This is a genomic window from Streptomyces sp. NPDC001549, assembly GCF_042894025.1.
Classification (GTDB): Bacteria; Actinomycetota; Actinomycetes; order Streptomycetales; family Streptomycetaceae; genus Streptomyces; species Streptomyces kutzneri.
In genome coordinates this window covers 1-111,496 of the sequence record NZ_JBIAVJ010000009.1, presented here as the reverse complement: position 1 = coordinate 111,496, position 111,496 = coordinate 1, and the positions used below count along the sequence as shown (strand labels likewise).

The window sequence follows — 111,496 nt, the reverse complement described above, 5'->3', positions numbered from 1 at the left end:
TCGACCGCGGCGTCCGTGACCGGCCGGCAGCCCGCCGAGGCCCGTACGACGGTGAGGTCCAGCCGGAACGGCACACCCGTGCGGCCCTCCGTGATGTCGGAGCGGACCCGGTCCAGGTCCAGGTAGTACGGGCCGGCGCCGGCCTCCACGGCGAGGACGCAGGCCGGGGTGCTGCCACCCGGTGACGGCGCGAGGGTCGGTGACGCGGAGGGCTGCCCCGCCGCCCCCCGGGGCCCGGCCGGGCCGGAGCAGGCCGCCGTCAGCGCCGCGACCCCGGCCGATCCGGCGGCCAGCAGGAGGGCACGGCGGCTGGTCGGGGAACTGCCGTTCTCGGTCATGCGAACCTCTCCCGCGTGCGGCGCGACCGTCGCACGGGACGCCCGACTGCCACCGGTCGCGCCCACCGTGCCGGACGGAAGGCGTCCCGGCCACCACCGACACACCCGGCCGGGCAGACCGCACCGCCGTGGGGGATCGACACCTGAACGAGGACGAGAACTGACCTGGTTCACGCCTACGGTGGTGAGGTCACGAGGAGCGACAGGAGAGGAAGAGGCCGATGGACCACTTCGCCCCCGAGGGGTACACCAGCGTCGCGCCGTGGGTCGTCACCGACGACACGGGCGCGCTGCTCGACTTCATCACCGCGGCGTTCGACGGCGAGGAGATCGCCCGGGTCGCGGTCGCGGACGGCAGCATCGGCCACGGGGAGATCCGGGTCGGCGACACGGTCGTGCTGGCCTTCGACCGGCGGCCCGACTGGCCGGTGACGCCCTCCATGCTGCGGATCTACGTGCGCGACGCGGACGCCGCCATGGCCGCGGCCGTCGCCCACGGAGCTCGCGTGGTCACCGAGGCCGCCGACAGCGCGTGGGGGGACCGCGGGGGCCGGGTGCGGGACCCGTTCGGCAACATCTGGTGGGTGGTGAGCCGGGTCGAGGAGGTCGCGCCGGACGAGGCCTGGCGGCGCATGTCCGAGCCGAAGTACGCCGCATCGATGCGCACGGCCCAGCAGACCCTGGACGCCGAACTCAGCGGCCGTCCCACCGGTGTGGCCAGCACGCCGCGGCGGCTGGCCGGTTAGGCCGCCCCTTCCGGGCCTTCCGTACTTTCCGGGCCGGCCAGGCGGTCGAGGCTGCGCGGCTGCGCCGGGTTCAGCCGGAGATCCGCGGCGGCGACGTTCTGTTCGAGGTGGGCGAGTGAGGCTGTGCCGGGGATCGGCACCACGACCGGGGAGCGGGCGAGCAGCCAGGCGAGCAGGAGCTGCGGCGCCGTAGCGCCCAGTTCGGCGCCGATCGCGTCAGGTTCCTTTGCGTGAGCGGGTGTTGCCGCGGCGACCGGGCGCCACGGGAGGAAGGCGGTACCGGCGGCCTCACAGGCCTCCAGCACCGGCTCGTACTCCCGGTCCGGAGGGCGGGCTTGAACTCATCTGATTCCCCTCGTCGCCGCGACGATACCCGCCACCGGCAGCGCTGTTGACCCCTGGCCGGGCGGGGCTACCGTTGACGCTGTTGCCCGGAGACGGCGAAGGGGGAGCTTCATGCTGGACGAGGCGATGGTCGCGCTGGCGGCATCGGTGGGGTCGGGCGTCGTACAGGCCGCCGGAACGGACGCCTGGCTGGCGTTGCGGAACCGGCTGGCCCGGCTCTTCGGCCGCGGGGGCCGGCGGCAGGAGATGGTCCAGCTGGAACGCCTGGACCGGACCGCGGCCGAGCTGACGGCAGCCGGGCAGGACGGCAACGGGCCGGAGGGGAACGGGAACGAGGAGCGGGCCCGGCACGGTGCGGCCTGGCGGACCCGTACCGAGGACCTGCTGGAGCAGTTGGAAGCGGACGAACGGGCCGCGGCCGTGGCGGAGCTCCGGGCCCTGCTCGCCGAGGCCGCGGAAGCGGCGCGCCCGGCCGCCGGGGGATTCACGCGGAACGTGTTCCTCGGCCCGACGGCGGTGGTGTCCGGGGACGGCAACGTCCAGGTGAACCGGTTCGACTCCCGCCCGTGAGGGGGGCGGAGTCCGACACGGGCGACGGCGGGCGCGACGACGGCCGCCGCGGTGATACCTACCGCGGCCCGTCCGGCGTGCAGCGCGGCAGCGGGAACCTCCAGGTCAACTTCCACGAGCACCGCGCCGGTATCGTGTCGGCCTGCGCGGTGGCCCTGGTGTGCGTGGCCACCGTGATCGCCGTCCGGGCGGGCGGCGGCGACCCGGACACCGAGGACGCAGCCCCGCCGCCGGGGAGCACGGCCACGGCCACGGCCACGGCACCGCGTCCGGGTACGGGTACGGGTACGGGTACGGCGGATCCGTCGGGGCTCACCGGGCGGCTGGTCAACCGCGACAGCGATCTGTGCCTACGGGCGCCCGGCACCGACGACGGCCTCGTCCCGGTGCAGGACACCTGCACCGGGGCCGCCGACCGGACCTGGACGCTCGCCCCGCAGGAAGCCGGCGGCGACACCCGCACGCTGCGCAACGCGCACAGCGGCCGGTGTCTGGCCGTGGTGGGCTCGGAGAACTTCGCCCCGGCCGGACAGTTCGCCTGCACCGCCGCCCGGCACGACGGGCAGCACTGGGAACTGCAGTGGGGGAGAGGCGACCGGGCCGGCCAGTTCATGCTGCGCAATGCCGTCAATGCCAAGTGCCTGATGGTCCAGGGCCGCGAGGCGACCCGGCCCGCGGCGCAGACGTCCTGCGGCGACCAGTACGACGACCAGTGGTGGCACCTCGCCCCCTGAGAAAGGGCGGACCGGTCCAGGGCCCGTAACCCGGCCGGACCCCCGTGAAGCCCGAAACGAACGCACACCTGCCCGCGTCCGCCGGGGCTTTCGGAACCGCCGCGGAAAGGGCCCGGCGGCCCGGGATGCGTCACGCCCCGGGCCGCGCGGCGGCATCGTCTCGGGCGCGGGGGCCGGCGGCGCGGACACGCGAGTGAACGAGTGTCCGCAGCATCGCCGCGCCCGCCAGTACCGCGCACCCGTGCAGCACCACCGCGACCGCGAGGTTCTCGGGCGGGCTGGCGCCGACCGGGTCGGCCCACGCCACGTACAGCGTGATGGGCAGCTTCCAGCCGCTCCACGCGAACAGCGAGCCCGACCCGACCCAGCCGAACACCAGAGGCAGCGCGCGTGGCAGGCGGGCAGGCCGCGCCCGGGCGATCATCCCGACGGCGGCGGAGCCGGCCACCGCCCAGAAGGCGGAGACCGCCCCCAGCGCGTACCAGTCGGCGACCCGCTCGGCCGGGTGCGCGATGCCCGCCGTGCCGCCGGCCGCCCAGTAGAGCCAGAGCAGCCCGACCGCCGCACCGACGACGGCCGCCCAGGGCAGCGCCGTGCGCGGGCCGTCGCCGACCCGGCCCGTGAACGCTCCCGGCCAGCGGCGCCGCAGGTACGCGGGGACCGCGACGGCCAGCCCCAGCCCCATCCCCACGAAGCTGAACTGGACCAGTACGCCCTCCCAGACCGGCATGGCCGGATCGGCCGGACCAGCCGGACCCCCGGCCCCGCCGTCCGGTGCGCCGCCGCCCGCATCCAGGAGTGCGCCGAGCACGCCGAACGGGAGGATCGAGACGAGGAACCCCGACCCCACCCACGCGCAGAACGCGACCGGCGCCCCCGGTATCCGCATGCCCCACGGCCGCACCAGCGCGAGCGCCAACGCGATTCCGATCGCGGCCATCCCGACCGTGACGGTGTTGAGCACCAGCCACTCCGCTCTGCCGAACCCGTTGCCGACCGGCAGCAGCCCCATGAGCGAACCCGCCACCCAGGACACCTTGATCAGCAGGTACGGCAGCAGTGCCAAAGCCGCGCCATAGGCCGCTCGTTTCCCGACCCGATCCCACCGTTCCACCCGAACTCCCCTTCCGACGGCCGGAATCCCATCCTCGGAGGTGGCCCCGGGCAGCCGCATCCCCCGCCTGTCGCACCCGCCTCCCCCGTCCGGGGGAGGCGCCGGGATACCACGGGACCACCAGGCCGGGCCGGGCGAGGACCGCGGGCACGAAAATTTCACAACTCGCCCCGGCCCGGGCGCAGTGCGCGGCCAGGGGCGTCCCCGCGCGGTCGCCGCCGTCCGCCGGGACCGTCTCCGGAGCCGGCCACGGGGGCCGGATCCGCGTGCGTTCCCGCGCCCCGGCCCCCGTACGGCGGGCTCGGCAGGAGGAGGTCCCGTTTGGCGTGAACCCGTCTGGTCGGCGGCGCGGACGGAGCGGGCTCCTCCTCCAGGGACACCGGGGAACATCCCAGGCGGCGGTGGCCCGGGACCCGTACCGCGGCGGCGAGTCCGACCCCGCGGCCGGTGCGGGTACCGCGGCCGGGTCCGGCGGGAAATCGCGGTTCCTGGGGCAGCCGCGCGCCGGGCAGAACCGGGGTGCCGTCCGCGTGACGGCGCGAGTGCCCGGCTCGGGGCTGGTCCGACCGGGCCGTGCCTACGTCATGTGCGGAGCACCTTTGCCCAATCATGACCGGGGCATGGCAGGGATGTTACGCGTCCGTGGGCCTCTTGTGAGTGCGTCAGGGCTGGGTCAACCTTTCGTAGGCGACGGCCTGCCGGGCTTCACATTGTCATGACCATGCCTATGTCCATGTCCGCCAGGCCGCCGCTTCACCCCGCAGTGCCCACCAGAGGAGGACCCCCCACATGTCCGTGATGCGTCACACCCGCCGGAGGCTCGCCGGCGTCAGCGCGACCGCCGTCGCCGCCCTCGCGCTCGGCGCCGCCGCCGCGTTACCCGCCTCGGCGGCCGACAGCGGCGCGCAGGGCGTCATCGAGAACGCCGGTGCCGCCGGAACCGTCTCCGGCAGCTACATCGTGACCCTGAAGGACTCCGCCGCACGCTCCACCGCCGACAGCGGCAAGGCCGTCGCCAAGCGGTACGGCGCGAAGATCGACAAGACCTACAGTGCCGCCCTCAACGGCTACTCGGTCGAGGTCTCCGAGGCGCAGGCAAGGAAGCTCGCCGCCGACCCGGCGGTCAAGTCCGTCGTGCAGAACCGTGTCTTCACCGTCGACGCGACCCAGCCCAACCCGCCGTCCTGGGGCCTGGACCGCATCGACCAGCGCGCGCTCCCGCTCAACCAGAGCTACACCTACCCGGACAAGGCCGGCGAGGGCGTCACCGCCTACATCATCGACACCGGTGTCCGCATCACCCACCAGGACTTCGGCACCCGCGCCTCCTACGGCTACGACGCCATCGACAACGACAACACCGCCCAGGACGGCCACGGTCACGGCACGCACGTCGCCGGCACCGTCGCGGGCGGGGCCTACGGCGTGGCCAAGAAGGCCAAGATCGTCGGCGTCCGCGTGCTCGACAACAACGGCAGCGGCACGACGGCCCAGGTCGTCGCGGGCATCGACTGGGTGACCCGCAACGCGGTCAAGCCGGCGGTGGCCAACATGTCGCTCGGCGGCGGAGCGGACTCCGCGCTCGACACGGCCGTGCGCAACTCCATCGCCTCCGGCATCACCTACGGCGTCGCCGCGGGCAACGAGTCCACCAACGCCTCGACGAAGTCCCCGGCGCGCGTGGCCGAGGCCATCACCGTCGGAGCCACCACCAACACCGACGCCAAGGCCAGTTACTCCAACTACGGCACCGTCCTGGACATCTTCGCTCCGGGCTCCTCCATCACCTCCTCGTGGGGCACCGGCGACACGGCCACCAACACCATCTCGGGCACCTCGATGGCCACCCCGCACGTGGTCGGCGCAGCGGCGCTGTACCTGTCGCAGAACCCGGCCGCCACCCCGGCCCAGGTCCGGGACGGCCTGGTGAGCGCAGCGACCCCGAACGTGGTCACCAGCCCCGGTACGGGCTCCCCGAACCTGCTGCTCAACGTGGGTGACGGCGGCACCGTCCCGCCCGGCAAGCGGTTCGAGAACACCGCCGACTACGCGATCAACGACAACGCCACCGTCGAGTCGCCCGTCACCGTCAGCGGGGTCGCCGGCAACGCCCCGGCGGCACTGGCCGTCGCGGTCGACATCAAGCACACCTACATCGGTGACCTCAAGGTGGATCTGGTGGCGCCCGACGGCACCGTCTACACCCTGCACAACCGCACCGGCGGCAGCGCGGACAACATCATCAAGACCTTCACGGTCAACGCCTCCGCCGAGGTCGCCAACGGAGCATGGAAGCTCCGTGTGAACGACAACGCGAACGTCGACACCGGCAAGATCGACTCGTGGGCGCTCCAGTTCTGAGACCAGGAACGGCGCGTGACTTCTGAGCCGCGATGAACAGGCGGGGGCGACCACAGGGCGGTCGCCCCCGCCGCGTTCCGTCCTGCGCGACCCGCACCATCCCGGCACCACATCCCCCGCCGGGCGGTCACAGCGGACGGCAAAAAGAAAAGGCAAGGAGCTTACCCACTCCTTGCCACTCTCAAGATATAGCGCACCAGGGGCCTTGCGGCAAGACCTCGGTCGTGCCGCAGAATCTCCCATCGAAGCCAGAACCTGCCGAAATCAGGGATTCGCGACGTACGTACGGCTATGCCCGCGTACGGGTCCGTGGGACGCGGAGCGGCTGGCGAGACGCAACCTTGCCGAATGGGGGATCTTGATGTTTGACGTGATCGTTGCCGGCGGCGGACCGACCGGTCTGATGCTGGCCTGCGAGCTGAGGTTGCACGGTGTGCACGTGCTCGTACTGGAGAAGGAGACGGAGCCGACCCCGTACGTCCGCGCACTCGGCCTCCACGTGCGCAGCATCGAGGTGATGGCCCAGCGCGGCCTGCTCGACCGGTTCCTCGCGCACGGCCGGCGCTACGAGGTCGGCGGTTTCTTCGCCGGCCTCGGCACGTCGTGGCCGGACGGGATGGACACCGCCCACTCGTACGTCCTCGGCATCCCCCAGACCACCACCGATCGCCTGCTGGCCGAGAGCGCCGTCGAGCTCGGCGCCGAGATCCGGCGCGGCAGTGAACTGGTGGGGCTGAGCCAGGACGAGGACGGGGTGGGCGTCGAGCTGGCCGACGGTACGCGGCTGCGCTCGCGCCATCTCGTCGGCTGCGACGGGGGCCGCAGTACGGTGCGCAAGCTGCTCGGCATCGGCTTCCCCGGTGAGCCCTCCCGGGTCGAGACGCTGCTGGGCGAGATGGAGTTGACCGCGGAGCCCGAGACGCTGGCCGCCGTGATGGCCGAAGTGCGCAAGACGCAGCTTCGGTTCGGCGCGGCGCCGCTCGGGAACGGGGTGTACCGCGTCGTCGTGCCCGCCGCGGGGGTGGCGGAGGACCGGGCCGTCCCGCCGGCCTTCGAGGAGTTCAAGCAACGGCTGCGGGCCGTCGGCGGCACCGACTTCGGCGCGCATTCACCGCGCTGGCTTTCACGGTTCGGCGACGCCACCCGGCAGGCCGAGCGCTACCGGGCCGGCCGGGTGCTGCTGGCCGGCGACGCGGCGCACATCCACCCGCCGACCGGGGGCCAGGGTCTCAACCTCGGCGTCCAGGACGCCTTCAACCTCGGCTGGAAGCTGGCCGCCGAGGTGGGCGGCTGGGCGCCGGAGGGACTGCTGGACACCTACGAGGCCGAACGGCATCCGGTGGCCACCGCGGTGCTGGACAACACCCGCGCGCAGATGGAGCTGATGTCCACGGAGCCCGGCGCCCAGGCCGTGCGCCGACTGCTGTCCGAGCTGATGGAGTTCGAGACCGTCAACCGGTACCTGATCGAGAAGATCACCGCCATCGGGCTCCGCTACGACTTCGGCGAGGGCCACGAACTGCTCGGCCGGCGGCTGCGGGACATCGCGCTGAAGCGGGGGAGCCTCTACGGGCTGATGCACGGCGGCCGCGGACTGCTGCTGGACCAGACCGGCCGGCTCTCGGTGGCGGGCTGGGCGGACCGCGTCGACCACGTCGTCGACGTCAGCGAGGAACTGGAGGTGCCCGCGGTGCTGCTGAGGCCGGACGGCCATGTGGCGTGGGTCGGCGACGATCAGCAGGACCTGATCGACCGATTGCCCGCGTGGTTCGGCGCTGCCACAGACTAGGTTCTGACGTGCATCGGTCATTTTCGGCCATGCGTGCCGAGAATGACCGTCCGAGAGCCACCGTCCCGACGTCCCGACGTCCCGACGTCCCGACGTCCCGACGTTCCGGCCTCCGGGCGTCCGGACATCCCATGGAGAAGTGCATGGCAGTGAACCAGAGGCCGCGCCAGGTCCGGCGGCTCTCCGTCGGCTGGGTCCTCACCCTCACCTTCGATTCCCTGGCCACTGCCCTGGCGTCCCTCGTACTGTGTGGCCTCGGCCTCCTGCTGCCCGGGATCACGGAGGACTATGGCCCCGCCACCGGGCCCACCTCACCCATGGCTCTCGCCTTCTTCGCGGCCGGCCTCGTACTGATGGCGTCCCTGGCCGCGACGGCGACCCTGCTGTCACGCGCCGGGACCGGTCGGGCCCGCCCCCTCGCACTGTGGCTCTCGGCCGCCCGCCTCGCACTGCTGGTGCTCACCGTGGCGACCTTCGTCGCGTACGGCATCCTCACGATCGAGTCATGAGGGAGGGAGGGGGAGGGGGAGAAAGAGGGGGCTGATCCGGTCAACCGTGCCGACCTGCGAGAACGCAGAACCATGCGCGCTGGTTGCCTGCACGATCCTCGCGCTCCTGGGAGGTGGGAACGCAAAGGGTGCTGCAATGGACGCATGTGCCTCGAAGAGCTCCGCACCCTGCTGGCACGGCACGCCCGCCCCGACTGGACCACTGCCGTCGACGGCGTCCTGATCTCGAAGGTCGACCGGCCGGATCCGCCCGCGCCCTCCATGTCGGGCACCGTCCTGGCCGTCATCGCCCAGGGCGCCAAACGACTCGCGCTGGGCGAAAGGGTCTACGAGTACGGAGCCGGGCAGTACCTGGTGGCATCCGTCGACCTGCCGGTCACCGGGCAGTTCACCCAGGCCGCCCCCGACCGGCCGGCCCTGGGCTTCGGCCTCGTGCTCGAACCGTCCGCCGTCGCCGAACTCCTGCTGCAGGCCGGTCCCGGGGACACCCCCCGTACCGGCTCGGGCGCCGCGCCGTCGGGGATCGCCGTCAGCGACGCCCCGCCGGCCCTGCTCGACGCGGTGGTCCGGCTGCTGCGCCTGCTCGACGAACCCCGCGACCGTGCCGTGCTGGCCCCGCTGGTCAAGCGGGAGATCCTGTGGCGTCTGATCACCGGCGAGCAGGGGGCGGCAGTGCGCCAGCTCGGCCTCGCCGACAGCGGCCTCAGTCACGTCTCCCGGGCCGTGCGCTGGATCCGCGAGCACTACGCCGAGCCCTTCCGGGTCGAGGACGTGGCGCGGCTGTCCGGCATGAGCGTGTCCGCGTTCTACCGCCACTTCCAGGCGGTGACCGCGATGAGCCCCATCCAGTTCCAGAAGCAGATCCGGCTCCAGGAGGCCCGGCTGCTGCTCGCCACGCACCCGGGTGACGTCACGGGGGTCGGCCACCGCGTCGGCTACGACAATCCGTCGCAGTTCAGCCGCGAGTACCGCCGCCAGTTCGGCGCACCCCCGAGCCGGGACGCGGCCCGCCTGCGGAACACCGTACGGGCCTCGACCCCCGTCGGCGTCCTGCCCTGACGCAGGAGGATCGTGCAAGGAGAGGCGAGGATAGTTCTACTGTTTGTGCAGGTCAGAGCGATTCAATGGGATCAGAAGTTGTTCCGTGGAGCAGGAAAATGCCTGTCCGCGCGGATCCCGTCACATCGCGAGGGGCACATCAGGAAGACCGTTCTGATCACCGGTACCTCCTCCGGCTACGGGCGGGAGACCGCCCGCTACTTCCACGAGCAGGGGTGGAACGTCATCGCCACCATGCGGACGCCGCGTACGGGCATCCTGCCCGAGTCCGACCGGCTCCGCGTCATCGAGCTCGACGTGACCGAGCCCCGGAGCGTCAGCGCCGCGCTCGAAGCGGCGGGGCCCCTCGACGTCCTGGTCAACAACGCGGGCGTCCCCTCGATCGGAGTGTTCGAGGGCACCCCCATGGCCCGGGTACGGGAGGTCTTCGAGACCAACACGTTCGGCGTGATGGCGATGACGCAGGCGGTACTGCCCCGGTTCCGCGAGCGCGGCTCCGGCGTGGTGGTCAACGTGACCTCCAGCGTGGTGCTGGGCCACATGCCGCTCTCGGCCGTCTACAAGGCGAGCAAGAGGGCCGTCGAGGGGTTCACCGCATCCCTCGCACTCGAACTCGCCCCCTTCGGCGTCCAGGCCAAGACGGTCGAGCCCGGCGCCTGCCTGACGACGAACTTCGCGCACCGGGCGACGAACGGCGAGTCGCCGGAACTGGTTCCGGCGCCCTACGCGGCCTTCGCGAAGAAGGTCATGGAGGAGTTCACGGGCCAGGACCTGTACACCAGGGAGAGCGACGTCGCCGAGACCGTGTGGCGGGCCGCCCACGACACGACCGGCCAGCTGCGGTTCCCGGCCGGCGCCGACGCGGTCCGGCTCGCCCAGGCGAAGTGATCAGGAAGCCGGCGCGCGCGGGACCCGGCGGGCCTCCACCGGCAGGTCCTGCGGGACCGTGGCGGCCCCGTCGGCGCGTACGGCGTCCACCACCGTCTGATGCAGGAGGCGGCTGAACTCCTCGGACTCGCAGCGCACCGGACTGCCGGTCACGGTGAACCAGTCCGAGCCGCCGCTGTACTGCACCGCCACATGGGCCTCCGGGCTCGACCAGGTGGTGTGCACGGTCAGGTCGCCAGTGAGGACTCCCGCCTCGTCGGTGCGTACTCCGCCTCGTCCGGCGAAGACTCCTGTCGTCGTCCACGAAGCCCAGGTCATGGCGCATCGCCCCTCACCACGGAGTACCTCTGATGCTTCCACGCTACGGCCGGTCCGGGATTCTCGCGCACTCGCCGGGGCGCGGGACCTTCAGCCGGGCCGGCGGCGGCGATCAGTGGCCCGCGGCGGCCTTGACCAGGGCGACCGCGGTGCCGATGGCCGCGTCCAGGGCGCCGGCCAGCAGGGCCAGGCCCGTGCCGCCACCCATGCGGATGCCGCCGTACCAGCCCCAGGTGAACAGCCCGGCGACGCTCACCCCGGCCGAGACCAGCAGGGCGGTGTCCACCGCCATCAGGCCGAGCGCCGCCGCACCGATCAGGACCAGCGGTCCCACGGCGGACAACAGCAGCGGGCTGCTGACCGACAGCATGCGGCGCAGCTCGTGGCCGGTCGCCAGCCGGCCGTGGACGACCCGGTGGGCCTGCTGGTCCGCGACCAGCGCGGCCAGCCAGAGGCCCACCGCGGTGGTCACAACGGTCGCGGCGGCTCCGGTGGCGCTGATGTGATCGGAGGCCGCGAGCCCGATCACCACCGAGATCATGGTGATGGTCGCGTACAGACGCTCCTTCAGCCGTGCGGCGGCGAAGCGCGGATCGCGATCGAAGGCCTGCTCGTCGTCCGCGCCGGGGAAGGCGCCGCCCGGGGACCCGGCCGGGGGCGTCGCGTCAGGGGCCATGCCGCCTACGGTAGGGCCGGCCGGCGGCCCTGCCCCGCAGGCGAGCGGGCAGCGCGCCGTCCGGACGACACGGCAGCACCCCTGCGGCGAGACCTGCACGGGACGGCCGAGCATGCCGAGCATGCCGAGCATGCCGAGCGCACCGTGCCCGCCGAGTCCGCCCAGCTGGACCAGCGCTACCCGAGCCGCGCCCGCCTGTCATCCCGCAATGTTCCGGATCCCCTGGTCCGGGCCCCGTTGCTAGGTTCCCAACCGCCAGCCCACACCGCCGCGAGCCGGATCCGTAGCCACCGCCCGGCGCCGCACCCTTCCGACCAGGAGGCCCCGTTGGCCGCGAACCACCCCACCCGCAGGAACATCCTCAAGACCGCCGGCGGGCTCTCGGCCGCGATGGCCCTGGGCGCCGGGGGCGTCCTGTCGGCGGCCTCCCCGGCCGCCGCGGTCGGCGACGGCTTCGGCCTGCGCATCGTCGACCGCAACGAGAACGACCACCGGATGTGGTACTACCGGTTCGACACCGCCGCCATCGGCTGGGACCCGGCGGTGAACGTGCTGCTCCCCGACGACTACCACTGGAGCGGACGCACCTATCCCGTCCTCTACCTCTTCCACGGAGGCGGCACGGACCAGGACTTCATCACCTTCGACCGGGAGCGCATCCGCGACTGGACCGCCGGCAAGCCGATCATCGTGGTGATGCCGGACGGCGGCCACGCGGGCTGGTACTCCAACCCGGTGAGCTCCAACGTCGGTCCCCGGAACTGGGAGCACTTCCACATCGCTCAGCTGCTGCCGTGGGTCGAGGCGAACTTCCGTACCTTCGCCGAGTACGACGGCCGTGCGGTCGGCGGCTTCTCGATGGGAGGCTTCGGCGCGCTGAAGTACGCCGCCAAGTACTGGGGCCACTTCGCCTCGGTCAGCGCCCACTCCGGCCCGGCCAGCATGCGCCGCGACAACGGCCTCGTGACCCACTGGGCCAACCTCTCCTCCGCGGCCCTGGACCTGGGCGGCGGTACGGTCTACGGCGCGCCGCTGTGGGACGAGGCGCGGGTGAACGCGGACAACCCGGTGCAGCGCATCGAGAGCTACCGCAACAAGCGGGTCTTCCTGGTCGCGGGCACCAGTCCCGACCCGATCAGCTGGTTCGACACCGCCAACGAGACCCAGGTGCTCGCCGGTCAGCGGGAGTTCCGCGGCCTCCTCGACCGCGCCGGGATCCCGCACGAGTCGCACGAGGTGCCCGGTGGCCACTTCGTCCGCCACGACCTGCTGGACCACGACATCAACGGCATCATCGCGCGGCTCCGCAAGGCCTGACCGGCTCGACGACCCAGGGGGAGGAACGTCACGTGCTTCTCGGTATGCCCCGAATATCCCAATCCGCGTCGGTACTGGTTCTGGCGGCGGCCGCTGCGGTGGTGCCGGCGCTGGCGGCCCCGTCCACGGCCGCTGCCCGGCCCGCCGGGTTCGCCGCCTCGTGCCCGACGTCCGGCTTCATATCCCAGTACTACAGCCAGGCGCACAACGGCATCGACATCGCGAACGACTACGGCACACCGATCCACGCCGTGGGCGACGGCGAGGTCACCATCTCGGGCTACGAACCCGGCTACGGCCAGTGGATCCGCATCCGGCACGGCGACGGAACGGTGACCGAGTACGGGCACATGCAGCAGCGGGACGTCGCCGTGGGCGACCGCGTGACGGCCGGACAGCGCATCGCTCTCATGGGCAGCGAGGGCCAGTCCAGCGGCCCCCACCTCCATCTGCGGGTCTGGGCCGACGCGAACACGAGCATCCGCACCGACCCCGTCCCCTACCTCGCCGAGCGCGGCGTGGAGATGCCCTGCACACCGGGCCAAGGACCCGGCCCCGGTCCGGCCCCGGTCGTGCATCCGGTGGAGTCGGGCCGGGTGGTGTCGGCCCGGTCGGCGGACGGCCGGCTGGAGGTGTTCGCGGGGGGCGCCGACGGCGTCCACCACGCCTGGCAGACGGCCGCCAGCGGTGACTGGTCCGCGTGGGAGAAGCTGAGCGGCCCGGGCAACGCCGAGCTCGCCATCTCACCCAACGCGGACGGCCGGCTCGAACTCCTGGCCATCAACGGCAGCACCTTCCAGCACCGCTATCAGACCGCGCCCTCGGGCGGCTGGTCCGGGTGGGAATCCTTCGGGGGCGGGGGCCGTGACATCGCGGCCGGTGCCCATGCGGACGGCCGTATCGAGGTGTTCGCCTCCGGTCCGGCCGGGATCTTCCACCGGTACCAGAGCGCGCCCAACGGCGGCTGGTCCGCATGGGAGCCGACGGGCGGCGGACCGGCCCTCGGTCGCATCGAGATGGAGAAGTCTGCTGACGGTCGGCTGGAGGTGTTCGCGGTCAACGGGGACACCTTCCAGCACCAGTACCAGACGGCCGTGAACGGCGGCTGGTCTTCCTGGGAGAACTTCGGGGGCGGTGGACACGACCTCACCGTCGACCACAATGCCGACGGCCGCCTGGAGGTCTTCGCCTCCGGTCCGGTCGGTGTCTTCCACAAGTACCAGACCAGTGCGGCAAGTTGGTCCGAGTGGGAACCCTCCGGCGGGCCCGCCGACGCGCAGCTCACCAGCGACCGTACGGCCGACGGCCGTGTCGAAGTCTTCGCCGTCAACAGCGGCGTGGCCATGAAGACCTGGCAGACCGGAGTCAACGCGCCCTACGGCGAATGGGCCGACTTCGGCGGTGGTGGCACGGAAATCACCGCCACCACCAATGCGGACGGCCGTATCGAGGTCTTCGGGACCAGCGGCGCCGGTGTCTTCCACAAGTGGCAGACCGGCTTCTCCACCTGGTCCGACTGGGCCTGGGTCGGCAACACCGCCGGCCCCGCCGTCAACTGACCCGCCGACGAGGCCCGTTGCGGGGCGCGGCCGCCGGGGCGGGCGTGTTCGCCCTGCCGGGTGTCGCCGGAGCGGCGACGGCCGCGGCGCCCGCCGCGGCCGAGGCCGAGGCCGGTCCACCCCACCGGTGGACCGGCGCCGGACCGCTCACCCACGTCCCCGCCCCTGGCTGCACCTCGCTCGCGCGGCGCCGGCAGTGGTCGCCCGGCTCGCTGACCTGCGACGCGTGGGACGGCGCGTTCGGCGGACCGGTCGGGGCGCCCCCGGTCGTCGCCGCCAACGCCGACGGCCGGCTGGAGGCCTTCGCCCTGTCCCCGGGCGGAGCCCGGCTGGACCACCGCCGGCAGCTCGATCCCGGCGGAGCCTGGGCCGAGGGGGAGGAGTTCGGCGAGCCCGGAGTCCCGCTCGCCGCCCCGCCCACGGCCGATGCCACCGGACGGCTCCACGTCTTCGCCGTCACCGCCGATGGCCGGATACGCACCCGCGTACAGGAGCGGCCGAGCGGCGGCCGGCACCCGTGGAGCACCTTCGGCGAACGCCTGGTCGCACCGCTCCGGCCAGGCTGTCCCGTCTGCTGAAGCCACTGCGGGGCGCCCTCGGAAATGGCCGATGTCCCACCGTGCAGTCACGCTTCCAGCCGGTAACGTTCCCAGTCCGACGTCTTGTCAACACGTCGGACAGGGGGAACGGTGAGCGGCATAGTCGTGCATCTGCCGCAGGGGAGCGGCGGCGCCGCCGACGGGGAGCCGGGCGGCGATGCGGTGACCTTACGGCTCGGGCCCGGCGAGGTCGCACGGTTCGGGCGCGGATCCTCGACCACACCGGTCGAGCTGCGCCTCGCCGACGAGGCGATCTCCCGCCTGGCCGGGGAGATCCGGGTCACCGACGACCACTGGCAGCTGACCAACCACAGCACCACCCAGAGCTATCTCGTGGAGAACCCGGAGGGGGCCGGCGAGTACCTGCGGGTGTCGCCGCGACGGACCGGGGCGCCCATTCCCTTCGAGTTCGCCCGGGTGGTGCTGCCCACGCGGCGCGGCACCACGGTCTCCTTCCAGGTGTTCGCCCCCGACCATGTCTACCTGGACCCGCCCGGCACCGGTGGCAGTTGGGCCAGCCGCACGGTCACGGCGTACTCCCTGGACGAGACGGCCACGTACTTCCTGGTACTCGTCGCCCTCTGCGAGCCCTGGCTGCGCGACCAGTCGCCCGTTTCCGTGCCCACCACCCCGCAGGTCGTCGAACGTCTGCGGGGACACACCACCGGCGGCAGGCTGACGGCGCGCGCGGTCAGTTCACACATCGACTACCTGGCCGACGAGAAGCTGCGGATCGGCGTCCCGGCCGGCGCCGCCGCACCCGAAGCCGGTGCCGGTACCGGCGCTGCGGACCGCCGTAACGGCAAGCGGGACGCGGTCGTCGGGATCGCCCTGCGGTTCGGCATCGTGCGGGAGGAGCACCTCCCGCTACTGCCGCCCCGGGCCGAATCGGGCGCACGGGGGCGGTAGGCGACGTGACACGGGTGCAGGGCCTCGGTGCCTCGTGGGGCAGCAGCCACACCGAACTGCTGCCCCGGGGCCACCGGGTGGGCGACTGGGTGGTCACTGAACCGATCGGGTCCGGCGGCTGGGCCACGGTCTACGCCGGCCGCCGGGCCGACGAGCGCGCGGCGCGGGCAGCAGCGGGGCGCGGGGAGCCCGCGGAGGTGGCCCTGAAGATCATGCCGACCTCCGGACTCGCCCCGCGCCAGGCCCGGAACGTGGCCGAGGCCGCCCGGCGCGAGGTCGAGATCGGAGTCCGCGCGGGGCATCCGCGCCTCGTCCGGCTGCTCGACAGCACCGTCCTGACCGCACCGGACCACCCGGCCCTGGACGGGGCCATCGTGCTGGTCATGGAGCGTGCCACGGGCAGCCTGCGGGACCTGCTCGACTCCGGGGTGACCGAGGCCGAAGGCGGCCGGCTGATCACCGGGATCTGCGAGGGACTGGCCCACCTGCACCGCGTCGGCTGGGTGCACGCCGACCTCAAGCCCGAGAACGTCCTCATCGGCGAGGACGGTTCGGTCAGGCTCTCGGACTTCGGGCTCGCCACGGAGCTGACCGGTACGCACGGGTACGCGCCCCCGATGGGCACCCTGGACTACCTCCCGCCCGAGCGCTGGAAGGCCCAGCTGGGGGAGCAGGGCGTGGAGATCCGCCCGAGCGCCGACATCTGGGCCCTGGGCATCGTGATCCACGAGGTCTTCGCATCGGGCGCCCCGCTGTTCCCCGGCGCCACACCGGTGGCGCGCGGAGCCGCCGTTCAGGAGTACGCGGCGGGGCGCGCGCCACTGCGCATGGCCCATGGGATCCCGGAGTTCTGGCGGGCACTCGCCGCAGACTGCCTCGCACCGACGCACGCCGCCCGCGCCGCGCACACCGCCGCGAGCCTGCTGGAGCGGATCACCGCCCACCGGGCGGGTGAGTCCGGGCCGGCCCGCCGGAACGGGTCGGCCCGCCGGAACCGGCCGGTCCGCCTCGGGCGGACGACGCGGGCCGTCCTCCTCGCCGTGGCGGCGTGCGGGGCGGTCTCTTCCGCCGTCTGGTCGTACGCCGCCCGGGAGACGGCCGAGGAACCACCCCACCGGATCCGGGTGTTCAACGCCGAACGGGCCTGCCAGGACCGGGCGGACCGGGACCCGCAGTGCAGTCTCGGCCTGGCGGTCGACCCCATGCGGCCCTACACCGCGGGAAACGTCGTACCGACCCGGGTCTGGCACGCCGACGTCCTTGACGCCGACTGCCAACTGCTGCGCGGCGAGGCCGTCATCGACGAGTCGGACCTGCAGTCCACGCACTGGTTCAGGGTTCGTCTGCCAGGTCCGGACCGGGACGCCAGGGCGTGGCTGCCGGCCGTACGGACGAAGGACCGCCCGGAACTCCCGAGTTGCCCGGCGCCCGCAGAGGGTTAGTGCCCGTAACTTTCCTACCTGTTGGCCGCACGGCGAGGGAGACGGGCGGCGCGCATGACCCCGACGGGCGGCAGCACGGGGCATGTTCAGGGAAGCGCGTCCGCGAGGATCGCGCTGCGGGCATCGAGAGCGGCGCCGTCCCGGGCGGGGGTTTCGGTCATGCGGCCGGTCAAGGCACGGGCCGCGTCACCGGGCCACGGCTTTCCGGGGCGGGCTCCCCGGACGTGCCGGCCGGACCTGGGCGACCGGTTCGGCGCAGGGCGGCGGGCGTGGTGCCGTACCAGCGCTGTACCGCCCGGCGCAGGGCGCGCGCGTCGGCGTAGCCGCTGCGAGCGGCGATCGCGTCGACGCTGAGGTCGGTGCCGTGGAGCAGCCGTGTGATCTGGTCCCGGCGCGCGGCCTCCACCTCGTTGCTCCACGTGGTGTCGTGTTCGTCGAGGCGGCGCTGGAGGGTTCTCGTACTGACGGCCATGCGCCGTGCCACCGCGGGCAGCGTCGGAACGGTCTCGTCGTGGACGGAGGCCAGCGCGGTGCGGAAGAGGTCCAGCCAGTTGTGCAGCGGGATCGCGGCGGCGAGGGTCTGGTCGGCGTGTCTTCGCAGCACGGTCGACAGGCCGGGCTGCGCGTGCGGTGTCGGCCCGGTCAGGTCGGAGGCGAGGAAGGTGATGGAGCTGGTCAGGGCCTCGAACTCGATGTTGCGGGTGCCGTACAGCTCGACCAGGGCCTCGTGCCGACGGGGTGTCCTGGCGGCCAGGGTGACACGGAGGGGGACCAGCGAGCGCTGTGCGGCGGCGCTGAGACGCCGTTGGTACAGGCCGAGCGCGTAGGCGCGGATGGCGCAGGCCGGCTCGTAGCTCTGATCCGCCTCGTTGACGTGGCTGATGACGATCTGTTCGCCGTCCTCGGTGATCCGCAAGGTGTCGGTGCTGGGGTCGGCGACGATCGAGAGGTAGGCGGCCGCGTCCCGGATTCCTTCGAGCGGGGTGGGCGCCGAGGTGATCAGGTAGTCCCAGACGCCGAGGGTGCCGACGCCCGACTGCTCGGCCAGCAGCAGGGACAATTCGGGCCAGGGGACGCGGACGGTCGTCAGTTCGGCGATGCGGATGCCCGTGGCCGCGGGCATCCGGCACAGGTCGTCGTTGAGGTGCTCGGGTGCCAGGCCCAGCAGGTGCGCGTACCCGTGCGCGGGTATGCCGAACAGGCGCGCCGCGGTGATGCTCAGCCGGGTGATGGCGGAGGAGGTGGTTCCGTGGTGTGCTTGCGTGATCACAGGGGCTGAGCATAGACCAGCAGAAATGACCAGATCATCGGCCCGGCCTGGCGCCGGATGTCCCCAACTCGGCGTGTGGAGTCCCCCGTGGCGCGGACGGTCCCCTGGCTGGCGCGAGCTGCCCTGGGCCCGGCGGTTCGCGCGGCCGTAGCGTGGTGATCGTTCTCGCGGGGTACGGACAGCCGGGCCGCCGGCCAGGTGCACCGCGCCGAAGAGCCGCTGTCCGAAGGTGACTTCCCCTGCGGGGAACCTGCCAGTGATCCGTTCTACGAGGAGTGTCCGTGGAGTTGACCCGAGACGATTTCGCGCTGGCCGCCCTGGCAGCGTGGGCGACGGCCCCGGCGGCCGCATAGGGCGCCGTGTCCGCGACGACGGCGCCGAGCCCGGCGTGATGTCGGCCGGGCCCCGGTGAACGCACTGCCCCGGACGGGGGTCTGGGCAGTGCGGGACACCGAGGCGGGCCGGGCCGGGCACGGCCGCCGGCCCACGCCGGGTTCGTCCGGACGCACCGACCCGCACGGGGGTGGGGTCAGTGCGGAATGCTGTCGATCAGCTCTCGGGCGCCCTGCCGGAGGAGGGCGACGGCGACGGAGGTGCCGAGGGTGGCCGGGTCGAGGCGGCCCGCCCACTCGTGCGCGTTCAGGACCTCCTTGCCGTCCGGCGAGAACACGCAGGCGCGCAGGGAGAGATCCCCTCCGCGTTCAGCCCGCGCGTACCCCGCGATCGGGCTGTTGCAGTGGCCCTGGAGGACGTGGAGGAGCATCCGCTCGGCGACCGTCTCGCGGTGCGTGTCCGGATGGCCGAGGGCGCTGACGGTGTCGATGAGTCCGGCGTCGTCCTCCCGGCACTGGAGCGCGAGGACGCCGGCGCCGATCGGCGGCATCAGGGTGTCCACCGGAACGATCTCCGTGATGGCGTCCGCGCGGCCGATGCGGTGGAGGCCGGCGACCGCCAGGAGGAGCGCGTCCGCCTCACCGGCGGCGAGCTTCTCCAGGCGCCTGTTGGTGTTCCCTCGCATCGGTACGCACTCCATGTGCGGGTACGCGGCGGCGAGCTGGGCGATCCGGCGCACGGAGGAGGTCCCGATGCGGGTACCGGGCGGAAGGCGGTCGAGGGTGAGCCCCTCCGGGTGGATCAGGGCGTCGCGGATGTCGTCGCGTTCCAGGAACGCCGCGAAGACGGTTCCGGCGGGCAGCGGACGGTCGGCCGGGACGTCCTTGACGCAGTGCACGGCGAGGTCGGCCTCACCGGCCAGGATCGCGGCGTCGACCTCCTTGGTGAACGCGCCCTTGCCCTCGACCTGTGAGAGGTCTCCCATCCACTTGTCGCCGGTGGTCTTCACCGGCAGGACGGTGGTCCTGATCTCCGGGTGGAGTGCGGCGAGCTCGGCGCGGACGCGCTCCACCTGGGCGAGGGCCATCGGCGAATCGCGGGAGACGATACGAATCGGATCAGCGGGCATGCGGGCACGATACGCCCTCCGGCCCGGGCGGCGGGCATCGGCGCCGTGAGGCCATCGCCCTTGCGGGGCGGGGAAGTTGGCCGCGTCGCGAACGTGTTCGAGGGACTCGGCGCGCCACGCCCGGTGCTCCCCGGACCGGACGGTTTGAGGCGTCGATCGATCCCGCCCCGCGCCTCCGGAAGCCCGCGTGCCCGGAGACCGCGGGGCGCGGCGTGCGTGCCTGTGACCGGTACTCCTGCTGGAATGGCTGCTTCGGCGGTCCGTGGCGAGGAGGTCCGTTGCCGGAGCGTGGCGGGAAGCCCACCGGGACCGAGGGTGTGCCCGAGGGTGGGCCCGAGGGGTTGTGGGCACGGGTCCGGGCGGCGGAGGACGCCGTCGGGCAGATCGGTACGACCCTCGACGCGGTGACCACCTGCCAGGAACTGGCCGGTTTCCTGTCCCGGAACGTGTGTGACGCGGTCGCCGTGGATCTCCTGGCGGAGGACGGCGGTTCCCGCCGCGTGGCGACCGCGGGATCCGTCGGGCTGCTGACGGCCGGGGCCGACGCATCGCCCTCGGTGCGGGCGTCGGACGGCGGACATCAGCTCTCCGAGTGGGCGGCGGTCGCGGGCGGTGTGCCGGTCCATGTCCTCTCCGTCCCGCTGCCGGACCGGGAACAGGTCCACGGCATGCTGACCGCCGTACGGGCCCGGGCGGGGTTCGGCGACCACGAGGCGGCGACGGTCCACTTCGCGGCCCGGCTGGCGGCGGTGCACCTGGGGCACGCGCGGCAGCTGGCCGCGACCGAGGACACCGTCTCGCACCTCCAGCGCGCGCTCGTGTCGGAACCGGGCCGGCCGCACCCCAACCTGGAGACGGCCAGCCGTTACCTGCCGGCCGGCCCCCGGGCACTGGTGGGAGGCGACTGGTTCGAGACGATCCGCCTCCACTACGGCCGCACCCTGCTCGTGGTCGGAGACGTGATGGGCCACGGGCTCGACGCGGCCGTGGACATGAACGCGTACCGCTCCACCCTGCGCGACGTGGCGTCGACGGACCTCGCCCCGCACCGCGTACTGCGCCAGCTCGACGCGCTGGCCGCCGGCGACGCGGCCCGCAGGCCGGCGACCTGCCTGCTCGTACGCGTCGATCCCGCGCGCGGCGTCGCGATGTTCGCCGGCGCCGGCCACCTGCCGCCGGCGGTCTTCGGGGCGGACGGCTCGGCCTCGCTGGTCGACGTCCCGGTCGGCCCGCCGCTGGGCACCGGCATCGGCGGCTACGAAGCCGTCACGCGCGCCATCACCCCGCAGGAGACCCTGCTGATGTTCACCGACGGGCTGGTGGAGCGGCGGGGCGAGGACATCGACGTCTCACTGGCCCGGCTGGTGGGCGTGCGGCCCCCGGTGGGGGCCGGGGTGAACGCGGTGGTGGACGCCGTCGTGGAGGGCCTCGACGCCCGGCACGCGGAGGACGACGTCGCCGTACTCGCCGCCCGGGCCCGCCCCCGCCCGCCCGCGGACCCTGGAGCCACCCCCTCCGGCATGCCCGGAGGGCCGGGCGAACCTACGGTGGAACGGTGAGCCATCGCCTCGCCTGCGTCGCCCTGACCGGCACCCTGTGCGTGACGGCGTTGTCATGCACAGGGGCAAGGTCCGAGTCGCGCTTCCAGGTCGCGCCCGAGCCCGAGGTGAAGACGCTGTCCGCGCACGTCACGGCCGTCCCCCCGGAGAAACTGGGCACCACCCACCACCCCGGCTGCCCCGTGCCGCCGGAGCGGCTGAAGCTCGTCCGGATGAACCACTGGGGCTTCGACGGCAAGGTGCACAGCGGCGAACTGGTGGTCCACGAGGACGTGGTCGCCCCCGTCCTGCGGGCCTTCGGAAAGGCCTTCGCCGCCCGCTTCCCGATCCGCCGCATGCGGGTGATGGCCGAGTACGGAGGCAGCGACGCCGCGGCGATGGCCGACGACAACACCTCCGCCTTCAACTGCCGGCCGGTCACCGGAGACCCGGGCCGGCTCTCCCGGCACTCCTGGGGCGACGCCATCGACATCAACCCGGTCGAGAACCCGTACGTCGACGTCCGGGGCATCAGCCATCCCCCGAACGGCCGCACCCATCTCGACCGCGGCCGCGCCCGCCCCGGGATGATCACCCCCGACGGGGTCGTGACCCGGGCCTTCCGGGAGATCGGCTGGTACTGGGGCGGCCGCTGGACCCCTCCGGACTACCAGCACTTCTCCGAGCAGGGTGGCTAGCGCTGTGGCCCGGTGAACCCTTCCGGTCACAGCACTGGACCGCCCGGCGGTGTCCGAGCCGGGAGGCGCCGGCCTCAGCCGCCCGGGGTGAAGGTGACCGGCAGGCTCTCGGGGCCGCGCAGTCCGCCGGGGCGTCGGCGGATCCCGTCCGGGTCCGTGGCGAGGGCGAGCCCGGGGAGCCGGCGCAGGACCGTGCCGATGGCGATCTGACCCTCCAGCCGGGCCAGCGGAGCCCCCAGGCAGTAGTGGATGCCGTGCCCGAACGCGAGGTGGGCGTTGTCCTGGCGGGTGATGTCGAGGCGGTCGGGGTCGGGGAACCGCTTCGGGTCGCGGTCGGCGACGGCCGAGCCGATCAGTACGGTCGCCCCGCGCGGGACGGCCACCCCGGCGATCTCGACGTCCTCGCGCGCGAACCGCGCGATGCCGGGGCTGACCGGGCCGTCGTAGCGGAGGAACTCCTCGATCGCGCCCGGCAGCAGCTCGGGGTCGGAACGCAGCAGGCCGAGCTGGTCCGGGTGGGCCAGCAACGTGGCGATGCCGGTGCCGATCAGGTTGACCGTGGTGATGTAGCCGGCGACCAGCAGCAGGAACACCATGGCGATCAACTCGTCCTCGCTCAGCCGCTGTTCCGCATCGCGGGCGGTGACGAGGCCGCTGAGCAGGTCGTCCCCGGGGTGCGCCCGTTTGGCATGGATGAGCCCGGTCACGTAGGCGCGCATGTGCTGCCACGCCTCGTTCACCACGGCGGGATCCGGCGGCTCCGCTCCCCGCCTGAGCATCCGGTCCGTCCAGTGCTGGAAGTCGCGGCGCTCGTCCACCGGGACCCCGAGCAGCTCGCTGATCACCGTGACCGGGAGCGGAAGCGCGAAGTCGGCGACCAGATCGGCATGTCCGGCCGGGACGACCGCGTCCAGCAGACCGTCGGTGATGGCCTGGATCCGTGGCCGCATCCCCGCCACGCGGCGGGCGGTGAACGCCTTGGAGACCAGGCGGCGCAGACGGGTGTGGTCGGGCGGGTCGCTGCGGAGCATGTTGCTCAGCATCGAATCGCGTTCCGTTTCGGGCAGTTGCCGCAGGATCCGGCTGTCCGAGGCATCGCGCACGTCGCTGCTGAGGCGGGAGTCGGACAGGGCCGCGAGTCCGTCCTCGTAGCGCGTGACGAGCCAGGCGTCCAGGCCGCCCGCGACGACGACGCGGCGCACGGGGCCGTCCTCGCGCAGCTGCCGGTAGAGGGGGAACGGATCCGCGACGAAGGCGGGGTCGGCGTACGGCAGAAGGGTCGGCTGCTGCTCACTCATGAGGCCTCCCGGAGCGTGTCGTCCTCGCTGTGAGAGCGAGGTTATCGGCCTGACCATCCCGATACGTCACTTTTCGGCCTCCGGCGAGGTGAGGCGGAGCTGAGGTCAGCGGAGTGATTCCCTCGGGGGCCGCTCGCGCAGGGCCCCGTAGGCGAGGAAGTAGGCCGGCAGCCGGTTCAGCCGGCGAGAGTCGGTGAGGAGCTCGGTCAGCCGCTTGGCCCGCCGGGGGTTGCCGAACGCGGCACGGCCGGCCAGCAGCGGCCCGATGACCTTGGCGTGCGCGAGGCGCTGGAGCCCCTGGGTCGCCACGGTGGTGGGCAGGCGCCGGCACTGCACGCGGCGTACGTCCCGGAGCCCTACGGTGCCGTCGCGCAACGGGCCCACGAGGTGGCGGGCCGCGGCCACCGCGTCCTGCACGGCGAGGTTGATGCCGATGCCGAACACCGGCGACATGGCATGGGCGGCGTCGCCGATGCACAACAGCCCCGGGCGGTGCCAGCGGCGCAGCCGGTCGAGCCGTACGTCGAGCAGTTTGACCTCGTCCCAGGAAGTGACGGCATGGGCCCGGTCGGCCAGCCACGGGACGGCCTCCGAGAACTGCGCCATGAACGGCTCCAGGCCTTCGGCGCGGCGCCCGGCGTCGGAGCCCTTGGGGATGAGCGCCGCACACTGCCAGTAGTCGCCGCGGTCGATGAGGGCGACGAACAGCCTGTCCCCGATGCCGCCGACGAGCCCGCTGGGGTCCTCCTCGCGGCGCGGCATCCGGAACCACCAGGCGTCCAGCGGGCACGGGAAGTCCTCCAGCCCCAGCTCGGGCAGCGCTCTGGCCAGCGAGCCGCGTCCGTCGCAGGCCACGGTCAGCGAGGCCCTGAGCTCGCCGGTGCCGCCGTCCGAGGTCCGGTACCGCACGCCCGTGACCCTGCCACGCTCGATCAGGAAGGACGTCGCCTCGGTGTTCATGCGCAGGTGGAAGGAAGGCTCCCGGCCCGCTTCGTCGGCGAGCAGGTCGAGCAGGTCCCACTGCGGCACCATCGCGATGTAGTTGTACTTTCCCCGCAGCGCCCCGATGTCCCCGACCGTGACGAGGGACCGGTCCGGCCCGATGGGCAGCTGCACCGAGCTCACCCGTCGCTGCGGCAGCCGGGCGAAGCGTTCCGCCAGGCCGATGTCGTCCAGCAGTGACAGGGTGGACGGGTGCACGGTGTCCCCGCGGAAGTCGCGCAGGAAGTCGCCGTGCTTCTCCAGCACGGTCACCTCCACCCCGGCCCGGGCCAGCAACAGGGCCAGCACCATCCCGGCGGGCCCTCCTCCCACCACACAGCAGGTGGTTCGTTCCACGCAACCCACTCCCTTCGCCGGCATCGGGTCACCCCCAGAGGACGTATACCGCGCCCAGGGCGCCGCCAGCCGTAACGGCGAAGAGCCATCCGGGTTCCGTGAGGCGTCCTGGCGAACACCTCCACGCCCGCATCCTCGGCGATCCCCGGACCCCACGGACCGCTGGCCCGCGACCGCCCCGCGCCCCACCCTCTGACGGCAGGCGGCCCCGTGCCCCGACCCTCATCAGGGTCGGGGCCCGGGGCCGCTTCGCCCGGGCCGCGGCCCGGGGCCGGTCAGATCACTCTCCGGAGTCGATGGTGGGCTGGCGCAGCTGTACCTCGGCGCCCGTCTGCTTGAACGACTCTGCGGACACCGGTACGAGCAGCGCATCGCGGTGGAAGTCCCGCAGGTTGGTCGACCCGCAGCTGATCATCGTCGAGGTGAGCTTCGCCCGGGTCCGCTCCACGTTGTCGTACAGGCTGCCGGCGTAGGGCACGTAGCCGTCGACGCCCTCTTCGAAGACCATCTGGCCGCGCTGGCCGTACCGGGCTGCGTTCTGCGCGCGCCGCGAGCCCTCACCCCAGTACTCCTTGTACCACTGGCTGCCGATCTGCAGCTTCCGCGACGGGCTCTCGTCGAGCCGGGCGAAGTAGCGGCCGAGCATGATGAAGTCCGCCCCCATCGCCAGCGCCATCGCCATGTGCGAGTCGTTGAGCAAGCCGCCGTCGCAGCACAGCGGCACGTACACACCGGTCTCCCGGGCGTATGCGTCGCGCGCCCCGACCACATCGAGCAGCGCGGAGGCCTGCCCGCGGCCGATGCCCTTCTGCGCCCGGGTGGTGCAGATGGCCCCGCCGCCGATCCCGACCTTCACGAACGCCGCGCCCGCATCGGCCAGGTAGCGAAAGGCCCTGCCGTCGACGACATTCCCCGCGCCGACGAAAGCATCATCCCCGAACGTCTCCCGGGCGAATTCGAGGGTCCTCGCCTGGTGTACGGAATAGCCGTCGGAGGAGTCCAGACACAGCACGTCCGCGCCGGCCTCCAGCAGGGCGGGAATGCGGTCCTTGAAGTCACGGGAATTGATACCGGCACCCACACGCAGACGCTTTTCGCCGTCCACCGTCGCGCGGTGGTACGTCTTGTGGGCCTGATAGTCCTTCTTGAGGACCAAGGAGACGACCCGGCCGTCCTCGATCACCGGCAGAACGTCCAGATGGTGCTGCCAGATCAGCTCATTCGCCTCGGTCAGGGAGACCGAGGCCGACGCGGTGACCAGGCCGGCGTGGCCCCGCATCCGGTTGCCGGCGGTCTCGGAAGCCCCGTGACGCTCCAGATGGAAGTCGTCGAGGCTGATGATCCCCAGGAACTCGCCGTCCGCGTCCCCGCTCTGCGTGACCACCGCCACGCCCTGCTCGGCCTCGGACAGCTGCCGGGCGACCTCACCGAGAGGCGTCTGCGGTGCCACGGTGATCTCGCTGGTCCGGAAGCCGGCCTTGTGCCGCTTCACCGCCAGCACGTCCGCGGCCTGGTCCTCGATCTGCTGATTCTGGTGGATGAACGACAACCCGCCGACCTGCGCCAGTGCCACCGCCAGCGTCGGTGACGACACCGCCTGCATGATGGCGCTCACCATGGGCGTGGCGACCCGAACTCTCGGCTCCTCGCCGACCCGGTGACGTACCAGCGGCGCCCCGAGATCCACATTGTCCGGCGTGCAGTCTTCTGTGGTCAGGCCCGGGATGAGGAGGTATTCGCTCAGCGTACGAGAAATCTCGGGGAGGATTTTCACATTGTCTCCAGCAAGGAGCCTGGGCGCCGGTCAACGACGGATCGGCGAGGCTCGTACGGGCGGTGCGGATCGATGCCGACCGGTGGCGCACCATCGGAAGAATGCGCTCTGGAGATCCTCAGAGCGGGCGCACCCGGCAGAGCAGTGCTCGCACGCGCGGCCGAATCGGCGGCGAAGGCACGGCAGACCCGGATCCTCCGCGTGGTGTTGCACAGGCGCTGACTTCCATTGCGCCATACGTGATCTTACCGCACTGCCCCTGTTCGCCTCGTCGGCGCGCAAAGCGCCGAGAGCGGCAGCCTCGAAGTCGGCTTCCCCTCCTCGTACTTGGCCGCCACGCCCCGACCGTACGCAGCCTGGAGCCGGCGGCGTCAGGACGCGTGCCGGGCCTCATCGCCGACGTCGCTGACCCAGAAGTATCGCCGCACCGCTCGGGGAGATGTGGTGAAGAGGCGCGGCGGATCGGGGCGTTGCCGCCCGCACCGGCGCCCGGGCGAGGACTATGGGAGACAAACGGTACGAAGAGGAGGACCCTTATGAGGGCACGTCACTTACGCACCCTGTTGGTCGCCGGCGGGGTGGCGCTTGTCTCGCTCACCTCCACCACACCCGCCCAGGCCCTGCCCGGGTGCCCCGCCAACGCGATCTGTCTGTGGCGGTACCAGGACGGGACCGGGGAGCTCTACGTCTGGCGTGGCGGCTACGTGGACCTCCCCAGCAGGTTCGTGGACCACGTGGGGTCGTTCCGGGCCAACAGGAGCGGGGCCTTCATCGACTGGGCGACCGGCAAGGAGTGCCGACCGGTCCGCAGCGGCGACTACGCGAGCAACTACAGCGGCCGCTTCGGCTCGAAGATCGACGCGGTGGGCAACAACTGCTGAGCCTGGAAGGCAGCGCGGCCGGGGGCGGCCCGGGCTCAGTAGCGAAGGGCCGTGCCGGTCTGAGCCGAGACCGTGCCCGACAGTTTGTGCGTGCTGCGGGCCGTTCCCTGCCCTGTGCCCTTCCCGGCGACGTCCGTGATCGTCACGATCACGGTGTCGATGAGATTGCCGCTCTCGTCCTTGAACTCGACCTGCACCGCGAAGGACTTCGTCGCGTCGTCGGTGTTCCGTGCCGTCACGGGGACCGTCGTGTATCCGTCGCCGTCGGTGGTCACCGAGCCCAAGGACACCTCGTCCTTGGCATCGACCCCGTCCTTCACCTCGGCGAGCTTGCCCTTCGCGGCGGCGGCCGCCGATTCGGCGGCCTTCGACGCCTCGGCCGCGGCCGACGAGACCGCCTCGCCGGCGGACTTCACCGCCGACGCGGCGCTCGACACGGCGCCCGACGGGGTGCCGTCACCGTCCGAACAGCCTGCGGCGCCGAGCACCACCGCCGACAGCACCACCGCACCTGCCGTACCACGCATCCACGCGACCGCCGTCACCATGCCTCCAAGGGTGTTCCGGGCCTCCGGACCTCCCAGTCAAAGGCCCGGCGGCCCGGATGCCCAATGGGCCGGGCATCCGGGTGAGTGCGTACGGCGTTCCGCGGGATGAGGGCGAGGGGCTTCAGGGGCTTCAGGGGCTTCAGGGGCGTCCCACGGCGAGGCGGTGTTCGTGGACGCGCAGCTGGAGGGCGGCGAGGTCCAGCAGGGGAGTGGCCACCCCCAGGGCGCGGGCGCGGAGGGTGAGGTCGGTCAGGACGTGGTCGGCCTCCGTCGGCGCTCCGGCGACCAGGTCGCGGTACAGGGACGGGGTGAGCGGGGAGCCGGGGCTCGTGACGGTAGACGCGGTGAAGGCGAGCTCTGCCTCGGTCACCGGATGGCCCGCGGCCTCCGCCACCGCTGCGGTTTCGGAGATCAGCGCCCCGGCCAGGGCCGCCCCGCCCGGAACGGCGTTCACCTCTCCGACCGTGCCGCGCATCAGGCAGGTCAGGGCGACGAGGGTGGAGATGAAGACCCACTTGTGCCACATGGCCGCGACGATGTCCTCGGTCGCCGGTGAGTCGATGCCGGCCTCGGCCAGCACGCCGCGGATCGCGTCCACGCGGGCCGACGGGCGTGCGTCGAGCTCGCCGGTCAGGATGACCGAGGGCGGGGCCATGCGGAGGATGTCGCCGTCGTCGCTCCAGGTGGTGACCACCTTCGCGACGCCGCCGAGGACTGCTCCGGCCCCCAGTCGCGCGACGAGCGGGTCGAGATGGGCGACCCCGTTCAGCAGGGGTACGACGGAGGTGTCCGGGCCAACGGCGGGTTCGATGTCCGCAAGGGCCGTGTGCAGGGCGGTCGCCTTCACCGAGAGCAGGACCAGGTCGTAGGGTCCGCCCACGGCGCCGGCCGTGACCAGATTCGGCGTGAGGTGGAGCTGCTCTCCCTGACCCGCCACGCGCAGCCCGCGGGCATCCAGGGCCTTCGCACGGGCCGGTCGGACCAGGAAGGAGACGTCCTGGCCCGCTGTCGCGAGCCGGGCGCCGAAGAAGCCGCCGACGGCGCCGGCGCCGACCGTGAGGATCCTCATGAAGGGGTGCCTTTCGTGGGAGGTGCGGTCGCGAGGGAGGGGAGGGGAGGGGAGGGGAGGGGAGGGGAGGGAAGAGGAAGGAGACAGGGATGGGTCAGGTCCGGCCCGCGCCGAGCGGGCTGTCCTCGGCGGGAGTCCGCGAGGCGCGCGGCGCGTACCGGGAGACGGCTACACCGGCCAGGCAGAGCGCCCCGCCGAGCAGGGTCAGCCAGGCCGGTACCTCGCCCAGGAGGGCCCAGCTCAGCAGCACGACGATGGCCGGGACGGCGTACGTGGTCGCCCCCAGCTTTCCGGCGGGCATGCGCGCCAGGGCGTAGGTCCAGGTGGTGAAGGCGAGGGCGGTCGGCACCACACCCAGGTAGAGCATGTTCAGGGTCGCGGACATCGGCGCCTCGGGCAGCTCCGCGAACAGCAGGCCCGTGAAGGGCAGGCAGGCCACGGTTCCCGTCAGGCAGGCGAAGGTGGTGACCTGCAGGGGAGTGCCGTAGGAGAGCGCGGGCTTCTGGGCGATGACGCCGGATGCGTAGGCCACGGCGGCGAGCAGGCAGAGTACGACCCCGAGTACCGAGGTGGAGCCGCCGTTCCCGGATGACATGGACAGGCCCACGACCACCGCTCCGGCGAAGGAGACGGCCATGCCCACCAGGAGCCGCGGGGGCAGGGCCTCGCCGAGGAGACGGGCCGCGAGGAGCGCCATGAGGATGGGCCCGATGTTCACGAGCAGCGACGCCGTGCCCGCGTCGACCAGTCGTTCACCCCAGTTCAGGACGATCGTGTAGCCGCAGAACCACACCACACCCGACACCAGGATCCCGCGCCAGGCCTCGCGGGGCGGCAGGCCCTGGCGGCTGATGAGGAGCAGCACCACGAGCACCAGCGAGGCGGCCAGCAGCCGGCCGAGGGCCAGGGCGCCGGGCGAGTACGCGGCCCCCGCGCTGCGGATGGAGACGAAGGCGGAGGCCCAGGCGAACACCGTGAAGGTGACGGCGCCGACCGTGAGGGCGCCGGGCGGGATCGAACTCGAGCGGAACGTCATGAGCCCACCCTACGACCGCAACATTTCGGTGTCGACCGAATTAATGCCCCCGGTGCGCCGGGAGGCACGGCTCAGCTCCACGCCTCCGGTGTGAGCCCCAGCAGCTCGCCGAAGGCCCGCTCCCCGGCGTCGGTCACCTCCAGTGCCCGTCCGCCGCCCGCAGGGCGCACCACCCACTTCTCCTCCGATGCCCGCGCGCACAGCCGCGCCCCGGCGAGGCCGCCCAGGTGGCGGCGCCGCTCGGTCCAGTCCAGGCAGGAACTCGCCAGCCGCCTGCGCCCCTCGCCGGCCAGGCTGATGCCCGCTTCGGCGCACCAGACCCGGCCGGCCTCCGTCAGTTCGAACACGTCCTGCGTGCGCAGCAGGCCGCGCCGCTCCATCGCGTCGGTCACCGCCATGCCCAGCCGCCCGGCGAAGTGGTCGTAGCAGGTCCGGGCGCGGGCCAGCGGGTCCGGCGCGGCGACCACGGGCACGGCGTGCGCCGCGTCCCGGTCCGGGACGGCGTGCGAGGCGAGCTCGTCGAGCAGGCGGGCGATCGCGCCGTCGGCGATGCGCACGTAGCTGTGGCGGCCCTGCCGCTCGGTCACGCAGATGCCCGCGTCGAGCAGCCGGGTCAGATGGCCGCTGATGGTGGAGGGCGCCACCGAGGTGATCCGGGCCAGCTCGCCCGCGGTCCAGGCGCGCCCCTCCAGCAGCGTCATGCAGATCGCGGCCCGCGTCTCGTCGGCCAGGGCGGCGGCGAAGGCGGCCAGCAGGGCCGCGGGGGCCGCTCCGCCCGTGGGCGTCGCCCCTGGATGCGTTTCGTTCATAAGTCCAGGATGCCCCATGATTTCGGCAAACAACGAACGATCTGTACAGGCTGAGGTCCACTGTCGCGACCGGGGGTCCGCCCGCCACACTGAGGGCCGGGGGCAGGACGTCCCCGTCACGAGGAGGTGGTGGGGTGGTGTCGTCGTCGGGTGACCTCACGGAGCGGCCGTCCCCGGTCGTACGGCCCGAAGTGTGGGAGACGTACGGGCCGGCCGATCTCAGCGCCGTCCCGGTCTTCGCCGGAGGGTTCATCAACTTCGGCTACTGGAAGGCGGTGGATCTCGGGCAGCCGCTGTCGCAGGGCGACCGGATCCGCAGCGAGCAGGACCTCTACCGGCACGTACTCGACGCGGTGGCCCCCCGAAGCGCCCGGGCCGTCGAGGTCGGCTGTGGTCTCGGCCTCGGGTGCGCCCTCGCGCTGGAGGAGTACGGGCCCACTTCCGTCACCGGGGTGGACATCCACCCCCAGCAGCTCCGGCGGGCCCGCGAAGCCAACTCCCCGCTCCTCGCGGCGCAGCCGCACCGGATCGGCTTCGCGCTCGGTGCCGCGGAGGACCTGCCGCTCGGCGACGCGGAGTTCGACTGCCTCTACAGCGTGGAGGCGGCCCAGCACTTCCCGGACCTGACCGCGTTCGCCCGGGAGGCGGCGCGAGTGCTGCGCCCGGGCGGCCGGGTGGCGGTCACCAGCTTCTTCACCGTGGAGGGGGCGCCCGAGCCCGCGAAGCGGCTCGCGGGGCTGCTCGACTCGTTCGCCAGCGGCCTGGACATCGCGCGACCGGTGTCCCGGCTCGCCGGTGCCCTGGCCGAGGCCGGTTTCGCCGATGTGCGGGTCTCCTCGATCGGCCCGCAGGTCTGGCCCGGCTGGGACCGCTGGCTCGCCCGCCTCTGGGCGCCGGGGACCTGGCCCCGGAACTTCCTGGCCGCCTGGGAGCAGCAGATCCTGGACTACTACCTCGTGACCGCCACCCGCCCGTAGCCCATGGCCCGTATGCCCGTATGCCCGTACGCCCGTGGCCCGGACGGCCCCGGTGTCGGTGGCCGCGCCTATTCTTCCGGCATGTCAGTGAACATCGATCTTGCTTTCACCGTCACCGGGGTCGCCGGCGAACCGCAGGCCTGGGCGATCGTCCGCGCCCTGCAGGAGCTGATGTACGAGGAGGACATAGCCGACCAGGTCACCATCGGGGTGGCGGTGGACGACGCCGGCTCGTACTTCGTCTCCGGGGACTCCGACTTCCCGCTCGGCATCTCCCGCTTCTACCTGTGGCAACCGCACTTCGAGGGGGTCTTCGCGGCGACGGTCGCCGCAGTGGCGGCAGGAGCCGAGCCTGAGGTCCGCTGGGGCTACCCGGACGAGGAGTACTGAGAGGTCCGCCTCAGCCGGGCGGAAGCGCCGGGGGAGCCGGGGGAGCCGGCGGCAGCGCCCAGCGGATCGCCCGGGTCACGGCCCGGCCGCCCGCGCGAGCGGCCGACGGCGGTATCCGGGCGGCCGCGGGCACCTCGGCGGCCACGGCCGATTTCGCCCAGGGCGGCAGCAGATCCACGGCCGCCGCCGCCAGCAGCGCGTACGGCAACCGGGCGGCTCCGGGCAGCGGGGGATCGGTCAGCAGGAACCGGGCGGTGTCCCGGGAGGCCGCCGTCGGCCGCAGGCCGGGCCGGTACCGCGCCATCAGCAGAGCCAGCTCGTGCTCGCTCTCCGGCGGCCGGTCCGCCCCCAGCGCGCGGGCCACGCGCGCCGTGTCGGCGAGGTACGCGTCGCAGCCCGCGGGGTCCAACGGGCGTCTGCCGTACCGCTGGTGGGCCCGCAGGAAGCAGTCCGCCTCGGCGATGTGCACCCAGGTCAGCAGCTCCGGATCGTCGGCCCGGTACGGGATGCCGTCGGCCGTCCGCCCCCGGACGCGCGCGTGCACCTCCCGTACGAGGGCCACCGCCGCCTCGGCGTCGGAGCTCGTGCCGAACGTGGTGACGGCCAGGAAGGTGCTGGTGCGGTGCAGCCGCCCCCACGGGTCGCCCCGGTACCCCGAGTGGGCCGCCACGGCGGCCATCGCGAGGGGGTGCAGGGACTGGAGCAGCAGGGCGGCCAGCCCGCCGACGAACATCGATGCGTCCCCGTGCACCCGGCGCACCGGCCGTTCCGGTGCGAACCACCGAGGTCCGGGCGTCGTGTGGATCCGCGCCCTGTTCCGGGGCCCGTCCGGCCCGGCGACGCGCAGGAAGACCGCCTCGCCGGCTTGCCGCCTGATCCGCTGGACCGTCGTCACCCTCGCCATATGTCCATTATGTGCCGCATCCGGATCCGGATCCGGGCCGGCACGGGCCCCGGCCTGGCACAGGGCCCGGGCCGCTCCGCATCCGTGCCACACCGCAGGCGCCGGGCCGCGAGTACGGCCCGGCGCCTGCGTCAACGGCGCGCCCTCCGGCCGTGGATCACAGCCAGCGCGGCGGGATGATGCCGTAGTAACCGTCCAGCAGCCGCCGGTAGTCGGTGCTCTCCAGGTGCTCGTCCCGTATGAACTCCGGTGCGTCCTTGACCTGTTCCCTGGTCAGCCCCACCCGGATCCGCTTCTCCTCCACATCGATACCGGTGACGGTACCCGCGGGGAGGAGGACCTCCTTGCCGAAGATCCACGGGCCGGTGTCCACGACCAGATAGGCCGATCCCGCCTCGTCGGAGTGTTTGTCGACCTTTCCGATGCTGCCGTCGGCCGCCTCCACCCTGTAGCCGGACAGGTCCACGTCCGTGATGCGGTCAACGGTGACGCGGTAGGCCCAGACGTTCTCAGACATGACTGGAACAGCTCCCTCCATCGATCCCGTGTCGTCACGGCGCGTCTGCCCGGCGCGGCCGCGGTTACACATCCGCCCCCGATCCGGGCTGATGCCCCGTGAGACGGAGCCCGGGCAGGGCCTGGTGGGGTGAACCCCGGCGCCGGTCCGGGGCTCGGGGCTACGCTCCGCAGATGGAACGCGCAGAGGTACTCAAGCGAGTGATCGGCATCCTCACCGACGCCCAGGACATCCGCCGGGCCGCCGAGACAGGGGAGGACGACGGGAACGGCGAGGCCGGGGAGGACGGCGCCGGGTCGCCGCCGACGGCCGGTGTGGCCACTCTGCTCCTGAACGAGATGCTGCCGTCGATCAGGGTGCCGGCCGACGCGTCTCCGCAGCAGGTGGCCGCCCTGGTGGCGGAGGCGCTCGGGCCGGCCCTGCACACCATGGTCTCGGGCTTCAGCCTGGCGTTCACCAGCCTGGCGATGGTGCACGACAGCGGGCGGACGGACATCTCCTCGATCGGGGTCCTCCAGGAGCTCGCCCTGGAGATCGAGGCAGGGACCTACGACGAGGGCCCGTAGGACCTCGCCGCCGCTCCCTGCCCCGCGGCCGTCCGACAGTGCGGCGGCGCGACCGTCCGGCCCCGACCGTCCGGCCCCGACCGTCCGGCCCCGACCGTCCGGCTCCGGTCGTCCGGCGGTGTGGCCGTCCGGCCCGAAGCCGTTACTCGGTGCCGTTACTCCGCGTCGTCGTCGCCCGAACGGGTCGTCTTCCGCTCCTGCCGACGCCTCAGTTCCTCCGGGCTCTTGCCCTCGACCCGCTTGCTGGCCTCGGGGTGTACCGGGTCCGGGCCGGGATGCTCCTGGGCCTGCTCCGCCCGGCCCTCTCCCGACTTCTCATGCCTGTCGTCCTTGCCCTTCATGGCTGTCTCTCCCTCGCACTCGTGGATCTCACCGACCGGGACCGCCCCCGGACGCCCACCGCCTGCCCGCGAGCGGCCGGGTCGCCCTCCTCGTGCGGCCCATCCTCGGCCGATCGGGGCCCGGCGGCCACGCCATGCGTCATCCGGCCCAGCAGCGGGAAGGCGCCCCGCATGCCGGAAACGATCAGCAGCCTCGCCACCCGGGTCGCACGCCGCCGCCGTGAGCCGGTCGCCGTCCAGGCCCTGCGGTCCACAGCCGCCGCCGTGATCAGCTACGTCGTCGCACTCCGCCTGAGCAGCGAGCCGAGCCCGCTGACCGCCCCGCTGACCGCGCTGCTCGTCGTCCAGGTCACCCTGTACTCCACCCTCACCACCAGCATCCGCCGGGTGAACTCCGTGGTCGTCGGCGTGCTGATCGCGATCGGCTTCAGCGCCCTGGTCGGTCTGACCTGGTGGAGCCTCGGCCTGCTGATCCTCGCCTCCCTGGTCGTGGGCCACCTGGTGCGCGTGGACGAGTTCGTGCCCGAGGTCGCGATCAGCGCCATGCTCGTCCTCGGCGTCACCCAAGTCGCGGACACCGCCTGGGACCGGGTCCTGGAAACGGTCATCGGTGCGGTGGTCGGGCTGCTGGTCAACCTGCTCCTGGCACCACCCCTGTGGGTCGGCCCGGCCGGCGCCGCGATCACCGACCTCGCCCGGCGCATGAGCCGGCTGCTCGACCACCTCGGCGAGGAGCCCTCCGGACCGGCCAGGGTCGAGCAGGCCGCGGCCCGGCTGCACGAGGCGCGCCGCCTCGACAACGACATCGCCCAGGTCGACGCCGCCCTCCGGCAGGCCGAGGACAGCCTCCGGCTCAATCCGCGGGTCAAGGAGGGGCTGCTCTCCAGGCTGGTGCTGCGCACCGGCCTGGACACCCTGGAGATCTGCGCGGTCGTGCTCCGAGTGGCCTGCCGCACGCTGACCGACCTGGCCCGGGCCCGCCCCGACGGTCCGCTCTTCGACCCCGCGACCGCGGCCGCGCTGGGGCAGGTGACGCGCCACACGGCCATCGCGGTGGAAAGCTTCGCCCAGCTGATTACCGCACAGGTCAGCGCCAACGCGGAAGACGCGGAGGCCCGCCTGACCGGCGAACTGGCCGTCGCCCGGGCGCACCGCGACCGGCTTGCGGTCCTGCTGCTGGCCTCCGCCCGCGAGGATCCGGCACACTGGCAGCTGAGCGGCGCGCTGCTCAGCGAGATCGACCGGGTCCTGGACGAGCTGGGCGTGGACAAACGCTCCCAGCGCCTGCTGGAGGAACTCGACCAGCACACCCGCACCCGGCGCAGGAGCTGGAAGAAGCCGCTGAAGCGGACGCGGCAGGACCGTGGGTGAGGGAAGGCAGGGCTCATGGTGCACGTACTGGGCAGCAGGGTTCTGCTGCGCCCCACGGACCCCGAACGCTCGCGCGCCTTCTACGGCGACACCCTCGGGCTCGCGGTCCACCGCGAGTTCGGCACCGGCCCCGACCGCGGCACGGTCTACTTCCTCGGCGGCGGCTTCCTTGAACTGTCCGGCCGCGCCGAGGCGCCGCCCGCGCCGGGCCTGCGGTTGTGGCTCCAGGTCGAGGACGTGCAGGCGGCGTACGAGGAGCTGCGCGGCCGGGGCGCCGAGGTGGTGCGACCTCCCGAGCGCGAACCGTGGGGTCTGATCGAGATGTGGATCGCCGACCCCGACGGCGTGCGGATCGCCGTGGTCGAGGTCCCGTCCGATCACCCCCTGCGCTTCCGCCCCTGATCCGAGGCCCGCCCCGGAATCCCTGCCGCGTTCCCGGCAGGGACGACCCAGTGCTGTGACCTGGTGAACCTTCCCGACCACAGCACTAGCGGGCGCTGCCGAGGTCGCGGTCGGACTCGGACCCTTCGAGCATCAGGGTGGTCTCCTCGATGCGGCTGAAGCGGCCGTCGGGCGCGAACTCGCCGAACAGGTAGACCTCGGTGCGCACCGTCGAACCGTCCGTCTTCGTGACGTGGACGGTGTGCCGGTCGGCGTACTTGCGGCCGTCGTACAGCTCTTCGTGGACCTCGATACGGCCATGGTCGACGACGGTGCGCAGGTGGGTGATGTGCTCGATGAAGCCGGCCCGGTCCGCCCACTGGCCGTCCGTGCGCTGACGGTATTCCGGGGCGAAGTGGCGGTCGGCGGCCTCCTGAACGGTGAGGTCGCGGCTGAGGAGCAGGTCGGTGAGGGCGGCCGTGATACCGGTGCGAGTCATGGGACTGCCTTTCGATGCGGAGCGGATCAGCGATGCGTGCGCGGCGCACGCACTTCCAAAACCATAACAGCAATGCGTGCGCAACGCACGCTATTCTTCTGTCGTGGACAACGAGACCGGGAATGAGATCGCAGACGCGCTGGGCATCCTGCTCAAGCGCTCGACCCGCACGCACCTGCACCAGCGGCTCACGGAAGGCATGGGTGAAGCCGTGGACGACGTGACCTACCCCGTGCTCAGCGCCCTGGCCCGGACCGGCTCCCGCAGTGCGGCGGACCTGTCCCACGACGTGGGGGTCGACCGCTCCGGCGTGACCCGCCGCGCCTCCCGGCTGGAGGCCGCGGGCCTCATCCGCCGCGAACCGGACCCCTCCGACCGGCGCGCACACCTCCTTGTCCTGACCGAGGAGGGGCGGCTGGTCGTCGCAGAGCTGCGTGCGCGCCTGGCGGACCACATCACGGCGAGCCTGGCCTCCTGGCCCCCGGGCGAGGCCGAGACGTTCGCCCGCCACCTGCGCCGCTTCACGGCCGAAGGCCCGTTCGCCTAGGAGCCGCGAACGGCGCCGGTGTTAGCTTCTTCCCCGTGACGGAGCACCAGGACGAGACCAGCGCGGCCTACGACGGGGTCGTCGAGCTCTACGCGTCGATGTTCGCCGGTCGGCTGGAGGCGCAGCCGTTCTCGCGGGCCATGCTCGCCACCTTCGCCGAGCTGGTGCGCGGGACGGGGAACCTGCGGACCGCCGACGTCGGGTGCGGGCCCGGGCATCTGACGGCCATGCTGCACGAACTGGAGCTGGACGCCTTCGGTCTCGACCTCTCCCCGGGCATGGTCGGCCATGCCCGGCGGGCCCATCCGGGGCTGCGATTCGACGAGGCGCGGATGGAGGCCCTGCCGGTCGGGGACGGCGCGCTCGGTGGTGTGCTGGCCCACTACTCGATGATCCATACGCCGCCCGGGGAACTGCCCGCACTGCTCGCCGAGCAGGCACGTGTCCTGGCACGAGGGGGCCTGCTCCTGGTCTCGTTCTTCGCGACCGACGGATCGGAGCCGGTCCGCTTCGACCACAAGGTGACACCCGCCTACAGCTGGCCGGCGGACCGGTTCGCCGAGTTGCTGGCCGGGGCCGGGTTCACCACGTTCGCCCGGCTGCTCCACGACCCGGCCTCCGAGCGGGGGTTCCTCGACGCCCACCTGCTGGCCCGCCTCGGACCGGACCCGGACCGGATCCCGGACTGACTGCGCGCCGGCCGCGATGAGGCCGAGGGCATCCGGGTCCGGCTACTCACGCAGGTCTGAGTAGCTGCGCCCAGGCGCAGCCGCCCGCCGCCTGCCTAACCTCGGTCCCATGAACTTTGTGGAGCGGACGGCCGGGCCGGAGCAGCAGACGGAAGCGGAGCCGGTGGCGGAGTCGGAGCCGGAGCCGGAGCGGAGGGGGACGGCGTCACTCGCGCTGGGGGTCACCGGCGTGGCGATGATCGGCTGCCCGTTCCTGCCGGAGGGACTACCGCCCTTGATCCGCTTCTTCCCCCTCTACCTCGTCCTGCCCGTCGGGATCATGGCGCTCGTCTGCGGTCTCCCCGACCTGTGGGCCGTGCGGGGCGACGAGGGAGCGGCCCGCGGCCGGGCGCTGACCGGGGTCGCGCTCGGCACGGTGGCCATCCTGGTGCCGTTGGCCGTGTGCCTCTACTGGATCCTTCTCCTGGGCTGAAGTCCGCCCCGTGCGGGGCCGCTTCGGTGAAGTCCGCACGTGGTACGGACCAGGTGGCCGGTGCCGGGCCGGCCACCCAGGTGAGGACAACCGCCATGGTGCCGACTCCGGCCCACGCGTCGAAGACGAGATCGTCCGGGTCCGCGAAAGCACCAGCTTCCGCGGCACCGGCCGGGCGGCCGGCACAGGCACCCGGCGGGGGAAGTGATGGCCGCACGGACGGACATGGCGGTGCGTCAGACGGGGAGCCCCGCACCGACGGGCCGCGTCAGCCGCTCGAGCTCCTCCAGGCGCTCGCGCGTCCGCTGGTCCAGCGGTACGTAGGTCACGAGCCTCGGCCCGGTTCGCGGTCCGAGCCACAAGTTGGTGTGCTCCAGGTACAGCAGCCCCACGTGAGCGTTGCGGATGTACTTCGACTTCGAGAGCTGCCCGCCCACCACCTCGTGGCGGGCCCACACCTCCCGGAACTCCGCCGACGCCCCCTCCAGCCGGGCCAGCAGCGTCGTCCACGCGGGCTCCGCCAGGTGCTCGGCCATCGCCGCCCGGAACCTCGCCGCCATGAGCCTGTGCGTACTCGGCAGGTCGACCACCGACTCCCGCCACTGCGGGTCGGTGAAGGCGAGCAACATGCAGTTGCGGTCCTCCGGCCGCTTGCTGTCCAGGTCGCCGAGCAGCCGCCCGTACGTGGCGTTGTACGCGACGATGTCGTACCGGCTGTTCTGGACGCACGCCGGGATGTGGCCCAGCTGGTCGAGCATGGCCCGCACGGCCGGCGTCACGCTGGGGCAGACCGCCGGCGGCGCCGGGTCCAGGCTCCCGGCCAGCGAGAACAGGTGCTCCCGTTCGCTCACGTCGAGCAGCAGCGCCCGTGCGACCGCGTCCAGCACCTGTGCCGACACCTGGATGTCGCGCGCCTGCTCCAGCCACGTGTACCAGGTCACGCCCACCGACGACAGGTGCGCGACCTCCTCACGGCGCAGCCCCGGGGTACGCCGGCGCGGCCCGCGCACCAGTCCCACCTGCTCGGGAGTGATCCGCTCGCGGCGGGTGCGCAGGAACTCGGCCAGCTCGTGCCGTCGTACGTCGTTTCCGGGGGCCACAGTGGTCATGCTCCCAGCCTGCCGCACCGCGCATCCTGTTGCCAGGTAGTCCTGGTACCCGGATCAGGACACTCTGGTACCCGTCTGACGGCCGGGAGATCGTCGGAGGGTGACTCAGATCCCCGTACGCAGCAACCCCGTACGCAGCAACCCTGTACGCAGCAACCCTGTACGCAGCAACCCTGTACGCAGCAACCCTGTACGCAGCAATCCCGTGCACACCAACCCCGTGCACAGCGCTCCCGCGCCCGCCGCGCCCCACCTGGGCGGCCTCGGCCTGTTCACCGTGCTCCTGGGCGCGGCCCTGCCAATGATCGACTTCTTCATCGTCAACGTCGCGCTGCCGTCCATCGAGCACGACCTCGCCGCCGGCCCCGCCCTCCTGGAACTCGTCGTCGGCGGCTACGGCGTCGCGTACGCCGTCCTGCTGGTCCTCGGAGGGCGCGTCGGCGACAGCCTCGGCCGCCGCCGGCTCTTCCTCGTCGGCATGGCCGCCTTCGGCGTCACCTCGCTCGCCTGCGGCCTCGCCCCGAACGCCTGGACCCTCGTCGCCGCCCGCGTCGCCCAGGGCGCAGCCTCCGCCCTCATGCTGCCGCAGGTGCTCGCCACCATCCAGGCCACCACTGAGGGCCCGCGCCGGGCCCGGGCCATGAGCCTGTACGGGGCCACCGGGGGCCTGTCCATGGTCGCCGGGCAGATCCTCGGCGGCGTCCTGGTCGCCGCGGACCTCGGCGGAACCGGCTGGCGCGCGGTGTTCCTGGTCAACGTACCCGTGGTGGTCCTCGGGCTGGTCCTCGCGGTGCGCACCGTCCCGGACACCCGGGCCGGCCGGCCCGCGGCCGTGGACGTGCCCGGCACCCTGCTGCTCGCGCTGTCGCTGGTCTCGCTGCTGCTGCCGCTGACCGAGGGACGGGCCGCGGGCTGGCCGCTGTGGACCTGGGTCTCGCTCGGCGTGTTCCCCGTCGCCGCCGCGGCGTTCTACGCCACCGAGCGCCGGGCCGACCGCCTGGGCCATACCCCCCTGGTGCCGCCGAGCCTGCTCCGGCTGGAGTCGCTGCGGCGCGGTCTGGCGCTCCTGCTGCCGTTCTCGATCGGCTTCGGCGGATTCATGTTCGTCCTCGCCGTGACCCTCCAACAGGGCCTGGGAATAGGCCCGGTGCGGGCGGGTCTGGCACTGGCGCCGATGGCCGTGGCCTTCTTCGGGGCCTCACTGGCGGGGCCGCGCCTGGTTTCCCGCTTCGGCAGCCGGCTCGTCACCGCGGGGGCCGTCATCCAGGCGATCGGGATCGCCGTCCTGCTGGCCACACTCCGCCTCGGCTGGCCGGACCTCGGCCCGGCCGCGCTCGCTCCGGGGATCGCGCTGGCCGGACTGGGCCAGGGGTTCCAAATGCCCGTGCTGATGCGCCTGGTGCTCTCGGACGTCCCCGCCGACCGGGCCGGGGCGGGCAGTGGTGTCATGATCACCGCCCAGCAGTCCGCCGTGGCGCTCGGGGTCGCCACGCTGGGAAGCCTCTTCCTCGCCCTGGCCCCGACGGCAGGCGTGCGCGACGCGGTGTCCACCACCCTGCTCGTCCAGCTCGGCCTGATCGCGCTGAGCGTCCTGCTCAGCCTCCGCCTTCCCCGTATGCGCTGAGCGCGCGGGAGCATGGAGCACCGGTGCGGCCGGGCAGGTACGCCGAGGCGCCCGCACGCGGCCGGTCCGTTCACCGGGATCGGTGATCAGGACCTACCGCGCGCGGACGCCGGGCGCGCCCCCACCGGGGACCGCTGTCGGTTCAGCCCGCGGCGAGGAGCGTGAGCGTGTCGATCACGCGGTTCGAGAAGCCCCACTCGTTGTCGTACCAGGCGACCACCTTGACGTGGCGGCCGTCGACACGGGTGAGCTCCGAGTCGAAGATCGACGAGGCGGGGTTGCCCGTGATGTCGGAGGACACGAGCGGGTCCTCGGAGTACTCCAGCACGCCGGCCAGCGGTCCCTGCGCCGCGGTGCGGTAGGCCTCGAGGATCTCCTCGCGCGTCACGTCGCGGGCGACGGTGGTGTTGAGCTCGACGATCGAGCCCACCGGGACCGGCACGCGGATCGAGTCGCCCGACAGCCTGCCGTCGAGCTGCGGCAGTACGAGGCCGATCGCCTTCGCGGCGCCGGTCGAGGTCGGCACGATGTTGACGCCGGCGGCGCGGGCACGGCGGGGGTCGCGGTGCGGGCCGTCCTGCAGGTTCTGCTCCTGCGTGTAGGCGTGCACGGTGGTCATGAACCCGTGCTCGATGCCCGCGAGCTCGTCGAGCACGGAGGCCAGCGGGGCGAGCGCGTTGGTGGTGCAGGACGCGTTCGAGACGATCGTGTGCAGGGCCGGGTCGTACGCGTCGGTGTTGACACCGTACGCGAGCGTGACGTCGGCGCCGTCGGACGGAGCGCTGACGAGCACCTTGCGCGCGCCGGCCTTGAGGTGGCCGCGGGCGGCCTCGGCCGAGGTGAAGCGGCCGGTCGCCTCCAGCACGAGGTCGACCTCCAGCTCGGCCCAGGGCAGCTGCTCCGGCTCGCGTTCGGCCAGCACCGTGATCCGGTGTCCGTCGACGACGAGCACGTTCCCCTCGACGGTCACCGGGCGGCCGAGCCGGCCGGACGTGGTGTCGTACGCGAGCAGCCGCGCGAGGGTGGCGGGCTCCGTCAGGTCGTTGACGGCCACGACCTCGAGGTCGGTGTCGCGCTCGAGGAGCGCACGCAGCACGTTGCGTCCGATGCGGCCGAATCCGTTGATGGCAATGCGAGTCATGACGATGTCCCTTTCGTTCGCCATCAGGTTCGCTGCCGGTCACCCTCCGCGACAGCGGCGAGATCGCCATGGTTCGTAAGGATCTCGCCACTCGGCGATCCCGGGCTATTCGCCCCGGGTGAAGGTGCGCCGGTACTCGGTCGGGGTGGTGCCGAGGATGCGGTGGAAGTGCAGGCGAAGATTCGCGCCGGTGCCGAGGCCGACATCGTCCGCGATCTGCTCGACACCGCGCTCCGAACGCTCCAGCAGCTCACGTGCCACGTCGATCCGGGCTCGCATGACCCACTGCATCGGCGTGTACCCGGTGTCCTCGGCGAAGCGCCGCGAGAAGGTCCGGGGCGAGACCCCCGCGTGCTGGGCCAGCGCCTCCAGGGTGAGCGGTTCGCCCAGCTGGTGCAGCGCCCACTCACGGGTCGCGGCGAACCGCTCGCCGAGCGGCTCGGGCACGCTGCGCGGCACGTACTGCGCCTGGCCGCCGCTGCGGTAGGGGGCCGCGACCAGGCGCCGGGCCGCGTGGTTGGAGGCGGCCACGCCGAGGTCGCGGCGCAGGATGTGCAGGCACAGGTCGATGCCCGAGGCGGCGCCGGCCGAGGTGAGCACGCTGCCCTCGTCGACGAACAGGACGTTCTCGTCGAGCCGGACGAGCGGATGTTTCGCGGCGAGGGCCCGCGCGTAGTGCCAGTGAGTCGTGGCGCGTTTGCCGTCGAGCAGGCCGGTGGCGGCGAGCGCGAACGCGCCGGTCGAGATGGCGGCGAGCCGCGCTCCCCGCTCGTGCGCGGCGATCAGCGCGTCGATGACCGCTCGCGGCGGGTCCTCGCGGTCGGGGAAGCGGTAGCCGGGGACGAAGACGATGTCGGCCCACGCGAGCGCGTCGAGCCCGTGGGTGACGTGGTACGACAGGCCGTCGCCGCCGGTGACGAGGCCGGGAGCCGCGCCGCAGACCCGTACCTCGTACGGCATGCTCGCGCGGGTCGTGAACACCTGCGCGGGGATTCCGACGTCGAGGGGCTTGGCGCCCTCCAGGACGAGGACGGCTACGCGGTGGAGGCGGGAGCGGGGCGGCACGGGGTTCAGCGTACGGCGGGGGAGGGGACGGTCCGTATCCGGCCGCGGTCATGACGGATCCGGTTCGGGAACGGCGTCAGGCCCTTGCGCGGGTTCTGCTTGGTCGTGGAGTCGTACACCCACTGCTCGCGCAGCGGCGGGTACAGCACCCGCTCACCGCGCTCGATCCGTTCGGCGGCGATGTGCGCGGTCTGCAGGTGCCGGAGCAGGGTGGTCCAGAGCGCGGCGTCGTACACGCCGCGCCCGTTGTCCGCGTCGGCGGCGGTCCGGAAAACGGCGGGCCGCGACAGGACGCCGCCCGTTACGATCGGGCCTTCACCCGATCACGCGGTCCGACGGAGGCACCGATGACACCGGCCCCTTCGCGGACACCCGCCCACCCCGAACGGCTGGACCAAGGGCACCCGTTCCGTCAGTGGAAGACCTGGCGGATACCCGGCACCGAGCTGACCCTCACCGGGTACTCGCGCGCCAACGACAAGACGTTCTTCCACATCCCCGAACTTCGCTGCGCGCTCGACGCCGGACTGGCCGAAGGGCGTCAGCCGGAAACCGTCTTCCTCACCCACACGCACCACGACCATTCCAAGGACCTCGACTACCTCGCGGTCAGGCCCGGCGGAGTCGACATCCACCTGCCCGCCGCGGCGGCGCCGTACGTGGAGACCTTTCTGCGGGCCTCCGCCGAACTGAACCACGGCACCGCCTACGATCCGGCCCTCGCCGCGGGCTGCCGGCTCCACGGGGTACGCGGCGGCGACGAGTTCACCTTCGGACGCCGCGGCCACCACGTACGGGTGGTGGAGTGCGTACACAAGGTGCCCTGCGTGGGATACGCGTTCGCCGAACGCCGCAAGGCCCTGCTGCCCGAGTACGAGGAACTGCGGCACACCCTCGCCGGACAGGGCCGGGGCGCGGAGTTCGGCCGCATCCTGGCGCAGCGCCGCAAGGCGGGCGCCGAGGTCGAAGGAGAGGTACGCAGGCCGCTGTTCGCCTTCCTCGGCGACACCCACGTGAGCGTCTTCGAGGCCAACCCGTGGCTCTTCGAGTACCCGGTGATCATCACCGAGTGCACGTTCCTCGACGACACCGAACGGGAGCGGGCCGACCGGGTCGGACACACCGTCTGGAGCGGGTTGAAGCCCGTCGTCGAGGCCCACCCGGACACCCTCTTCGTCCTCACCCACTTCAGCCTGCGTCACTCGGACCAGGACGTCCTGGACTTCTTCCACGACGAGCGGCCCGACAACGTACTGCTGTGGGCGCACCCGGACAGCCGGCTGCCCGAGCAGCACCAGCACGGCTGACCGCCGCGGGCCGCACGTCCCGGGGCCGCCGGATCAGGCCCCCGTCAGTGCATCCCGCAACCTCCGCGCCTGCATGAGCAGCTGGGACGAACCAGGTCGCTGCGCGAGCGCCGTCACCTCTGGCAGCTCGCCGCGCGCGCCCGACAGCCGGGCGGAGTCCGCCGCGACGGCCAGCAGCGCCCCGTGCACCTGAGGCCGGGTACGGGCCAGCAGACCGGGGAGGGCGGTGGCCAGGACCGCCCACACCGCCCCGGCGCCCTCCGGTACGGCGACGGCCGCCCGCAGCGACTCGGTCAGCAGGGGCACCCTCAGCGTGCCCAGCCCCACGAGTTCGGTCAGCTCCCGGCCCAGCAGCTCGCCGTCCAGCCGGCCCCGCGAGGCCAGTACCGCCAGCGCCCGTACGGCGGCCTCCCGGTCACGCTCGGGGACGGAGGCGAGCCCGTAGGCCACGGCCAGATGCACGGCGGGCCCGGCCGGGCCGTCGGCCGAGGCCAGCGCCTCCAGGAAGGCGGGGGAGCCGCAGCCGTCCTGGTCGGCCGCCGACGCGACACCCGTCAGCAGCCGGGCCGCGGCTATCTCCGGGTGCCAGGGCAGGGTCGCGACCGTGTGAGCGTCCCGGTAGTCCGGCAGGGACCAGTGCGGACAGGAGAGGTGCGGCTCGAACGTGCGGAACAGTGACCAGAACTGCCGGGGGAACGCGCCGCGGCCTTCGACGGCCTCGTGCCCCACCAGGATCCGGCGGCCGATGCGTGCTCCCCGGCGCCTGCCGGGACGCTCGGCCTGACCCGCTTCGCGCTCCCGCCACCACGTCGGCATGGGCAGACCGCCCTGCCGCAGCCAGGCCGCCACCCGGGGCCCCTCCGCCAGCTCCAGCCTCTCCGCGGCGCGCACCACTTCGGGGTCCACCCGGCCGCCGCAGCGCAGCAGCGCCTGCCCCAGGTCCGCCGGTCCTGGCCGGATGCCGAGGCGCTCGTACTCCGCGAGCCGCTCGACCAGCTCGTATGGCTCCACCGCGCCCGTCGGCCCGCTCGGTACGGAGAGCAGGAACGGCACGGGGTCGCCGGACCGCAACCGTGCGGCGACCTCGCCGGTGCGCGCGCCCGCTACGTAGTCCAGTGCCACGTGCTGGCACAGTTCGAGCCAGCCCGCCCCGGCGTTCTCCCAGGACTCCTCCGCCCGTACCGGACCGACCGCCGCGCCGACGATGCCCGCTGTGCACCGCACCTGCGCGTGCGGTTTCACCTTGAACTCGCGCGGGACGGGGCCCAGCGCGGCGGCCAGTGCCTCCCGGTCGCGGAAGCTGTGGCTCACCACGGCGTTGAGCACCCGTTCGAACGGCACCACGCCGGGGTCGTGCCGACCGGCCAGCACGGCCGCGACCTCGTCGGCGAGCGCACCCGATGACGGTACGGCGAATTCCCCCTTGATCATGTGATGCAGGCTAAACCCTGACACCGACAGCGCCGCTGGCGGCGTGGTGGAGTCAGAGCGGGTCGCCGAGGGGCCCGTACTCCGCCTTCAGATTCCTGGCCCAGTGCGCGGCGAAGTCGGGCTGGGTGCCGTCGGCATCCGTGAACCCGTACTCCTTGTAGAGGTCCCAGGTGGCCAGCGCCCGGCCGGTCCTGGCCATGACGTCCGGGTCGGCTGCCAGGGCCACGACCGCCCGCCCCAGATAGGCGGGAGTCTCGGAGTGGGCGAAGTTCGGGTCCTTGGCGGCGCCGTCACGCCAGTTGGCCTCGGTGACGCCGAAATGCTCCAGCAGCGCCTCCGAGCGCAGGAACCCCGGCGTCAGGGAGACGGCCGCGACGCCGTGCGGACGCAGCTCGGCCGCCTGCGCGACGGCCAGCCGGATCACCGCCGACTTCGCCATGTCGTAGAAGAAGGAGCCGCGGTAGCGGGCGGTGTTGCCGTCGGTGACCTCCACGACCAGGCCGCTCTTGCGGGCGACCATGAGGGGCAGCGCGTACCGGCTGGTGATCACATGGGTCTCCACCGCCCGGCGCAGGAGGAGCAGGCCCTGGTTCAGGTCCTGCTCCCACAAAGGGTGTTCCCAGTCGGTGAGCGGGTCGCCGCCCCAGACGGAGTTGACCAGGATGTCGAGCCGGCCGTCCTGCTCCGCCGCGATCCGCGCCACGAGGGCCCGCACCTCTTCCGGGTCGCTGTGGTCGGTGCGGACCGGGACGCCCACACCTCCGGCGGCGGTGATCTTCTCGGCCGTCTCCTCGATGGTCTCGGGGCGGCCGAGGTCGGAGCGCCGTGCTCCGCTGCTGCGGCCCGTCACGTAGACGGTCGCGCCGGCGGCTCCGAGCTCGATGGCGATTCCCCGCCCGCCTCCCCGGGTGCCGCCCGCGACCAGGGCGACCTTTCCGGCGAGCTGTCGTGTCTTCGTCGTCATCTCTTCTCCATGTCTTCCGGCGGGTTCACGCGGTGGCGGTGTCGGTGTCGGTAGCGGTGGCGATGTGGGGGGCCAGCACGGCGTCGAGTCCGTGCCGGACGCGCTGGACGAGGGCGCCCTTGCGGTCGAGCGCCCAGCTGAGACCCGCGCCGGAAGTGACGGCCTGCACGGTCGAGGTCAGCTCCTCGACATCCGTCGCGGCACGGAGCTCGCCCGTGGCAAGGGCCTGCGCCAGCAGGGTCCGGACCGCCCGGCGCTGCGCGTCGTGCACGGCGAGGGCCCGCTCGTGCAGTTCGGGGTCCGTGAGGTCCATGCACAGGAACGCCAGGTGGTTGGCGAAGGTTTCCGGAGAGACCATCGGAGCCGTCCACTCCGCGAGCAGGGCGGCCAGGGCCCCCAGTGCCGAGCCCTGCTCCCCGCGGACCCGGTCGGGCAGCGCGTCCGCGTCCCGCACGGACTGGTCGGCGAGTGCCAGGATCAGGCCGCGCTTGGAGCCGAACCGCTGCACGAGCGTGCCGGGCACCAGACCGACCGCGCGCGCCACCGCCGCCAGAGTCAGCCCGGAAGGTCCCAGCCGTCCCATCACCTCGGCCGCCGCACGCAGGATCACCGCGTCTTCCACCCCACGGGGACGTCCGGCCACTGTCGCTCCTCTTTAATAAATGCACGTGCATTTATTAAAGCATGCGAGGTTGGAGGCCGACCGCGACCTGGCCCACGACCCTCGCGAGGCCTAACGTTGGACCATGATCAATATGCCGTCACGGGTCGAACTGCGCCCGCTCACCCTCTCCGACCAGGACGAGTTCTGCACGCTGGTGCGGGCCAGCTCCGAGCTGCACCGGCCATGGATGCAGCTGCCCGCGACCGCGGAGGAGTTCAAGGTCTGGACGCGCCGCTTCGACGACGGCACCAACCTGGGCTTTCTGGTCCGTGTCCGGGAGACCGGCGCAGCCGTCGGCATGGTCAACATCAACTCGATCATCCGGGGCCGCTACCAGGGCGCGTCCCTCGGCTACGCGGCCTTCGCCCCGTCCGCGGGGCGCGGGTACATGACCGAAGGGGTCGCCGCCACCCTGCGGCACGCCTTCACCGACCTGCGGCTCCACCGGCTGGAGGCCAACATCCAGCCGGCGAACGAGGCATCCCTGGCCCTGGTCCGGCGGCTGGGCTTCCGCTACGAGGGGCTCTCGCCCGCCTACCTCTACATCGACGGGGACTGGCGGGACCACGAACGCTGGGCCATCACCGCGCCGAACCCCTGGACACCCGATCCGTCCCTTCCCGAGGTCTGAGGCGTCTACGGCGAGCCGGCCAGCAGCCGGCGCTGGTGGTCCCGCGCCGGTTCGTCGTAGTACTTGTCCGACCAGTGCCCGGCGATGAGCGGCACCGGGGCTTCGACTCCCGTCTCGGGGCCGGGCGTCGGCTGGTCCGCGGCCAGGCGGAGCGAGTCCCGGAAGCGGTGGTGGTTGAACAGGCGGGAGAACTCGGTGAAATAGATCTCCGCGAGGCCGTGGTCGCCCCGGATCACCAGCATGTTCTCGTCGTTCAAGTTCGCGGAGGGATTGCTGAAGTTGGCCGAGCCGGTCACCACGATCGGATCGTCGCCGAGCGGGTCGATCAGCAGGTACTTCGTGTGCAGGTACTCGATGTTGTTGGAGAACGGGTTGTCGTGCTCGGCCGCCCAGCCCGCGAGGCCGCCCTCTTCGACGAGGCCGCAGGCCACCAGCTCGGTCTCGGGATCGGTGACCAGGCTCCGGTGCGCATCGGCGATACCGGCGTTCTCGAACAGCAGCCAACGGAGCGCGGAGTGGTCGCCCGGGAGCAGGTCGGCGAATCGGGGATCGAAGTTGAAAGGGAACGTGATGCACACCAGGTCCTGGGCCGATCCGAAGAGATCGGCGTAGCGGTCCTGCGCCGTGGTGTGCGTGTGCGGGCTGAACACGACCGATATGCCGGCGGGCCAGGGGTCGGGCATCGGGTTGTTGGCGTCCACCCAGTTGTTGAGGGTGCCGGGGGTCGGGTCCGCGACGAGCTGGTCCCAGTAGTCACGGTATCGCCGGGCGACCGACGCATCGGTGACGGTGTGTCCGACGTTGGACTGTCCGAAGATCCCGTTCTCGGTGATGTTGGTCGACCCGGTCCACACGGCCTCGGGCTCGCCCTCGTGGCTCGCGATCACGAACTTGTTGTGCGGGATCCTGGCCCGGGTCCGCCAGGCCACGACCAGGTCGTCGATGCCGGCGGCGGCCACCGCTTCGCGGTTGTCCGGGTGGTCGAACACGACGAGCCGGACGTCCACGCCCGTGTCCGCGGCCACACGGAAGGCCTTGAGCACGGGCAGGTACTCGAACTCGTACAGCGCCGCATGGAGCTGCCGGTGGTCGCCGTCGGCGGCGCCGATGAAGGCGAGCAGCGCCTCCTCCAGGCCGCGCGACAGCCAGCGCCAGGCCTCACGGTTGGGGATGTCATCGGGGTGGAGGTTCTTGAAGCGTTCGGCGTAGGCCTGCGAGGCATACACGCCACGGTTGAACCAGACACCGTGCACGCCCGGCTCCTCGGTCCGCACCCGCAGTTCGACGGTCGAGGCCGGGGTGAGTTCCTCCCCCGGGGTTCCGGTCATGGCGTGCACGCGGTAGGTGTAGGTCCGCCCGGGCTTGGCGCGGTAGTCGCCCCAGGCGAAGGTCTGGAACGGGTTCCAGTTGGACCCCCATCGGCCTCTTGCCTCGGGGAAACGGAGGCGGTTGTCGAGCCAGCGGTGCCGGCCTTCGGCATGGTCGAACCGTTCGACCCCAAAACCGAGAACGCCGTCCATGGCGGCCCGATCGTGGTCGAACCCCAGGACCACCACATGGGTCCCGGCGATGGCCTGTGCCCGCAATGGCCCGGAACTGCTCTGCACCCTCATGCCCACGCCTCCCAGGGCCGTCTTCTGGAGCGAGCTCGATCTCCAGCTTCACCCCGTGCCGGGTCGAGCGCACTCCGGCGCGGGGCGCCGCCCCGTTGCCCAGTGCCAGCGCCGGCCGGCCCCCGGGAGGCCGGCCGCGGCGAGTACCGCGGCGGCGAGGTGCGCAGGGCGCCGGGGCTTGCGGGCCGGCCGCCCCGTCATGACGATCCCGGTGAGTACGGCCATCCACCCGGGCATCCCGCTCCCGTTCCTGCGGCTCGCCACGGCCATCACCAGCATCAGCGCCCGGCACGAACGCAGGCACGCGCCCCCTGGCGCAGCCCGAAGCGGCCGGCCCCCGCCACCGCGCGCCGGCCGGCCGACGGCAGCGGGGAGGAACGGCGACAGTCGCGGAGGACGCGCCGCTTGTGGACGGTCAGCCGCCAGGCGCCGCGAGGGTGAGCGCGCAGTCGAGTACGGCGTCGTCCGGCAGCCGCGCCCACAGCGGTTCCGACCCCAGGAGCAGTGCGCCGTACCCGATCCAGACCGCCGGAGCGCCCCGTCGGCCGGACCGCCCAGGTCCACGACCGCGGCGCGGACGATCCGCTCGAAGTACCAGAGGTACATGCGGCGCCAGGGTTCGGGATGAACCCTGCCCAAACGGCATCCCGTGATCGACCCGGCACGCGGGCAGCAGGCCACGTCGGGGAATCACCCCGCCGCGACACGGGCTAGGGTGCGCTGATGAACTCGCAGTCCCTGTACTTCCATCCCGACTACCTCGACGCCGTGCGGGCCGGCCGGAAGACGACCACCGTCCGCTTCCGTGACCCGGTGGAGGTGGGCCCCGTCAGCCTGGTGTTCGAGCTGGACGAGGAGGTGGCCCTGCCGGGTGTGGTCACGCAGCTCACCGAGAAGACGGTCGCCCAGCTGAGCGAGGTGGACGCCCGGGCGGACGGCTTTCGTGACCTGACCGAGCTCCACGGCAGACTCCGGCACCACTACCCCGACATCGGGCCGGCCGACCACATCACCGTCGTGCACTTCCGGCCGGTGCAATGAGCGGGTGGGCTCGCCCGGCCACGCCGCGAGGCTCCCTCGCCGCGGCCGTGGATCCGGGGGACGTGCGGCGCCACGCGTCCCCCGGACGTCACCGGCCTACCGGTCCTGGGAGAGCCGGACCAGCTCGGCGAAGGAGCCGTCCAGTCGCACCAGCTCCTCGTAACCGCCCTGCTCCGTGATCCGTCCCGCGTCGAGGACGATGATCCGGTCGGCGAGGCGGCAGTTCTCCATCCGGTGAGTGACGATCACCGTGATCCGGTCGTCCTTCATGTCCCGCAGCCCGGAGAACACCATGTGCTCACCGCGCGGGTCCATGGCCGACGTCGGCTCGTCCAAGACCAGCAGCCCCGGCTTCCGGTGGAACGCCCGCCCGCACGCCAGGCGCTGCCACTGGCCGCCGGAAGGCTCGTGCCCGCCCCAGATCGAGCGGGCCAGCAGGGTGTCCAGGCCGTCCGGGAACTCCTGGACGGCCGCCCGCATGCCGACCGCGTCCAGGGCGTCCCAGACGGCCTCCTCGCCACGCGGGTCGGGCTGGCCGAGAGTGATGTTCTCCCGGGCGGAGAAGGGCCAGTACCCGTACGACTGGGTGACGAGGCCGACGTGCCGCCATGCGGAGCGCTGGTCGGCGTCGGAGGTCGGGACCCCGTCCCAGGAGACGATGCCGGACGTCGGGGCGGTCAGCGAGGTCAGCAGCCGGATCAGGGTGGACTTGCCCGCGCCGTTCTCCCCGACGACGGCGATGACCTCGCCGCGGGACAGGGTCAGGGAGACCGGTCCGAGCGACGGGGTGTCCTTGCCGGGATAGGTGTACGTGGCCTCCTCCAGGCGGATCTTCTCCGCCTCCATGACCTGCGGGCCGCGCGGACCCGACTTCTCGGCGGCCTCGGCGACGAAGGTGGTGTAGTCGCCGAGGTAGAGGGCGTGCTGGAACATGGCCGCCCCGTAGACGACGAGCTGCGAGAGGGCGGCGGTGGAGGTCCGCATGGCGACGATCGCCGTGCCGGCGGCGGCGATCGCCATGTACCCGCCGACGACCAGCACGCCGAGGGCCCCGTAGGTCGCCACGACGAAGATCCCCGAGGCGGCGGCGGCGATCAGATAGACCGTGAGGTAGCGGGGCGCGGAGCTGACCATCCGCGCGTCGATGCGCTCGCAGACCGCCGCGTACCAGTGATGGGCGTACGGACGCATGCTGTTGCCGCGCAGCTCGTCGGCCAGCTTCGGGGTGGTCAGGTGCCAGCGCATCATGTGCTTGATGTTGCGGGAGGCGATCGTCTGGTTGTGGAGGCGGTAGTCCAGGCGGGCGGCGTAGACCGAGCCGAGGCCGCGCGGGACCACCGACAGCAGGAGCAGCGGCAGCAGCACGGGGTGGACCACGGCGAGGACGGACGCCACGGCGACCATGTCGATCAGGCCGCCGGTGAAGCCGAGGGCGTCCTGCAGCAGCATGGCGGAGCGGGCGGATCCGGTCTCGGCGGCCTCGGAGCGCTCGGTGAAGTCGGGAGCGTCGTACGCGGCGAGTTCGACGTCCATGTGGGCGTCGACCATGGCGAGATCGGCGAGGGTGGCCATGCCGGGATTCAGGCGGCGGGCCGCGCTGCCCGAGGTGATGGAGGCCAGCGCGCCGAGCGCCGTCATGGCGGCCGCGACGACCAGCGGCCAGGCCGCCGCCGCGATCCGTTCCCCGATGCCGTCTCCGGTCAGGAGCGGGACCATCGCCCGCGAGATCGCCGCGAGCGCCGCCGCCGTGCAGATCCCGCCGAGGATCTGGGCGGTGACCAGGACGTGGAACGCGGTGCGGTTGACGGCGAGCGCGAGCCGCGCGGTCTGCCGGAGGGCGGAGGGAACGCGGCGGGCCATCTGCCCGAGCGACAGCGCCTCCATCGTCTCGTTGTGCTGGCCCCAGGTGTACTTGAACTCCGGTGGGGCGGGTGGTGCGGCGGTCTTGCGGTCCTCGGTCTGCTGCTCGGCCATGCTGCCTCTCCTTCAACTGGGTTGTCTTGGAGGCCGGTTCGCCGCTCACAGCGCATGCCGGAGAAGCCCGTCCCCGCGCTGTGCGGAGGGGCGGCTGCGTGATCGCGGGAACTGGAGGCAGTGAGTACAGCGCAGGCCGAAGGCCGGAGCAGCGGGATCTGGCCGACCTCGCGGCGACGGCTCCCCAGCCGTGGCCGCTGATCGTGTTCGGGCACCGCCGGGCTTCCGGGCGGAGACGGACGGGAGGTTGGCCGGAACCCGCCGGTACGGGGGTCAGCTCGCCGGAAACCGCTTGCGGGCCCGCGGCGGGGCCCCGGCGGGTCGGACGAGGACCTCGCCCGGCGGCCTAGGCCTGGGGCACGGCGTGGTCGAGGGCGCCCAGGGCGTTGATGGCAGTGGGCCAGGGGAAGTGGGCCGGGGCGTCGGGGTCGGCGGGGTCGGGGGTGTATCCGGTCTCACCGTGGAGGAGTTCGACTCCGGCGTTGCGCAGGGTGTTCAGGGAGATTTCGAACTGGGGGTGGGCCGCGAGGGCGGTGTTGGTGCAGGGCATCGCGATGACCGGCGTGCGCTTGCCGGTCGCCTCGGCGGCGAGGCCGACGACGAGGTTGTCGGTCAGGCCCAGGGCCCACGCGTTGATGGTGTTGAAGGTGGCGGGTGCGAAGAGGAGGGCGTCGGCCGCGGGCCATACGTCTGGCTGGCCGGGGAGTTTGTACTGCCAGCGGACGGGGTGGCCGGTGAGCGCGGCGAGTCCGTCGAGGCTTCCGGAGAGCCAGTGCGCTGCGGTGGGGGTGAGGCCGAGGCATACGTCCCAGCCGCGTGCCTGGGCGTCCTCGATGACCCGGGCGACGTCGAAGACGGGCGGGGCGGCGGAGCAGAGCAGGTGAAGGGTCTTCGTGGTCATGCCGCAATATGATCACATGGTTTGAGCGGGATCACGCCTGCCTGAGCAGGGCCGGTTCCACCGGCACCGGACTCACGGCGCCGGAGCGGATGTTCCGCGACGGTCAGCCCGGTCCATGGCTGCGTGGCAGGGCCGAACTGGCGACACCCATGGATGCTCCGCACAGGGAGGGCAAGGCGGGCGGGCCCCCGCCGCTGCGCGTGCGCGGCCCGCCCGGATGGGGGAAGCTGGGTTTAGCCGCACCGCCGACAGCGGGACAGAAGGGCGAGGAGGGCCTCGTGGATACCTCAGAAGACGGCCGGCTCATTCGTGCACCCCGGTCCTGGTTCCGGTCCAGGGTGCGGACCGCCACCGTTCTGTGTGCGGCGGCGGCTCTCGCCGCGGCCGCCGTCCCGGCCTCCGCGCAGAGCCCCCGGGCGGTAGCGGCTCCGGCCGAGCCCCTCGTGGTCGTCGACTGCTTCTCGCAGTCCCAGGTACGCCCCGAGGAGTACTTGCTGGCCTGCGGGGACGGCAACAACCGCCTCGTCGGACTGACCTGGGACACCTGGGGGCCGAAGACCGCGACGGCCACGGGCACCGACATGGTGAACGACTGTGTCCCCTACTGCGCTGCGGGCCGCTTCCGGTCCTACCCGGTGACGGTGACCCTGAGCGCTCCGGAACCCTGGCCGGGCCACCCGGACGTCGAGCGCTTCACCACGATCCGGCTCCTCTACACGGACACCGCACCGTCCCCGGTCCCGAAGGACGTCACGTACAAGCTCGTGTACTGACGGGACGACGTGGGTGACACGGCCGGCCGCCCTTCATTACAGTCGCATCGGAAAGCGACGAAGGATGGGACATGGCGCTGGTCAAAAAGGGATCGCGGCTCATCACCGTGGACGGCAGCACCTACCGGTGGCGACTTCGTGGACGGCCGACCTACGTCCAGGCTCTCGTCATGTCACCCCTTGCCTACGCGGTCGAGCACGCCGAGGCTCCTGGCACCACACTGGTGGTCACCACCGACCGGCCGCACCCGGGCAACTGGCTCGGAACACCGGGAAGCCCCGTTCCGCCCGCCCAGGTGGCCGACAGCATCCGCACCGCTCTCACCACCGGCTGGCGGCCCCAGAGCCCCGGCTCACCGTTCCACCTCGACCGGTCCGCGGGCTTCCGCCCGTCCCGCTGACGGCCCGGGCACGGAAGCCCGGGCCCGTAGCGGTCTCGGAGCCACGGCGAGCGGCTCCGGGTCTGTCGCCAGACGGGCGTGGAGCTCGACGTCGTAGCGGATGCCGTCGTACGCGAGCTTCTGCCGTTGCTGTCCTTCCACGGCGAAGCCCGCGGCGTGAGCGACTCTGCACGAGCCGGGGTTGTTCACCCGGTGCCCCAGTTCCAGCCGGAACAGTTCGGCCTCGTCGAACGCCCAGCGAGCGAGAGCCTGGCAGGCCTGAGAGGCTACGCCCCGCCCCCGGGCCGCAGCCGTGGTCCAGTAGGAGACCCAGCCGACGGAGTGCCGCCGGTTCACCGCGCCGACCGACACCTGCCCGAGCACCGTGTCGGCGCCGTCGACGACGGAGAAGGCGAAGGCGGAGCCCGCCTCCCACTCGGCGGTGCGCTCCGCGATCCACCTCTCCGCGTCTTCCGGTGAACCGATGGGCCGGCTGGTCTGCTCGCGCATCAGGGGATCCGCGAACGCGGCCGTCACCGATGCCGCGTCGCGCACGGCCCATCTCCGCAGCACCAAACCCGGGGCAACTTCTACACGTTCGCGCACGCCACGAGTCTTCCTCCCCGCCGGCCCCCTTGTCATCCCGTTTCGCGGTACGTACTCACGGCCGTCCCCGTCGCGGAGGGGAGCCGGCGGCGATGGCGGCGACCCATTCCGGATCGCGGGCACCGTAGACATTGAGCTGCACTCCGTGCCGCACGTGGGGACGCCAGGTCCTGTGCATCGCGGCCGCGTAGTCGGCCGGGATGCTGGTCAGCCACACGTCTTCCACCTGCGGGACGTGGCGCGGCAGCAGACAGTCCGAAGCGTCCATCCCGAACAGCTCGAAGATCGCGAGCCCCTGCAGCCGCGGCAACCGGTTCAGGGCTGCCGCCGAAGTGAGCGTGCCCAGCTCCCCCGACAGCGACAACCGGGTCAGATCCGGGAAGGCGGCGACGAGGCGGGCGCAGTCGAGCCGGGTGATCCCGCGGACGGTGAGGTGTTCGACCCCCACCTGCACGACGCCGCGGGTGTGTTCGGCGGCAAGTTCCTCGGCTGTGCACGCCAGCGCATACGGGGGTTTCCAGTCCTCGCGGTTGCCGCTGTCCCAGCGCCGCTGCCGGACCAGTTGTTCGCCCCGCCCCCATATCGAGCTGTAGGCGGAGGAGGGTTCGGTCACCAGCGGGAGCAGGGAGCCGATCACCGTGAAGCTTCTCGGAAGCACCCACCCGTGGTTGCAGTGCGAGAGCTTGTTGCCGCCCCAGGGGTGCGTGAGCCGGAGCGGCTGCACGTCGCCCAGGTCGGCCACGGCCGCAGGCTCGGGCCCGGACCAGTCCAGTTCGAGAACCGCAACGCGCTTCGCCACGGCGTCGATGCCGGTGACCTGCGAAGCGGTCCAGGCGCCGAGCGCCGCGGAGTACACCGCGACGACGTCGCCGACGGCTACCGGCCTCGGTGGTTGGTCTCGTCCCATCTCCGAATGTTAGTGCTGTGACCCGGTGAGAGATCGAGCCGTCCGGCGGGGCCGATGGACGTACGCGTATGCAGGTGAGCTCTTCGGCTATGTCGCGTCTCGTGTCATTGGATTTGACTGTGGTCATGACGAAGACGACGAAGAACGAGAACGAGAACGATACGCAGACCACCGACCGGAACACCGGCGCGAACGAGCACCAGGCCGACGCCGACGCCGGCGGTGTCACCCTGGTGATCGGGGGTACCGGCAAGACCGGCCGGAAGGTTGCCGAGAGGCTCACGGCTCAGGGCCGCCCCGTCAGGGTCGGATCCCGCCGTGGCGAGCCGGCTTTCGACTGGAACGATCCCGCGACCTGGCTTCCGGCGCTCGAAGACGTGGACCGGGTGTACGTGACGTACTACCCCGATCTCGCCTTCCCGGGGGCCTCCGTGCAGGTGACGGCCTTCGCGGAGGTGGCGGTGGCGGCCGGGGCCCGGCGCCTGGTGCTGCTGTCCGGGCGTGGTGAGGAGGCGGCGCGGACCAGTGAGGAAGGGTTGAAGGCCTCCGGCGCGGACTGGACGATCGTCCGGTCGAGTTGGTTCAACCAGAACTTCGACCAGAGCTTCTTCCTCGACTCCGTCCGGACGGGCGAGATCGTGCTGCCGACGGCGGACGCGGTCGAGGCGTTCGTCGACACCGGAGACATCGCCGATGTGGTGGTGGCCGCGCTGACCGACGACCGGCACATCGGGAAGACGTACGAGCTGTCGGGGCCCCGTCTGATGGGTTTCGAGGACGTGGCCGCCGAGCTCTCGAAGGTGACCGGCCGTGAGATCGCCTATGCGCCGATCCCGATGGAGGACTATCGTGCGGTGCTGCGTGAGAACGGGCTGCCGGAGGAGTTCGCCGAGCTGTTCACCCTGATCCTGGACGGGCGCAACGCGCACCTCGTGAACGGGGTCGAGGAGGTGCTGGGGCGGCCGGCCCGGGATTTCTCGGACTTCGCCCGGGAGGCGGCGGCCACCGGTGTCTGGGACGTCGAGGCCCTCTGATGCGGACCGGCCACGCCCGCGCCCGGGTTCGTGACGGGGTGTTGTTCCGTCGTGGGGAGGATGTGCGTATGGACATGCTGGCCGGTCTCCTTGCGGGCCCGCAGGCCCGGGGCGCGTTCCTGCTGAAGTCGGTGCTCGACCCTCCGTGGTCGGTGCGGATCGAGGACCGTGCCCCGCTGTCGGTGGTGACCATGGTGCAGGGCTCTGCCTGGCTGCTGCCGGACGACGAGGGCGCCGAGCCGGTACGGATCGGCCCCGGGGACGTGGCCGTCGTACGGGGGCCCGCGCCCTACACGGTCGCGGACCTGCCGGACACCCCCGTCCAGATCACGGTGGGGCCCGACCAGAGGTGCAGTACGCGGGAGGGCGAGGACGTCTCGGATTCGATGGCGCTCGGTGTGCGGACCTGGGGCGTCGCCCGCCCCGGCCCAGGGGCGGCGGTGATGCTGAGTGGCACCTACCAGGCGCCTGGCGAGGTCGGCGGCCGGCTGCTGAGCGCGCTGCCCACGATCCTGGTGAGGCCGGCCGGGACCGCCGATTCCACCCTGATCGCACTTCTCGCCTCGGAGATCTCCAGCGAGGAGCCGGGCCAGGAGGTGGTCCTGGACCGGCTGTTGGACCTGCTGCTGATCGGGGTGTTGCGGGCGTGGCTCGCGGCACCCGGGTCCGGCGCCCCGGGCTGGTTCCGGGCGCAGGGCGATCCGGTGGTCGGGCCGGCGCTGCGGCTGCTGCACGAGAGCCCGGCGTACGGGTGGACCGTGGAGGAGCTGGCCCTGAAGGTGGGCGTTTCCAGGGCGTCGCTGGCACGCCGGTTCACGGAGGTCGTCGGCGAGCCGCCGGTCGGCTATCTGACGGGCTGGCGCCTGACGCTGGCGGCCGATCTCCTGCGCGAACCGGATGCCACGGTCGAGATGGTGGCCCGCAAGGTCGGCTACAGCAGTGCCTTCGCCCTGTCCGCCGCCTTCAAGCGGGTTCGCGGGGTCAGCCCACGGGAGTTCCGCTCGGGGAAGACGGTGCCGGGTACGGCGATGGCGCAGGGTCCGCGCGGCACGGTCGTGCTCGGCCAGGCCGTTTCCTGAGGCGAGCCTGCGAAGACCGAGCCCCCGAGGACCGAGGACCGAGCCCCGAAGAGCCGGATTGCCGGACGGCCCTCAGGTCCGGTCCGGGATGAGGGAGAGCCTGGCCACGCGTTCGTCACCGCTGAGTTCGCCGGTGGGTCGGAAGCCGAGGCCGAGGTAGAAGGGCTCGGGGCTGTTCGTGCCGGTGTCCCAGGTGACGTACACGTGGTGGATGCCGCGGGCGCGCATGTCTTTGGTGACCGCCTGGACGGCGAAGCGGCCGTAGCCCTTGCCCTGGTGGCGGGCGTCGATGTTGAGGCGCCAGATGCCGCTGCGCCGGTCGTCCGGGTCGGCGGCCGGGTCCCAGACGATGTCGTGGAAGGCCATGACGAAGCCGACGGTTTCGTCGCCGTCGACGATGGCCCGGGGCCAGGCCGTCGCGGTGTGCACGTACGCCTCGGCGAGTGACTTCACCACGGGGGAGACCAGATGGGCCTGGTCGGGACGGACCCGTATCGCGCAGACCGCGTCGAAGTTGTCGGCGGTGACGGGCTCCAGGCGCAGCGGGCCCGGTGCGGGGACGTTCAGGGCTGGCATGGCCCCAGCGTATCCCCCGCTCCGACGCTCTGCGGGAGCGGCAGCAGTGGCTAAAGATTCACCCAAGGGGTCACCGAAACCCGGCGGAATTTCGAACAGGCGATGTCACGATCGGGCGTTCGTGTTCAGAACGCGCCGCACCGCACTGCATCGCACCGTGCTGTACTGACTGTTGGAAGAGGACGAGAGTCGAATGACCATCAATCCGACGCCGCACGTTCCGACCCCGCCACCGGCCTCGCCGGCGACACCGGGCCGGCCGCAGAGCACCCGGCTCGCCACCACGCTGATCACGCTGTCCACCGTGCTGGTGGGTCTGATGGCCGGGCTGTTCTTCGCTTTCGACGTCTCGGTGATGCCGGGGCTGGCGGCCGGTGACGAGCAGACGTACGTCACCGCGATGCGTGCCTTCAACAAGGCCATCGACGGCAATCCGCTCTTCGGTTCGGTGTTCCTGCTGGCCCTGGTGGCGGCCGTCGCCTCGGCGGTCGTGGAGTACCGCGGCGGCCGCCGCGCCACCGCCCTGTGGGTGGGGGCGGCCGCGGTCGCGTACCTCCTCGTCCTCGGGATCACCTTCGGCGTGAACATCCCGCTCAACAACGAGCTCGCCGACGCGGGCGCGGTCGAGCAGATGACGGACTTCTCGATCGTCGAGCGGTTCAAGTCCACCTGGGTCACCACGAACATCGTCCGCACCCTGCTCTGCACCGCGGCCCTCACCGCCCTCGCCCGCGCGGCGCTGCTCCACGGCCGCGCCACGCGCTGATCGCACCGGGCGCATCCGCGGGGAATCCCTTCACCGGGGAGGGGATTCCCCGGTCAGCCGGCGTGGGAGGCGATGATCCGCGCGCACTCCAGGGATTCGGTGTGCGCGGTGTTCACCTCGAGGTCGTAGGCCACTCCCCGGTGCACGGCGTCCGCCTGCGCCGCGGCCATTCCCCTGACCCGGTCCCCTCGCGCGATCTCACGGCCCGCGGCCACCGCACTGTCGCACCGCACCCCGACCCACAGGACCGGCACGTCGCCCAGCGCCTTCCGCCACCGCTGCTGGGACGCCGCACCACCGAGGAACACGTCGTCGACGACGATCCGCGCGCCCGCACGGGCCATCGCCACGATCCCCTCCGTCCAGGCCGCCTCCAGCGCCCGGAACGTCGCCCCGACGCTCACCGTGCCGTCCGCCGTGATCTCGATCCCCTCCTGCGCCGCCTGCATCGCGGCGGGCAGGGCGTCGACGAACGCATCACACCCGAACGACAGCCACGGGTCCGGCAGCGCGGCCTGCAGACACCGTACGATCCCGGACTTCCCCGAGCTGGAACCACCGTTGAGAATGATCATCTGAGTCACCGCGCCACAGTAGGCCGCTTCCCCTCCGGCACGGAACAGGTTTCGGCGGACACCGATCAGCCCCGCGAAAACCGGGTGCGGCCACCCGCACGGCCTTGGGATCATGTTCGAATGGTCCACCGACTCGACCCCCTGGTCCTCCGGCACACCCACCGCATCCCCCGCTCCACGGGACCCGTCGGGGAAGGCGCCGTCGCGGCGCAGCAGTTCGACGCCGCGCTGATGTCCGTGGGCTTCAAGCTCTCGGCACAGCTGCTCGCGCACCTGTCGGGACTGTCCGAGGGGGCGGTCGTCGACACCGCCGTACGGACGCTGGGCACCGTCCGCGAGATGGTCGGCGACCACGTACAGCACAACGCGTACTTCATCGACTTCCCGGCCAACGTGCCGGACACCTTCGACTTCTGGATGCAGTGCATAGCCGAGGCGCTCGCCGACGACGACGCGCGCGCGAGCACGCTGGAGCAGCTGAGCACCGGCGTCGTGAACCTCCTCACGCTCCCCTCGTACGGGAACTACCGGCACACGTACGCCGAGATGCTGACCCACCACGACGAGCTGATCGCCGTGGCGGGCGACCGTATGACGGTCCTGCACCTCGGCGCCGCCCCGGACGACGAACTCACCGCCCTCTACCTGGCCTTGGCGGGCAGCACCACACCCCTGGGCGAGGACGGCCTGCGGGACCTGCGTGAACTCGCCGGCCACTGCGCGGACGGACCGCAGCCCGAGGAGATCCCCGTACGGGAGAACCGGGCCGTGGTCAACGAGGCCCGGCTGAAGGCCGGCGCGAGCCTGCTGCTGGACACGGTCACAGACGTGCTCCGCCTCGCCTGCGCGCTCTCCGGCGGTGATGTCGGCCTGCAGGAGCCGACGCGGCTGCGCGGGATCTCCCGTGCGGCGCGCCGGGCGCTGCTCGCGGGCCTCGACGCGCTCGTCGGCGCGGCGCCCGCCAAGCTCGCCGACGTGCACGCACACCGCGAGATGTGGAAGCGGCTCGGCGAGCGGCTGCACCCGCACGAGTACCCGCAGTGGCCGCACGCGGCCGACGTGTTCGCCGTCGCCCGTGGCGAGAAGGCGGCGCGCTCCCTCGAAAGCCGGGTGGAGGAACTCCACGCCCGGCTTGACCCCACCGGCGCGGCCGAGCTGCTGAAGGCCGCGCCCGGCAAGCTGCTGCGCTCCCTGGACCGGCTGCTGCGCTCCGCCCACACCCAGGACGAGCGCGACGCGGTCGCGGCCGCCGCCGAGCAGGCCGTCCCCGACGTCTCCGGCCGGGTCCTCATGTCGGTGCGCGAGCACCTGCACAACCGTGCGGAGGAGACCGGCGAGCAGCGGGTGTTCGTCAACCGTTCCGGCCGGGCCTGGGTCACCGAGGACACACGCCCGCCGGTGTTCGCGCCCGAGCGCAAGCGGATGATCGCCGCGATCGACGCGGAGCTGCGCCGCCGGGTGCCCGCCGCGGACCACCTGCTGATCGACCCGGACGTCCTGGACGTGGCGCTGCCGCTCAGCGGCAAGGCGACCGCGTCCGGGTTCGGCGTGCTGCCGCGCGGCTCGGTGTCCCGGGTCGACGGCGATCTGCTGCGCTTCTTCGTGTACTGGAAGCAGACCGCGCGCAGCACCGACTACGACCTGTCGACGGCACTGCTCGACACCGACTACTCGACCGTCTCGGGGCTGTCGTACACCAACCTGACCGAGATCGGGGGCAAGCATTCCGGCGACATCACGAACGCGCCCCACGGGGCCTCGGAGTTCATCGACCTACGCCTGGACGTGGTGCGCGCCACGTGCATCGTCCCGCAGGTCCACATCTACTCCGGGGAAGGCTTCGAAGAGGTAGAGGAGTCGTTCTTCGGGTTCATGCTGCGCGAGGCCGAGCAGAAGGGACGACCCTTCGAGCCGCGTACGGTGCGCATGAAGTCGGATCTGCGCGGTCCGGGTCGGGTCGCGCTGCCGCTGGTGTTCCTGCGCGGGTCCGACGGCCGGTGGCGCGCCAAGTGGCTGCACCTGTGCCTGACGGGGCCCCTGTCGTACAACCGGGTCGAGGACCACCGGGTGACGGTCGCGACGCTGATGCGCGCCGTCGTCGAGCGCGAGCAGCTCACCGTCCGCTACCTCATCGAGCTGATGACCGGCAGCGCGACGACCGTCACCGTGTGGGACGGGAAGACCGTTCCGGCGGGTCCCGTCACCTACGTCGGCCTGGAGCGGCCCGAGAAGCTGCACCCGGGGTCGCGGATCGTCACCCCCGAAAACCTGCGTGACCTGATCCCCGCCTGAGTGTTAACGTGGCCGTGGCGAGGCCATGAAGGGGCTTCCTTCTCAACACTCCAAGATAGCCTCTTCGCTTTCCTCGCCACCGACTTGAGACCTCCGGCCGTCTCCGCATCACGCGGGACGGCCGGAGGTCTTTCCGTGTCGGACGCCGGACCGCCGGACCGCCGGCCCAGGACGGCTCGGTTCAGGCCCACTCGGCTCGGCTGGGCTCGGCTCAGCTCAGCTCAGGAAGTCGGCGACCAGCTCGGCGAAGGCCTCCGGGGTGAGGACCTCGACACCGAGCTCGGCGGCCTTGACCGCCTTCGAGCTGGGCTTGCCGCTCGCGGAGGGGGCGGAGACCAGGATGGTGGTCTTGGCGCTGACGCTGCCGCCCGCACGCCCGCCCGCCTTCTCGATCAGTGCGTTCATCGCGTCCCGCCCCTGGCCTTCGAGCGCTCCGGTCATCTTCCCGGTCACCACGACGACCTTCCCGGCCAGCGGCCCGGACTCCTGTGCAGCCGATGCTTCCTGCGGCTCGCTCATGTTGACGCCCGCCGCGGCGAGCTTGTCGATGACCGGGGCCAGGGCGGCGATCTGCTCGACGATCACCGGGGCCTTCTCCGGGCCGATGCCGTCCACGGCCTGCATGGCCAGGGCATCTGCTTCGCGGACGGCGTCCATCGTGCCGAAGTGCCGGGCTATGCGGCGCGAGATGCTGCGCCCGGTGCCCAGAACGCCCAGCGCGCAGACGACACGGCTCAGCGGCCGGGCCTTCGCCGCCGCGATCTGCTCGGCGAGTTTCGAGGCCCGCTTGGCGCTGCCGGAAGCGGTGGTGAGCTGCTCCAGGGACAGGGTGAACAGGTCGGCGACGTCCGTGACGTCACCGGCGTCGACCAAGGCCTTGACGTACGTCCTGCCCAGCCCGTCGATGTCGAGCATCTCGCGCCCGGCGGCGTACTCGATGAGAGCCGGGAGGGCGCAGGCCGCGCCCTGCGCGCAGCGCCAGCGCTCCTGCGTCTTGTTGATCTCCCCGCCGCAGTTGGGGCACGCCTCGGGCAGGGGCACCTCCGTCGCTCCGGCCGGGCGCAGCGGCACCACGGCGGCCTGGACCCGCGGGATGATGTCGCCCGCCTTGTAGACCGTCACGGTGTCGCCCAGGTGGAGATCGCGGCGCCGGATGTCGGCCGGGTTGTGGAGGGTGGCCCGGGTGACCGTGGACCCGTCGATCAGGACCGGGGCGAGTACGGCCGTCGGGGCGAGCACCCCGGTCCGGCCGACCTCCCACACCACGTCCTCCAGCACGGTCTGCCGCTCCACGGCCGGGAGCTTGAAGGCGACGGCGAAGTAGGGGAACCGGCTGCCCAGTCCCGCCGCTTCCTGCTCGGCCGCCTCGTTGAGCTTGATCACGACACCGTCGATCCCGAACGGCAGTCCCGCGCGCAGGGCGGCGATCTCGTCCACCCGCTGCTGGGCCTCGGTGAGGGTGGCGGCCACGTGCAGTCCGACCGGGGTGTCCGCGGTCGTCCGGACTCCGGCCGAAGCGACCGCGGCCAGGGTCTCGGCGTGTGCGGCTCCGGCGGGCAGGAACGATTCCCCGTCCCGTTCGACCGCGCCGTACGCCCAGAACGTCATCATCAGCCGGTACGGGCGGTCCTTGGCCCGCAGCGTGCCGGCCGTGCCGTTGCGGGGGTTGGCGAAGACCTGCGCGCCGTGCGCGGTGCGGACCGCGTTCGCCGCCTCGAACTGCTCCTGGGTGAACAGCACCTCTCCGCGCACCTCGAAGGTGGCCGGCACCGGCAGCCGCTCGGGCAGGCCCTCGATCTGCCCGATGACATGGCTGATGTCCTCACCGGTGCTGCCGTCGCCCCGCGTGATGATCTGCACCAGCCGCCCGGCCCGGTACCGGGCGGCGACGGCCGCGCCGTCCAGCTTCGGCTCGACGGTGAACCCGCCGGCCGGTGCCTTGCCCAGCCGCCGCTGCAGGGACTCGCCCCACGACAGCAGGCCGTCGGGGTTGAAGACGTTGTCGAGGCTGAGCAGCCGGGTGGTGTGCGCGACATCGCCGGCCGGGGCGGCGCCGTCGCCGACCTGCCCGGTGGGGGAGTCGGCGGCGGCCTCGTCGGGGTGCTCCGTCTCCCAGGCCAGCACGGCGAGCCGGAGCTGGTCGTAGGTGGCATCGTCCATCGGGCTGTCGCCGTCGGCGTAGTACGCCCCCGATGCGTCGCGCAGGCGCCCGAGCGCAGCCTCGTACGCGGAGCGGCTGGACATGCTGGACAGCGCCTGATCGGCGGAAAGGTTCATCATGGGAGTGATCCTCTCGCGCGCCACTGACAATCGCCCCGGCCCGCGCACCGCAGGCCCTCTCGGCGGACGGCGGGCCGTCACGGCCCGCACGCCCGCCGGGTGTTCATCCTCGTGCTGCGGGCTCGGCCGTTCGGGCCGCGGCGCTTCCCGCCGTCCGCTCCGCCTCTCCCGCCTCTCCCGCCTCCTGCGTCCCGTCAGGCAGGTCCGCCGGGCCTTCGAGGGCGGTCGGGCGCTCCGCCCAGAACGCCCCGGAGGCCGCGCGCCGCGCGAGCATCACCAGCAGCCCTGCGAGGCTCAGGCCGAGGGCGATGACCAGCGGCGGGCCGAGGCCGAACCAGGACGTCCCGCCGGAGGAGTTGGACGGGTCCGCCATGTCGACGACCGCCTCGGCGAGCAGCCAGATCAGCACCCCCGCGCCGACGAGGGGGCCGGCCCCGATGAACAGGAACTCGCGCACCCCCGCGGTCAGCAGGCGCCGGTGGCAGACCGCGCAGGCGATGCCGGTGAGGGCGTAGTAGAAGGCGATCGGCAGCGAGAGGGCCGTCAGTGAGTCGGCGAGCGCGTTCTCGCTGACCTGGTGGATGAACAGGTACCAGGCCGTGGCCGTGCCGGCGACCCACCAGGTGCTGACGGCGGGGGTGCGGTACCGGCTGTGGATCAGGCCGAACCTGCGGGGGAGGGCGTGCCTGCGCGCCATGGACAGCGCGGTACGGGAGGCCGGGATGATCGTCGTCTGGGTCGAGGCGAGCGCCGAGGTGGCGACGGCGAGAAGGACGATCCAGTCCCAGCCGCCGAGGGCCTCGCGGGCCAGGGAGGCGAAGACGGCTTCCTCGTCGTCGGCGTGCGCGGTGAGATAGCCGGTGCGGGCGTACGCGACCACCGCGAAGGCCACGGAGACATAGGTGGCCAGGAGGACCACGGTCGACCAGACGCCGGCCCGGCCCGGAGCGGAGGAGGGGTCCTTCGTCTCCTCGGTGAGGTTGACGGCCGACTCCCAGCCCCAGTAGACGAAGACGCCGAGGAGCAGTCCGCCGGTCAGCGCCGTGCTCCCGGCTCCGAACGGGTCGAGCCAGCCGGCGGACGGGCGCAGCGCGTCGAGGGAGCCGGTTCCGGCGTAGACCCGGTACAGGGCGACGGCCGCGAAGACGAACAGGCAGACGGTCTGCAGCAGCACGAGGAAGGCCGGGTCAGCCGCGCCCCGCCGCGCCCCCGCCCCCGGCGCCCGCCGCGTCCGCGAGCTGCCTCTCGGCGGTGTCCAGCAGCATCTCCAGCGCGACCGGGTACGCGCTGTGGGGCATCCGGGCGGCCAGCAGCCCCGCGGTGGCCGCGATGTTCGGGTAGGCGTCGGCCGGCAGCCGGGCGTACGTCGACTCCCACCGCTCCTCGTCCGACTCGCGCGCCTTCTCCGTCAGCGCGAGGGGCCCCGCGTCGAGCGCCGCGAAGGCCAGGGCCTGGTCGATGTAGGCGTGGTAGATCCGTACGGCGTCCTCGTCCGCGAAGCCCGCGCCGCGAAGGCTGCCGAGGATCGCCTCGTCGGCCGCGATCTCGCGCGGCCGGCCGCTCACCCGGCTCGCGGTCAGCAGCGCCGCCTGCGGGTGGGCGAGGTAGGCGCCGTGGATGCGCAGCCCCAGTGAGCGCAGGTCGTCGCGCCACCGCCCGGTGGGGACCCAGCCGTCGAGTGCCCGGCCGATCAGCTCCTCGCCGATGGCCAGGGTCAGACCGTCCATGCCGTCGAAGTACCGGTACAGGGTGCTGGGGTCCGCCCCCAGAGCGGCGCCCAGCCGCCGGGCGGACAGGCCCGCGCTCCCGTGCTCGCGCACCATCCGCAAGGCCGTCTCGACGATCAGCCGCTCCGAGAGCACCGTTCCCTGCCGGGTCGGGCGCCGCCGCCTGCGGGCCTCCTCCGGGACCACGTCCTTCGCCATCGCCCACCTCCGTCCATCCTTATGCCAACACCATTGACCTTAACTCGGACGGAACGGTTCCATCAGCCCCCTGAGGCGCACGCCTCACCGAGAAAGGACCTCGCCATGCGTGTTCTGCTTGTGGGTGCCGGCGGTGTCGGGAGCGCGATCACCAAGATCGCCGCCCGCCGCGGCTTCTTCGACCACTTCGTCGTCGCCGACTACGACCTGGCCCGCGCCGAGGCCGCCGTCGCGGCCCTCGGCGGCGAGGAGCAGCGGTTCAGCGCCTGCCGCGTCGACGCCTCCGACGAGGCGGCGGTCAGCAGGCTGCTCACCGAGCACGGATGCGACGTCCTCATGAACGCCACCGACCCGCGCTTCGTGATGCCCCTGTTCAACGCCGCGCTCGCGGCGGGCAGCCACTACCTCGACATGGCCATGTCCCTCTCCCGCCCCCACCCCGACCACCCGCACAGCGAATGCGGGGTGAAGCTCGGCGACGAGCAGTTCGAACGGGCCGGGGAGTGGGAGAAGGCAGGCCGCCTCGCCCTCGTCGGCATGGGCGTCGAGCCCGGACTCTCGGACGTCTTCGCCCGCTACGCCGCCGACGAGCTCTTCGACGACATCGAGGAGATCGGCATCCGCGACGGAGCGAACCTGGCCGTCGAGGGCTACGACTTCGCCCCGTCCTTCAACATCTGGACGACGATCGAGGAGTGCCTGAACCCTCCCGTGGTCTACGAGCGCGAGCGCGGCTGGTTCACCACCGAGCCGTTCAGCGAGCCGGAGGTCTTCGACTTCCCCGAGGGCATCGGCCCCGTCGAGTGCGTCAACGTCGAACACGAGGAGGTCCTCCTCGTCCCGCGCTGGGTCGGCGCCCGCCGGGTCACCTTCAAGTACGGCCTCGGCGACGACTTCATCGGCAAGCTCAAGACCCTCCACGCCCTCGGCCTGGACTCCACCGCACGGGTCGCGGTCCGCGGTGAGGACGGCAGCGAGGTCAGGGTCTCGCCCCGCGACGTGGTCGCCGCCTGCCTGCCCGACCCGGCGGCGCTCGGGGACCGCATGACCGGAAAGACCTGTGCCGGCACCTGGGTCAAGGGCACCAAGGACGGCCTGCCCCGCGAGGTCTACCTCTACCACGTGGTCGACAACCAGTGGTCCATGCGCGAGTACGGCTCCCAGGCCGTTGTCTGGCAGACCGCCGTCAACCCGGTGGTGGCCCTCGAACTCCTGGCCACCGGCGTCTGGTCGCAGCCCGGCGTCCTCGGCCCCGAGGCCCTGCCGCCCCTCCCCTTCCTCGACCTGCTCACCGCGTACGGCTCCCCGTGGGGCATGCGGGAGCAGGGCGCGACCCCGGGCAACTGACCGTCCGGCGCACCGGAGGGGCAGCACCGAAGCCGGCGCGCCGCCCCTCCGGCGGCCGCCACGCCGCACCGAACCATGCGCCGCCAGCGGCACCCCTGCTGCATCCTGACCCCTGTCGGAGATCTTGAGCCGGGAGCGGAACATGTGGTCAGTGGTGTCGGCGAGTGAACTGCCCGTGGGGGAGCGCTTCGACTGGTTCTCCGACACGCTCTCGCGGGAGGTGGTGCCCACCGCGCTGAGCACCGAGCGGCCCGCCGAGTTCCAGGCCGAGGCCGCTGTGCTGGAGCTCGGTGAACTCCGGCTGGCCAGGCTGGAGTTCTCCCCACTCAGTTCGCGGCGCACCCCCGCGCTGATCCGGCGCGGTGACCCGGGGCAGTACCAGCTGGGACTGATGAGAGGGGGGCGTGCGTTCCTGGCCCAGCAGCGCAACGAGTGCAGTGTCGGCGCCGGGGACATCCTGCTCTGGGACACCTCCCGCACCTCCGACGTGCAGACCTCCGCCGATGACGGCCTGGTGCGCCTGGCCATGCTCCAACTGCCTCAGAACGCACTACCGTTGAACGTGGACCGGCTCGGGCCGATGCTCGCCCGCCGGATCCCGGGAGACCAGGGCGTGGCAGCGGTCCTGACCGCCTTCGTGGACGCACTCGAAGGCCACGGCGGCCAGTGCACCCCGGCGGAACTGCACCGGCTCGGTACGGTCGCGGTCGATCTCGTCGCCGCCTGTCTGGCCCAGCACCTGGACGCCGAGGCCGAGCTCCCCGCGGAAGTCCGTACGCAGGCGCTGCTGCAGCGCGTCTACGCCTTCATCGACCACAACCTCGCCGACCCGGCCCTGACCCCGTCGGCGATCGCCGCCCGCCATCACGTCTCCGTGCGCACCCTCCACCAGATCTTCCGGCGGCAGGACGAGACCGAGACCGTCCAGGCCCGGATCCGCCGGCGTCGCCTGGAGCGGTGCCACAGCGACCTCACCCGCCCCGAACTCATGGACCACCCCGTGAACGTGATCGCCGCGCGCTGGGGGTTCAGCGGCCCGGCGGTCTTCAGCCGGTCCTTCCGCGAGAGGTACGGTCTCACCCCGACGGAGTTCCGCGCGCTGAGCGCCAACGAGGGCCGCGCTGTGCGCACATCGTCGTGACACGTCCCTTCTTCCCCCCGCTGGAAGTAGCGGAAAACTCCAAGATCGACTCGCGATCCTTGTGCCCGGTGGGGCCACCGTCCGTGTCCCGTCCTGTCGCAGACTTACAGGACACGGTGCCCCGGCCGGCCGCCGCATCCCAGGCCCGATCGACCCAAGGACTGCACATCGTGAGCGAGCGCGTTCTCACCCCCCGCAACCGGGGCTTTCTCTTCCTCGACTCCCACCCGGCGGGCTGCGAGCGGCTGGTGGCAGACATGTGGCAGGCATGCCCCGACCCAGCCGACGTGCCGGAGGGGGCCGGGCCGGTGGCTCTGATCATCGGCTCCTCGGCCGGATACGGCCTGGCGGCCACCGTCGCCGGACTCAAGCGGGCCGGCATTCGCGGCGTCATGGTCTCCTTCGAGAAGGCCCCCACCGAACGGCGTACCGCCACGGCCGGCTGGTACCGTACCGCCGCCACGGCCGACATCGCCCGTACCGCCGGGCGGGATCTGGTCTTCCTCAACGGCGACGCGTTCTCCGACACGATGAAGAACGAGGTGGCCGGCCTCATCGAGCAGCGTTTCGGCGGCAGGCTGGACTACCTGATCTACTCGGTCGCCGCGCCCCGGCGCACCGACCCGGACACCGGCACCACGTACGCCTCCGTCCTCAGGCCGATCGGCCGGGCGAACCGCACCAAGACCCTGGTCTTCGACGACCAGGGAGTTCCCGAGGTACGCGAGGTCGAGACCGGGCCGGCCGAGGGTGATGACGTCGAGCAGACCGTGGCCGTGATGGGGGGCGCGGACTGGGAACGCTGGATCGACCACCTGGCCGGCCGGGGACTGCTCGGCGAGGGCTTCGCCACCGCCGCGCTGTCGTACATCGGCTCGCCGCTGACAGCGGCGATCTACCGGCAGGGCACCATCGGCGCGGCCAAGGCCCACCTGGAGGCCACCGCCCGCACCCTGAACGAGCGGCTCGGCGCAACGCTGGGCGGGCGGGCCGTGACCTCCGTCAACGGCGCCGCGGTCACCCAGTCCTCCACCGCCATCCCCGGCATCGCCCTCTACACCGGCCTGCTGCGCGGCGTCCTCGGAGCGGACCTGATGCCGCCGGTGCGTCAGCTCGCCGCTCTGTGGGACCAGCTCACCGGCGTCGCGCCACTCACTCTGGATGACGAAGGCCGGGTCCGTCTGGACACCTGGGAACTCACCGACGAGGTCCAGGCGGCCGTCGCCGGGCGCTGGGAGGCCGCCACGACCGACACCATCGCCGGTCTCGCCGACCTCGACTGGTTCCACGCGGAAGTCCAACGCCTGTACGGATTCTCCGTGCCGAGTGTCGACTACACCGCCGCGGTGGCCACCGACGTTCCCTGGCCCGTCCCCACCCCCTGATCCCGGCGCGGGCCCCGCCGCCGGTCTCTCGACCGGCAGCGGGGCCCGCGGGCTCCGAGGGGAAAGCGGCGGTCACTTCACCGAGCCCGCCATCACCCCCTGGACGAAGTGCCGCTGGAAGGCGAAGAAGACGATCAGCGGGACCACCAGGGACAGGAACGCCCCGGGCGCGAGGACGCCGATGTTGCTCCCGAACTGCCGCATCTGGGACTGCAGGGCGACCGTGAGCGGCTGGGACCCGCTGTCCGCGAAGAGCAGCGCCACGAGCATGTCGTTCCAGACCCAGAGGAACTGGAAGATGGCCAGGCTCGCGATCGCCGGGCGGCCGAGCGGCAGCACCAGCCGGGAGAAGATCCGCCACTCGCTGCCGCCGTCCATCCGGGCGGCTTCCAGCATCTCGCGCGGTATCTCGGCGAAGTAGTTGCGGAGCAGGAAGATCGCGAACGGCAGGCCGTAGGCGACGTGGAAGAGGACGACACCCGCGACCGTGCCGAACAGCCCGACCGCGCCGAAGAGTTTGGCCACGGGCAGCAGCCCGATCTGAACGGGCACCACCAGCAGTCCGACGACCACCAGGAAGACGGCGTCCCGGCCGGGGAACTCCAGCCACGCGAAGGCGTATCCGGCGAGTGCCGCGATGGCGACCACCAGGGCGGTGGTCGGCACGGAGATCAGGACGGTGTTACCGAAGGCCGCCGCGATACCGGAGTCCTTCAGCAGGGCGCTGTAGTTGTCGAGGGACAGCTGGGACGGGTCGGTGAGCGCGGTCCACCAGCCGTCGGAGGCGTTGTCGCCCTCGGAACGCATGGAGGAGATGAGCAGGCCCGCCAGCGGGGTGATCCACACCAGGGCGACCAGGATCAGCGCACCCTGGACGAGGGAGTTGCTCAGCAGGCGCGACAGCCGCTTCCCGCGCCGGCGCCCGGGTCCGCGTACGGCCCCCAGCGCCGACGGGCCGGGGACGGGGCGGACCGCCGCCGTCCGCCGGGACGGCGGACGCTCGATCGTGCCGTGGCCGCTCATGCTCCACTCCTTCGGAAGCGCCGGATGTTGAAGACCATCGCCGGGACGACGAGCAGGAGGAGCACCACGCTGAGCGCGCTGCCGAGCCCCTGGTCGTTGCCGCCGCCGAAGGAGACCAGCCACATGCGCGTGGCCAGCACGTTCGCCTCTTCCTGGACCGGTCCGGGCGCGATGATGTAGACGAGGTCGAAGACCTTCATCACGTTGATCACCAGGGTCACGAAGACGACGGTGAGCACCGGAGCGAGCAGTGGCACGGTGATCTTGCGGAAGATCTGGCCCTCGGAGGCACCGTCCATCCGCGCGGCCTCCAGGGCGTCCCGCGGGATGGCCGCGAGGCCGGCGCCGATCAGGACCATCGCGAAGCCGGTCCACACCCACAGGTAGGCACCGATGATGGCCGGTGTCACCAGCGCCGGACCGAGCCAGTTCACCCCCTGGTACGGGGCCGCAAAGTTGGCCGCGGGCAACCTGACCGTGTACGGGCCGTCGGCCAGCCCGGTGAAGCGGAACGACCCGTCTTCGGCCGTGACGGCGGTGGCGGCCACCCGGCCGTCCCGTACGGCCTCGACCGTCATGCCGGGCAGCCCGTTCTCGCCCGGGTCGATGCGGCCCGGGGTACCGGCCCCGCCGGGGGCGAAGTCCAGGTAGACCACACCCCCGATGGTGTCCGGCCGGGGCTCGGCGGGGGCCGCGGCCTTCGCTCCGGCCGGCATCGCGCCGGGTGCCACCCCGAGGAAGCCGAGACCGACCGAGCGGCCGGGAAGGACGGCCTCCTCGGTGCTGTACGGGCCGCCCGGCCCGCCGGTGAGGCCCTGGCCCTCCCGGGCCCGGGCCGTCGGATAGGCGGCGGTGTCCACGAAGCTGTCGTGGACGCCGGTGACGGCGGCGTTGAGCACGCCCCGGGCCGGGTCCTGGTCGTAGGCGAGCCGGAAGATGATGCCCGCGGCGAGGAACGACACGGCCATCGGCAGGAAGAGCACGAGCTTGAACGCGGTCGCCCAGCGCACCTTCTCGGTGAGCACGGCGAGCATCAGCCCGAGCCCGGTCAGCAGGGTCGGGGCGACGACGACCCAGAGGGCGCTGTTGCGGATCGCCTTGAGGGTGGCCTGGTCCTGCACGATCGCCGCGTAGTTGGCGGCTCCTACGAAGCGGTCGCCGTCGGCGTCGAAGAGGCTGCGGCCGAAGGAGAAGAGGACCGGGTAGACGACCAGCGCGCCGAGCAGCAGCAGGGCGGGCAGGACGAAGACGACCGCGAGGCGGCGTTTCCTCCGCTGGGCCCGGCGCCGCCCGTCGGCCGTGCCGCGGGCGGCGGTCATGGTGTCAGCCATGGGAGCCGCCTCAGTTCCCGTAGGCCTTGGCGGCCTCGGCCTCGAGCTTCGCTGCCGTGCCGCGCGGGTCCGACGGGTCGCGCAGGAAGTCCTGGAGGAGCTTCCACTCGCCCGCTCCCTTGGTCCCGCCGAACGCGGCCGGGGCCTGGTCCGACATGTCGAAGCGGATCGAGTCGCCCGCCGCGATGAGCGAGTTGGCGGTGCTGCGGGTGATCTCGTCACCGTACGAGGCGATGTCGAGCTCCTTGTTCGGGGACAGGAAGCCGCCGGCGCGGGCCCAGACCTCGGCGGCCTCGGAGCCGGACAGGAATTCGAGCAGCTTCATGCCGGCCTTGCCGTTCTTCGCGTCCTTCAGGACGACGGCCGCGTCACCGCCGCTGACGACCGGCGCCTTGCCGCCGTCGACCGCGGGGAACGGGAAGAACTTGGCGTCCTTGCCGAGCTTCTTGCCGAACTGGTCCTTGGCGATGCCGCCGACGAAGTCGCCCTCGTAGACCATGCCGGCCTTGGGGTCGGGTCCGAAGACCTGTGCCACCGACGAGGGGAAGTCGGTGCCCAGCGCCGTCTGGGCCCCGCCGGCGACGAGCTGCTTGTCCTTGAACAGTTCGCCGAGGGTGGTCAGCGCCTTGACGACGCTGTCGTCGGTCCACTTGAGCTTGTGCTGGGCGAGCTGGTCGTACTTCTCCGGTCCGGCCTGGGAGAGGTAGACGTTCTCGAACCAGTCGGTGAGGGTCCAGCCGTCCTCGCCGGCTATGGCGAAGGCGGGGCGGCCGGAGTCGGCGAGGGTGCGGCCGGCCTTCAGCATGTCGGCGTAGCTCGTGGGCTCGTTGACACCGGCCTGGACGAAGGCCTCCGGGGTGTACCAGACGGTCGACTTGTGGGCGGCCTTGAAGTAGAGGCCGTAGTACGTGCCGTCGACGGTGCCGTAGTTCTTCCACACCGGGGCGAGGGTGGAGCCGGCCTTCCGGGCGGCCTCGTCGGACAGGGGCTGGAGCCAGCCCTCCTTCGCGAACTGCTGGAGCACACCCACCTGGGGAACCAGCACCACGTCGGGCGCGTTGCCGCCTTCGATCTTGCTTCCGACGAAGGTGGAGACGTTGTCGCCGGAAGGTACGAAGACCGTCTTGGCGCCGGTCTTCTCGGTGAAGGCGTCCAGGACCTTCTTGAAGTTCTGCTGCTCGCTGCCGGTCCAGACGCCCGCCACGGTCACGGTCTGGCCGCTCAGTTCGCCGCCGCTCCCGGGTCCGGTGGCGTTGCCGCAGGCCGTGGCACCGAGGGCGAGAGCGAGGGCCGCCGATGCGGTGGCCGCGGTGCGCCGGGTCGTCTTGCTGGGTCGTCGCATGAGGGAGTCCTTGTCTGGAGGTCAGGAAGAGGCGGTGGAAGAAGGCGGTGGAAGGAGGCGAGGGGAGGAGGCGAGGGGAGGAGGACGGGGGGAGGAGGGCGGGGAGGTCAGGGGTCGCGGGTCACGGGGCCGGGCATTCGGCCGTCCACCAGGCGGCGGTCGCCGCGGGCAGGACCCCGTCGGGACAGGGGCCGCTGGCGAGCAGCGGAGTCCCCGGGACCGGGGCGGGTACCGGTTCGGTGCCGAAGTTCACCGCGCAGACCAGCCCGTCGCCGCGGGTGATCGCCAGGACCTGGGGAGGCGCGTCCAGCCAGCGCAGGGGGCCTTCGCCGAGCTGGGGCAGGGTGCGCCGCAGCTGCAGCCCGTCGCGGTAGAGGTGCCAGAAGGAACGGGTGTCGGCCAGGGCGCGGTCGGTCGCGTGCTCGGCGAACCATTCGGGCTGCGGCAGCCACGGCTTGGCCCCGGCCGCTTCCCCGGAGAAGCCGAACGGGGAGGCGTGCCCGGACCAGGGCAGCGGCACGCGGCAGCCGTCCCGGACGTGCTTGCGGCTGCCTGTACGGTGGAAGATCGGGTCGGTGAGGACCTCGTCGGGCAGGTCGAGGACCTCGGGGAGGCCGAGCTCCTCGCCCTGGTAGACGTAGGCGGCGCCGGGCAGTGCGAGCATCAGGAGGGCCGCGGCGCGGGCGCGGACGGCCCCCAGTCCGCTGCCTTCCACCCCGGGCTCGCCCGCGTAGCGGGTGACGGTGCGGACCTGGTCGTGGTTGTTGAGGACCCAGGTGACGGTGGAGCCGGTTCCGGCGATGTCGCGCATCGCGTCGGTGATCGTCGTGCGGAAGGCGTCGGCGTCCCAGGGGGCGCTCAGCAGGTCGAAGAAGAACGCCTGGTGCAGTTCGTCGGGGCGGACGTACTCGGCGTGCTCGCGCGCGGTGGGCACGGACACCTCGCCGACCAGCAGCCGTTCGCGGCCGTCCCGGGCGGTGTACTCCTCGCAGACCGAGCGCCAGCGCCGCCAGACGCCGTGGACCTCGGGCTGGTTCCAGGCCAGCTGGTTGACGGCGTCGCGGGCCCGCTCGTCGGCCCCGGGGTCGTCCGAGTCGGGCAGCGCGGGGTGCTTGAACAGCCCGGCGGCGACGTCGATGCGGAAGCCGTCGACCCCGCGGTCCAGCCAGAAGCGCAGCACCTCCTCGAAGTCGTCGCCCACGGCCGGATCGCGCCAGTTCAGGTCGGGCTGCTCGGGCGTGAAGAGGTGCAGGTACCACTCGCCGGGGGCGCCGTCGGGCCCGGTGGTCCGGCTCCAGGCGGGACCGCCGAACATCGCGTGCCAGTTGTTGGGAGGCTCGGCCCCGTCCGGGCCGCGGCCGGGCGCGAAGTGGAAGCGGGCGCGCTCCGCACTGCCCGGCTCCGCGGCGAGCGCGCTCCGGAACCACGGGTGCTCGCTGGAGCAGTGGTTGGGAACGATGTCGAGGAGCAGCTTCAGCCCGAGCCGGCGGGCGTCGGCCACCAGCCGGTCGAACTCCGCGAGGTCGCCGTAGACCGGGTCGACGCCGCGGTAGTCGGCGACGTCGTAGCCGTGGTCGTGCTGCGGCGACGGGTAGAAGGGGCTGAGCCAGATGCCGTCGACACCGAGCTTGCGCAGGTAGGGGAGCCCGGCCCGGACGCCGGCCAGGTCCCCGATGCCGTCCCCGGTGCTGTCGAGGAAGCTGCGGACGTAGACCTGGTAGATCACCGCGTCGCGCCACCAAGGGGCCGATGTGGTGGCGGTGGGGGAGGTGTGGCCGGTGGCGGCCGGAAGGGTGCTGAGCATCTCGCGTCGACCTGTCTGCTGAATGCGAGAGCGCCCCGGATCGGTGCGCTGTTATGCATGCATGTTAAGTAGCAGCGACTGGAAGGTGTCAACGATGTGTCCAAAAACAGCGAAAAGCTGGGGTGTTTTGTACGTGATTGCCCGCATGCACGACGAAGGGTCTCTACTTAACATGTAAGTAGAGACCCTTGAAGGAGGAGCGGAGGAGTGCGGTCAGCCCTTGCGGGAGATGGTCCCGAGCTCGCGCGCGAGCCGCGCCGCGGCCTGCTCCGGCGTCTGGCGCAGCGCCAGCACGTCCTGCGCCACGGCCTGCACGGCGAGGCTCACCTGGTCGTAGCGCGGACTCTTGGGACGTGGCACCGCGGACAGCACGCTCTGGCGCAGCGTGGGCAGGTACGGATACGCCCGGATCAGCTCGGGGTCCTCGTACAGCGCGGCGCGCACCGGAGGCAGCGAGCCCTTGGTGAGCACCTGCCGCTGGACCCGCTCACTGGTGAGGTAGGAGATCAGGTCGGCCGCCGACGCCGGATGCCGCGCATGGCTGCTCACGGCGAGGTTGGAGCCGCCCAGCACGCTGGTGCCGGGCCCGTCGCGCCCGGGCAGCGGCACTGCACCGAACCTGCCCGCGACCTTCGACCCCTCCGCGCTCGCGTCCGCGTACACGTAGGGCCAGTTCCGCAGGAACAGCAGCCGGCCGTCCTGGAAGGCCCGCCGCGACTCCTCCTCCTTGTAGCCGAGCGCGTCGCGGGAGATCCAGCCCTCCCGCACACCGTCCGCGAGGAACCGCAGTCCGGCGCGCGCCGCGTCCGAGTCCACGGTCACGCGGGCTCCGTCGTCGCCCAGAATCGATCCGCCCGCCGAGTGCACGGCCTCGGTCACGTTGACCGTGAGCCCCTCGTACGGCAGGAACTGGCCGGCATAACCGTCCAGTCCGTACTTCGGGGCGATCGTGCGCGCCTGGCGGACCAGCTCGTCCCAGGTGCGCGGCGGCTGCTCGCCCTCCCGGTCCAGGATGTCCTTGCGGTAGTACAGCAGTCCCGCGTTGGTGACGTACGGGACCGCGTACAGCCGGCCGTCGAAGGTCGCGGTGTCGACGACGGGCCGCAGGAAGGCGTCCAGCGGGAAGCGCTCACGCCGGAGCGGGGAGATCCACCCGGCCGCCGCGAACTCGGACGTCCAGGCGACGTCGATGTTCAGCACGTCGAACCGGTCACGGCCCGATCGCAGCTCGCTGATCATCTGGGCGCGGGTCTCGTCCGCCGAGTCGGGCAGCTCGACGAGCGTGACGCGCTCGCCGGGATGGGCCTCGTTCCAGTCCTCCAGAAGCGGGGGGAGGTAGCTGGTGAGATCGCCCGCCGTGACGAGCGTCAGAGGGCCGCGGTCGCGGTCCCCGGAAGCCGCGCCCGTCCCGGCGCGGACGCCGAGACCGGTGTATCCCGCCAGTACGACCGCCCCGACCAGGAGAGCTCTACCCGCGGCACGCATCCACCGCATAGATTCCTCCCAGTACACGATCCGGCTGCGTCGCCGACCATCGTGGCCTATATATACCCGTTAGGCATGGGCGATACTAGACGCCCAGGCAGACGAGACGGACGGCGGCGCAACTCGGCCCGCTGCCGAGTGAACCGTTGACTACGGAGCGGGAAGGAGGGGGAGCGAGTGCGGCTGGCGCTCCTTGCGCTCCTCACCCGTAGCCCTGCGCACGGTTACGAGCTGAAGCAGGACCTTGAGAAGCTCCTGGGCGCCGCGTACCCTCAGCCCAACGTCGGCCAGATCTACGTCACCCTCGGACGGCTGGAGAAGAGCGGCCTCATCGAGGGCGAGGACGTCGAACAGTCGGGGCGCCCCAACAAGCGCACGTACAAGCTGACGGACGCCGGACGCGAGGCCGTGCTGGCCTGGTTCGAGGACACCGCCGAGGAGCCCCGGGTACGGGACGAGTTCTTCATGAAGCTCGCCCTCGCACCGCAGTCGGGTCTGGCCGATCCGGTCGCACTGATCAACAAGCAGCGGCGGCAGTACCTCAACACCATGCGGGACCTGTCCAAGCTGGCCGCGGCGGAGGACCGCGACAACAAGATCTCCCAACTGCTGATCGAGGGCGCCATGCTGCACCTGCAGGCCGACCTCGACTGGCTGGAACGCTGCCAGGAGGAGCTGGAATGAGCGACGACGCCACCACCGCCGCTCCCGGCGTGTCCGTCGAGCCCATCGTGCGGGCCGAGGGCCTGACCAAGACGCACCACGGCGAGGGCGTACCGGTGCACGCCGTACGCGGGGTGGACCTGTCCGTCCGGCCCGGCGAGTTCGTCGCGGTCACCGGGCCCTCCGGAGCCGGCAAATCCACGCTCCTGCACCTGATAGGCGGCCTCCAGCGCCCCGACAGCGGGAAACTGTGGATCGGCGGAGAGCGGGTCGACGAGTACCGCGAGGCCCGCTGGGCGGTCCTGCGGCGCCGCAGCATCGGCGTCGTCTTCCAGTTCTTCAACCTGGTCTCCAACCTCACCGTCGCCGACAACGTCGAACTCCCCGCCCTCCTCGCCGGAGCCTCCCCGAAGGCCGCCCGCGCGTCCCGTGCCGAACTGCTCGCCGAACTCGGCCTCGAAGGCCGCGAACGTTCGATGCCCGGCGAGCTGTCCGGCGGCGAACAGCAGCGGGTCGCACTCGCCCGCGCCCTGGTCAACCACCCCGCACTGCTGCTCGCCGACGAACCGGCCGGCAGCCTCGACAGCAAAGGCACCCGCGAGGTGCTGCGGCTGCTCTCCCGGTTCCACCAGCGCGGCCAGACGATCATGATGGTCACCCACGACGCCCGGATGGCCAGCGCCGCCGACCGCGTCATCAGCTTCTTCGACGGGCGCATAGCCGACGACGCACAGCTCGGCGGCGGACGCCGCGGGCCGGCCCGCGGTGTCTCCGGCGTGCTGGACCTGGACCTGGAACTGAAGGAGTGACCGTGCGGGCCACGCTGCGCTGGGCGCACGCCGACTTCCGCGCACACCGCGGCGAAGCCCTCTTCGTCGTCCTGGCCAGCGCCGGGATCATCGCCTCGCTCCTGCTCGCCGGCGCACTGTTCAGCTACGCCGCCAACCCCTGGCAGCGCGTCTTCAACCAGTCCCACGGCGCACACATCTGGCTGCACACCCGGGCCGGTGCGGACACGGCCGCCCTGTCCCGCGTGGACGGGGTCGCCGCCCTCTCCGGGCCCTACCGCACGACGGCTACGACGGTCGAGTCGCGCGGCGCCCGGGTCGGGGTGACGCTGCGCGCGGCCGCGACGGAGCCCCCGGAAACCGGACGGCCGCTCGTCACGGACGGCACCTGGCTCGCCCGGCCGGGCACCACCGGCGACGGCGCGGGTGCCGGCAACGGCGCCCTCGTACTGGAGGCCTCGGTCGCGCGGGCCCTGTGGGCCGAGCCGGGCGACACCGTACGGGTCATCGGACCGGACGGAGCCCCGCACGCACTGCAGGTCAGCGGAATCGCCGAGGTGGCCGAACCCCGCTACCACCCCGGCGGCGGGCCCGGCATCGGCTGGGTCCTCGACGACACCCTCGACGAGGTCGCCCACGGCGACACCGGACAGAGCGTGGGCCTGCGCCTGCGGGATCCGGACGACACCGACTTCACCGTCCAGCGGGCCGTGACCGTCCTCGGCGCCGACCGGGTCGCCCAGGTCACCAAGTGGCAGCAGGCACGGGCCGAGGCCGGCGGCGACGACCGGCTGCTCGGGCAGATGTTCGCCGTCTTCGGGCTCGGCGCGCTGCTCGCGGCCGCGCTCGCCGCCGCCGGAGCGATCGGCGCCCGCGTCCGCGGCCAGCTGCGGGACATCGCGATCCTCAAGGCCGTCGGTTTCACCCCCGGCCAGGTGACCCGCGGCTTCCTCGTACAGCATCTGGCCTTCGCCCTCCTCGGCGTGACCCTCGGCACGGCGGCGATCGCCCTGCTGGGCGCCCGGATACCCGGACGGATCGGGGAGGCGACGGCGGTGTGGCAGGACCTGCCCGGCCACACCGCGCTCATGATCGGCATCCCGTGCGGCGCCGTGCTGCTGATCGCGGCCGCGACCGGGCTCTCGGCCTGGCGGGCCGGACGGGTCCCACCGGTGCCGGTGGCCCGGGCGGCACTGCCGTCCGCCGCGCCGATGACCGCGCTCGGCAGGCGGGCCCTGGGCGTACGGGTACCGCCCGCCCTGGTCCTGGGGTGGCGCGCGGCCTTCCCGCGGCGCGGCCGGACGCTCGTCGCCGTCGCCCGGCTCGCCCTGCCACTGGTCCTCATCACGGTCGCCCTCGTCGCCTGGTCGACGCTGGACCAGTTCCGCAGCCGGCCCGCGCAGATGGGACTGCCCGCGGCACTGACCGTACGGGCCGCGCAGTCGTCCGGGGCGTCCGACGCGGAACTGGAGCGGACCCTCGCGCAGGCCCCGGACGTCGCCGCGGTCCACCCCGGCGCCGAGATGGCGGCGCTCGTGCCGGGCCAGACCGGCACCATCACGCTCCGGGGCCTGGGTACGGCCCGGGACCCGTACCCCTCCAAGGTGGTGGAAGGGCGCGCGGTCAGCGGTCCGGACGAGGCGGTGGCCGGACAGGGGCTGCTCGACCTCCTCGGGGTACGGGTCGGTGCCTGGGTGCGGATGACCGTCGAGGGACGGCCACAGATCCTGCACGTCGTCGGCCGCACCATCGAACCCGAATCCGCGGGCCGGGTGATCACCACGACCGTCGACGCACTGCGCGAGCGCGATCCGGGGCTGCGGCCCGGCTTCCACGCCCTCGTGCTGCGCGAGGGCGCGGACCCCGTGACGGTGAGCGCCGCGCTCGCCGCGGCGGCCGGTGGAACGCTGGAGGTCCGGGAGACGCCCAACCCGGCCGACCGGCTGGAACCGGCGCGCGCGGTGATCGCCGCCCTGATCGCGGTCCTGGCGCTGATCGGGCTGATCGAGCTGCTGACGCTGATCGGCACCGGCGTACGGGACCGGGGCCGGGATCTCCTCGCGCTGAAGGCGATCGGGCTGACGCCCCGGCAGATCGGCGCGATGATCGTGACGGCCGCCGGACTGACGGCGCTGGCATCCGCCGTGGTGGGCACGACGGTGGGGGTGCTGTCCGGCAGGTGGCTGGTGGACACCCAGGGCGCGTCGAGCGGGATCGGCGCGGGCATCGCCCAGCTGCCACCGCTCCCCGTGCTGCTGACCGTGATCGTCGGGGCGGTGCTGGGCGCGGTGGTGGCGGCGGCGCTGCCGGCGACACGGGCGGCACGGCGCCGGCCGGCCGACTCGCTGAGCGAGACTCTCTGACCCTCCGAACGGGCGTGTCGAGTTTCGCCTGCGGCAGCGGCAAGCGGTCCCGCACCTACCCCGCGTGCGCGCCCGGCCGCGTCACCCGCCCTGTGCCTGGCCGGGCTGGCCCGGCGGCCGGGTGTCGGCGAGGTAGTCGAAGGCCAGGCCGCTGGAGGCTTGGCCGCGGCCCGCGTGGGTGCGGGCGCTGAGCCAGAGCGCGACACGGCCGTCGTGCCAGCGGGTCCGGTTGTACGCGAGGGTGAGTTTGGTTCCGGCCTGCGGGACCTCCTCCTCGTTGACGAAGTACTGCCGTCCCGCGTCGAAGCCCTCGCGCAGCAGCGACGTGCGGGGGCGGACCAGTCGGCCGCCGCCGACGACGCTCGGCATCGCCGCGCGCTGGAGCCGGATGTCTCGGTTCTGGTCGGGCACGTGCACGGGGATGAACGGGATCCAGTTCTCCGGTACCGAGCTCATCGCCGTGTACGCCTCGGGGGCGGCCGGAGCGGCGGGCGGTTGCGGGGGGTGCAGGCGCAGCCGGTGCGCGAGGACCTCGGCCGCGGCCTCGGTGCCCCGGCGGGCCTCTCCGTGGGGGAGGGTCACGGTGCGCTCGACGCCCCAGACCATGTTGGCCATCTCGTCCCGGATGAGCGTCACTTCCTCCAGTACCGGCCCTTCCGCGACCTTCGGGACGCTCGACGGCAGCAGCAGACCGGGTCCGGGCCCGTCCACCGCGTCGTCGCCCGTCTTCCCGAGGGCGTTGAGGGAGAACATCGACCAGGGCCGCGGACCCCGGGGCTCACCCTCCGCCTCGTCCCCGCTCTCGCCGGCCGGCTCGATCCACAGCCGCTCCCCGAACACGTCGGTCACCATCAGCCCCCGGATCGAGGCCAGCGTCCCCGCCGGCAGGTCACAGGGCAGGAGGAACCAGTCGTTGCTGTAGACGAGCGCGAACTCCAGGAAGATGAGCCGGGCCAGGTCGGTGCTGTCCGGGCGGACAGCGGCGAAGTTGGTCCGGCCGTCCTCCACCGCCCACCACCGGGGCAGCGGCATTCCGGAGAACCGGACCGGGGCGGGGAAGACCGTACGGTTCAAGACCTGCGGCGCGGCACTTACGACCGCCTCAGCGTCCTCGGCGTCCGCCGCATCCACATCGGCCGGCTCGCCGACCGAGAAAGCGTGCCAGTCCAGGGTCCCGCCAGGGTAGCGGTTCGGCGACGGCCGCGTCGTCCAGGCCGAGCCGGGAGACGAGATCGGGCGGGTTGTCGGCCAGTTCCGCCAGGTCGTCGTCACTCGGCACGGTCGGCGGGAGCGCCTTACGCGGAAGATCGCCCTGAGCCTCCTCCACAATTGCCTCCAGCGCGTCCTTGTGCCCGAGCCCCGGCGCCCACGTCCGGTACGGCCACCTCCCGTTCGTGGAACCGCAGTCCGCGGTGCCGCTTGCCGGCGCGCGCCCAGGAGAAGTCGACCACCTGGGCGATCCAGCCGACGGCACGCTCGGCGAACACGCGCAGCGGGTGGGGCAGATCCGTCCCGCCGGGCGGGTGCGGGGGTGGTGGCGGGCCGGGCAGGAGACGGGTCCGGTCGATGCCGTCCGCGGTGTACTCGATGAGGTCGCCGGGCTGCTGGAAGTGCACGGCGGCGGGCAGGCCGGCCCGGTAGGCGTCCAGGCCGGCCCGGCAGTACGCCACCATCGGCTCCGGCAGCGCGCCCAGCGGATACCAGCCCATGCCGTCACACCGGTCCGGCTCCCTCACCCGGGGCAGGCCCGTCCACCGCCGTACCTCGAAGAAGACGCCGATCCGGGAATTGCCGCCCCGCGGAGGGCGGTGGTGGACGGTGACCGCCGCGGTCACGTCCGGGGCCGCGATGAGGACACCGGTCTCCTCGCGGGCCTCCCGGATCACCGCCTCGACCATGTCCTCGTCCGGGTCGAGATGTCCGGAGGGCAGGTGCCACAGACCGGTCGCGTACACCGGCCCGGCCCGGCGCGACAGCAGCACCTCCGCGCCGCGGCCGCCGTCGCGGCGCAGGACGAGGTGCACGTCGACCGGCACCGTGTGCCGGGGGCCTCCGCTCACGGTGCGGTCCGGGGGCGGCGGCTCCGGCAGCCGCCGGTGCGCGGCACGGAGGCGGGGATCGTGGTCATGGGTGGTTCATGCCCAGTTTGATGCACCAGCGTCATGCCCGGATTCATGTCCGGATTCATGCCCAGCCGAGCTCGGTGTACAGGCGGCCGGCCCGGATGCCCTCGACCGCGGCCCGGGTGTACGGGACGACCGGTTCGGGGAGCTCGTCGGCCGGCCACCAGCCCCAGGACAGGCAGCGGTCGGGTTCGCGCACCTGGGGTGTGCCCTGCCACCGCCGCGCGCGGAACACGAGCTGGATCCGGGGCCGGCCGCCGGGTCCGTCCACCAGGTGCACGACGTGGACCAGTTCCACGTCGCCCGGGTCGATACCCAGGCCGGCCTCCTCCTGCGCCTCCCTCACCAGGCAGGCGACGGCGGATTCCTGCTCGCAGTGTCCGGCGAGGAAGTGGTGGGTGGACGCGGCGAAGGCGGAGTCCGGGTGACGCAGCCCGAGCAGGACCTGACCGTCGCGCTCGAGGTAGAGGTGAGCACCGACGATGTTCCGCCGTGCCCGGCCGCCGGGCCGGGCCTGGGCCGGTACGGCCGGGGCGAGGCCCCGGGCCTGGTGGAGCTCGATGACCTCCGTCGTCCACGGGCACATCGTCAGGAAAGGGATCGTGGCCGCGTCGAAATGGCGGAACATGATGCCTTCGGGACACGGGAGTTCGTCGGCGTCGCCGTCCCAGGCCCCCAGATACACCTGGATAAGGCCCTCGGCCGGCCCGTCCTGCCCGTCCGGCCCGGGCCCGTGGCAGCCGACGATCGTGAACGGCTCCAACGGCACCATCAGGCCGGTCTCTTCGAGGAGTTCCCGCTCGACGGCCCGCGCCGCCGTCTCCTCGCCCTCCCGGCCTCCGCCCGGGATCGACCACGTGCCCGGATCGCAGATGTTCTTGTTGGCGTCGCGCAGGTGCAACAGGTACCGGCCTCGCGAGTCGACCAGCAGCGCGGCGGTGCCGTGCGGTTCGACGGATTCGGTCATCGAAGGCTCCTTCACTGGTGCCCTGAAGAACGGTCCGGATGCGGGGCCGTCACGGCCGAAGCGGGGGCATCGCGCGCGTTCGAGGCGGCGTTCGAGCCTGCGGGCCCGCCGGGGCCGCCACGACGTTCCGGCAGGGGCACAGGGGTCAGGCGTTCCACCACTCGTCCGTGCCGCAGCCGACCTCGTAGTGCCACCACCCTTCGTCCCGGCCCTGGTTCAGGAGGGCCTTGATCCCGGCGAAGTCCGCGCCCGCCTCCGCGGTCAGGGCCAGCATGGGGAAGTCCTCACTGAAGACCTCGCCGCCGAGCCCGAACGCCGAAAGGCGCTCGTGCACCGCCTGCGGGCTGCGCCCCAGGGGACCGGTGGGCGCGGGCACCACGCGGATCGTGCAGTTGCCGGAGGAACTGACCCGCCCGACAGCCCAGTGGAGCCCCTCGGAGTCGGTCCGGTACCGCACCACATCGCCCTCGGCCACCCCGTCCTGCAGGAAGGGGCAGTTCTCCACACTCGCGGTGTCATCGCCGAGCCTCGTCGCCCACAGGCCCTCGGTGTCCTGCGGGAGCCACCCCTCGCGCGGGACGAACCGGAACCACACCTTGATCTTCTCGACCGCGATCTCCATGACAGCCATCATGCGCTGATCGTCGACGACACCGCGGACCGGCCCGCGCCCGTGCGGGGCGCGGGCCGGATCCGGCCAGGTCCCGGGATCAGCGGGAGCCGGGGCGGGTGGCGCGGGCGTGGTCGGCCTCGAAGCGCTGGAAGGCCGCCTCCTGCCGCCACTCGACCTGCGCCTTAGGGCTGGCGTCCAGGAACCGGGCGCACCGCTCGCTCGGGTGCTCGGCGCCCTGCTGCTCGTGGGCACACGCCCCGGTCGGACGGTAGCCGGTGCGGACGTCACGGTTCCACAGGCCCCGGCCGGGCAGGAACGAGTGTTCCAGGGAGGCGCGGGCCAGGTCCTTCAGCTCCGGGTAGCCGAGGCCGTACATCTCCGCCGCCCTGCGGTACTCGTCGGTGATCTCGATCCGCGACACGCCCGGGTCGTCGGTGGCGAGGACGACCGGCACGCCGTGGCGGCGATAGGCGGCGAAGGGGTGCGCGTCGCCGGAGACGCGCAGGATCTGCTCGTTGCTGTGGAAGGGGACCTCCACCGCGATGCGCCGCTCGGCCATGTAGCGCATGAGCGACTCCCGGCGGTCCTCGTGCAGGACCGACACACCGTGCCCGATCCGCTCGGGGCGGCCGGTCTGGGCGGCCTCCCTGATGTGGAAGGTGAGGTCCTCCGGCTTGACCAGGGCGGGCACCAGCTCGCCCGCGTGCAGGGTGATGTGCGCCTTCGGGTACCGGGTCTTGAGGTAGTTCAGCATCCGCATGTGCAGGCGGTAGTCGCGCAGGGCGACCTCGCCGTCCTCCGGCTCCACTTGGTTGACGGCGACGAAGCGCGGGTCGCGTTCGGCCAGCCGCATGCCGAGCGCCATCTGGGTGAACACCCGCTCCGGGGTACCGAGGCGGGCGACGTGGGAGATCCAGCGGTACGGCAGGGAGCACCCGGCGTCGGGCTGCGGCTTGTCACAGTGCGCGGCGCTGCGGAACTCGGCCTCGGTGCTGTCGGCGTCGGCGCGGGCTTGCCGGACGACCGCGTCCAGGCCCCCGCCGGCGAGGATCTTGTCGTACATGCGGTCGAGGTGGGCGTCGTAGCCGACCCGGTCGGCGAGTGAACGCGCCTGGTCGGAGGCCGGGGTGATCATGGTTTCCAGGTAGAACTGGTTCTGCCGGGCCGCGGAGTTCGCGACCTCCGCGAGCATCCGGCCGGGGTGCCGCCAGGTCACCTCGCCGAACTTGCCGAAGGTCGCGAAGAAGTGGTCATGGCCGTTGCCGTCCGCCGGGAAGTCCTGCATCGACCAGGCCCGGATGACCTGCTGGCGGAAGGCCGCGTCGGTGACGGCGTCGGCGGCGGGGCGGATGCCGGCCCCGCACGGCGGGGGCACCGCGGTGGTGGTGTCGGTGGTGATGCACAGGCCGTCCCCGGCGGCGAGTTCGATCAGGAACTCGGTGGTGACCGCTCCGGAGAGGTGGTTGTGCAGGTCACCACCCTTGGGGAGGTCGGCGAAGAAGTCCCCGGGCCGGACCGGCGCGGGGGCCGGGGGCGTCACGGAGGCGGGGGCGGCGGCCGCGTACGCGGAGGCGGGTGCGAGCAGGGCGAGGGCGGAGAGCGCACCGATCAAGTGGGACGGGATCACGGGCACATGGTGGTGAAGCGGACCGCAGCGGGACGGTATGCCGGGCCGGGCGCCTCCCCGTGTCACCCGGGAGGCCCCGCAGAGGCTCGTTCCTTCCGGCGGGTACTGCATCCACCACCTGGGCGCAGGTGTCCGGGGTTGACCTGGCCCGAGTTGCGCTGCGGGCCGCCACGGAGGCGGCGCGGCAGAACGGCAGCGGCCAGAAGGCGGAGTCGAAGCCGCGGCGACGGGCGCCAGCAGGTGGGCCTTGGTGTGCCCGGATTCATCGGCCTGGGCGACGAAAGCCCGCCTGGAACAGGACCACGTCGAAGAGCGGCCCTGGGCGTGGGAGGACGGCCCTGCTTCGGCAACGCGTGGGGAGCATTCGCCAGCAGGCCTTGATGCCGATCCACCTCCGCGCCGGTTGCCCCGTCCGGGTGCCGTTCAGGGGTCGCCGGTTCAGACACTGGAAGCGGCGACACAACAGCACCCGCGCCAAGATCCGCTGCATCGGCGAGGCCGGGGCCCATGCGAGCAGTCGCTGCAGGGCGCGCTCCGAGAGGAGGAGCGCGAGCGCGGCGCGACCGGCGTCCGTTCCAAGGCTGCGCCGGCGGCCGACGCGGACCACGGGTACCGCGATGAAGGGCGCGTTGCAGCGGGTCGAGGACATCGCACCGCCCCCTCTCGTGTCCGTCGGTGCTGTTCGTCAGCGTTCACTACGCCGCCGACTCACAGTGGCCGCCGCCTTCCTCCCTCGCCAGGGCGTCGCAGGCGTCCGGCGGATCCGTGACCGGATCCGGGAAGGGGCGGAAGGGGTGCGAAGGCTGCCCGCCGAACTCGGGAGTCCGGCGGGTGTATGAACTGCACGGCAGTGGCGGCGGGATGGACGAGGAAGCCTGACGTCCCGACAGGAATGGCCGGCGGGGCCTTTGTTGTTGTGGAGCGGCCGATTACCAATCGTGGAACGGTCGCGGCATCCAGGCCCCGGACGACCGGAGTTCAGGACTTCGGCACGGTGTTGATGTAGTTGGCCCCGGCACTGTAGAAGCCGTCCACCGTTTTCTGGACCTCCGCCAGGGAAACAGCCTCTCCGGCTTTGTAGTAGAACCAGTTGACCTTCATGTCCCATGCGCGCGGACCGCCGGTGAAGGGAAGGTCGATGAACCAGTTGCTGAAGTGGATGTCCATTTTCTCGCGCGGTACGTACTTGCCCGAGCTGGTGAACAGCTCCTTGCCGTCCAGGGAATAGGTTGCCTTTCCGTTCACGGCGGTGATCATCATGATGTGCCAACCATCGAGGCGCTGCTTGGACGTGTGGCTGACTCGGTCCGGCGGATCGGCCTTGTACCAGCTGACGGTGTCGAGTTGCGGACCCACCGAACCCCAGCCGCCGTTCGGCAGGTACTCGTGGTCGAGTTCGCTGTAGTTCGCCGAGGAGTCCGAGGGGGATATCGAGAAGAAGGTCTGGACGACGTGGTCGCCGTTGCGACCGCTCGTGGGCTTGTTGCTGAAGTGGACCCGAGCGGCGTAGGTCCCCGTGAAGAGGCCGGTGCCGGTGCTCTGCACCTCGACCTGCCTGGTGCCCTGCTTGGTGCCGTCGGTGGAGGCCTGCAGTTGCAGGACCCTGCCCCCCTGGGCGGTCGTGTCGGAGGGGAAGCCGGCGCCGGCGCTGGACCAGGTGTCCTTGATCCCCGGGCTGCCCGCGCCGTTACGGACCTCCCAGCCGTTGGCGGTGAGCGAGGGGTCGTCGGGGCCGCTGTAGTGGAAGTTGTCGAACAGGGTTCCCGGCGGTCCGGACGGGGTCGGCGAGGCGCTGGGGGCCGCGGTATCGGCGCCGCCGCCGGATGCGGAGCCGCCGGAACACGCGGCGAGTACGCACAGGAGGGCAGGCAGCGTGAGCACGGTCCACACGCGATGACGAGAGGTGCGGCGGGACTGGCTCACACGGGCTCCTTGGGGCGTAGCGGCGGTACCAGGACACGCCCTATTTGCATGAGGATCAAATGACTGATCACACGAGGGGGGCATCTTAGCGTCGACTCGGAGGGTGTCTCGCAGGTGGTCGATAGATACCCGGAGACCCCGCGTCTCGCCTACTGATCGGTACATCCAATTGTCATCTCAATCCGATTACAGCACCTGAGCAGATCACGCCAAATGCATACATCGGGCCAAATTCGATTCAGGCCGGTGTACTAGCGTTCGCCCTGCTGTCCTGCGGTCTACGCACCCTGCACCGAAAGGCCTCGCAAGGTGCGCGCAATCATCAATTTCCATCGACCGCTGGCCGGCGCACCGGGCGGAGCCTGACATGTTTGAGTCAAATTCTCGGGAGTCCGCTCCCGCACCGGTATTCGTCGACCAGTCGGGTCTGCGCGGCCGTCTGCTGCGGGGCTTCGGCTGGCCGGTCTCCGTGGTCGGCGCGGTCCTGGCGGTCGCCATGGGCAGCAGTCTGATCGGTGTGCAGGCGGACGCCCCGGCGATGGGCATCCCCGTGCAGCCCTCACGGCCGGCCGCCCCGTCGCCCTCACCCGTGCCGTCGCTGTCGCCCAGCCCGTCGTCCTCCTCGTCCGCGCCCCGGACGGCCACGCGGTCTGCGACACCCCAGGCGAAGACCTCGGCCACCACCGCGAAAACCGCGGCCACCACGCGGAAGACCAAGGCCACCGCGCCGAAGAACGCGGCGACCACATCGAAGACCGCGACCACCGCGCCGCGCGGGGCAGCGCCCTCCGGCCGACCGACCCAGCACCCCTGATCGTCCGCACCACCCATCTTCAGGAGCGTCATTGTCCCGCCACCAGCGCCGCCGGCAGTCCCTGCTCAGGCCGCGCCGACTGGCCGCGCCACCGCTGCGCTTCTTCATGCCGCTGTCCCTGCTGGCCTGCCTGCTCGCGCTCCTCGTCCTGCGCGGCCTCGCCACCAACGAGGCGTTCCACGACTCCCGGATCGCGATCTCGGTCGACAAGACGACCGTGCCGGACAACCTGCTCAAGGGGGGCCCGATCATCGACGCGCGGGGCACCAAGAACGAGCACCCCGTGAGCTATCACATCCCCGACCGCACCGTGGTTCTGAGCTTCGACGACGGTCCCTCGCCGGAGTGGACTCCGAAGATCCTGGAGGTGCTCGCGGCCCGCGACATCCGTGCGGACTTCTTCGTGACCGGTGCGATGACCACGCGCAACCCGGAGCTGATCCGGCAGATCGTCGCGGGCGGCCACGAACTCGGCGTGCACACCTTCACCCACCCCGATCTGGTGTACCAGTCCCACGCCCGGATCAGCTGGGAGTTGGCGCAGACGCAGCTGGCGCTGGCCGGCGTCGCGGGAGTCCACAGCGCGCTGTTCCGCCCGCCGTACTCCTCCGATGCCTCGGCGCTGGACGACTGGAACTACCCGGTGATCAAGTACGTGGGCGCGCGTGGCTACCTCACCGCGTTCATCGACCGCGACACCGACGACTGGAAGCGTCCCGGCGTCGAGGAGATAGTCAAGGCGGCGATGCCGTCCAGGCCCGGTGCGGGCGAGCTGATCCTGCTGCACGACGCGGGTGGCGACCGTACCCAGACCATCGCCGCGCTCGTACAGATCATCGACAAGCTGCAGGCCCAGGGCTACCGCTTCACCACCATCTCCGAGGCACTCGGCGCCTCCAGCGCCACCGTGCCGGTGCACGGTTTCCAGCTGTGGGCCGGCAAGGGATTCATCTGGGCCACCCAGTTCGCCGTGCACACGCTGCCGGTGCTGGTCGCGCTGCTGGCCCTCGTCGGCTTCCTCAACTTCGGCCGGTTCGCGCTGATGCTCGTTCTCGCACCGATCCACGCCCGCCGCTCCAAGCGGCGGGATGTCTGGGGACCACCGGTAACCGAGCCGGTCACCGTACTGGTCCCGGCCTACAACGAGCGCGAGTGCATAGCCAACACCCTCGCATCCCTGGCCGTCAGCGATCATCCGATCGAGGTGATCGTCATCGACGACGGCTCGACGGACGGCACCGCGGACATCGTCGAGGAGATGGACCTGCCGTTCGTCCGGCTGATCCGCCAGGTCAACGGCGGCAAGTCCAGCGCGCTCAACACCGGTATCGCGGCAGCGTCGTACGACATCATCGTGATGATGGACGGCGACACCGTCTTCGAGCCGTCCACCGTAGGCGAGCTGGTCCAGCCCTTCGGCGACCCGGCGATCGGCGCGGTCGCGGGCAACGCGAAGGTCGGCAACCGTGAGAGCCTGATCGGCGCCTGGCAGCACATCGAATACGTCCTCGGCCACAACCTGGACCGCCGGATGTACGACATGCTGGGCGTCATCCCGACCATCCCCGGCGCTGTCGGTGCCTTCCGCAAGGAGGCCCTGCAGCAGGCCGGCGGGATGAGCGACGAGACCCTCGCCGAGGACACCGACATCACCATCGCGATGCTCTGCGACGGCTGGCGGATCGTCTACGCCGAGCGCGCCCGCGCCTGGACCGAGGCGCCCGCCAGCCTCCAGCAGCTCTGGTCCCAGCGGTACCGCTGGAGCTACGGCAGCATGCAGGCGATGTGGAAGCACCGCGGTGCTGTGACCTCCCGCGGCCCGGCCGGACGCTTCGGGCGACTCGGGCTGCCGCTCGTCGTGCTGTTCGGCGTGGTCGCCCCGCTGCTGGCGCCGCTGGTCGACCTGTTCCTGCTGTACGGCGTGCTGTTCGGGGACACCCCGATCACCCTCGGCAGCTGGGGCGGCTTCATCCTGCTCCAGGCCGCACTGTCCTGGTACGCCTTCCGGCTCGACGGCGAGAAGCCCTGGCATCTGATCAGCCTGCCGATCCAGCAACTGGTCTATCGACAGCTGATGTACATCGTCCTGCTGCAGTCCGCGATCACGGCGATGACCGGTGGCCGGCTGCGGTGGCAGAAGCTCCGCCGCACCGGCGAGGTCGCTGTACCCGTGGAGGCCTGACCGTGACTGCACCCATCGACCTCGGGCGTACCTACGACACCGTCCAGCTGAGGGTCCCCGCCGTGCTGCGGCAGGAGCCGGAGCCGCAGGCACCGCCCGAGCGCAAGGGCGGCCGGGACCGCTATTTCGACCTGCTGCGCGCGCTGGCGCTGGGCCGCGTGGTGCTCTACCACAACTTCGGCTGGTTCTGGCTGCCCCTCGTCTTCCCGTCGATGGGCGTGATGTTCGCGCTGGCCGGCTCGCTGATGGCCCGCTCGCTCAGCCGTCCCGCTCTCGGCGTGATCCGCGGCCGACTGCGCCGGCTGCTGCCGCCGATGTGGCTGTTCGGTGCCGTCGTGATCGCCCTCCAGATTCTCGACGGCTGGGGCCCCCACTCCGAGGGCCACCCCAGCTGGTGGTGGGCCAAGCTGGGCTTCTGGATCCTGCCGCTGAGCACCCCGCCGTACGCGGACGAGCTGGCCGGCTTCCAGCACCACGTGGAACACAGCTGGGCCGCGCAGATCACCGTCCCGCTCTGGTACCTCCGGGCCTACCTGTGGTACGTCCTGCTCTCACCGCTGATGCTCCGGGCACTGCGACGGTTTCCGGTGGTGACGCTGTTCACGCCCCTGGCGCTGACGATCGTCATGAACACGTTCTTCGCCGACCAGGAGTTCATCTACAGCCGTGTGTGGGAGACCGCCAACGACTTCGCCATGTTCGGCTCCTGCTGGATCCTCGGCATGGCCCACCAGGAGGGGCTGCTCAAGAAGATCCCGCAGTACGTACTGCCGTCCATCGCGCCGCTGATCATGGTGGCCGCCCTCTGGTACCTGCAGACCCGGCCGGTCGATCCGACCGTACCGACCGACATCGAGTCCTGGCCGATCGCCCAGGCCCTTTGGTCCCTCGGCTTCGTTGCCATCCTGCTCCACGTCAGCCCGTCCTGGAAGGAGTGGCCCAGGCCGCTGGAACGCTGGAACGGCCTGGTCAGCCTGCTCAACGCACGCGCCGTCAGCGTCTACCTCTGGCACCAGGTCGCCCTGGTGGTCGCCATCCCGCTGATCGACCCCCTCTGGAGCGTCCCCTTCGTCTACGCGAACTTCCAGTGGCTGCTGGCCAGCCCGTGGTTCACGCTGCTGGTGGCGATTCCGCTGGTCGGCCTCCTGGTGCTGACCTTCGGCTGGGTCGAGGACCTGGCCGCCAAGCGCTCGCCGCGGCTCTTCCCGTACGCGCGCCGCCGACGGGGCAGGCGCCGGGCCGCCGACTGATGGGGCGGTGACTGCGACCACTGCCCGGCCCGGAGTTTCAGGCCGCCTCGGGGGCGGCGTGTTCGTGCCGGGAGCCTCCTGGGCCCGTTCGAGGTCGAGCAGGCCGGTGCCCAGGGCCTGGTCGAGCGCTACGTGTCCGCGTACGGCGGGAACGACCCGGGCCTCGGGGTTGAGGCGGGCGAAGGCGGCGCGCAGCCGGGCGGCCTGGTCCGGTCCGACCAGGCCGGGCTTGTTGAGGACGATGACGTCGGCGAACTCGATCTGGTCCACGAGGAGGTCGCTGACGGTGCGTTCGTCGTCCTCGTACTGGTCGAGCCCGCGAGCGGCGAGTTCGTCGCCGCCGCGAGTTCCGGCAGGAGGTTCGCCGCGTCGACGACGGTGACCATCGTGTCGAGCCTGGCGAGGTCGCCGAGGGTGGCGCCGTCACGGGGGAAGGGGAAGGTGGCGGCGACAGGCAGCAGGGTGGTCTTTCCCGCGCCGAGGAACCCGGACAGGACGGTCACGGGCAGTGGGACGTACGTGGTCATGGGCCGCTCAGCCCTCGGGGCGGAGCAGGCCGCGCTCGTACGCCTTCACCAGGCGCTGCGGCACCTGGTACACCGAGCCGTCGACCGTGATCGGGGCGAGCTGTGGGGTCATGGCCTTCCACTGGGCCCTGCGGTGGCGGGTGTTGCTCCGGGACATCTTCCGCTTCGGGACTGCCATCGGTATCTCCTGGGTGAGTCGGGGTGTTGTCGTGTGAAGGGTCGCCGCCAGGTTGGCGGCGGCAGGAAATGGCTGGTGCCGCCGGCGGGTTTCCGCCGCGGCCTATCGGGAGCCGTACGGGAGCAGGGCCATTTCGCGGGCGTTCTTGATCGCGGCAGCGAGTTGTCGCTGTTGCTGGGCGGTGACGCGGGTGACGCGGCGGCTGCGGATCTTGCCGCGGTCGGAGATGAACTTCCGCAGCAGGTCGGTGTCCTTGTAGTCGATGTACGTGATCTTCGCTGCGTCGAGTGGGTTCGGGCGGGACTTGAGCGGTTTGTGGGGTGTTTGCCGGCGGGCCACGTGTGTTCCTTGTCGGTGAGTCGGTGAGTCGGTGAGTCGGTGAGTCGGGTGGTCAGGAGACGGAGCCGAGGAGGGAATCGAAGGCGGCGGGGAGGGATTTCCACGCCGCGGGTCCCGCCGCGTATTCGACGTCGGTGAGCAGGCACGACTCGAGGAGCTCCGCCAGCCCTTCGCGGTCGAGGCGGGGGAGGTGAAGACGAGGTGCTGGTTGAGGTCGAGTGCGTCGGCGCCGTGCGCGGTGACGACTTCGGCCATCGCCTTGGGCTCGACGGAGTCCCACAGTTCGACGACCGCCAGCCGGGTCAGGCCGCTGTCGGCCATTCGTTCCAGCTCGGGGACCAGGTCCTCGCGCAGCGCGCAGCAGGCGCAGTCGTCGACGAGGGGCGCCTCGCTCTGGGACAGCTCGCCCGAGGCGTCGCGCACCGAGCGCAGCACCGTGCCCGCCGGTGCAGCTGCGAGGTTGTGGTGCAGGGCGACGCTGCCGGGTACGGCGTGCAGCAGCCGGTTCACGACCTCCTTGCGGGCGTCCGCGTGGAGCCCGCCGACGATGACGACGGGCAGGGTCACGGCTTGCTCCCGTAGCGGCGCTGGAAGCGCTCGACGCGGCCGGCGGCGGCCTTGTTGCGGAAGCCGACGTGACGGCTGACCTCCGGGTCGAACGAGCGCAGCACCATGCGGCACGTGTAGCCGCTTTCCGCGGTGGAGCGGAGTTTGACGATCGGGCGTAGTTCGGTGCGTGCCATGCCGCTACTATACGGGAATGGAAATCATTTCCAATAACCACTCCCGTCCAGAGAGGGGCAGGTAGCACCTTGTCCGCCCACTGTCAGCTGACCGGCGCGAAGCCGGGCTTCGGCAACAACATCTCCCACTCGCACCGGCGTACGTCCCGCCGCTTCGACCCCAACATCCAGCGCAAGCGCTACTGGCTGCCGAGCGAGGGACGTCACATCCGCCTGACGCTGAGTGCGAAAGCGATCAAGACCGTCGACGTGATCGGCGTCGAAGCCGCGGTGGCGCGGATCCGCGCCCGGGGGGTGAAGGGCTGATGGCCAAGAAGAGCAAGATCGCGCAGAACGAGAAGCGCAAGGCGATCGTCGAGCGGTACGCAGCCCGGCGCGCCGCACTGAAAGAGGTCGTCCGGCGTCCGTCCTCGACGGAGACGGAGCGGGGCGCGGCGCTGGCGGAGCTGCGCAGGCAGCCCCGCAACGCGAGCGCCACCCGGGTGCGTAACCGGGACAGCGTGGATGGCCGGCCCCGCGGGTACCTGCGGAAGTTCGGGCTCTCGCGCGTCCGGATGCGTGAGCAGGCGCACGCCGGATTCCTGCCCGGAGTCACCAAGTCGTCCTGGTAGTCACCGCAGTGAGTGTGCGTGGGTCCGCATCTCCGGCGAGGTGTGGGCCCACGCGTCGTCGGCCGATTCGGCGCGGTACATGCGGAAGCCGCTTCCCCGTCACCGTGGCGTCCGTACCGCGCCCGGCCGTCACCGCTGCGTGCGGTGCGGCCCGGCTGCCTTCCACACGGTCGAGCCGCGCCGGTCGGTGACCTCGGTCAGCAGGTTCTTCCCGTCCCTCCCCACGACTCGTCAGGCCCGGGACAGCGGATCTCCGGCCGGACCCGGAGACGAGGATCCGGAGGATCAACAGCTGTGGGTTGCCAGACTTTACCCATCGGTCGACCAACCAACAGTGCAGGTCACGTAGTTTCTGAGGCATCGGAAGGCGGCCGGTGGACGTTCCGCCGGGCCGGGAAGGAGAAGTGTGTCGTGACCCTGATCAACCTGATGAACACCGCAGCGGATCTCCCGGAAGGGTGGCGTTCGCTGGTGCTGGGGGAGGTGGGTACCGCCTGCGTGAAGCTGCTGAGGATGGACGAAATGCCCGTGGAGCCTGAGAGCCACGGAACACCCGAGGCCCTGCTCGTCCTCGACGGGCAGCTCCGACTCGAAGTCGGCGGCCGAACCATTCCGGTAAGTGCCGGCGAGCTCTACATGATGCCGGCAGGAACCACTCACGCGGTCGGCCCCGAAAGCCGGGGCACACTCGTGATCGTGGAACTCCGAGAAGACGAGCTCGAAGACTCCCGGGAGGTCGGCACCGGCTGCCGCACCGATCAGGATGCCGGGCGAGAGCCGGCCGAACTCCGGTACCTGGAGCGGCACGAACACGATCGGCGTGCACGATCGGCGTGATGCCGAGGGTGACACCGAGCGCCCCCGGCAGGTCGAGCCTCCGAGGGGTCCGGGTGCGCCGCGGGTCCTGAGGGGTCAGCCCTACGGCGGCGCGCGGCTGCGGCGATCCCCCCATCACCCAGCACGCCGAGACGCGCGTGGCAGTGATTCTGCGATCCATGGCAGCCGGGCCACTCGTGAACTTCCGCCCCGGCAGCGAGACTTCAGGTCGCGCCAGACTTCCCGCTCGGCCGCAGCGCCGCGTACACGAGGTGTGTTCCCCGTGCCGAGCAGACCATGCGGCCTGTGGGGAGTGCGGGGCCGACGACACGACAGGCCGGGGACCTCAGTACAGCGGGCCGGTGGGAAACCCGTGATCCGGCGGGAACGGATCGGGCAGGACGGGAGCCGGCTGAGCGGCGGCTCCCTGCGCCCGCCGGACGGCCAGGCGTGCGGGCCACTCGGCCGCCCACATGATCGCGGCGGCTCCGGCCAGCTGCCAGAAGCCGTCGGCGTGAAGCTGGGGGTCCACGAACGCGAAGGCCGCGCAGATCAGCCACAACACCAGGCAGTGGTAGGCGACGAGGACGATCGAGGCGACTCCCGGTACGGGCAGGGACAGCGTGATGCGCGGCAGCATGAAGAGGGACGCCGCGGCACACAGGGCGAGCGCCTGCCGCCACCCCGGCGCAGAGTCGAGCCGGACGCCGTCCAGGACGAGCGCGGCGAGCGCGAGTCCGGCGGCATTGAGCAGTACGGCGGCCAGCGAGCGCGCGGCCGCGCGGCTGGTGCGACGGCGGAACAGGGCGAAGAAGGTCCCCACCGTGGTGGCAACGGCCGCGACCAGCAGCCCCGAGACGAAGACCGGCCACAGTCCGGCCAGGCGCGCAGACAGACCTGCGGCGCCGCAGATCCGTACGCCGGCCCAGAGGGTGAGCGGATACACGGTGGGCAGGACCAGCAGGTTGACCAGGGTCTGCAGCACGCCGAGGAGCATCAGACGACGCACCGGGGCGAAGAACTCCCGGTCTGAGCCCCAGAGGTCGGGCTCCTCCGCGAGGAGCTCCCTGGCCTGTCGCAGGGACGGCCGCATCAGGAGAGCCGTCAGGCTTGACACCGCCCATATGCCTGCGCTCACGAAGGTGGCCATCAGCGCCACCGCGAGTACCTGTTGGCCTGCCGAACCGGTCAGCCGGAAGTCGGCGACCAGGAGCGCGGCCACCGCCACGCCGGCAGCCACCGAAGCCAGTCGCAGCATGACGCTGGCGCCCCTTCCCGTACGTCCGTGCCCGAGCCCGGTATTGACCGTCATCGGCCCGCCCCCTCATGAGTCGCGACTCCGACAGAAGGCATGCCCTGCTTTGGCCCTCACCAGCCGTGTGGGCCACGCCGGTCCGGCAAAGCCGAACAGATCTCGCCAGGGTGAGAGGTTGTTGTCTTTCCGGGCTTGAGGACTGCGTTCTCGCTGGTCAGGCATAGGGTCGGCGGTCTCGTGGCAGTGGTGTCGTGTCGTGTCGTTGCTTTGGTGGAGGTCGAGGATGCCGTCGGTCGTGGGACTGCTGGAACAGCGTGAGCTCACCGCTCGCCGTCGTGTCGACGATCTGCGGGAGGAGGCCGACCGCCTCCAGGCGGAGCTGGCCTTGGCTGAGCGGGAGTGGAACGAGTGGGTCATCGCCCGCTCACGCGTTGGCGCGGTACTGGCCCCGGGCAACGACGCCGTCGTCGGCCCCGCCGCCTCCGAGGGTCTGCCGGCTCCCGGTGTGCAACCGGCGCGGCCCGAACCGGCGGAGGCGGCGAAGCCGAAAACAATGGTGCCGGTGTGGCGCGCGGGGCTGGCCTGGTCGGCGCTGTCGGTGGACTACCAGCGCATCCTGCAGGCCCTCAGCGACCGTAACCGACTCGGTCAAGGAGCGTTGACGTGCCAGGAGATGGCCGCCTGCTTCGGCCTGGACCGCGTACCGGGAAAGGTGGAGGCACTGCGATCGAAGGCCAAGCGGCTGACGGCGCGCGGCTGGCTGATTGAGCCGGCACCTGGCCGATTCACGCTCGCGAAGGACGTGGCCGGGCAACGCGGCGGGTCATGAGCATCGTCATCGACCAGTAGACCATCGCCTCCGCGCTGGCGATGGAACGCTCGAAGTCGCGCACGAGACGGCGACTTCGCATCAGGTGGGCGAAGAACCGCTCGACGATTCACCGCTTGGGCAGCACGACGAAGCCGCGCATGTCGTCGCTGCGTTTGACGATGGCGAGGACCAGGGCGAGAGCCGCGAGGCAGTACTCGACGAGGCTGCCGGTGTATCCGCCGTCGGCCCAGACCAGGGCCAGCAGGTGGTGCGCGGCAGTGACCTGGGTGAGCAGGACCTGGGCCGCAGCGCGGTCGCCCACATCCGCTGCGGTGACCATCACCGCGAGCAGCAGGCCAAGGGTGTCGACCACGACGTGCCGCTTGCGCCCGTTGATCAGCCTGCCGCCGTCGAAGCCACGGCTGTCAGAGCCGACGACCGCGTCCGCTTTGACCGACTGCGAGTCGATCACGCCCGCGCCCGGCTCCGAGTCCCGCCCGGCCCGCTCGCGGACCAGGCGGCGGAGCCGGTCGTGGAACTCGCGGACCAGATCGTGGTTGCGCCAGCGCCGGAAGAACGCGTAGACCCGGTCCCACGGTGGGAAGTCGGCAGGCATGGCCCGCCACTTCGTGCCGTTGTCGACCAGGTAGCGGATCGCGTCCAGCATCGCGCGGTGGCAATAAGCCTCCGGTTGCCCGCCCCGGCCCCGCAGCCAGCCCGGCACCGGCAGCAGTGGCCGGACCACCGCCCACTCGGCGTCCGACATGTCGGTGGGATACCGACGCTCGCGCGCCCCGTGGTCTCTGGCGTTCCCGAACCTGTGAGCCAGACAGTCACACGCGAGAGTGGCTGAAGTGGACCCCACTCCCGCGTTGCCGTAGAAATGCGACAACAGGACCTCCTGGACCGCACGTTGGCTTCGACACCCTTCGAGCTACCAAGAGGCCCTGCTCTCATGCACGGCAGCCGCCGCAGTCACCCGATCGACTGACTTCTCGACGAGATCGGGACGACGACAGTCGCGTCGCTTCTCGTGATCGCTGGGACGGACAAATTCGCACTGCCATCCAGGTAGACGGTCGGCTTGGTGACGCCCCGAGGCCGCCTCGCGGGTTTGAGCCCGGTGCCGCGACTGACGAACCTGGCGAAGAGTCGTGTCTTACCGGCTCGAGGCGCGGCCAACCGCCCCGCTACGTCCTACCTCTCCTCCGGCTCCCAGGCGCGGAGCAGGTCGAGCAGCCCTGAGTCTCCGTCAACGTGCAAGGAGTCGGCCTGGATCCGGTCGTACAGGTAGAGGACCAGCTCACTGGCCGTGCCGTGGACGGAGGCGCCGGCTGCGTCCGAGTCTTCGCCGGTCGCGGCGGTGGGCGCGGGGATGCGGGTGGTGCGTGCGCCGTCGCCGTCGACGGTGAGGCGCCAGGAGCGGCCCTCGGCGGCGTGGAAGTCGAAGGCCGTGGGCTTGTGCGGCCAGGCACTCGGCGTTGCGCAGACGGTGAACAGGAACTCCTCCACACCGTCGAGTGCCAGCTCGACCGGCAGCGGCTGCGGGGCGCCCCCGGCGAGCTGGGCGTCGTAGGTGTGCACCGCGGTCTCCTGGACCCGGTGCCGGGCGGTGCCGCCGGCGGTCTGCGGTGACTGCGACGCGGGCCACCACGTCCAGCAACCGCTCTCCGGTCCCGCCGCGCGCAGGGCGCCCAGCAGAAGCTGCGTCGACGCGTCCAGCCAGGCCAGCAGGGCCTCACGCTCCTGCGGCACTTCCAGCGCGGCGCGCGCGGCGACGGCCTCGGCCGGGGGAGCGTCGGCAGACCCCGCGCCGACGATGGCGGCCCAGAAACGGTCTCCCCCACCCAGGTGCTTCACCAGATCGAACAGCGTCCACCCGGGGCAGGTCGGCACCTGCGCGTCGAGACCGGGCGCGGCGGCGACCACGGCGCGGAAGGCGGTCGACCGTTCATCGATCAGTCGCAACAGGTCAGGGAACTCAAGATTCTTTTCCACGCCGGATGTCTATCACCGTGCTCCGGTGATCGGACAGCGATTTTCACAGTCGCCGCCGGTTGGCCATTGCGGACGTCCTCGCCTCCCACCGCTCGGGTGACAAGCTGCGCACTGCTGCGAGGACGCTGATGGTGGCGGTACGCCAGGCGTCGTGCCTGTGGGTGCTCTGGCCTCGCGGTGCGACCAGGCACCTCGGCGACGTGACGTCCACCCGGTGCGCGCGGTCATGCTGCCGCTCGATGTGATGGACGCGGAGGTCACGACGGCGGGGGAGGACCGGTAGGGTCGGGAGTTCAGGTGACTCCCGTTCGACCAGCACTCCTCAAGTTCGGAACAACAACAGCCACTGAGGCCACTCCCGGGCGGCCGCAGCTCGGCGAGCCCCCCGCGGTGCCAGAGCCGGGGCAGCCCGATGGGCAGGCTGCCCCGCAGGTCAGGTTCCGAGATGCGTGGCCGGTACTCGGATCAGCTGGCCCGATTCACCTCGTGTACCGCCAGCGCGACGAGCTCGCCGGCGACGAGCTCGCCCGCGTCGAGCCGGTCACGCCGGGCTTTTGGTTGGCATGGCCGGGCGCGTGCAGCTCGTTTCCTCTCCGTGCACGCGCCCGCGCGGGCGGGACGGCTCGCCCAGGCCGCTCCGCGCGCCCCGCGGTCGCCCGGTCCTCCTCAGCCGAGGGCCGCCAGGACGCGGTCCGGGGTGAGGGGGAGTGCGCGGATCCGGCAGCCGGTCGCGTGGTGGAAGGCGTTGCCGATGGCTGCCGCCGTGCCGACGATGCCGATCTCGCCGATGCCCTTGCCGCCCATCGGGTTGAGGTGCTTGTCGTGCTCGTCCAGCCAGTGCACCTCGATGTCGGGCACGTCGGCGTGGGCGGGGACGTGGTAGGCGGCGAGGTCGTTCTCGGTGAAGTCCCCGAAAGCCGGGTCCATGGTGCTGTGTTCGGTGAGGGCCATGCCCAGACCCATGACCATGCCGCCGACGAACTGGGAGCGGGCGGTGAGCGGGTTCAGGATGCGGCCCGCGGCAAAGACGCCCAGGAGCCTGCGGACCCGGACCTCGCCCGTGACGGTGTCGGTCTGCACCTCCGCGAAGTGGGCGCCGAACGCTTGCCTGGCGTACGGGGACTTCTGCTTGGCGGAGGCCGTCGTATCGGCAGGGACGGACACTCCGGCTTCCGGGATCGGGCCGGAGCGGCGGGCGAGCAGGGCGACCAGGCTTGTGCAGGCGTCGTGGACCGCCCAGCCCCAGGAGGCCGTACCGGCCGAGCCGCCGGCCACCGAGCCCTGCGGCAGCGCGGAGTGCCCGATCTCCACCGTCACCCGGTCCAGGGCGACCCGCAGCGCGTCGGCGGCGATCTGCGCCAGGACGGTGCGGGCGCCGGTGCCGAGGTCGGTGGCGTTGGTCTGCACGAGGTACGTACCGTCGGGGAGGGCGTGCGCCCGCGCCGAGGAGGGGGCGACGTACACCGGGTAGGTGGCGGCGGCGACCCCGGTCCCGATCAGCAGCGGGCCGTCCTGGCGCGGCGTGCGGTGCGCGGCCCAGTCGAACCGGGCGGCCCCCTCACGCAGGCATTCCACCAGATGGCGGCTGCTGAACGGGTGGCCGCTGTCGGGTTCTGCGCCGGGCTCGTTGCGGACGCGCAGCTCGACCGGGTCGATGCCGAGGGCGCAGGCCAGCTCGTCCATGGCCGACTCCAGGGCGTACATGCCGGGACACTCGCCGGGCGCCCGCATCCAGGAGGGCGTGGGCACGTCGAGGGGCACGACGCGGTGGGTGGTGAGGAGGGCGGGCGCGGCGTACATGACGCGGGCGGGGACGGCGGCCTGTTCGACGAACTCCCGGACGCGGGAGGTGTGGGTGGTGACCTCGTGGGCGAGGGCGGTGAGCGTGCCGTCCGTACGGGCGCCCAGGCGCACGCGGTGCAGGGTGGGCGCGCGGTGGCCGACGACGGCCGCGAGGTGGCGCCGGGGCAGGGCGAGGGTGACGGGACGGCCGGTGTGCCGTGCGGCCATGACGGCGAGGACGACGTGCGGGCGGGGGGTGCCCTTGCAGCCGAAGGCACCGCCGACGTGTTCGGAGACCACCGTGACGCGTTCTGCGGGCAGCCCGAAGAGGGAGGCCAGTGTGGAGCGTACGAGTCCGGACCCCTGGCTGGAGTCGTACACGGTGAGGGTGGCGGCGTCGGCGTCCCAGTGGGCGGTGGCGGCGTGCGGCTCCATGGGGTGGTTGTGCAGCGGCGGTACGGCGTACGCGCAGTCCACCCGGACCGGCGCGGCGGCGAACGCGGCGGCCGCGTCACCCTTCTCGCGATGGGCCGGATAGCCGCCGTTGACCTGTTCGGGGGTGTAGGCGGCCGGGTGGCCGGTGTGCAGTACGGCGTCGTGGGGCTCGGAGTCGTAGCGGACGCGGACGGCCGCCGCCGCGGCCCGGGCGGCCTCCGGGGTCTCGGCGACGGCCAGGGCCACATACCAGCCGCGGTGGGGCACTTCGGGGTCCTGGAGCACGCGGAGGGTGGGGTCGTCGCAGGGGCCCAGCCGGGGCGCGTCGTAGGGCGTGAGGACGGAGAGGACGCCGGGCAGAGCGAGTGCGTCGGCGGTGTCGACGGCGGTGACGCGTCCGCGGGCCGCGGTGGCGGGCACCGGCCATGCGTACGCCCGGTCCGGCAGGGTGTACTCGGCTGCGTAGCGGGCCTTTCCGGTGACCTTCTCCCGGCCCTCCAGGCGGGTGGCGGGGCTGCCGAGGGCGGTCGCCGGGGCGGCGGGGCTGGAGTCCATGGCGGGTCCTCGCGATCGGGGGCGGGGCGGAGGGAGGTGTCAGGAGCGGGAGCCGCGGGAGAGGGGACTCCCGGAGAGGGAGTTGAGCACGTCGCAGGCGAGGTTGCGGGCGAGGGGGACCTTGAAGGCGTTGTCGCGCAGCGGCTCCGCCGAGTCGAGCTCGGCCTCGACGGCCTCCCGCACGGCGCTCTCCATGGGGGCGGCGCCCAGCAGCCTTTCCTCGGCGGCGGTGGCGCGCCAGGGGCGGTGGGCGAGCCCGCCGAAGGCGAGCGCTACATGGCGGACGCGTCCCCCGGAGATGTCGAGCACGGCGGCGACGGAGACGAGCGCGAAGGCGTACGAGGCGCGGTCGCGGGCCTTGCGGTAGCGCGACGGGAGGCCGGCGCGCTCCGGCGGGAGCGTGACCGCCGTGACGATCTCGCCGGGCTCGATGACGGTGTCCCGTTCGGGGTGGTCGCCCGGCAGCCGGTGGAAAGCGGTCGCGGGCACCGTACGGGCGCCGTCGGGGCCCTGGAGTTCGACGGCCGCGTCGAGCGCGACGAGTGCCACGGCCATGTCGGACGGGTGGGTGGCGATGCACTGCGGGGAGTGGCCGAGGACGGCGTGGTCCCGGTGGACTCCGTCGCGGGCGCCGCAGCCGGTGCCGGGCTCCCGCTTGTTGCAGGGTTTGGCCACGTCCTGGAAGTAGGGGCAGCGGGTGCGCTGGAGCAGGTTGCCGCCGGTGGTGGCGACATTGCGCAGCTGGGCCGAGGCACCGGCCAGGAGCGCCTGGGACAGGGCGGGGTAGCGGGTGCGGACGAGGGGATGGCGCGCGACGTCGCTGCCCCGTACTCCGGAGCCGATCCGCAGGCCGCCGTCCGCGGTCTCCTCGACGGAGCCGAGCGGCAGGCCGGCCAGGTCGACGAGGGTGTCGGGGGCTTCGACCCCGAGCTTCATGAGGTCCACGAGGTTGGTGCCGCCGCCGAGGTACCGGGAGCCGGGCCGCGCGCCGTGGGCGGCGATGGCCTCGGCGAGGCCGGTGGCCCGCACGTACGCGAACGGCTTCACGCGACCACCCGCCCGTCACCGGGAGCCTGGGCCGGGGCATCGGCCTGCGAGACCGCGGCCACGTCCCGTACGGCGTCCACGATGCGGGGGTACGCGCCACAGCGGCACAGGTTGCCGCTCATCGCCTCGGCGATCCCGGACCGGCTGAGGTCCGCGGCCCCGGGGTCGGCGGCCGCCTCGGCGAGCAGGCCGGCGGCGGAGCAGAGCTGGCCGGGGGTGCAGTAGCCGCACTGGAAGGCGTCCCGTTCGATGAAGGCCTCCTGCAGTGGGTGCAGACCGCCTGTTCCGTCGCCGCCCAGCCCCTCCACGGTGGTGACCCGGGTGCCGTCGTGGGCGACGGCGAGCAGCAGGCAGCTGTTGGCGCGCCGGCCGCCGACCAGGACGGTGCAGGCGCCGCACTGGCCGTGGTCACAGCCCTTCTTGGCGCCGGTCAGGCCGAGGTGCTCCCGCAGCAGGTCCAGGAGGGTGACCCGGTGGTCCACGTCGAGCTCGTACCGCCGGCCGTTCACATGCAGCCCGACGCTGGAGCGGGTCTCCTGCATTGGATGCGCCACTGTTGCCCCTTTGCCCAGGAATATCGATAGACCTCCCCTCGGATAACCGGCCGGGGCGGATCTCACACCTCCCGTGTGGGACAAGCGGGTGCGTGGCGGTGGGGCGGTGGGCCCGGGCGCCGGACCGATCCGGCAGTCCGTCGGCAGGGCTGCGACCGCAAGCGGCCGACCGGCCGGCCTCGCCCGTCCTGCGGTCGCCCGGTGGCGTCGCGCACGCCGTCGCGCTGCCTCCCGGTGTCACAGGGGCCGATGGTTGAACCAGGCACGGCTTTCCGGCTGGTTAGGGCGGACGATCGCCAGGACCGCCGGCACGAGCCAGGCGAATCCCAGCAGGGGTATCACCTGGAAGAACGCCCAACTGAAGGGCAGGGCCGTCCACCCGTAGGCGAAGGCGGACACACGCAGATTCCGGTGGCGCGTGGGGAACTTGAGGGCGGCGGTGACACCCCATGCGGAGACCGCGAGGACGAGTAAGCCGGCGAACACGACCATCCCGGCATGATCCTCGCCCGGCGTGGTGCAACACGGGGTGGAGGCGTCACCGTCGCCCCAGATGGATGTGGCGACGGCCACGCTGTTGGTCACCAGAGCGACTCCGAGGAGGGCCTGCCCGCCGCCCAGGACCATCATCAGCACACGCAGGCTCCGTACGGCGTCCGGCATCCGCGCGCCGGGGGGAATCGGCTCGTGGGGGAGTTCTCCCGGCGCACCGGGGCCTCCCGGTCCCACCGGTCCCGGGTTGCCGTTCGCGGGCGACCGCTGCCAAGGCCGCCGGCCGCCTGTTTTCCCGTCGTCCGCGTTCATCCTGACGGTCCTTCCGCTGGAAAGGCCTCGCACCTGCGCGCCATGCTCCGGCGGCTCCGGCCGACTGTCCAGCCGCAATCCGGCCAGCGCCGCAGCACCGCTTCGACCGGGCCGCGTACCCCCCTCAGGCCACGGCATGGAGCCCCGCTACAGGGTGAGACGGTATCGAACCTCGGTGATGGACACCCCGTCGTAGTCGTCGGCCTGGACGGCACCGTCAGCGGCGTAGCCGGCTCGTTCGTAGAACCGGCGCGCCCGGGTGTTGTCGGTGAGCACCCACAGCAGGACCGAGCCGAAACCACGGGCCAGAGCACTGGCGTGCACGGCCCGGAGGAGCGTGCGACCGATGCCGGCCCCGATGAGGGAGGGCTGAACGTACAGAGCGTAGAGCTCACCCGCGGCCGTGGAGGAGGGTCCGAGGCACGCCCAGCCCACCACCCCACCCCGGGCGTCCACCGCCACCAGATCGATCGTGGCCTTGTCCGGCCTGGTGAAGTACTGCCTGCGCTGGTGCGCATCTGCTTCGACCGTCATGCGATCGAGGTAGGACGGGGGCACGATCCCGGCATACGCGGCCTTCCAGCCGGTCACCCGTATCTCTGAGACAGCCGCGACATCGGCTTCGGTCATCACGCGTACAGTCGACATCGCAGCACTGTACGAGACCTGTCATCGCTGCCACCTGGGAATTTTGCGCGGGCCGCCGCGCCGGGCGCCCGGCCGGGGCCCCGCGGCACCGGTCACCGTCCGTCTCGGATCCGGCGGTCCAGGAACTCGATCAACCGTGTTTCCGAACGGGCGATCCGTTCCCGTTGTTCGCGGGGGAGCGAAGCGAGGGCGTCGACGAGGACGCGCTTCCGGTGGATGTACACCATGTTCCCCGCATAGATCCGGCACCCCGAGCACCAGGCGAATCCGATGCACCGCTCGAACAGGGCGGACTCGGGCGGATGGTAGCGGTACTGGTACGAGCGGACGGGCGTCCCGCAGGCGGCGCAGACCCGTCGGTCCCCGTCGGGGACCGTGTCCCAGGTCGTGACCTTGCGCCAATGCTGCCGCCCGGCCGGTGCTCTTCAAGTCGTCATGCCGGGCATTCTCGATCACGCCGAGGCGCCCGTCCACCCGTTTCGACGCCGTCGGGGGCAGCCGTGGGCCATTCGGCCGGCCCTCTCGGTGAGAGCCGCGGATGCCGGGAAGACACCCGGGCCGCCAGCAGTGTGGATGGGCGGTGATCCGGTCCGTCAGGTGCCCGGTCACGGCCACGTGGAACCGGCCGCCACCGCTTTGGCGGTCCGGGCTGCGGAACGCGGCGATCGCCTGGAGGCAACCGGTGTCCGCGGGCCGATTGTTGATGGCTGGTGCTGAGGTCTCGGGCGCGGGTTCCCAGGGCCTGCGGGCATGGCCGCGGATGCGGAGCCCGTCGGCGAACTGCTCGAACAGCGAGAGCTTCCCGGTCGGGAGAACCCCTTGCCCAGGTTCAACTCTCGTAGCGGGAGACCAGGGTCCGTACGGTCGCGGTGATGAGGTCGCGCAGTTCGACCGGTGCCACGACCTCGACGTCGGCGCCCAGGCGCAGGAACTCCCCGTGGGCGTGGGCGATCGACTCGATGGGCACCCGGGCCTCCGTCCATCCGTCCCCCGTGGGTGTCACACCGAGGCGGCGGGCACCCTCCGGGGTGAGCCGCACCAGGGCCTCCCCGGTGTGCAGCCGGGCTCGGAAGCCGGCCAGATGACTGTTCCAGTGCCCGGCCAGGTCGAACCCGTCCGGAATGACGAACTGCTCCTCCAGCGGCCGGACTCCGAGGATCTGGTCGACCCGGTAGGTGCGGATCCCGGACGGCCCGCCCGCGACCGAGTACCAGCGGCCGGCCTTGAGCACGAGCCCGTACGGTTCCACCCGCCGCTCGATCTCCTCCGGCGCCCGCCAGCGCCGGTACCTCAGTACCACCGCCCGCCGCGCCCACACCGCGGCGGCGACCGAGGCCAGGTGAGGCGTACGGTCGGCATCGCCGTACCAGCCGGGGGCGTCGAGCAGGAAGCATTTCTGGATCCGTCCGGCGTGCTCGCGCAGCTCGGCCGGAAGGGCGGCCCGCAGCTTGAGCTGGGCGGTGGCGAGCGCCTTGCCGAGGCCGAGCTCGGCGGCGGCGCCGGGGAGTGCGGCGAGGAACGCGGCCTGCGCCTCGTCCGGGGTCAGTCCGGTGAGCCGGGTCCGGTAGCCGTCGACCAGCCGGTAGCCGCCCGCGTGTCCAGCCGCGCCGTACAGCGGGATACCGGCGGCGCCGAGCGCCTCGACGTCCCGGTAGACCGTACGGACGGATACCTCCAGTTCCCCGGCCAGCTGCTGGGCCGTCATCCGGCCCCGGTTCTGTAGCAGGAGAAGCAGGGTGACCAGTCGGCTCGCGCGCATGCCGCTCAGTATCCACTGACACTGGATGTCAGGAGAGTGCCCCTAGCGTGCGGCGCATGGACGACTTCGACTTCCTGCACGGCTCCTGGGACGTGGCCAACCGCCGTCTCACCGCACCGCTCGGCTCAGGCCCCGCCACCTGGGTGGAGTTCCCCGGTCACGCGGTGGTCCGGCCGCTGTTCGGGGGTGCCGGCAACATCGACGAGATCACTTTCCCGACACTCGGCCGTCAGGGCGTGACCCTGCGGCTGTTCGACCGCGAGACGGGGCACTGGTCGATCCACTGGTCCGACAGCCGGACGGGCCGCCTGGATCCGCCGGTGGCCGGCGGCTTCACCGGCGACCGCGGGGACTTCCACGGCGAGGACACCTACGACGGCCGCCCGATCGGGGTGCACTTCACCTGGCACCGCCTCGGCCCGGACACCGCCCGCTGGGAGCAGGAGTTCTCCTGCGACGACGGCCGCACCTGGGAGCTCAACTGGATCATGGACCTCACCCGCACCGGGAGCGCCGGCGCATGAGCATGGTCGAACTCCGGCAGTACACGCTCCACCCCGGAGCCCGCGAGACGCTGATCGAGCTGTTCGAGCGCGAGTTCGTGACCGGCCAGCAGTCGGTCGGCATCACCGTCGGCGGCCGGTTCCGCGACCTGGACGACCCGGACCGCTTCGTCTGGCTGCGCGCGTTTCCTGACATGACGCGCCGCCGGCGCTCGCTGGAGGCCTTCTACACCGGCCCGGTCTGGCGGGAGCACCGCGACGCGGCCAACGCCACCATGATCGACAGCGACGACGTCCTGCTGCTGCGCGGCCCGGGCTTCACACCGGAGCCGGGCGCCCGTGAGGTGGTCGCGACCGTCTGCCATCCGTCCGACGCCGCCGCCTTCGACTCGTACGCCGCCCGGCACCTGGGCCCGGGCCATGCGCTGCACCGCACCGAGCACGCCGAGAACGACTACCCTCTCCTGCCCGTCCGCACCGGGGAGGACGTCCGGGTCTGGTTCGGCCCGCCGGAGTCCCCGCCCTGGCCGACCCGTCGGCTGCGGCTCGCACCCGTGACGGCTCAGCCTCGCGCTTTCACGAGCGGGTCCGTCCGAAGCGTGATCAAAAACTGAATCCCTGCCGCTCACGCCCACGCCCACGCCAACGTCGGCGCCTGCACCCAGGTCCGGCCCTGCTCTGTCGGCGACCACTGCACACCTTGCCGCCGCCGTTCCCGGGCTTCCGTGCGCTCACGCACCGGGGTGGCCGCCGCAGCCACATGGACTTGTGCACCAGCTGCCGGCCACGCTCGTCTGCCCCCTGCACGACGCTGTGCTCGGCCAGTTCGCCGGTCTGTGCCCGCAGGCCGCTCGGGCCGGTCTGCGAGCTCTGCTACGCGCTCGCCCGCCGCGAGCCCGCGCGTGAACTGCGGACGCCGTCCCTTGGAGCGTGTGCTCCGGCGTTCGGGCGCGCTGTGCTTCCGTCATGATCCGCCGGACAGAACCCAGGCGATGTCCCTTCCCGCGCGTCCACCGTCCCCCCGGTCCTTCCGGGCCGCTCCGCCGCCCGGCCCCGCTCGCCGCGCCGGTCCGTGACCGCCGCCTTACGCTCGGGGCATGCGACGCCGCCCGATGCACATGTCTGACGAGGCCCTGGACACCCTGCGCTCCGCGCTGGTGGAGCTCCGTGCGGAGCTGAAGGTCCCTCTGGCCTTCCCCAAGCGCGTACTCAAAGCGGCCGACAAGGCAGCGGCCCAACCGCAACCGCACCACAAGGACGCCACCCACCTGCCGTTCTTCACGATCGACCCGCCGACCTCCAAGGACCTCGACCAGGCCATGCACCTGGAGCGGCGGCCCGGCGGCGGCTTCCGCGTCTACTACGCCGTCGCCGACGTGGCCGCGTTCGTCAGGCCCGGCAGCCCCCTGGACGCCGAGGCGCATGACCGGATCGAGACCCTCTACTTCCCCGACCTCAAGGTGTCCCTGCACCCGCCCGTGCTCTCCGAGGATGCGGCCAGCCTGCTGCCGTACAAGGACCGCCCGGCCCTCCTGTGGCAGCACGACCTCGACGCCGAGGGCAACGTGACCGAATCGTCCGTGAGCCGGGCCATGGTCCGCAGCCGGGCCAAACTCAGCTACCAGGGCGTCCAGCAGGCCATCGAGGACGGCACGGCCGAGGAGTCCGTCGCGTTGCTGCGCGAGATCGGCAAGCTGCGGGAGAGCGTCGAGATCACGCGCGGGGGCATCTCGGTGAACCTGCCGGATCAGGAGGTCACGTTCGAAGACGGATCGTTCCGGCTGAGCTACGTGGCGACGCTGCCGGTGGAGGGCTGGAACGAGCAGATCTCCCTCATGACCGGAATGGCCGCGGCCCAGATCATGATCGACAGCGGTACGGGGATCCTGCGGACCCAGAAGGAGCAGGCCGACCAGCACGTGGTCAGGCGCCTGCACGAGGTCGCCAAGTGCCTGGGCATCGACTGGGGCCCCGGTGTCTCGTACGCCGCGCTGGTCCGCAGGCTCGATCCGAAGAAGCAGAAGCACATGGCCTTCCTCACCGAGGCCACCACCACGATGCTCAAGGCGGAGTACACCATCTTCCGCGACTACCAGACGCCGGAGTACACGATGCACGCGGCGATCGCGGCCCCGTACGCCCACTGCACGGCTCCGCTGCGCCGCCTGGTCGACCGGTACACCGGTGAGCTGTGCGTGGCAGCGTGCGCGGACGAAGCCCCGCCGAAGTGGGTGCTCGACGCCCTGCACTGCCTGCCGTGCGACATGGCACGGGGGAAGGGAGGTGTCGCGGACCGGCAGACCGTGGACCTGGCGGAGGCCGCGGTGCTCATGCACCGCGTGGGCGAGGTGTTCGACGCTGCGGTCATCGACACCGACGCGGAGCGGAACGATCCCCTCAAGGGCAAGGTGTACCTGGCCGACCCCGCGGTGCTGGCCAAGGTCGCCTCGACCAACGGCCAGAGACTTATGCTCGGAGCGAGCGTCAGGGCCAGGCTCAAGCGGGCGGACCCCTCATCAGACGACGACAAAGTCCTCTTCACCGTGCCCTAACTTGATCTTTAACCTGTGCGGCGGGGTCGTGGGGTCGTCGGCTTCGCCTTCCTGGACGCTGCAGTGCCCGTTGTGCGGGGTGTGTGGACGTCATGACGTGGT

105 protein-coding genes and 5 pseudogenes (1 of these 110 cut by a window edge) are annotated in these 111,496 nt (G+C 72.0%); 50 read left to right on the top strand and 60 right to left on the bottom strand.

All coding sequences use genetic code 11. The features are described 5' to 3' along the window. Positions 1–338: the 5' end (the start) of an intradiol ring-cleavage dioxygenase gene (locus ACFY04_RS17505; RefSeq protein WP_389117577.1), read on the bottom strand. Its footprint begins 370 nt before the window's first position; only the first 338 of its 708 coding nucleotides appear in the window; its start codon is at positions 336–338; its stop codon lies beyond the left edge, outside the window. A 221-nt stretch (positions 339–559) separates the two neighbouring features. Here ACFY04_RS17505 and ACFY04_RS17500 point away from each other — a divergent pair, with 221 nt between their 5' ends. Next, positions 560–1,084, top strand: coding sequence for a VOC family protein (locus tag ACFY04_RS17500; RefSeq protein ID WP_389117575.1), 525 nt, complete (start codon positions 560–562; stop codon positions 1,082–1,084). Here the strand turns inward: ACFY04_RS17500 and ACFY04_RS17495 are convergent. Next, positions 1,081–1,407: pseudogene (locus ACFY04_RS17495) on the bottom strand (aldo/keto reductase); the annotation flags it as partial. The gene ACFY04_RS17500 and the pseudogene ACFY04_RS17495 overlap by 4 nt on opposite strands. A gap of 133 nt (positions 1,408–1,540) precedes the next feature. On the opposite strand from ACFY04_RS17495, the gene ACFY04_RS17490 reads away from it, so the two are divergent. Further along, on the top strand, positions 1,541–1,999 hold the full coding sequence (locus ACFY04_RS17490) for a hypothetical protein (RefSeq protein WP_389117572.1): 459 nt from the start codon (positions 1,541–1,543) through the stop codon (positions 1,997–1,999). Beyond that, entirely contained in the window at positions 1,996–2,733 is a 738-nt protein-coding gene (locus ACFY04_RS17485; protein WP_389117570.1) for an RICIN domain-containing protein, read from the top strand. The genes ACFY04_RS17490 and ACFY04_RS17485 overlap by 4 nt, the downstream gene beginning before the upstream one ends. Positions 2,734–2,863: 130 nt before the next feature. Here the strand turns inward: ACFY04_RS17485 and ACFY04_RS17480 are convergent, their stop codons facing one another. Then, a complete protein-coding gene (locus ACFY04_RS17480; RefSeq protein ID WP_389117568.1) occupies positions 2,864–3,799 on the bottom strand; it encodes a hypothetical protein in 936 nt (311 codons plus the stop codon). Positions 3,800–4,636: 837 nt separating this feature from the next. Here ACFY04_RS17480 and ACFY04_RS17475 point away from each other — a divergent pair. The 5 genes from ACFY04_RS17475 to ACFY04_RS17455 all read left to right on the top strand — a co-directional run bounded on the left by ACFY04_RS17475 (position 4,637) and on the right by ACFY04_RS17455 (position 10,453). Continuing rightward, positions 4,637–6,208, top strand: coding sequence for a S8 family serine peptidase (locus ACFY04_RS17475; RefSeq protein ID WP_389117566.1), 1,572 nt, complete (start codon positions 4,637–4,639; stop codon positions 6,206–6,208). 361 nt (positions 6,209–6,569) lie between these two features. Next, positions 6,570–7,997: a rifampin monooxygenase gene (gene rox / locus ACFY04_RS17470; protein ID WP_389117564.1), complete on the top strand. Its 1,428-nt coding sequence runs from the start codon at positions 6,570–6,572 to the stop codon at positions 7,995–7,997. Positions 7,998–8,140: 143 nt separating this feature from the next. Further along, positions 8,141–8,506: a hypothetical protein gene (locus ACFY04_RS17465; protein WP_389117561.1), complete on the top strand. Its 366-nt coding sequence runs from the start codon at positions 8,141–8,143 to the stop codon at positions 8,504–8,506. Between the two features lie 144 nt (positions 8,507–8,650). Continuing rightward, on the top strand, positions 8,651–9,565 hold the full coding sequence (locus ACFY04_RS17460; protein ID WP_389117559.1) for an AraC family transcriptional regulator N-terminal domain-containing protein: 915 nt from the start codon (positions 8,651–8,653) through the stop codon (positions 9,563–9,565). 138 nt (positions 9,566–9,703) lie between these two features. After that, positions 9,704–10,453, top strand: coding sequence for an SDR family oxidoreductase (locus ACFY04_RS17455; RefSeq protein ID WP_389117793.1), 750 nt, complete (start codon positions 9,704–9,706; stop codon positions 10,451–10,453). On the opposite strand, the gene ACFY04_RS17450 is transcribed toward ACFY04_RS17455, so the two are convergent. Together ACFY04_RS17450 and ACFY04_RS17445 are read right to left on the bottom strand one after the other, a co-directional pair. Further along, positions 10,454–10,771 carry a hypothetical protein gene (locus ACFY04_RS17450; protein ID WP_389117557.1) on the bottom strand — a complete coding sequence of 106 codons (318 nt, stop codon included), beginning with the start codon at positions 10,769–10,771 and terminating at the stop codon, positions 10,454–10,456. 112 nt (positions 10,772–10,883) lie between these two features. Beyond that, positions 10,884–11,447, bottom strand: coding sequence for a hypothetical protein (locus tag ACFY04_RS17445; protein ID WP_389117555.1), 564 nt, complete (start codon positions 11,445–11,447; stop codon positions 10,884–10,886). 327 nt (positions 11,448–11,774) lie between these two features. Here ACFY04_RS17445 and ACFY04_RS17440 point away from each other — a divergent pair, with 327 nt between their 5' ends. The 5 genes from ACFY04_RS17440 (at position 11,775) to ACFY04_RS17420 (ending at position 17,273) form a co-directional block, all read left to right on the top strand. Further along, positions 11,775–12,764 (top strand): alpha/beta hydrolase, encoded by a 990-nt coding sequence (locus tag ACFY04_RS17440; protein ID WP_389117553.1) that lies wholly within the window; start codon positions 11,775–11,777, stop codon positions 12,762–12,764. 44 nt (positions 12,765–12,808) lie between these two features. Continuing rightward, positions 12,809–14,323, top strand: a complete 1,515-nt coding sequence (locus tag ACFY04_RS17435; protein ID WP_389117791.1) for a peptidoglycan DD-metalloendopeptidase family protein — start codon at positions 12,809–12,811, stop codon at positions 14,321–14,323. A gap of 17 nt (positions 14,324–14,340) precedes the next feature. After that, the gene (locus ACFY04_RS17430) at positions 14,341–14,901 is read left to right on the top strand and encodes a hypothetical protein (protein WP_389117551.1); all 561 of its coding nucleotides are present in this window, start codon (positions 14,341–14,343) and stop codon (positions 14,899–14,901) included. A gap of 111 nt (positions 14,902–15,012) precedes the next feature. Next, positions 15,013–15,831, top strand: coding sequence for a serine/threonine protein kinase (locus tag ACFY04_RS17425; RefSeq protein ID WP_389117549.1), 819 nt, complete (start codon positions 15,013–15,015; stop codon positions 15,829–15,831). Positions 15,832–15,836: 5 nt separating this feature from the next. Then, positions 15,837–17,273: a serine/threonine-protein kinase gene (locus tag ACFY04_RS17420; protein WP_389117547.1), complete on the top strand. Its 1,437-nt coding sequence runs from the start codon at positions 15,837–15,839 to the stop codon at positions 17,271–17,273. 169 nt (positions 17,274–17,442) lie between these two features. On the opposite strand, the gene ACFY04_RS17415 is transcribed toward ACFY04_RS17420, so the two are convergent. Both ACFY04_RS17415 and hemC read right to left on the bottom strand, forming a co-directional pair. Beyond that, the gene (locus tag ACFY04_RS17415; RefSeq protein ID WP_389117545.1) at positions 17,443–18,543 is read right to left on the bottom strand and encodes a helix-turn-helix domain-containing protein; all 1,101 of its coding nucleotides are present in this window, start codon (positions 18,541–18,543) and stop codon (positions 17,443–17,445) included. 529 nt (positions 18,544–19,072) lie between these two features. Then, complete coding sequence (gene hemC / locus ACFY04_RS17410) at positions 19,073–20,005, bottom strand: hydroxymethylbilane synthase (RefSeq protein WP_389117543.1); 933 nt, start codon at positions 20,003–20,005, stop codon at positions 19,073–19,075. Positions 20,006–20,283: 278 nt separating this feature from the next. On the opposite strand from hemC, the gene ACFY04_RS17405 reads away from it, so the two are divergent. Both ACFY04_RS17405 and ACFY04_RS17400 read left to right on the top strand, forming a co-directional pair. Then, positions 20,284–21,564 carry a PP2C family protein-serine/threonine phosphatase gene (locus tag ACFY04_RS17405; RefSeq protein ID WP_389117541.1) on the top strand — a complete coding sequence of 427 codons (1,281 nt, stop codon included), beginning with the start codon at positions 20,284–20,286 and terminating at the stop codon, positions 21,562–21,564. Further along, positions 21,561–22,241, top strand: coding sequence for a M15 family metallopeptidase (locus tag ACFY04_RS17400; protein WP_389117539.1), 681 nt, complete (start codon positions 21,561–21,563; stop codon positions 22,239–22,241). Before ACFY04_RS17405 ends, ACFY04_RS17400 begins: the two co-directional genes overlap by 4 nt. A gap of 74 nt (positions 22,242–22,315) precedes the next feature. Here ACFY04_RS17400 and ACFY04_RS17395 read toward each other — a convergent pair whose 3' ends face one another. The 3 genes from ACFY04_RS17395 to ACFY04_RS17385 form a co-directional block, all read right to left on the bottom strand. Further along, complete coding sequence (locus ACFY04_RS17395) at positions 22,316–23,539, bottom strand: cytochrome P450 (protein ID WP_389117537.1); 1,224 nt, start codon at positions 23,537–23,539, stop codon at positions 22,316–22,318. A 105-nt stretch (positions 23,540–23,644) separates the two neighbouring features. Beyond that, the gene (locus ACFY04_RS17390) at positions 23,645–24,877 is read right to left on the bottom strand and encodes an FAD-dependent oxidoreductase (protein ID WP_389117536.1); all 1,233 of its coding nucleotides are present in this window, start codon (positions 24,875–24,877) and stop codon (positions 23,645–23,647) included. Between the two features lie 280 nt (positions 24,878–25,157). Next, positions 25,158–26,651, bottom strand: coding sequence for an IMP dehydrogenase (locus ACFY04_RS17385; RefSeq protein ID WP_389117533.1), 1,494 nt, complete (start codon positions 26,649–26,651; stop codon positions 25,158–25,160). Positions 26,652–27,187: 536 nt separating this feature from the next. Between ACFY04_RS17385 and ACFY04_RS17380 the strand changes: the two genes are divergently transcribed. Then, complete coding sequence (locus ACFY04_RS17380) at positions 27,188–27,532, top strand: hypothetical protein (protein WP_389117530.1); 345 nt, start codon at positions 27,188–27,190, stop codon at positions 27,530–27,532. A gap of 35 nt (positions 27,533–27,567) precedes the next feature. Here ACFY04_RS17380 and ACFY04_RS17375 read toward each other — a convergent pair whose 3' ends face one another. The 4 genes from ACFY04_RS17375 to ACFY04_RS17360 form a co-directional block, all read right to left on the bottom strand. Beyond that, positions 27,568–28,080, bottom strand: a complete 513-nt coding sequence (locus ACFY04_RS17375) for a hypothetical protein (RefSeq protein ID WP_389117528.1) — start codon at positions 28,078–28,080, stop codon at positions 27,568–27,570. A 139-nt stretch (positions 28,081–28,219) separates the two neighbouring features. Further along, entirely contained in the window at positions 28,220–29,149 is a 930-nt protein-coding gene (locus tag ACFY04_RS17370) for a ketopantoate reductase family protein (protein WP_389117526.1), read from the bottom strand. A 94-nt stretch (positions 29,150–29,243) separates the two neighbouring features. Then, positions 29,244–30,185 carry a DMT family transporter gene (locus ACFY04_RS17365; RefSeq protein WP_389117524.1) on the bottom strand — a complete coding sequence of 314 codons (942 nt, stop codon included), beginning with the start codon at positions 30,183–30,185 and terminating at the stop codon, positions 29,244–29,246. Between the two features lie 71 nt (positions 30,186–30,256). Further along, positions 30,257–30,994, bottom strand: a complete 738-nt coding sequence (locus ACFY04_RS17360) for an ArsR/SmtB family transcription factor (protein WP_389117522.1) — start codon at positions 30,992–30,994, stop codon at positions 30,257–30,259. A gap of 137 nt (positions 30,995–31,131) precedes the next feature. Between ACFY04_RS17360 and ACFY04_RS17355 the strand changes: the two genes are divergently transcribed. Both ACFY04_RS17355 and ACFY04_RS17350 read left to right on the top strand, forming a co-directional pair. Then, the gene (locus tag ACFY04_RS17355) at positions 31,132–31,971 is read left to right on the top strand and encodes a class I SAM-dependent methyltransferase (RefSeq protein ID WP_389117520.1); all 840 of its coding nucleotides are present in this window, start codon (positions 31,132–31,134) and stop codon (positions 31,969–31,971) included. An 81-nt stretch (positions 31,972–32,052) separates the two neighbouring features. After that, positions 32,053–32,361: a hypothetical protein gene (locus tag ACFY04_RS17350; RefSeq protein ID WP_389117518.1), complete on the top strand. Its 309-nt coding sequence runs from the start codon at positions 32,053–32,055 to the stop codon at positions 32,359–32,361. Positions 32,362–32,371: 10 nt separating this feature from the next. On the opposite strand, the gene ACFY04_RS17345 is transcribed toward ACFY04_RS17350, so the two are convergent. Together ACFY04_RS17345 and ACFY04_RS17340 are read right to left on the bottom strand one after the other, a co-directional pair. Continuing rightward, the gene (locus ACFY04_RS17345; protein ID WP_389117516.1) at positions 32,372–33,265 is read right to left on the bottom strand and encodes an oxygenase MpaB family protein; all 894 of its coding nucleotides are present in this window, start codon (positions 33,263–33,265) and stop codon (positions 32,372–32,374) included. Between the two features lie 157 nt (positions 33,266–33,422). After that, complete coding sequence (locus ACFY04_RS17340) at positions 33,423–33,782, bottom strand: PRC-barrel domain containing protein (protein ID WP_314246152.1); 360 nt, start codon at positions 33,780–33,782, stop codon at positions 33,423–33,425. Positions 33,783–33,955: 173 nt separating this feature from the next. Here ACFY04_RS17340 and ACFY04_RS17335 point away from each other — a divergent pair, with 173 nt between their 5' ends. Then, positions 33,956–34,348, top strand: coding sequence for a hypothetical protein (locus ACFY04_RS17335; RefSeq protein WP_389117514.1), 393 nt, complete (start codon positions 33,956–33,958; stop codon positions 34,346–34,348). Positions 34,349–34,503: 155 nt separating this feature from the next. Here the strand turns inward: ACFY04_RS17335 and ACFY04_RS17330 are convergent, their stop codons facing one another. Further along, positions 34,504–34,689: a hypothetical protein gene (locus ACFY04_RS17330; protein WP_301374131.1), complete on the bottom strand. Its 186-nt coding sequence runs from the start codon at positions 34,687–34,689 to the stop codon at positions 34,504–34,506. Positions 34,690–34,860: 171 nt separating this feature from the next. Between ACFY04_RS17330 and ACFY04_RS17325 the strand changes: the two genes are divergently transcribed. Then, positions 34,861–36,060, top strand: a complete 1,200-nt coding sequence (locus tag ACFY04_RS17325; protein WP_389117512.1) for an aromatic acid exporter family protein — start codon at positions 34,861–34,863, stop codon at positions 36,058–36,060. Between the two features lie 15 nt (positions 36,061–36,075). Further along, entirely contained in the window at positions 36,076–36,462 is a 387-nt protein-coding gene (locus tag ACFY04_RS17320; protein WP_389117510.1) for a VOC family protein, read from the top strand. Positions 36,463–36,547: 85 nt separating this feature from the next. Here the strand turns inward: ACFY04_RS17320 and ACFY04_RS17315 are convergent, their stop codons facing one another. Further along, the gene (locus tag ACFY04_RS17315) at positions 36,548–36,940 is read right to left on the bottom strand and encodes a nuclear transport factor 2 family protein (RefSeq protein WP_389117508.1); all 393 of its coding nucleotides are present in this window, start codon (positions 36,938–36,940) and stop codon (positions 36,548–36,550) included. A 103-nt stretch (positions 36,941–37,043) separates the two neighbouring features. Here ACFY04_RS17315 and ACFY04_RS17310 point away from each other — a divergent pair, with 103 nt between their 5' ends. From ACFY04_RS17310 to ACFY04_RS17300, 3 genes are all read left to right on the top strand, one after another. Continuing rightward, the gene (locus ACFY04_RS17310; protein WP_389117506.1) at positions 37,044–37,487 is read left to right on the top strand and encodes a MarR family winged helix-turn-helix transcriptional regulator; all 444 of its coding nucleotides are present in this window, start codon (positions 37,044–37,046) and stop codon (positions 37,485–37,487) included. A 35-nt stretch (positions 37,488–37,522) separates the two neighbouring features. After that, a complete protein-coding gene (locus tag ACFY04_RS17305) occupies positions 37,523–38,176 on the top strand; it encodes a class I SAM-dependent methyltransferase (protein WP_389117504.1) in 654 nt (217 codons plus the stop codon). Positions 38,177–38,285: 109 nt separating this feature from the next. Further along, positions 38,286–38,648 carry a hypothetical protein gene (locus ACFY04_RS17300; protein WP_389117502.1) on the top strand — a complete coding sequence of 121 codons (363 nt, stop codon included), beginning with the start codon at positions 38,286–38,288 and terminating at the stop codon, positions 38,646–38,648. Positions 38,649–38,884: 236 nt separating this feature from the next. On the opposite strand, the gene ACFY04_RS17295 is transcribed toward ACFY04_RS17300, so the two are convergent. After that, entirely contained in the window at positions 38,885–39,757 is an 873-nt protein-coding gene (locus ACFY04_RS17295; RefSeq protein ID WP_389117500.1) for a helix-turn-helix transcriptional regulator, read from the bottom strand. A gap of 205 nt (positions 39,758–39,962) precedes the next feature. Here ACFY04_RS17295 and ACFY04_RS17290 point away from each other — a divergent pair, with 205 nt between their 5' ends. Continuing rightward, entirely contained in the window at positions 39,963–41,381 is a 1,419-nt protein-coding gene (locus tag ACFY04_RS17290; RefSeq protein ID WP_389117789.1) for an MFS transporter, read from the top strand. Between the two features lie 142 nt (positions 41,382–41,523). Here ACFY04_RS17290 and gap read toward each other — a convergent pair whose 3' ends face one another. From gap to ACFY04_RS17275, 3 genes are all read right to left on the bottom strand, one after another. Next, complete coding sequence (gap, locus tag ACFY04_RS17285; RefSeq protein ID WP_389117498.1) at positions 41,524–42,522, bottom strand: type I glyceraldehyde-3-phosphate dehydrogenase; 999 nt, start codon at positions 42,520–42,522, stop codon at positions 41,524–41,526. A 105-nt stretch (positions 42,523–42,627) separates the two neighbouring features. Continuing rightward, on the bottom strand, positions 42,628–43,587 hold the full coding sequence (locus ACFY04_RS17280; RefSeq protein WP_389117495.1) for a GlxA family transcriptional regulator: 960 nt from the start codon (positions 43,585–43,587) through the stop codon (positions 42,628–42,630). 5 nt (positions 43,588–43,592) lie between these two features. After that, positions 43,593–43,823, bottom strand: a complete 231-nt coding sequence (locus tag ACFY04_RS17275; protein ID WP_389117493.1) for a hypothetical protein — start codon at positions 43,821–43,823, stop codon at positions 43,593–43,595. A gap of 111 nt (positions 43,824–43,934) precedes the next feature. Between ACFY04_RS17275 and ACFY04_RS17270 the strand changes: the two genes are divergently transcribed. Continuing rightward, positions 43,935–44,894, top strand: a complete 960-nt coding sequence (locus tag ACFY04_RS17270) for an MBL fold metallo-hydrolase (protein WP_389117491.1) — start codon at positions 43,935–43,937, stop codon at positions 44,892–44,894. A 33-nt stretch (positions 44,895–44,927) separates the two neighbouring features. On the opposite strand, the gene ACFY04_RS17265 is transcribed toward ACFY04_RS17270, so the two are convergent. Genes ACFY04_RS17265 through ACFY04_RS17255 form a run of 3 tightly spaced genes read right to left on the bottom strand, consistent with a single transcriptional unit; the run spans position 44,928 to position 47,932 of the window. Further along, entirely contained in the window at positions 44,928–46,325 is a 1,398-nt protein-coding gene (locus ACFY04_RS17265; RefSeq protein WP_389117489.1) for a hypothetical protein, read from the bottom strand. Between the two features lie 52 nt (positions 46,326–46,377). Next, positions 46,378–47,289, bottom strand: a complete 912-nt coding sequence (locus ACFY04_RS17260; protein ID WP_389117486.1) for an SDR family oxidoreductase — start codon at positions 47,287–47,289, stop codon at positions 46,378–46,380. A 25-nt stretch (positions 47,290–47,314) separates the two neighbouring features. After that, positions 47,315–47,932, bottom strand: coding sequence for a TetR/AcrR family transcriptional regulator (locus ACFY04_RS17255; protein ID WP_389117485.1), 618 nt, complete (start codon positions 47,930–47,932; stop codon positions 47,315–47,317). A gap of 103 nt (positions 47,933–48,035) precedes the next feature. On the opposite strand from ACFY04_RS17255, the gene ACFY04_RS17250 reads away from it, so the two are divergent. After that, on the top strand, positions 48,036–48,584 hold the full coding sequence (locus ACFY04_RS17250) for a GNAT family N-acetyltransferase (RefSeq protein WP_389117483.1): 549 nt from the start codon (positions 48,036–48,038) through the stop codon (positions 48,582–48,584). 5 nt (positions 48,585–48,589) lie between these two features. Here the strand turns inward: ACFY04_RS17250 and ACFY04_RS17245 are convergent, their stop codons facing one another. Beyond that, the gene (locus ACFY04_RS17245; protein WP_389117481.1) at positions 48,590–50,197 is read right to left on the bottom strand and encodes a phospholipase D-like domain-containing protein; all 1,608 of its coding nucleotides are present in this window, start codon (positions 50,195–50,197) and stop codon (positions 48,590–48,592) included. Positions 50,198–50,920: 723 nt separating this feature from the next. On the opposite strand from ACFY04_RS17245, the gene ACFY04_RS17240 reads away from it, so the two are divergent. Then, complete coding sequence (locus tag ACFY04_RS17240; RefSeq protein ID WP_389117479.1) at positions 50,921–51,238, top strand: ASCH domain-containing protein; 318 nt, start codon at positions 50,921–50,923, stop codon at positions 51,236–51,238. Positions 51,239–51,334: 96 nt separating this feature from the next. Here ACFY04_RS17240 and ACFY04_RS17235 read toward each other — a convergent pair whose 3' ends face one another. Further along, entirely contained in the window at positions 51,335–53,212 is a 1,878-nt protein-coding gene (locus tag ACFY04_RS17235; protein ID WP_389117477.1) for an ATP-binding cassette domain-containing protein, read from the bottom strand. Positions 53,213–53,558: 346 nt separating this feature from the next. Beyond that, on the bottom strand, positions 53,559–54,113 hold the full coding sequence (locus tag ACFY04_RS17230; protein ID WP_389117476.1) for a flavoprotein: 555 nt from the start codon (positions 54,111–54,113) through the stop codon (positions 53,559–53,561). A 278-nt stretch (positions 54,114–54,391) separates the two neighbouring features. Here ACFY04_RS17230 and ACFY04_RS17225 point away from each other — a divergent pair, with 278 nt between their 5' ends. Beyond that, positions 54,392–54,886, top strand: coding sequence for a hypothetical protein (locus ACFY04_RS17225; protein ID WP_314246187.1), 495 nt, complete (start codon positions 54,392–54,394; stop codon positions 54,884–54,886). A gap of 71 nt (positions 54,887–54,957) precedes the next feature. Next, positions 54,958–55,287 carry a hypothetical protein gene (locus ACFY04_RS17220; protein ID WP_389117474.1) on the top strand — a complete coding sequence of 110 codons (330 nt, stop codon included), beginning with the start codon at positions 54,958–54,960 and terminating at the stop codon, positions 55,285–55,287. Here ACFY04_RS17220 and ACFY04_RS17215 read toward each other — a convergent pair. Together ACFY04_RS17215 and ACFY04_RS17210 are read right to left on the bottom strand one after the other, a co-directional pair. Next, on the bottom strand, positions 55,240–55,908 hold the full coding sequence (locus ACFY04_RS17215; RefSeq protein WP_389117473.1) for a GNAT family N-acetyltransferase: 669 nt from the start codon (positions 55,906–55,908) through the stop codon (positions 55,240–55,242). The genes ACFY04_RS17220 and ACFY04_RS17215 overlap by 48 nt on opposite strands. A 19-nt stretch (positions 55,909–55,927) precedes the next feature. Further along, on the bottom strand, positions 55,928–56,779 hold the full coding sequence (locus ACFY04_RS17210) for a hypothetical protein (RefSeq protein ID WP_389117471.1): 852 nt from the start codon (positions 56,777–56,779) through the stop codon (positions 55,928–55,930). Positions 56,780–56,904: 125 nt separating this feature from the next. Here ACFY04_RS17210 and ACFY04_RS17205 point away from each other — a divergent pair, with 125 nt between their 5' ends. Together ACFY04_RS17205 and ACFY04_RS17200 are read left to right on the top strand one after the other, a co-directional pair. Continuing rightward, positions 56,905–57,813, top strand: a complete 909-nt coding sequence (locus ACFY04_RS17205; protein ID WP_389117469.1) for an NAD(P)H-binding protein — start codon at positions 56,905–56,907, stop codon at positions 57,811–57,813. A gap of 68 nt (positions 57,814–57,881) precedes the next feature. Further along, complete coding sequence (locus ACFY04_RS17200; protein WP_389117467.1) at positions 57,882–58,892, top strand: AraC family transcriptional regulator; 1,011 nt, start codon at positions 57,882–57,884, stop codon at positions 58,890–58,892. A gap of 72 nt (positions 58,893–58,964) precedes the next feature. On the opposite strand, the gene ACFY04_RS17195 is transcribed toward ACFY04_RS17200, so the two are convergent. After that, positions 58,965–59,468, bottom strand: coding sequence for a GNAT family N-acetyltransferase (locus tag ACFY04_RS17195; RefSeq protein WP_389117465.1), 504 nt, complete (start codon positions 59,466–59,468; stop codon positions 58,965–58,967). Positions 59,469–59,661: 193 nt separating this feature from the next. Here ACFY04_RS17195 and ACFY04_RS17190 point away from each other — a divergent pair, with 193 nt between their 5' ends. Further along, positions 59,662–60,234 (top strand): DUF1772 domain-containing protein, encoded by a 573-nt coding sequence (locus tag ACFY04_RS17190; RefSeq protein ID WP_389117463.1) that lies wholly within the window; start codon positions 59,662–59,664, stop codon positions 60,232–60,234. A 53-nt stretch (positions 60,235–60,287) separates the two neighbouring features. On the opposite strand, the gene cpt is transcribed toward ACFY04_RS17190, so the two are convergent. Further along, positions 60,288–60,809, bottom strand: coding sequence for a chloramphenicol phosphotransferase CPT (gene cpt, locus ACFY04_RS17185; protein ID WP_389117787.1), 522 nt, complete (start codon positions 60,807–60,809; stop codon positions 60,288–60,290). A gap of 120 nt (positions 60,810–60,929) precedes the next feature. On the opposite strand from cpt, the gene ACFY04_RS17180 reads away from it, so the two are divergent. Further along, positions 60,930–63,101 carry a hypothetical protein gene (locus ACFY04_RS17180; RefSeq protein ID WP_389117461.1) on the top strand — a complete coding sequence of 724 codons (2,172 nt, stop codon included), beginning with the start codon at positions 60,930–60,932 and terminating at the stop codon, positions 63,099–63,101. 216 nt (positions 63,102–63,317) lie between these two features. Here ACFY04_RS17180 and ligA read toward each other — a convergent pair whose 3' ends face one another. The 3 genes and pseudogenes from ligA to ACFY04_RS17165 all read right to left on the bottom strand — a co-directional run bounded on the left by ligA (position 63,318) and on the right by ACFY04_RS17165 (position 67,306). Next, entirely contained in the window at positions 63,318–65,381 is a 2,064-nt protein-coding gene (gene ligA / locus ACFY04_RS17175; protein WP_389117459.1) for an NAD-dependent DNA ligase LigA, read from the bottom strand. 103 nt (positions 65,382–65,484) lie between these two features. Next, a pseudogene (locus ACFY04_RS17170) lies at positions 65,485–66,558 on the bottom strand (APC family permease); the annotation flags it as partial. A gap of 10 nt (positions 66,559–66,568) precedes the next feature. Next, positions 66,569–67,306: a TetR/AcrR family transcriptional regulator gene (locus ACFY04_RS17165; protein WP_389117456.1), complete on the bottom strand. Its 738-nt coding sequence runs from the start codon at positions 67,304–67,306 to the stop codon at positions 66,569–66,571. Positions 67,307–67,411: 105 nt separating this feature from the next. Here ACFY04_RS17165 and ACFY04_RS17160 point away from each other — a divergent pair, with 105 nt between their 5' ends. The 3 genes from ACFY04_RS17160 to fabV all read left to right on the top strand — a co-directional run bounded on the left by ACFY04_RS17160 (position 67,412) and on the right by fabV (position 71,179). Further along, positions 67,412–68,653 (top strand): saccharopine dehydrogenase C-terminal domain-containing protein, encoded by a 1,242-nt coding sequence (locus tag ACFY04_RS17160; protein ID WP_389117454.1) that lies wholly within the window; start codon positions 67,412–67,414, stop codon positions 68,651–68,653. Between the two features lie 142 nt (positions 68,654–68,795). Beyond that, a complete protein-coding gene (locus ACFY04_RS17155) occupies positions 68,796–69,794 on the top strand; it encodes a helix-turn-helix domain-containing protein (RefSeq protein WP_389117451.1) in 999 nt (332 codons plus the stop codon). 170 nt (positions 69,795–69,964) lie between these two features. Beyond that, a complete protein-coding gene (gene fabV / locus ACFY04_RS17150; protein WP_389117449.1) occupies positions 69,965–71,179 on the top strand; it encodes an enoyl-[acyl-carrier-protein] reductase FabV in 1,215 nt (404 codons plus the stop codon). A gap of 72 nt (positions 71,180–71,251) precedes the next feature. Here fabV and ACFY04_RS17145 read toward each other — a convergent pair whose 3' ends face one another. The 5 genes from ACFY04_RS17145 to ACFY04_RS17125 form a co-directional block, all read right to left on the bottom strand. After that, on the bottom strand, positions 71,252–72,202 hold the full coding sequence (locus ACFY04_RS17145; RefSeq protein WP_389117447.1) for a carbohydrate ABC transporter permease: 951 nt from the start codon (positions 72,200–72,202) through the stop codon (positions 71,252–71,254). Then, positions 72,199–73,533 carry an ABC transporter permease subunit gene (locus tag ACFY04_RS17140; protein ID WP_389117445.1) on the bottom strand — a complete coding sequence of 445 codons (1,335 nt, stop codon included), beginning with the start codon at positions 73,531–73,533 and terminating at the stop codon, positions 72,199–72,201. Before ACFY04_RS17140 ends, ACFY04_RS17145 begins: the two co-directional genes overlap by 4 nt. A 10-nt stretch (positions 73,534–73,543) precedes the next feature. Continuing rightward, a complete protein-coding gene (locus ACFY04_RS17135) occupies positions 73,544–74,875 on the bottom strand; it encodes an ABC transporter substrate-binding protein (RefSeq protein WP_389117443.1) in 1,332 nt (443 codons plus the stop codon). Between the two features lie 121 nt (positions 74,876–74,996). Beyond that, complete coding sequence (locus tag ACFY04_RS17130; protein WP_389117441.1) at positions 74,997–76,679, bottom strand: glycoside hydrolase family 13 protein; 1,683 nt, start codon at positions 76,677–76,679, stop codon at positions 74,997–74,999. 213 nt (positions 76,680–76,892) lie between these two features. Continuing rightward, positions 76,893–78,173: an ABC transporter substrate-binding protein gene (locus ACFY04_RS17125; protein WP_389117439.1), complete on the bottom strand. Its 1,281-nt coding sequence runs from the start codon at positions 78,171–78,173 to the stop codon at positions 76,893–76,895. Positions 78,174–78,341: 168 nt separating this feature from the next. Here ACFY04_RS17125 and ACFY04_RS17120 point away from each other — a divergent pair, with 168 nt between their 5' ends. From ACFY04_RS17120 to ACFY04_RS17110, 3 genes are read left to right on the top strand one after another with little or no spacing between them, the layout of a single operon-like run. After that, a complete protein-coding gene (locus ACFY04_RS17120) occupies positions 78,342–78,848 on the top strand; it encodes a PadR family transcriptional regulator (protein ID WP_189743464.1) in 507 nt (168 codons plus the stop codon). Then, on the top strand, positions 78,845–79,636 hold the full coding sequence (locus tag ACFY04_RS17115) for an ABC transporter ATP-binding protein (RefSeq protein WP_389117437.1): 792 nt from the start codon (positions 78,845–78,847) through the stop codon (positions 79,634–79,636). Before ACFY04_RS17120 ends, ACFY04_RS17115 begins: the two co-directional genes overlap by 4 nt. A gap of 2 nt (positions 79,637–79,638) precedes the next feature. Then, positions 79,639–81,978, top strand: a complete 2,340-nt coding sequence (locus ACFY04_RS17110) for an FtsX-like permease family protein (RefSeq protein WP_389117435.1) — start codon at positions 79,639–79,641, stop codon at positions 81,976–81,978. Between the two features lie 81 nt (positions 81,979–82,059). Here the strand turns inward: ACFY04_RS17110 and ACFY04_RS17105 are convergent, their stop codons facing one another. From ACFY04_RS17105 to ACFY04_RS17080, 6 genes are all read right to left on the bottom strand, one after another. Next, positions 82,060–83,052, bottom strand: a complete 993-nt coding sequence (locus ACFY04_RS17105; RefSeq protein ID WP_389117433.1) for a hypothetical protein — start codon at positions 83,050–83,052, stop codon at positions 82,060–82,062. Between the two features lie 221 nt (positions 83,053–83,273). Then, positions 83,274–84,038, bottom strand: coding sequence for an NUDIX domain-containing protein (locus tag ACFY04_RS17100; protein WP_389117430.1), 765 nt, complete (start codon positions 84,036–84,038; stop codon positions 83,274–83,276). A gap of 124 nt (positions 84,039–84,162) precedes the next feature. Next, entirely contained in the window at positions 84,163–85,068 is a 906-nt protein-coding gene (locus tag ACFY04_RS17095) for an NUDIX domain-containing protein (RefSeq protein ID WP_389117427.1), read from the bottom strand. Between the two features lie 145 nt (positions 85,069–85,213). After that, positions 85,214–85,702 (bottom strand): DUF4265 domain-containing protein, encoded by a 489-nt coding sequence (locus ACFY04_RS17090; RefSeq protein WP_389117424.1) that lies wholly within the window; start codon positions 85,700–85,702, stop codon positions 85,214–85,216. Between the two features lie 76 nt (positions 85,703–85,778). Beyond that, positions 85,779–87,419, bottom strand: a complete 1,641-nt coding sequence (locus tag ACFY04_RS17085; RefSeq protein ID WP_389117422.1) for an adenosine deaminase — start codon at positions 87,417–87,419, stop codon at positions 85,779–85,781. 867 nt (positions 87,420–88,286) lie between these two features. Then, positions 88,287–89,231 (bottom strand): glycoside hydrolase family 16 protein, encoded by a 945-nt coding sequence (locus ACFY04_RS17080; protein WP_389117420.1) that lies wholly within the window; start codon positions 89,229–89,231, stop codon positions 88,287–88,289. 367 nt (positions 89,232–89,598) lie between these two features. Here ACFY04_RS17080 and ACFY04_RS17075 point away from each other — a divergent pair, with 367 nt between their 5' ends. From ACFY04_RS17075 to ACFY04_RS17065, 3 genes are all read left to right on the top strand, one after another. After that, a complete protein-coding gene (locus ACFY04_RS17075; protein WP_389117417.1) occupies positions 89,599–90,045 on the top strand; it encodes a hypothetical protein in 447 nt (148 codons plus the stop codon). Positions 90,046–90,139: 94 nt separating this feature from the next. Beyond that, complete coding sequence (locus ACFY04_RS17070; protein WP_389117786.1) at positions 90,140–92,227, top strand: bifunctional polysaccharide deacetylase/glycosyltransferase family 2 protein; 2,088 nt, start codon at positions 90,140–90,142, stop codon at positions 92,225–92,227. Between the two features lie 2 nt (positions 92,228–92,229). Further along, a complete protein-coding gene (locus ACFY04_RS17065; protein WP_389117415.1) occupies positions 92,230–93,477 on the top strand; it encodes an acyltransferase in 1,248 nt (415 codons plus the stop codon). A gap of 66 nt (positions 93,478–93,543) precedes the next feature. Here ACFY04_RS17065 and ACFY04_RS17060 read toward each other — a convergent pair. From ACFY04_RS17060 to ACFY04_RS17040, 5 genes and pseudogenes are all read right to left on the bottom strand, one after another. Next, a pseudogene (locus ACFY04_RS17060) lies at positions 93,544–93,935 on the bottom strand (GTP-binding protein); the annotation flags it as partial. Positions 93,936–94,011: 76 nt separating this feature from the next. Beyond that, a complete protein-coding gene (rpmF, locus tag ACFY04_RS17055; RefSeq protein ID WP_389117413.1) occupies positions 94,012–94,182 on the bottom strand; it encodes a 50S ribosomal protein L32 in 171 nt (56 codons plus the stop codon). Positions 94,183–94,284: 102 nt separating this feature from the next. Next, positions 94,285–94,521 carry a 30S ribosomal protein S18 gene (gene rpsR, locus ACFY04_RS17050; protein ID WP_389117784.1) on the bottom strand — a complete coding sequence of 79 codons (237 nt, stop codon included), beginning with the start codon at positions 94,519–94,521 and terminating at the stop codon, positions 94,285–94,287. A gap of 180 nt (positions 94,522–94,701) precedes the next feature. Beyond that, positions 94,702–95,088, bottom strand: a pseudogene (locus ACFY04_RS17045) (cobalamin biosynthesis protein CobW); the annotation flags it as partial. Positions 95,089–95,138: 50 nt separating this feature from the next. After that, a pseudogene (locus ACFY04_RS17040) lies at positions 95,139–95,264 on the bottom strand (50S ribosomal protein L33); the annotation flags it as partial. Positions 95,265–95,333: 69 nt separating this feature from the next. On the opposite strand from ACFY04_RS17040, the gene rpmB reads away from it, so the two are divergent. The 3 genes from rpmB (at position 95,334) to ACFY04_RS17025 (ending at position 96,712) form a co-directional block, all read left to right on the top strand. After that, positions 95,334–95,570, top strand: a complete 237-nt coding sequence (gene rpmB, locus ACFY04_RS17035; RefSeq protein ID WP_389117411.1) for a 50S ribosomal protein L28 — start codon at positions 95,334–95,336, stop codon at positions 95,568–95,570. Continuing rightward, entirely contained in the window at positions 95,570–95,875 is a 306-nt protein-coding gene (gene rpsN / locus ACFY04_RS17030; protein WP_389117409.1) for a 30S ribosomal protein S14, read from the top strand. The genes rpmB and rpsN overlap by 1 nt, the downstream gene beginning before the upstream one ends. A 411-nt stretch (positions 95,876–96,286) precedes the next feature. Next, complete coding sequence (locus tag ACFY04_RS17025) at positions 96,287–96,712, top strand: cupin domain-containing protein (RefSeq protein ID WP_389117407.1); 426 nt, start codon at positions 96,287–96,289, stop codon at positions 96,710–96,712. Positions 96,713–97,037: 325 nt separating this feature from the next. On the opposite strand, the gene ACFY04_RS17020 is transcribed toward ACFY04_RS17025, so the two are convergent. Continuing rightward, a complete protein-coding gene (locus ACFY04_RS17020) occupies positions 97,038–97,949 on the bottom strand; it encodes a hypothetical protein (RefSeq protein ID WP_389117405.1) in 912 nt (303 codons plus the stop codon). A gap of 280 nt (positions 97,950–98,229) precedes the next feature. Between ACFY04_RS17020 and ACFY04_RS17015 the strand changes: the two genes are divergently transcribed. Next, complete coding sequence (locus ACFY04_RS17015) at positions 98,230–98,775, top strand: hypothetical protein (RefSeq protein WP_389117403.1); 546 nt, start codon at positions 98,230–98,232, stop codon at positions 98,773–98,775. Positions 98,776–98,884: 109 nt separating this feature from the next. Here the strand turns inward: ACFY04_RS17015 and ACFY04_RS17010 are convergent, their stop codons facing one another. From ACFY04_RS17010 to ACFY04_RS16975, 8 genes are all read right to left on the bottom strand, one after another. Continuing rightward, positions 98,885–99,523: an IS5 family transposase gene (locus ACFY04_RS17010; protein WP_389117401.1), complete on the bottom strand. Its 639-nt coding sequence runs from the start codon at positions 99,521–99,523 to the stop codon at positions 98,885–98,887. A gap of 431 nt (positions 99,524–99,954) precedes the next feature. Then, on the bottom strand, positions 99,955–100,755 hold the full coding sequence (locus ACFY04_RS17005) for a maleylpyruvate isomerase family mycothiol-dependent enzyme (RefSeq protein ID WP_389117399.1): 801 nt from the start codon (positions 100,753–100,755) through the stop codon (positions 99,955–99,957). 666 nt (positions 100,756–101,421) lie between these two features. Continuing rightward, a complete protein-coding gene (locus ACFY04_RS17000) occupies positions 101,422–103,527 on the bottom strand; it encodes a xanthine dehydrogenase family protein molybdopterin-binding subunit (protein WP_389117397.1) in 2,106 nt (701 codons plus the stop codon). 39 nt (positions 103,528–103,566) lie between these two features. Further along, positions 103,567–104,574 (bottom strand): FAD binding domain-containing protein, encoded by a 1,008-nt coding sequence (locus ACFY04_RS16995; RefSeq protein WP_389117395.1) that lies wholly within the window; start codon positions 104,572–104,574, stop codon positions 103,567–103,569. Beyond that, positions 104,571–105,116, bottom strand: coding sequence for a (2Fe-2S)-binding protein (locus ACFY04_RS16990; protein WP_389117782.1), 546 nt, complete (start codon positions 105,114–105,116; stop codon positions 104,571–104,573). The genes ACFY04_RS16995 and ACFY04_RS16990 overlap by 4 nt, the downstream gene beginning before the upstream one ends. Positions 105,117–105,365: 249 nt before the next feature. After that, on the bottom strand, positions 105,366–105,764 hold the full coding sequence (locus tag ACFY04_RS16985) for a hypothetical protein (protein WP_158780963.1): 399 nt from the start codon (positions 105,762–105,764) through the stop codon (positions 105,366–105,368). Between the two features lie 315 nt (positions 105,765–106,079). Continuing rightward, a complete protein-coding gene (locus tag ACFY04_RS16980) occupies positions 106,080–106,580 on the bottom strand; it encodes a GNAT family N-acetyltransferase (protein ID WP_389117393.1) in 501 nt (166 codons plus the stop codon). Between the two features lie 829 nt (positions 106,581–107,409). After that, entirely contained in the window at positions 107,410–108,339 is a 930-nt protein-coding gene (locus tag ACFY04_RS16975) for a helix-turn-helix transcriptional regulator (protein WP_389117391.1), read from the bottom strand. Between the two features lie 56 nt (positions 108,340–108,395). On the opposite strand from ACFY04_RS16975, the gene ACFY04_RS16970 reads away from it, so the two are divergent. From ACFY04_RS16970 to ACFY04_RS16960, 3 genes are all read left to right on the top strand, one after another. Further along, positions 108,396–108,863, top strand: coding sequence for a hypothetical protein (locus ACFY04_RS16970; RefSeq protein ID WP_389117390.1), 468 nt, complete (start codon positions 108,396–108,398; stop codon positions 108,861–108,863). Beyond that, on the top strand, positions 108,860–109,456 hold the full coding sequence (locus tag ACFY04_RS16965) for an NIPSNAP family protein (protein ID WP_389117389.1): 597 nt from the start codon (positions 108,860–108,862) through the stop codon (positions 109,454–109,456). Before ACFY04_RS16970 ends, ACFY04_RS16965 begins: the two co-directional genes overlap by 4 nt. A gap of 483 nt (positions 109,457–109,939) precedes the next feature. Continuing rightward, complete coding sequence (locus ACFY04_RS16960) at positions 109,940–111,394, top strand: ribonuclease catalytic domain-containing protein (protein ID WP_389117387.1); 1,455 nt, start codon at positions 109,940–109,942, stop codon at positions 111,392–111,394. Positions 111,395–111,496: the final 102 nt, after the last annotated feature.

Excerpts from the sequence above, each read along its gene's own strand:
- ACFY04_RS17500 (WP_389117575.1), top strand. The coding sequence starts at position 560 with ATGGACCACTTCGCCCCCGAGGGGTACACCAGCGTCGCGCCGTGGGTC.
- ACFY04_RS17490 (WP_389117572.1), top strand. The coding sequence starts at position 1,541 with ATGCTGGACGAGGCGATGGTCGCGCTGGCGGCATCGGTGGGGTCGGGC.
- ACFY04_RS17475 (WP_389117566.1), top strand. The coding sequence starts at position 4,637 with ATGTCCGTGATGCGTCACACCCGCCGGAGGCTCGCCGGCGTCAGCGCG.
- rox (WP_389117564.1), top strand. The coding sequence starts at position 6,570 with ATGTTTGACGTGATCGTTGCCGGCGGCGGACCGACCGGTCTGATGCTG.
- ACFY04_RS17465 (WP_389117561.1), top strand. The coding sequence starts at position 8,141 with ATGGCAGTGAACCAGAGGCCGCGCCAGGTCCGGCGGCTCTCCGTCGGC.
- ACFY04_RS17460 (WP_389117559.1), top strand. The coding sequence starts at position 8,651 with ATGTGCCTCGAAGAGCTCCGCACCCTGCTGGCACGGCACGCCCGCCCC.
- ACFY04_RS17450 (WP_389117557.1), bottom strand. The coding sequence starts at position 10,771 with ATGACCTGGGCTTCGTGGACGACGACAGGAGTCTTCGCCGGACGAGGC.
- ACFY04_RS17445 (WP_389117555.1), bottom strand. The coding sequence starts at position 11,447 with ATGGCCCCTGACGCGACGCCCCCGGCCGGGTCCCCGGGCGGCGCCTTC.
- ACFY04_RS17435 (WP_389117791.1), top strand. The coding sequence starts at position 12,809 with ATGCCCCGAATATCCCAATCCGCGTCGGTACTGGTTCTGGCGGCGGCC.
- hemC (WP_389117543.1), bottom strand. The coding sequence starts at position 20,005 with ATGCCCGCTGATCCGATTCGTATCGTCTCCCGCGATTCGCCGATGGCC.
- ACFY04_RS17395 (WP_389117537.1), bottom strand. The coding sequence starts at position 23,539 with ATGAGTGAGCAGCAGCCGACCCTTCTGCCGTACGCCGACCCCGCCTTC.
- ACFY04_RS17380 (WP_389117530.1), top strand. The coding sequence starts at position 27,188 with ATGAGGGCACGTCACTTACGCACCCTGTTGGTCGCCGGCGGGGTGGCG.
- ACFY04_RS17375 (WP_389117528.1), bottom strand. The coding sequence starts at position 28,080 with ATGGTGACGGCGGTCGCGTGGATGCGTGGTACGGCAGGTGCGGTGGTG.
- ACFY04_RS17370 (WP_389117526.1), bottom strand. The coding sequence starts at position 29,149 with ATGAGGATCCTCACGGTCGGCGCCGGCGCCGTCGGCGGCTTCTTCGGC.
- ACFY04_RS17365 (WP_389117524.1), bottom strand. The coding sequence starts at position 30,185 with ATGACGTTCCGCTCGAGTTCGATCCCGCCCGGCGCCCTCACGGTCGGC.
- ACFY04_RS17360 (WP_389117522.1), bottom strand. The coding sequence starts at position 30,994 with ATGAACGAAACGCATCCAGGGGCGACGCCCACGGGCGGAGCGGCCCCC.
- ACFY04_RS17350 (WP_389117518.1), top strand. The coding sequence starts at position 32,053 with ATGTCAGTGAACATCGATCTTGCTTTCACCGTCACCGGGGTCGCCGGC.
- ACFY04_RS17345 (WP_389117516.1), bottom strand. The coding sequence starts at position 33,265 with ATGGCGAGGGTGACGACGGTCCAGCGGATCAGGCGGCAAGCCGGCGAG.
- ACFY04_RS17340 (WP_314246152.1), bottom strand. The coding sequence starts at position 33,782 with ATGTCTGAGAACGTCTGGGCCTACCGCGTCACCGTTGACCGCATCACG.
- ACFY04_RS17335 (WP_389117514.1), top strand. The coding sequence starts at position 33,956 with ATGGAACGCGCAGAGGTACTCAAGCGAGTGATCGGCATCCTCACCGAC.
- ACFY04_RS17330 (WP_301374131.1), bottom strand. The coding sequence starts at position 34,689 with ATGAAGGGCAAGGACGACAGGCATGAGAAGTCGGGAGAGGGCCGGGCG.
- ACFY04_RS17325 (WP_389117512.1), top strand. The coding sequence starts at position 34,861 with ATGCCGGAAACGATCAGCAGCCTCGCCACCCGGGTCGCACGCCGCCGC.
- ACFY04_RS17320 (WP_389117510.1), top strand. The coding sequence starts at position 36,076 with ATGGTGCACGTACTGGGCAGCAGGGTTCTGCTGCGCCCCACGGACCCC.
- ACFY04_RS17315 (WP_389117508.1), bottom strand. The coding sequence starts at position 36,940 with ATGACTCGCACCGGTATCACGGCCGCCCTCACCGACCTGCTCCTCAGC.
- ACFY04_RS17300 (WP_389117502.1), top strand. The coding sequence starts at position 38,286 with ATGAACTTTGTGGAGCGGACGGCCGGGCCGGAGCAGCAGACGGAAGCG.
- ACFY04_RS17295 (WP_389117500.1), bottom strand. The coding sequence starts at position 39,757 with ATGACCACTGTGGCCCCCGGAAACGACGTACGACGGCACGAGCTGGCC.
- gap (WP_389117498.1), bottom strand. The coding sequence starts at position 42,522 with ATGACTCGCATTGCCATCAACGGATTCGGCCGCATCGGACGCAACGTG.
- ACFY04_RS17270 (WP_389117491.1), top strand. The coding sequence starts at position 43,935 with ATGACACCGGCCCCTTCGCGGACACCCGCCCACCCCGAACGGCTGGAC.
- ACFY04_RS17265 (WP_389117489.1), bottom strand. The coding sequence starts at position 46,325 with ATGATCAAGGGGGAATTCGCCGTACCGTCATCGGGTGCGCTCGCCGAC.
- ACFY04_RS17260 (WP_389117486.1), bottom strand. The coding sequence starts at position 47,289 with ATGACGACGAAGACACGACAGCTCGCCGGAAAGGTCGCCCTGGTCGCG.
- ACFY04_RS17250 (WP_389117483.1), top strand. The coding sequence starts at position 48,036 with ATGATCAATATGCCGTCACGGGTCGAACTGCGCCCGCTCACCCTCTCC.
- ACFY04_RS17245 (WP_389117481.1), bottom strand. The coding sequence starts at position 50,197 with ATGAGGGTGCAGAGCAGTTCCGGGCCATTGCGGGCACAGGCCATCGCC.
- ACFY04_RS17240 (WP_389117479.1), top strand. The coding sequence starts at position 50,921 with ATGAACTCGCAGTCCCTGTACTTCCATCCCGACTACCTCGACGCCGTG.
- ACFY04_RS17235 (WP_389117477.1), bottom strand. The coding sequence starts at position 53,212 with ATGGCCGAGCAGCAGACCGAGGACCGCAAGACCGCCGCACCACCCGCC.
- ACFY04_RS17230 (WP_389117476.1), bottom strand. The coding sequence starts at position 54,113 with ATGACCACGAAGACCCTTCACCTGCTCTGCTCCGCCGCCCCGCCCGTC.
- ACFY04_RS17220 (WP_389117474.1), top strand. The coding sequence starts at position 54,958 with ATGGCGCTGGTCAAAAAGGGATCGCGGCTCATCACCGTGGACGGCAGC.
- ACFY04_RS17215 (WP_389117473.1), bottom strand. The coding sequence starts at position 55,908 with ATGACAAGGGGGCCGGCGGGGAGGAAGACTCGTGGCGTGCGCGAACGT.
- ACFY04_RS17210 (WP_389117471.1), bottom strand. The coding sequence starts at position 56,779 with ATGGGACGAGACCAACCACCGAGGCCGGTAGCCGTCGGCGACGTCGTC.
- ACFY04_RS17205 (WP_389117469.1), top strand. The coding sequence starts at position 56,905 with ATGACGAAGACGACGAAGAACGAGAACGAGAACGATACGCAGACCACC.
- ACFY04_RS17200 (WP_389117467.1), top strand. The coding sequence starts at position 57,882 with ATGGACATGCTGGCCGGTCTCCTTGCGGGCCCGCAGGCCCGGGGCGCG.
- ACFY04_RS17195 (WP_389117465.1), bottom strand. The coding sequence starts at position 59,468 with ATGCCAGCCCTGAACGTCCCCGCACCGGGCCCGCTGCGCCTGGAGCCC.
- ACFY04_RS17190 (WP_389117463.1), top strand. The coding sequence starts at position 59,662 with ATGACCATCAATCCGACGCCGCACGTTCCGACCCCGCCACCGGCCTCG.
- cpt (WP_389117787.1), bottom strand. The coding sequence starts at position 60,809 with ATGATCATTCTCAACGGTGGTTCCAGCTCGGGGAAGTCCGGGATCGTA.
- ACFY04_RS17180 (WP_389117461.1), top strand. The coding sequence starts at position 60,930 with ATGGTCCACCGACTCGACCCCCTGGTCCTCCGGCACACCCACCGCATC.
- ligA (WP_389117459.1), bottom strand. The coding sequence starts at position 65,381 with ATGATGAACCTTTCCGCCGATCAGGCGCTGTCCAGCATGTCCAGCCGC.
- ACFY04_RS17165 (WP_389117456.1), bottom strand. The coding sequence starts at position 67,306 with ATGGCGAAGGACGTGGTCCCGGAGGAGGCCCGCAGGCGGCGGCGCCCG.
- ACFY04_RS17160 (WP_389117454.1), top strand. The coding sequence starts at position 67,412 with ATGCGTGTTCTGCTTGTGGGTGCCGGCGGTGTCGGGAGCGCGATCACC.
- ACFY04_RS17155 (WP_389117451.1), top strand. The coding sequence starts at position 68,796 with ATGTGGTCAGTGGTGTCGGCGAGTGAACTGCCCGTGGGGGAGCGCTTC.
- ACFY04_RS17145 (WP_389117447.1), bottom strand. The coding sequence starts at position 72,202 with ATGAGCGGCCACGGCACGATCGAGCGTCCGCCGTCCCGGCGGACGGCG.
- ACFY04_RS17140 (WP_389117445.1), bottom strand. The coding sequence starts at position 73,533 with ATGGCTGACACCATGACCGCCGCCCGCGGCACGGCCGACGGGCGGCGC.
- ACFY04_RS17135 (WP_389117443.1), bottom strand. The coding sequence starts at position 74,875 with ATGCGACGACCCAGCAAGACGACCCGGCGCACCGCGGCCACCGCATCG.
- ACFY04_RS17130 (WP_389117441.1), bottom strand. The coding sequence starts at position 76,679 with ATGCTCAGCACCCTTCCGGCCGCCACCGGCCACACCTCCCCCACCGCC.
- ACFY04_RS17125 (WP_389117439.1), bottom strand. The coding sequence starts at position 78,173 with ATGCGGTGGATGCGTGCCGCGGGTAGAGCTCTCCTGGTCGGGGCGGTC.
- ACFY04_RS17115 (WP_389117437.1), top strand. The coding sequence starts at position 78,845 with ATGAGCGACGACGCCACCACCGCCGCTCCCGGCGTGTCCGTCGAGCCC.
- ACFY04_RS17095 (WP_389117427.1), bottom strand. The coding sequence starts at position 85,068 with ATGACCGAATCCGTCGAACCGCACGGCACCGCCGCGCTGCTGGTCGAC.
- ACFY04_RS17090 (WP_389117424.1), bottom strand. The coding sequence starts at position 85,702 with ATGATGGCTGTCATGGAGATCGCGGTCGAGAAGATCAAGGTGTGGTTC.
- ACFY04_RS17085 (WP_389117422.1), bottom strand. The coding sequence starts at position 87,419 with ATGCAGTACCCGCCGGAAGGAACGAGCCTCTGCGGGGCCTCCCGGGTG.
- ACFY04_RS17075 (WP_389117417.1), top strand. The coding sequence starts at position 89,599 with ATGTTTGAGTCAAATTCTCGGGAGTCCGCTCCCGCACCGGTATTCGTC.
- rpmF (WP_389117413.1), bottom strand. The coding sequence starts at position 94,182 with ATGGCAGTCCCGAAGCGGAAGATGTCCCGGAGCAACACCCGCCACCGC.
- rpsN (WP_389117409.1), top strand. The coding sequence starts at position 95,570 with ATGGCCAAGAAGAGCAAGATCGCGCAGAACGAGAAGCGCAAGGCGATC.
- ACFY04_RS17020 (WP_389117405.1), bottom strand. The coding sequence starts at position 97,949 with ATGCTGCGACTGGCTTCGGTGGCTGCCGGCGTGGCGGTGGCCGCGCTC.
- ACFY04_RS17015 (WP_389117403.1), top strand. The coding sequence starts at position 98,230 with ATGCCGTCGGTCGTGGGACTGCTGGAACAGCGTGAGCTCACCGCTCGC.
- ACFY04_RS17010 (WP_389117401.1), bottom strand. The coding sequence starts at position 99,523 with ATGTCGGACGCCGAGTGGGCGGTGGTCCGGCCACTGCTGCCGGTGCCG.
- ACFY04_RS17000 (WP_389117397.1), bottom strand. The coding sequence starts at position 103,527 with ATGGACTCCAGCCCCGCCGCCCCGGCGACCGCCCTCGGCAGCCCCGCC.
- ACFY04_RS16990 (WP_389117782.1), bottom strand. The coding sequence starts at position 105,116 with ATGCAGGAGACCCGCTCCAGCGTCGGGCTGCATGTGAACGGCCGGCGG.
- ACFY04_RS16980 (WP_389117393.1), bottom strand. The coding sequence starts at position 106,580 with ATGTCGACTGTACGCGTGATGACCGAAGCCGATGTCGCGGCTGTCTCA.
- ACFY04_RS16975 (WP_389117391.1), bottom strand. The coding sequence starts at position 108,339 with ATGCGCGCGAGCCGACTGGTCACCCTGCTTCTCCTGCTACAGAACCGG.
- ACFY04_RS16970 (WP_389117390.1), top strand. The coding sequence starts at position 108,396 with ATGGACGACTTCGACTTCCTGCACGGCTCCTGGGACGTGGCCAACCGC.
- ACFY04_RS16965 (WP_389117389.1), top strand. The coding sequence starts at position 108,860 with ATGAGCATGGTCGAACTCCGGCAGTACACGCTCCACCCCGGAGCCCGC.
- ACFY04_RS16960 (WP_389117387.1), top strand. The coding sequence starts at position 109,940 with ATGCGACGCCGCCCGATGCACATGTCTGACGAGGCCCTGGACACCCTG.